The sequence below is a fragment of the Mesorhizobium sp. M0317 genome, from assembly GCF_040321555.1.
In the GTDB taxonomy this organism is placed as follows: domain Bacteria; phylum Pseudomonadota; class Alphaproteobacteria; order Rhizobiales; family Rhizobiaceae; genus Mesorhizobium.
In genome coordinates, this window is sequence record NZ_JAMYRV010000007.1 from 1 (window position 1) to 115,343 (window position 115,343).

Genomic DNA, 115,343 nt, shown 5'->3' on the forward strand with positions numbered 1-115,343 from the left:
CCCCGCCCCGCCGCCCCCGCCGCCGCCGGCGCGCGCCCCGCCCCCCCCCCCCCCCCCCCGCCCCGCCCCCCCCCCCCCCCCCCCGACCCTCCCCACAAGGGGGAGGGTGAAGACCCCACCATCTGCCTCGCCTTGTCGATCGCCATGTACTCGAGCTGACCGCCGCCGATCGTGCCAAAAATCGCCGCCTGCGATACGAGCATGAAGGCGCCCTTCTCGCGCGGAGTCGAGCCTTTGGTGCCGGCCACTTCGACCAGAGCAAGCCGGCCGGCGCTGGCGAGAAAAGCTCTGAGGCTTTGCACTTTCGACTTCATATTTCGCATTCCCGTACGGGAAATATAGGGTTTTTCAGTCTGAATTGCACGTTTTGCCAGAATCCAGGTCAGAGTCAGGCGCTATTCTTGGCTTCACCCTTCAGCCGTTCGATCGCCATCAGCACCCGTTCTGGTGTTGCAGGAGCGTCGAGACGCGGACAGACCTTATGATCGGCCACACTTGCCACCGCGTCCGACAGCGCATGCAGCACAGACATGCCGAGCGGGAAGGGCGGTTCGCCGACCGCCTTGGAACGGTGCACCGTCGGCTCGTTGGCCTCCGGCCAGTCGGCCAGCGTGACGTTGAATATCTTCGGCCGGTCGGACGCGAGCGGGATCTTATAGGTCGACGGCGCATGCGTGCGCAGCCGGCCCTTGTCGTCCCACCACAGCTCCTCCGTCGTCAGCCAGCCCATGCCCTGGATGAAGCCGCCCTCGATCTGGCCGAGATCGATGGCGCGGTTCAGCGAGCGGCCGGTTTCATGCAATATGTCGGTGCGCTCGACGACATATTCGCCGGTCAGCGTGTCGACCGAGACTTCCGAGCACGAGGCGCCATAGGCGAAATAATAGAACGGACGGCCCTCGCCCTTGTCACGGTTCCAGTGGATTTTCGGCGTCTTGTAAAAACCCGCCGCCGACAGTTGGATGCGGGCCATATAGGCCTGCTTGACAAGGTCGGTGAAGGCGATCTCCTGGTTGCCGATGCGCACCCGGTTCGGCAGGAAAAGCACCTGCTCGCGCGGCACCTGGTATTTTTCGGCGGCGAAGTCGGTCAGCCGTTCCTTGATCTGGCGGGCGCCGTTCTGCGCCGCCATGCCGTTGAGGTCGGTGCCGGACGACGCCGCGGTGGCCGAAGTGTTGGGCACCTTGCCGGTGGTCGTCGCGGTGATCTTGACCTGGTCGAGGTCGATCTGGAACTCTTCCGCCACCACCTGCGCCACCTTGACGTAGAGGCCTTGCCCCATCTCGGTGCCGCCGTGATTCAGATGCACCGAACCGTCTGTGTAGACATGCACCAGCGCGCCGGCCTGGTTGTAGTGGGTGGCTGTGAAAGAGATGCCGAATTTGACCGGCGTCAGCGCCAGGCCGCGCTTGATGAAGCGGCTGTTGGCGTTGAAGGCCTGGATGATGCGGCGGCGCCCCGCATAGTCGGCGCTCGCCTCCAGCTCGGCGACGATGCGGTGGATGATGTTGTCCTCGACCGTCTGGTGATAAGGGGTGACGTTGCGGCCCCCGTCTTTATCACCACTGGTGCCATAAAAATTCTGCTTGCGGATTTCGAGCGGGTCCTTGCCGACGGCAAAGGCAACCTCGTCGATGACCCGTTCGGCGCCGACCATGCCCTGCGGGCCGCCGAAGCCGCGAAACGCCGTGTTCGACACGGTGTTGGTGTAAAGCGGCGCCGATTGCGCATGCACCGCCGGCCAGAAATAGGTGTTGTCGCAATGGAACAGCGCGCGGTCGGTGACCGGTCCGGACAGGTCCGAGGAAAAGCCGCAACGCGCCGCGAACATGAAGTCGACGCCAAGAATGTTGCCGGCGTCGTCGAAACCTACTTCGTAGTCGACGAGGAAGTCATGGCGCTTGCCGGTGGCAATCATGTCGTCGTCACGGTCGGGCCGGATCTTGACCGCGCGATGGTGTTTCTTGGCGGCGATCGCAGCCAATGCCGCAAACTGGTTGCCTTGCGTCTCCTTCCCGCCGAAGCCGCCACCCATGCGGCGGATTTCCACTGTGATGGCGTTGCTCGGCACGCCCAGCGCATGGCTGACCATATGCTGGACTTCGCTCGGATGCTGGGTCGAGGAATAGATGGTGACGTCCTGGTCCTCGCCAGGAATGGCCACTGCGATATGGCCTTCGAGATAGAAATGCTCTTGGCCGCCGATGCGCATCTTGCCCTTCAGCCGGCGGGGCGCCGCCTTGATCGCGGCAGCGGCATCGCCACGCTTCAGCGTGAGCGGCGGCGTGACCAGCTTGTCCTTGCGGGGGTCGAGATCGCCAATGTCGGTGACGAAAGGCAATGGACTGTATTCGACCTTGGCCAGCCGGGTGGCGCGGCGCGCCTGTTCGCGCGTCTTGGCAATAACGCAGAAGATCGGCTGACCATAAAACTGCACCTTGTCGTCGGCCAGCACCGGCTCGTCGTGTCGACCGGTCGGCGAAATGTCATTTTCGCCCGGAACGTCCTTGGCCGTCAGCACATCGACGACGCCCGGCGCCGCGCGCACCGCCGACAGATCCATTTTGCTGATCGTCGCATGCGTCGCCGTGGACAGGCCGAGGCAGCCATGCAGCATGCCCGCCGGTTCCGGCATATCGTCGATATAGACCGCGCTGCCGCTGACATGCTTGTGCGCGGAATCGTGGCGCTGGTCGGCGGCGACGCCACCGGAAATCTTCTGCGCCTTGAGATCTGGAGAGGCGTGCTTGTTCATCAGGCCGCCTCGTTGCGTGACACCTGGAACGGCGCCTTGCTGCCGCTGGTTTCGGCAAAAAAGCGCAGCAGCAGGTTCCTGGCCGCCAGCGCCCGGTACTCGGCCGATGCCCGCATATCGGTCAGCGGGGTGAAATCGCCGGCATATTCAGCCATGGCCGCTTCCACCGTTGTCTCCGTCCACGGCTTGCCGAGCAGCGCTTTTTCGACACCGAAAGCCCGCTTCGGGGTGGCCGCCATGCCGCCATAGGCGATGCATATATCGGCCACGGTTCCGTCCTTGGCCAAGTCGAGGAAAAAGGCGCCAAGGGCTGCGGTGATGTCCTCGTCGCGGCGCTTGGTGATCTTGTAGACGGCAAACTTCGTGCCCTTGGCCGGCACGGGAACGTGCACGGCCTCGACGAATTCGCCTGGCTGCCGGTCCTGCTTGCCATAGGCGATGAAGAAATCCTCGAGCGCGATGGTGCGCCGCTTCTTGCCGCGGCGCAGCGTCAGTTGCGCACCAAGCGCGATCAGGGGCGGCGGCGTGTCGCCGATCGGCGAGCCATTGGCGATGTTGCCGCCGATGGTGCCCATGTTTCGTACCTGTTCGCCGCCGATGCGGTCGAACAATGGCCCGAGCGCGGGGATGCGCTTGGCCAGTGTCGCGAAGGCGTCGGTGTAGGTAACGCCGGCGCCGATGGTGATGACGTCATTGTCTTCGGAGATCGCGCACAGCCCCTCGAGATTGCCGATGAAGACTACCGGTGAGATGTCGCGCATGTGCTTGGTGACCCACAGGCCGACGTCGGTCGAGCCGGCGACAACAGTGGCGTCGGGTTCCTTATCCAGTACAGCGGCGAAATCATCGGCGTTGGCCGGGACGATCAACCTCAGCTTGCCGGCGCCGATTTCGACGCGGGCACCGTCATGCATAGCCTCGAGCCTGGCGGTGATCGCCTTGCGCTCGGCCGCCAGCGGATCCTTCGCCGCCTTGCCGTAGCTGGAGATGGCACGCGCGGCGCGCATGATTGCCTCATAGCCGGTGCAGCGGCAAAGATTGCCTTGCAAGGCCTTCTCGATCGCCGCATTCGACGGGTCCGGCGACTTCATCCACAAGCCGTAGAGCGACATGACGAAGCCCGGCGTGCAGAAGCCGCATTGCGAAGCGTGGAAATCGACCATCGCCTGCTGCACCGGATGCAATTGGCCAGGCGCGCCGCGCAGATGCTCGACGGTGACGACATGGGTGCCGTCGAGCGAACCGAGGAAACGGATGCAGGCGTTGACGCTTTCATAAACCAGCTTGCCGGCGGACAATTTTCCGACCAGGACCGTGCAGGCGCCGCAATCGCCCTCGGCGCAGCCTTCCTTGGTGCCGCGCAGCGAGCGGTCGAGCCGCAACCAGTCGAGCAAGGTCGCGTCGGGCGCCACCGACGACAGCGCGACATCCCTGCCATTGAGGATGAAGCGGATCTCGTTGCGTATGGTGATCTTGGCCATGCGTCAGCTCCCCCTGTAGGTCGAGTAGCCATAAGGAGAGATAAGCAACGGCACGTGATAATGCACGGATTCCGCCATGCCGAAGCGGATCGGCACACTGTCGAGGAAGGCCGGTTCCGGCAGTTTGGTGCCCTGGCCGCGTAGATAGTCACCGGCGGCGAACACCAGTTCGTATTCGCCGAGGCGGAATTCCGCTCCTGCCAGCAGCGGCGCATCGCAGCGGCCGTCGGCATTTGTGACGACGGTCTTCAAATGTATCCGCGCGTCGCTCTCAAGATGATAAAGCGCGATCGACAGGCCCGCCGCCGGCTTGCCGGTCGCGGTGTCGAGCACATGCGTCGTCAGACGTCCGCCATCGGCTTTCGACGTTTCTGCCACTGGCGCCTCCCATTTCCGATACAGCCGAACAAAGCAGTGAATTGTGCGCCAATTAAAGGCGATGCATAAGTCCCGGTCGAGCGGAGTGGCACAAAAACACTTTCAAAAATTTCGGGGGAATGCGCGAGCAACCCTTTCGACTATCCTGATCATAACTTCCGGCAGCGTCCGGCGGGGAGGGGCAATGCGTTACTCTAGAGACATGCGCGGCTACGGAGCCAATCCGCCGGATCCGAAATGGCCGGGCGGTGCGCATGTGGCCGTCCAATTCGTCGTCAACTACGAGGAAGGCGGCGAGAACTGCGTGCTGCACGGCGACAAGGCCTCGGAAGCCTTCCTGTCGGAAATCGTCGGCGCCGCGCCCTGGGTCGGCCAGCGCCACTGGAACATGGAATCGATCTACGAATATGGCGCGCGGGCAGGCTTCTGGCGGCTGCTGCGCCTGTTCAGCGAGGCGCAAGTGCCGGTGACCTGCTACGGGGTCGCCTCAGCATTAGCCCGGTCGCCCGACCAGGTGGCGGCGATGCAGGAGGCCGGCTGGGAAATGGCCTCGCACGGCCTGAAATGGATCGACTACCGCGACCACAGCGCCGAGGACGAGCGCCGCGACCTCGAAGCGGCGATCAAGCTGCACTACGAGGTGACGGGCCAACGACCGACCGGCTGGTACACCGGCCGCACCTCGGTCAATACGGTGCGGTTGGTGGCCGAAGAGGGCGGCTTCGACTATGTGTCGGACACTTATGACGACGAACTGCCCTACTGGTTCGAGCACAGCGGCGGCGCGCAACTCGTCATCCCCTACACGCTCGATGCCAACGACATGCGTTTCGCCACGCCGCAGGGATTCAATTCCGGCGACCAGTTCTTCGCCTATTTGAAGGACAGTTTCGACACGCTCTATGCCGAGGGCAAAGCGGGCCGGCCGCGGATGATGAATATCGGCCTGCATTGCCGCCTCGTCGGACGTCCCGGGCGGGTGGCGGCGCTGAAGCGCTTCGTCGACTATGTCAGATCGCACCACAAGGTCTGGCTGGCACGGCGCATCGATATCGCCAGGCACTGGCAGGAGAACCACCCCTACCAGCCGGCGGCGCTCAAGCCGTCGAAGATGGCGTTCGAGACCTTCGTCGACACTTTCGGCGGCGTGTTCGAACATTCGCCCTGGATCGCCGAACGTGCCTATGAGCTGGAGCTTGGGCCGGCGCATGACAGCGCCGGCGGCCTGCACAATGCGCTCTGCCGCGTCTTCCGCGCCGCCAGCGAAACCGAGCGGATCGGCGTCCTCAACGCCCATCCCGATCTCGCTGGCAAACTGGCCGAAGCGAGACGCCTCACTGCGGAATCCACACGCGAGCAGGCCTCCGCCGGCCTCGACGCGCTGACCGACAAGGAGCGCGAGCTGTTTTCCAAGCTCAACGCCGCTTACGTCACCACCTTCGGCTTCCCCTTCATCATCGCGGTGCGGGGCAAGACCAAGGAGGAGATCCTCGCCGAGTTCGAGGCGCGCATCGGCAACAGCCGCGGCATCGAACTCGATACCGCCTGCAAACAGGTCGAGCGCATCGCGCTGCTCCGCCTGAAAGACATGCTCCCGCTCTAATGAAATGACCGAGGGGTCAGGACCTATGGATATGATCAAGACTGACCAGAAAACCTACTATGCGCCGCGTGGCGGCCATCCTGGCCAAAATGAGCTTTTGACCGGCCGCGCCGTCTTCACCGAAGCGTATGCCGTCATCCCCAAGGGGGTGATGCAGGACATCGTCACCAGCCCACTGCCGTTCTGGGACGAGACCAGGGCCTGGATCATCGCGAGGCCGCTGTCGGGCTTTGCTGAGACATTTTCGCAGTACATCGTCGAGATCCTGCCTGGCGGCGGCAGCGACCGGCCCGAGCCGGACGCCGGCGCCGAGGGCGTGCTGTTCGTGGTTGAGGGCGAGTTGACCGTTTCGCTGGCCGGCAAGAAGCACGTGCTGCAAGCCGGCGGTTTTGCCTTCCTGCCGCCGGACAGCGGCTGGACGGTGCGCAACGAAGGTCGCGACGCCGTACGCTTCCACTGGATCAGGAAGGCCTATGAGCCCGTCGACGGCATCGACGCGCCGGAAGCCCTGTTCAGCAGTGACCAGCAAGTGGCGCCAACGCCGATGCCCGGCACCGAGGGCCGCTGGGCGACGACCCGTTTCGTCGATCCGGCCGACATTCGCCACGACATGCATGTCACCATCGTCACACTCGAGCCCGGCGCCGTCATCCCGTTTGCCGAGACGCATGTCATGGAGCACGGGCTCTATGTCTTGGAAGGCAAGGCGGTCTACCGCCTCAACCAGGACTGGGTCGAGGTCGAGGCCGGCGACTTCATGTGGCTGCGCGCCTTCTGCCCGCAGGCCTGCTACGCGGGCGGCCCAGGCAAATTCCGCTATCTCCTTTACAAGGACGTCAACCGGCACGCCAAGCTCGGCGGGGCGGGCATTGGCGGTCGCGCGCGGTGACCCGCATCACAGCGCGGCCGCTGACCCGCGAAAGCTTTGCCGGCTTCGGCGATGTCATCGACATGGGCGGCGGCAATCACTACCCGATCAATGGCGGCAAGACCGAGCGCTACCACAATCTCGCCACCGCTGAAGCCGCAGGACCGAATGCCTGCGTGCTGATCTCGATGGCGCGCGGCACGCCTTACGACCTGCCGCTGAAGCTGACCATGGTCGAGCGCCATCCCTTAGGCAGCCAGGCGTTCATCCCGCTGTCACCGCGGCCTTTCCTGGTCGTCGTCTGCCATGACGGCAAGGACGGTCCGGGCGAGCCGCACGCCTTCATCACCGCACCCGGACAAGGCGTCAACTATCCGCGCAATCTCTGGCACGGCGTGCTGACGCCGCTCGGCGAAGCGCAGGATTTCGTCATCGTCGACCGCGGCGGTGACGGCTCCAACGTCGAAGAGTTCCATTTCTCGCACCCCTACGAAATCCATCTCCCCAACGAGACCTGAGAAATGACCGACATATCGCTGATCGACCGCCTGCTCGATGTCATCGAGCACGACATCGTGCCGAAAACGGCAGAGGGCGTGGCCCATGGGAACAAGCTGTTCGGCGCCGCCATCCTGCGGAAGGGCGACCGCTCGCTGGTGCTGGCCGAAACCAACAACGAGATGGAAAATCCGCTCTGGCATGGCGAGGTGCACTGCCTGAAGCGTTTCTATGAAATGCCGAAAGCCGAGCGCGTCGACACCAAGGACGCCATCTTCATCGCCACGCATGAGCCCTGCTCGCTCTGCCTGTCGGCGATCACCTGGACCGGCTTCGACAATTTCTACTACCTCTTCAGCCACGAGGATTCACGCGACAGCTTTGCGATCCCGCACGATCTGAAAATCCTGAAAGAGGTCTTCACTCTTGATCCCGGCGGCTACAATGCCGAGAACGCTTATTGGAAGAGTTTTTCCATTCGCAGGCTGGTGCGGGCGCTGCCCGAGGCCGAGCGCGGCCGGCTTGAGGCAAGGATCGGCAATATTTCCGCCCGCTACGACGAACTGTCCGGCGCTTATCAGGCGCGCAAGGCCGAAAACGACATTCCGCTGAACTGACGCGGATTGCCTAGCCTACCTTCGCGTTTTTCAGCACCTCGTTGATCCTGGCCTGCCAGCCCTTGCCGGTCGCCTTGAATTTACTGATGACATCCTGATCCAGACGGATGGACACGACTTGCTTAGGCTTCTCCACGGCTGGCCGGCCACGAGCACGCCTTATGCTCTCGAAAAGTTCTGGAAACACTTCCGCGAAAGGCCTGGCTTGCGCCAACTGTTCGTCTGTCGTCTCCGCATCGTCGGGATCATCAACAATTTGTCTTTGAATTTCCACTTCCTCCGCATCGGTAAGCGGTCGAACACGCGATTTAGGATTGTTCATATATTGACCTTTCCTTTCGGCTGGCACGGCGCATCGAGATCACCGAAATCGACTCCGAACCAAGCGGCTTGAAAATCACGGCCAGGATGATCTCTCCGAATTCGCCAATTGCCTTGAACCGGTCGGCCTTGGCTGGAAGGACGGTTGAAGTCGCAAAAAAACTCAATATCGAGTTCGGCAAAATCGAGACCCCGGCTGTCCAGGTTCGTCACGCGCTTTGGCTCATCCCAAACGATTTTCAGGCGAAATCCTCATCACGTTGGGTTCAGTTAATAAATGTAATACATTAATTATAATCCTGCAACATCAGGGCAAAACAATCGGGCTACATATCGTGGCGTCGTCGCGGCGACACCGGCCGTCGCCCGTTTGACTTCATGACATGCCCGCTCCATGCGTCACTGACATCCTGGAGCATCGCATGAAAACCATCACCGAATTTCCCCGCAAGGTCGTCGAATTCCCCGATATGGGCATCGTCATGCCGGATGGTTGCCGGCTGTCGGCGCGGGTTTGGATGCCGGAGGACGCCAGCAGCGATCCGGTGCCGGCGATCCTCGAGCACCTGCCCTACCGCAAGCGCGACGGCACCATCTTTCGCGATCAGCTGACGCATCCCTATTTTGCCGGCCACGGCTACGCCTCGATCCGCGTCGACATGCGCGGCAATGGCGATTCCGAAGGTCTGATGGACGACGAATATTCCGAGCAGGAATTGCAGGACGCCTGCGATGTGATTGCCTGGGCGGCAGCACAGCCCTGGTGCAACGGCAGTGTCGGCATGATGGGCATTTCCTGGGGTGGCTTCAACTGCCTGCAGGTGGCGGCCAAGCAGCCGCCGGCGCTGAAGGCGGTGATCAGCCTGTGCTCGACCGTCGACCGCTACGCCGACGATATCCACTACAAGGGCGGCTGCCTTTTGACGGAAAATTTCGGCTGGGCCTCGACCATGTTGTCCTATTCGTCGCGACCGCCGGATCCGCTGATTGCGGGCGACAATCGCTGGCGCGACCTCTGGCTGACGCGGCTGGAGAACCAGTCTTTCCTTCTGCCGCTCTGGCTCAGCCATCAGCATCGCGACGCCTATTGGAAACGCGGTTCGATCTGCGAGGATTTCTCCGCGGTCAAAGCCGCCGTGCTGTCGATCGGCGGCTGGCATGACGGCTACCGCAACACGATTTCGCATCTGGTCACCAACATCCAGGCGCCGGTGAAGGGCATTGTCGGGCCATGGATCCACAAATACCCGCATTATGCCGAACCCAAACCCGCCATCGGCTTCCTGCAGGAGGCGTTGCGCTGGTGGGACAGCTGGTTGAAGGGCGTCGACACCGGCGTCGAGGCCGACCCGGACTACCGCGCCTATGTCATGGACAGTGTGCGGCCGGCGCGCTGGCACCCGGAGCGGCCGGGCCGTTGGGTGGCCGAACAGGAATGGCCGTCTCCCAACATCATGGTCGGGGCGATCGAACTCATTGCTGACGGCGTCAGGCCGGCGATCGTGGCGACCCCGCAAAGCTGCGGGCTCGCCGGCGGGGAATATTTTCCCTTCACCTTTGGCCCGGAACTGCCGGGCGACCAGCGCCCGGACGATGCGCTGTCCGTCTGCTTCGATCAGCCTGTGCTTGCCGAGACACTCGACATCGTCGGCGCGCCGGAGCTTCTCATCCGGGTGTCGTCCGATCGCCCGCAGGCGAACATCGCGGTTCGACTGTGCGACGTGCACCCCGACGGCGCCTCGGAACTGATCTCCTACGGCGTGCTCAACCTGACGCATCGTTCTTCGCACGAACAGCCGCAAGCGCTGGTGCCGGGCGAAACGGTTTCGGCGCGCGTTATTCTCGACCAGTGCGCCTACCGCGTGCCGGCCGGACACCGCCTGCGCATCGCTGTTTCCAACGCTTACTGGCCGATGATCTGGCCGTCGCCGGAACCGGTGCGGCTCGACCTTTCAGCGGCGACGCTGAGGCTGCCGCTGCGCCCGCTCGCAAAAAGCGACGAGACCTCGTTCCAGTCTCCCGAAGGCGCAACACCCTGGGCAACCGAGACAGTTCGTGCAGCGAATTCCGAGCGTCACGTCGATCGCGATGAGAAGACCGGCATCGTCACGCTGTCGATCACGGATGATTTCGGAGAAGTGCGCGATCTCGCGCATGGACTGGCCAATGGCAGCATTGCCCGCGAGAGCTGGACGATCCACCCCGACGACCCGCTGTCTGCCTCGGGCCGCACGCACTGGACGCAGACCTTGTCGCGAAACGGATGGTCGGTGCGCACCGAGACGTCGGCTGAAATGCGCTGCGATGCGCAAAACTTCATCGTCAGCGCCAGAATCGAAGCCTATGAGGGCGAAACGCTGGTTTTCGAACGCGATTTCGAAGAGACGATCCCGCGCGACCTGCTCTGAGCGTCCACCCGACTGGTCCAGTTGCGACGCACGATTTACGCCACGGCATGTCGCATTCCGTCTTGCTTACCGCTTTGCCTTCCGGTCAATATCCCTTTGGTAACAACAAGCAAAAAACGACCATAAGGTCGAACCAACAGAGTGAGGAACTCAAATGTCCAACGAACTCGAATATCTGAGCCGGCGCGTTGCGTCCGGCAAGCTGAGCCGTCGTGATTTCCTCGGCCGCGCCGCCGCACTCGGCGTCACAGCGCCCTTCGCCAATATGCTGCTTTCCAGTGCGGCTCGTGCGGAAGGCCCGGTCAAGGGCGGCACGCTGAAGGCCGGCCTCGTCGGCGGCGAATCCACGAACAGCCTGGACCCGGCTTTGTTCATGACGCAAGTGCCGTTCGCCTTTGGCAAGATGTGGGGCGAACTGATCGTCGAGCTGTCTCCGGAAGGCAAGCTCGAGAACCGCATCGCCGAAGAGATCGGCTCGTCGGACGACGCCAAGGTGTGGACGCTGAAAATCCGAGACGGCGTCGAATTCCACAACGGCAAGACGGTGACCGCTGAGGATGTGGCGGCAACGCTCGAGCGCCATTCCGATGAAAAGTCGAAGTCCGGCGCGCTGGGCTACATGAAGGGCATCGACAGCATCAAGGCCAGTGGCAAGGAAGTCGTCCTTACGTTGAAGGAGGCCAACGCCGACCTTCCCTATCTCCTTAGCGACTACCACCTCATCGTCCAGCCCAACGGCGGCAAGGACAAGGCGGATGCCGGCATCTCGGCAGGACCCTACAAGGTCACCACCAACGAGCCCGGCGTGCGCCATGGCGGCGAGCGCTTCGCCAATTACTGGCAGGCCGACAAGATGGGCCATGCCGACCAGATCGAGATCATCGTTATCAACGACGCGACCGCGCGCACGGCGGCCCTGCAGGGCGGCCAGGTCAACATGATCAACCGCGTCGAGCCGAAGATCGTCGACCTGATCAAGCGTGTACCGGGCGTCACCATCCGCAACCATGCCGGCCCCGGCCACTATGTCTTCATCATGCATTGCAACACCGCGCCCTTCGACAACAGCGACCTGCGCATGGCGCTGAAGCTCGCGATCGACCGTGAGGAGATGCTGAACAAGGTGCTGCGCGGCTACGGCTCGCTCGGCAACGACTTCCCGATCAATTCGTCCTATCCGCTGTTTTCCGAGATCGAGCAGCGCAAATATGATCCCGACAAGGCCAAGTTCCACTACAAGAAGTCGGGCCATGACGGCACCGTGCTGCTGCGCACCTCCGACGTCGCCTTCCCGGGCGCGGTCGACGCCTCGCAGCTCTTCCAGCAGAGCGCGGCCAAGGCCGGCATCAAGATCGAGCTCAAGCGCGAGCCCGGCGACGGCTACTGGAACGAGGTCTGGAACAAGCAGCCCTTCTGCGCCTCCTATTGGGGCGGCCGATCGACCCAGGACCAGATGTACTCGACCGCCTATCTGTCGACCGCCGACTGGAACGACACCCGTTTCAAGCGTCCGGACTTCGACAAGCTGGTGCTGGCCGCACGCGCCGAACTCGACGAGACCAAGCGCAAGCAGATGTACCACGACATGGCCGTGCTGGTGCGCGACGAGGGCGGCCTGATCCTGCCGATGTTCAATCAGTTCATCGATGCGACAGGCGCCAAGGTCGGCGGCTGGGTCGACGATCCGCATCAGGAGCTGATGAACGGCTACGCGCTGGCGAAGTGCTGGCTCGAAGCCTGAGCCCGGCTTTGCGGATATGTCCTCACCCGTCGTGAAACTTGTGGCCCAGCGCGTTGCGCTGGGCATCGTCCTCTTGCTGGCCGTTTCGGTCCTGATCTTCGCCGGCACCCAGATCCTGCCCGGCGACGTCGCGCAAGCCATTCTCGGACAGTCGGCGACGCCGGAATCGCTCGCCAATTTGCGCGAGCAGCTCGGCCTGAATCAGCCGGCTTACATCAGGTATTTCCATTGGCTAGGCGGTGTGCTCACCGGCGATCTTGGCACGGCGATGTCGAGCGGCCAGGATATTGCCACGTCGATCAAGGGGCGGCTGTGGAACACGCTGTTCCTCGCCTTCTGGGCTGCGATCGTGGCCGTGCCGCTGGCCATCATCCTCGGCCTGATCGCCGTGCGTTACCGCAATGGCTGGGTCGACAAGCTGATCTCCGGCCTGGCGCTCGCCTCGACATCTTTCCCGGAATTCTTCATCGGCTATGTGCTCGTCTATTTCTTTGCCGTGAAGTATCAATGGTTCCCGGCCATTTCCACGGTCTATGACGGCATGCCGTTCGGCGAGCGCATGCAGGCGATCGCGTTGCCAGCCACCGCGCTGACGCTGGTTGTGCTGGCGCATATGATGCGCATGACCCGCGCGGCCATCCTCAACGTCATGCAGTCGGCCTATGTCGAGACGGCAGAACTGAAAGGCCTGTCGGCCTTCAACGTCATCCGCAAGCATGCTTTCCCCAATGCCATAGCGCCGATCATCAACGTCGTCATGCTCAACCTCGCCTACCTCATCGTCGGCGTCGTCGTGGTCGAGGTGATCTTCGTCTATCCCGGCATGGGACAATATCTGGTCGACCACGTCACCAAGCGCGACGTGCCGGTGGTGCAGGCGGTCGGCCTGGTCTTCGCCGCCGTCTATATCAGCCTGAACATCATTGCGGACATCGGGGCGATTGTCGCCAATCCGCGCCTCAGACATCCGAAATAGGCGGCGGGCATGCTCGACATCAAACGCATCCCCATTCCCGCGCTGATCGGCATCGTGCTGACGGCTATGTTCGTGCTGGCGGCAGTTTTCGCACCGTTGATCACACCGTACGGCAATGCCGAAATCGTCGGCGATGTCTGGGAACCGATGACGGCGGCACATTTGCTGGGCACCGACAATCTCGGTCGCGATCTTCTGTCGCGCATGATCTACGGCGCTCGCATCACGCTGTTCATTGCGGTGCTGGCCACCGCGCTGTCATTCTCGCTCGGCGCCATCCTCGGCTTTTCGGCGGCGGTGTTCGGCGGCTGGTTCGACACGCTGCTGTCGCGCCTTGTCGATCTGCTGATGTCGATCCCGACCCTGATCATGGCGCTCGTCGTGCTTTCGGTGCTGCCGACCAACCTGGTGACGCTGATCTTGGTGATGGGCGTCCTCGACTCGACCCGCGTCTACCGGCTGTCGCGCGCGGTGGCCGTCGACATCAACGTCATGGATTATGTCGAGGCCGCCAAGCTGCGGGGCGAAGGCAGCGGCTGGATCATCTTCCGCGAGATCCTGCCCAACGCGCTGTCGCCGCTGGTCTCGGAACTTGGCCTGCGCTTCATCTACGCGGTGCTGTTCTTGTCGACGCTGTCCTTTCTCGGCCTCGGCGTGCAACCGCCGGATGCCGACTGGGGCGGCATGGTCAAGGAAAACAAGGACGGCATCGTCTTCGGTATCGGGGCGGCACTCATCCCCGCCGCGGCGATCGCAGCACTGGCGATTTCGGTCAATCTGGTCGCCGATTGGGTGCTCAACCGCACGACAAGCCTGAAGGGAGGACGCGGGTGATGGCTGACACAAAAGCAAAGCCCGGCCTGCTGCTCGATATCCGCAATCTGCGCATCGAGGCGACAGTGTTTCCGCCCGGCGAGGTGCCGAAGAACATCGTGCTGGTCCACGATGTCTCGCTGACGCTGGAAAAGGGCAAGGTGCTCGGCCTGATCGGCGAGTCCGGCGCCGGCAAGTCGACCATCGGGCTGTCGTCGATGGGCTATGGCCGTGGCGGCGTGCGCATCACCGGCGGAGAGGTGCTGCTCAACGGCCGCGATATCCTCAAGGGCGGCAAGGAAGGTTTCCGCAAATTGCGCGGCCGCGAGGTCTGCTATGTCGCGCAGTCGGCGGCCGCCGCCTTCAACCCGGCGCACAAGCTGATGGACCAGGTGGTGGAAGCAACGCTGCTGCACGGCACGGCGACACGCGCCGAGGCCGAGAAACGTGCCGTGGCGTTGTTCAAGAAGCTCAGCCTGCCAAACCCCGAAATCATCGGCGAACGCTTCCCGCACCAGGTCTCAGGCGGCCAGTTGCAGCGCGTGATGACGGCTATGGCGCTGTGTTCGGAACCTGACCTGATCGTCTTCGACGAGCCGACCACGGCACTCGACGTGACGACGCAGATCGACGTGCTGGCGGCGATCAAGGACGCCATCCGCGACACCCATGTCGCGGCGCTCTACATTACCCACGATCTTGCCGTCGTCGCCCAGGTCTCGGACGAGATCATGGTGCTGCGCCATGGCAGGCTGGTCGAATGGGGCGGCACTCGCCAGATCATCAAGGAGCCGCGCCAGGAATACACCAATGCGCTGGTCTCGGTGCATGAGATCGAGCATGCCGAGCAGAAGCCCGGCGCCGCGCCGTTCCTGTCGGTCAAGAACGTCACCGCCGCTTACGGCGGCAGCCACGTCAAGGTGCTGAAGAACGTCTCGGTCGACATCTATCCGGGACAGACGCTGGCGGTCGTCGGTGAATCCGGCTCTGGCAAGTCGACGCTGGCGCGCGCTATCACCGGGCTGTTGCCGCCCGAGGAGGGCACCGTCACCTTCGATGGCAGGCCGCTCGCCAACCGGCTTGCCGACCGGCCGAAGGAGGATCTGCGCCAGTTGCAGATGATCTATCAGATGGCCGACGTGGCGATGAACCCGCGCCAGACCGTCGGCACCATCATCGGCCGGCCGCTGGAATTCTACTTCGGCATACGCGGCCGCGAGCGCGACAAGCGCGTCGCCGAACTGCTCGACGAGATCGAGATGGGCAAGGGCTTTCTCGATCGTTATCCGGCCGAACTCTCCGGAGGCCAGAAACAGCGCGTCTGTATCGCCCGCTCGCTCGCCGCCAAGCCCAAGCTGATCATCTGCGACGAGGTGACATCGGCGCTCGACCCGCTGGTGGCCAACGGCATTCTCAAGCTGCTGCTCAACCTGCAGCAGCACGAGAAGGTCGCCTACCTCTTTATCACTCACGATCTGGCGACGGTGAAGTCGATCGCCGATTCGATCGCGGTGATGTACCGCGGCGAGGTGGTGCGCTACGGCGCCAAGAGCAAGGTGCTGACGCCGCCCTTCGACGCCTATACCGACCTGCTGCTGTCGTCCGTTCCCGAGATGGAGATCGGCTGGCTGGAAAAGGCGATCAAGGGACGGCGCATGGCGAGCGCGGGGAATTAGTAGGGAATTCGCGGCCTTTGTCGCGAAAACTTCCTTCAACGGCAAAAGCTTTCCGGAGCCGCCCATGGCGCTCAAGACCAAACTGCTGCTCATCATTCTCGATGGCGTGCCCTACCGGAACTGGCGCCGGCTGATGGGCAATCTCGAGGGCTGGGTGCAGTCGGGCGAGGCGCAGGTGTGGAAGATGCGCTCGGTGCTGCCGTCGACCTCGGCCTGCTGCTATGCCTCGATCCACACCGGGGTTTCGCCGCAGGAGCACGGCATCCTATCCAACGAGAACCGTTTTCTCGTCAACAAGCCGGATATTTTCTCCGAGGTCAGCAAGGCCGGCGGCAAGACCGGCGCAGTGACGCATTCCTACTGGTCCGAATTCTTCCGTTCCTATCCGTTCGATCTGGTCGAGGACATGGAGTATGACGAGCCCAACGGACCGATCGCGCATGGCCGCTTCCACACCATGACCGGCTATAATGCCCGCAACCAGATGACGCCGAGCGATGTCGACCTGTTTGCGACGCTGACCATGCTGACCCGGCGCCATGCCATCGACTACGGGATCCTGCACACCTGCACGCTCGATTCGATGGGCCATCGCTTCGGCCATGACTGCCACGAAATGGACCATGCCTGCTATGCGATGGACGGCATGCTGGTAGCCTTCCTGCCGGGCTGGCGGCAAGCCGGTTACGAGGTGATCGTAACCGCCGACCACGGCCAGACAGACCGCGGCCATCATGGCGGCCGCGACGATGAAATGCAGGATTTCGCGCTGTATTATTTCGGAGCCGGCAAAGGGCCGGATCCGGACACGCTGCTTGATCAGCTGCAACTGGCGCCGACGGTGCTGAAGCGGCTGGGTGTGCCGGTGCCGGAGACCATGAAGGCTAAGCCGTTTTTGGGGTGACGGAGGTCGTCGCTGAGCCGCCGTTCGCTACCCCCTCTCCCCGTCACTATACGGGGAGAGGGTAAGGGTGAGGGGCAGCGCAACATCAAACATAAATACCCCAACGCCGGTGCCGCCCCTCATCCGGCTGCCGCCACCTTCTCCCCGTATAGTGACGGGGAGAAGGGAGACACTCTGGCAACACTCACCTTCTTCGGTTAGCTTCGCCAAAATTCCTTGGCGGAAGGATGAACCTTTTTGAACCTATCGGCGACAGAGCAGACAGGAGCCAGGCGGCTCGACCGGCCATGACGGCAGCGACCGAGACTGATCGCGCGCTTGTCGACCGGGTCGCGAAGGGCGACCGTGCCGCTGTTCGGCTGCTGTTCATGCGTCACCACGCGCGGGTCTACCGCTTCGTGGTGCGCCAGACGGGATCGGAAATGATGGCCGACGATATCGCAAACGAGGTCTTTCTCGAGCTGTGGCGCCAGGCGCCCGGTTTCGAAGGGCGCTCGGAAGTCTCGACATGGCTGCTCGGCATCGCCCGGTTCAAGGCGCTGTCGATGCTTCGCAAGAAAAAAGAAGACTGGATCGATGACGACGATGCGGCGCAGGTTCCCGACGGCGCCGACACGCCGGAAGTCGCCACCATGAAGGAAGACAAGGGCGCCGCTTTGCGGCGCTTCGTCGATGCCTTGCCGGAGGAACACCGCTCGGTGATCGACCTTGCCTATTACCATGGACAGTCGGTGACGGAGATTGGCGAGGTGCTCGGCATCCCGGTCGCCACCGTCAAGACCCGAATGTTCTACGCCCGCAAGAAACTCGGCGAAGCCCTCAAGGCCGCCGGTTACGACAGGGGGTGGCCATGAGCAATCCTGAAGACATGAGCGCCGCTGAAAAAATGTCGCGCCGTGACGAAATGGAAACGCTGCTGCCGTTCTACCTGAACGGCTCGCTGGAAGGCTCGGACCTCGAAGCCGTCGAGGAATGGCTGGCGTCCGACCCGGCTGCGATGGCTGCGCTTGGCGAGGCCGAGGCCGAATTCTCCGGCGCCACCGCCGCCAACGAAGCGATCCGGCCACCCGCCGATGCGCTCAGCCGCTTTGCCAAGGCGCTTGACGCCGAAGCCGGACCGGTCCGCGCGCCGGCGGGCCGTTCCTGGCTGTCGCAGGCGCTCGGCCGTGTCATGGCGGTGCCGGTCGGTGTCGCCTGGGCGGCGGCCGCTGTCTTGCTGGCGTTGGTCGTGGTGCAGTCCTACGTGCAGACCGGCGGCAAGGGTAATGATTTCGAGATTGCCGGGGCCGAGGACGAGTTGGCGAAACTGCCGTTCGCCCTGATCAAGTTCAAGCCGGACGCGAAGATGTCCGACATCGCTGTCTTCCTCGACCAGAACGGGCTGAAGATCGCCGGCGGGCCGACCGCCTCGGGTGTCTTCCGTATCGCCATCCCGGCCAAGACCGGAGCAGACTATGCCAAGCTCGTCGGCCTTATTGCCGCCCAGCCTTTCGCGGAAACTGTGATCGAGGGAAGGAAACCGGTTGATGGCAGCTAAGGCGGTCACTCGATTTGCGGCGATCCTGGTGGCGGCGACGACAATCGTCGCCGTGCCGGCGTCGGCGCAGACCAATGATCCCAATGCCGGCCGGGCCGACTGCACCGACGCGGCCGGAGCGGCGGCTGCCGACTGCCCGAAAGACGGCAATGAGGCCAACGTCGGCGGTGAACCAGGCGCAGTTACCCTTCCGGCCCTGATCGTCGACCTGTTTCCCAACCCACCGGCTCCCGTAGCGCCCGTGCCGACGCCACGGCCGTCAGCGCCGCCTGCCGACACGCAGGCTGGACCACCCGCCCGCGGGGCGATCGTTTCGCCGACCGATCTTGTCGCGACCGCGCCGCGGCGTGCCATCGCCGGCGAGTTCGTGCCCGACGAGGTGCTGGTGACCGTCGACGGCGATGCCGGCGCCGTCCAGCAGATCGCCGCCTCCTTCGGCCTTGAAGTGCGCTCGCAGCGCCAGTCGCGGCTGCTCGGCACCACGCTGGTGCGCTTCGGCATTCCCGACGGCCGCCCGGTCGGCGCCGTGCTGGCGCAGCTGGCCGCCGACGGCCGCACCCTGCGGCGCGAGCCAAACCATATCTACTCGCTGCAGCAGGCGGCCGGCATCGTCAACTATGCCTTCGAGCGCATTCAGCTCGACAACAAAAAAGCTAGTGGCGAAAACGTGCGCATCGCCGTCATCGACACCGGCATAGACGATACTAATCCGGCGCTTTCCGGCGTCATTGCCGATCAGTTCGACGCCATGCCCAACGTGCCGGTCGAAAAGCGTGACCACGGTACCTCGGTTGACGGGCTGATCGCCGGCGTCGGCGCGCTCGAAGGCATGGCGCCCGGCGCCAGGATCTATCACGCCCGCGCCTTCGAGGACGGCAAGTCGACCATGGATGTCATCCTGTCGGCGCTCGACTGGGCGGCGGACCAGAATGTCAGCATCATCAATATGAGTTTCGTCGGCCCCAAGAACGATCTGCTCGCCACCGCCTGCCGCAATGCCCGTGGGCTCGGCATCATCCTGGTCGCGGCGGCCGGCAACAACGGGCCGAAAGCGCCCTATGGTTACCCCGCCGCCTATGAGGGCGTGATCGCGGTCACCGCCACCGACGCCAAGGACGGGCTGATGCAGCAGGCCAATCGCGGCGCCTATGTCTTCATCTCGGCGCCCGGCGTCGAGATGGTGGCGCCGAGCGGCGCCGGCTCCGACGTCGTCACCGGCACCTCGTTTGCCGCCGCGATCGTGTCCGGCGCTATCGCCAATTTGATCCACGCTTCACCCGAGCGCTCCGCCGACGACATCGAAAAGGCGCTGGCCGCCACCGCCAGGGACCTTGGCCCGAAGGGGCGGGACAATGATTTCGGTTATGGGCTGCTGGATACGAAGGCGGCGGCGAACAAGTAAACCGGGCGAAATTCGCGCCACCAATTCAGAGCGCCGGGCCCAGCCGGACAGGGCTGCCATCATAGAAGCGCGACAGCCGGAAGCGGCTGAGGTCGTGCCCGGTCTGGTTTCCCTGGATCAGGTCGGCAACGACACGGCCTATGCCAGGCCCGATACCGAAGCCGTGACCGCTCATTCCCGTCGCGACGAAAAGACCACCGACGGCCGCCACATGATCCACGATGGGGACGACGTCCGGCATGGCGTCGATCATGCCGCCCCAGCCTGCCTTCAGGCGAACCGTCTCGAGCTGTGGAAAAAGACGTCCGAAATTGCGTTCTATCGAACGCAGACCGGCTCGTTCAGGGGGCGGGTTCAGCACCCGCATTTTTTCGAAAGGACTGACGGAATCCGGCGCCCAATCGCGCGGCGTCGACCAAGCATCAGGGTAACCTGACGGCGGGAACGGAAAGTAGCGCGTCCCGAACGGATTATCCCTGAGGGCGGGAAGGTATTTGGTGGCGTGCCGGAATGCGTCAGGCCCCAGATAAAGCAAATGGCTGCCGCCCGCGGCGAGCGTATATCCGCCATCCTGCCTGCGCCGGAACGCGATGTGTTCGTCGGCGGCCGCACCTGCATAGACCTCAGGCATGGGCTCCGTTGCGGCTGCGGTTACTCTGACGCTGAGCTGGGGGATGGAGATGCCGTGTCTGCGCAAGAACAGAGATGACCAGGCGCCGCCGGCGACCAGCACGCTGGAGGCCTCGACATACCCCGCCTCGGTCCACACGCCCTTGATCTTGCCGCCTGAGATTTCGAGGGTTCGCGCCGCACAATTCTCGACGATTTTGACGCCTTTTCGCGCGGCGAGCCGGGCAAGTGCGGGCACCGCCAGCCAAGGCTCCGCCCGCATGTCGGAGGGCGTCGTCATCGCGCCCTTGAATTTGCGCGACATGCCTTTGACGAGCTTCGCGGTTTCATCTGCGTCCAGCAGGCGCGTGTCGAGTTCATGCATCGCTGCGATCTTCATGAACTCCTCGAAGCCGGCCATGTCCTTGTCGGAGTTCGCCAGGTAGGTCACACCTGTCTGGGTCAGGCCGATGTCTTCGCCGCACTCCTCAGCCAGCTGCCGCCACAGGCGAATAGCCTCGATGACGACAGGCAGTTCATCCGCGTCTCGCCCCTGCTTTCGGATCCAGCCCCAATTGCGCGACGACTGTTCGGCCGCAACGCGTCCTTTTTCCAGCAGCGTCACCGGGATGTTCCGCTGTGCCAGGAAAAGCGCCGTCGTTACGCCGATGATGCCGCCACCGACAATGACCACCTCCGACGTTTTCGGCGGTGGACCAGGATGCTGGATTGGATCCGTTTCGGAGAACGGGAATGTGGGCAAGTGGCGCACCCGGGGGATTGGTTGATGGCCCTACTGGTTGCCATCCTCCCAAAGCCAAAGCAAGGGCGGCAACAGGGAGATCATTGTCCCACAACGCCTTCAATCTATCTGCAGCCAGCGTCCGCAAGGCCGGGCTCCACCGTCGGGAGCGGTTGGGCGCCCTAACCTGGCGCGCCGGCGACCGAGCCTCTGACCACCAGGTCGACAGGCCAGACCTCACCCCGCGCCCCTTCTTCCAAGCCGGAAATGCGCGCTGCCAGGCGTTCGGCGATGCGGGCGCCGGCGAGGCGGATCGACGAGCGCGTCGTCGACAGCGGCACGGAAAAATTCTCCGGCTTCAGCCATGGAAAGACGTCGTCATGGGCAATCAACGACAGGTCGCCGGGAATGGTCAGGCCAAGGTCGCGCACCGCGCGCACGACGCCGAGCGACATGATCAGGCTGGAGCAGGCGATCGCCGTCGGCCGCTCGCTCTGTTCGAGCAGGCGCCTGGCGGCGCGGTAGCCGTTCTCCTCGGTCATGGTGAGTGAACAGACATGGCGCTCGCCGAGCGTCAGGCCGCTCGCGGCCAGCGCCCTGCGCATGCCGCGCTCGCGGTGGATGGCGAAGGTCTCGCGGTCGTCGCCATTGATCAGCGCCAGCCGCCGGTGGCCGAGTTGAACCAGCAGCCGGGCCGCATCGTGGAAGCCGCCCTCATTGTCGATGTCGGTGAAGGGGTAGTCGAAATCGGAACCCTCGCTGCGGCCATGGACGATGAAGGGAATGCCAAGCGTGTTGACCAGCGCCACCCGCCGGTCGGCCGGGCGCGGCGAGGAGATGTAGACGGCGTCGACCTGTCGGTTGGCGACGATGCGGCGATAGGTGGTTTCCTGGTCGTCGGCATCGGCCGGCGACAGCACCAGGTCGAGTTCGTGCGAGCGGGCATAGTCGCCGAGGCCGGAGAGGAATTCGACGAAATGCGGGTCGATGTCGACGGAGGCGCCCGTCGGCAGGACATAGCCGATCATGCCGGTCTTGCCGGTCGCCAGCCGGCGCGCGCTCGGGTTGGGCCGGTAGCCGTGGCGCTTGGCGGCATCCACTACGCGCCGGCGGGTTTCCTCGTTGACCTCCGGATAGCCGTTGAGCGCACGGCTTACAGTTGTCTGCGACAGGGCCAGCATATGAGAGAGCTGCTTCAGGTTCACTGGGAGGCCTCCAAGCCTCAAAGCGCTTTTAATTTTTAAGCCACGCGCGCCACAATGGGCGCGGCCGAGCTGGTCGACCATACGCACTGGTCCGGCCAGTTTGAAGCTTAATACGCTGCTGCACCGCCGTAAAACTGTGCTGCAGTGCACTTCACCAAGTCTTGCGGCCCGAAATTAAATCGATTAGCCCACCGCCCTCTTGACTTCCAGCCGATTCAATGGCGAGATCAAAACGACCAAAGCGCTTTGGAAGACTCTTCGAAAGGTTGCGGTTCCTTTCTGAACGAGTCACAGTCCTGCAGCGTCGGCGGGCGGAATGGAGGTTCCGTCCGGGTGTATGTGTCCACACTGGGAGGAATACCGATGAAGAAGATGCTTCTGCTTGGCGCAGCGTTTGCCACGCTCGCCTTGTCCCTGCCGGCGCAAGCCGAACTGAAGTTCAAGCCCGGGGAAGACAAGCGCTTCAACTGGGCCAATTACGAAGAGCTGAAGAAGGTCGATCTCAAGGGCGAGACGCTGACCATCTTCGGGCCCTGGCGCGGCGAGGACGAAGGCCTCATCCGCACTGTTCTCGAATATTTTCAGGAAGCTACCGGCGCCGAGATCAAATACTCCTCGTCGGAAAATTACGAACAGCAGATCGTCATCGATACCCAGGCCGGCAGCCCGCCCAATATCGCCGTACTGCCGCAGCCGGGCCTGATCCAGGATCTGGCGTCCAAGGGCCTTTTGACGCCGCTGGGCGACGACACCGCCAAATGGATCAAGGACAATTACGGCGCCGGCCAGTCATGGGTCGATCTCGGCACCTTCAAGGACAAGGACGGCAAGCCGGGCTTCTTCGCCTTCCCCTACAAGGCCGACGTGAAATCGCTGGTCTGGTACTCGCCCGACAATTTCGAGGAAGCCGGCTACAAGGTTCCCAAGACCCAGGAAGAGCTCGCCGATCTCGAGAAGAAGATCATCGCCGACGGCGGCACGCCGTGGTGCATCGGCCTCGGCTCAGGCGGCGCTACCGGCTGGCCGGCGACCGACTGGGTCGAAGACATCATGCTGCGCACCCAGGCGCCCGACGTGTATGACAAGTGGGTAAAGAACGAGATCCCGTTCAACGATCCGGCGGTGGTCAACGCCATCGACATTTTCGGCAAGATCGCGACCGACGACAAGATGGTCGACGGTGGGGCCAAGGCGGTTGCCGCGACCGACTTCCGCGATAGCCCGAAGGGCCTCTTCTCGGTGCCGCCGAAATGCTACCTGCACCATCAGGCATCATTCATCCCGACCTTCTTCCCGGAAGGCACAAAGGTTGGACAGGACGCCGACTTCTTCTACTTCCCGCCCTATGCATCCAAGCCCGAGCTCGGCACGCCTGTGCTCGGCGCCGGCACGCTGGCCATGATCACGAAGGACTCGAAGGGTGCACGCGCGTTCATCGAATTCCTGAAAATGCCGCTGGCGCATGAAATCTGGATGGCCCAGGGCGGCTTCGTCACGCCGCTCAAGTCGGTCAACAAGGATGCCTATGCCAGCGACGCGTTGAAGAAGCAGGGCGATATCCTCGCCAATGCCTCGACCTTCCGCTTCGACGGTTCGGACCTGATGCCGGGCAAGATCGGCGCCGGCGCCTTCTGGACCGGCATGATCGATCTGGTCGGTGGCAAGTCGGCGCAGGATGTCGCCACCGACATCCAGAAGAGCTGGGACGCTATCAAGTAGTCAGCTGGCAAGCAATCAGCCGGCAAGTAACCACTGCCAAGTAATCAGCCGCTTTGGCGGCAAATTCAGGACTTCCTCCACAGACTGGGTCCGGGCCGCTATGGCCCGGATCCGACCGGCGCCTTACGCCGGACCGATTTGCGTTCGTTCGTTTCAGAATAACTTAAATCGGCGCAAAGCCACATCGCCAGGGCTGTTCAAGGCCCGGCCGATCATGCGCAGGGAAGAGGGACCCATGGCTGCTCAAATGTTATCGGCCATTTTTGTCATCATCATCGGCGTCGGCGGCTGCGTCGCCTATTTCTGGGGCGCCAACAAGCTGGTCGACCTGATATTCCCGTCGCGCGGCGTGGCCGGGGCTGCGGCCATCGACAATCTGCGCCGGCAAGGACTGGTCCGTCCGTGGCTGTTCGTCGGCCCGGCGATGATCATCCTCACCGTCTACCTGATCTATCCGGTGGTGGCGACGCTCTGGCTGTCCTTCCTCGACCGCGGCGGCCAGCATTTTGTCGGCTTCGCCAACTATGAATGGGCGTTCGGCGACCGCGAGTTCCGCAACTCGATCCTGAATAACATCATCTGGCTGGCGGTGGTGCCCGCCGCCTGCACCTTTCTAGGGTTGATAATCGCCGTGCTCACGGACAAGATCTGGTGGGGCACAATCGCCAAGAGCCTGATCTTCCTGCCGCTGGCGATCTCCTTCGTCGGCGCCAGCGTGATCTGGAAATTCATCTACGAATATCGCGGCGAGGGCCAGACGCAGATCGGCCTGCTCAACGCCATCATCCAGTATTTCGGCGGCCAGCCGCAGGTCTGGATATCGCTGCCGTTCTGGAACAATTTCTTCCTGATGATCATCCTGATCTGGATCCAGACCGGCTTTGCCATGGTCATCCTGTCTTCGGCGTTGCGCGGCATCCCCGAAGAGACGCTTGAAGCCGCGGTCATCGACGGCGCCAATCCGTTCCAGATCTTCTGGAAGATCATGGTGCCGCAGATCTGGGGCACCATCGCCGTGGTCTGGACGACGATCACCATCCTGGTGCTGAAAGTGTTCGACATCGTGCTGACCATGACCAACGGCCAATGGAACAGCCAGGTGCTGGCCAATCTGATGTTCGACTGGATGTTCCGCGGCGGCGGCGATTTCGGCCGCGGCGCCACCATCGCCATCATCATCATGATCGCGGTCATCCCGATCATGGTCTGGAACATCCGCCAGGCGAACAAAGAGACGGGAGGACATTGAGATGGCCGTCGCGACCGGAAAGTCCTTTGCCAGCCGCTTCGGCGTCCACATCGCCGTGCTTGTCTTCGTCGCCGTCTGGACCGTGCCGACGCTCGGCATCCTGGTCTCGTCGCTGCGCGACAAGGACCAGATCATCGCCTCGGGCTGGTGGAACTCGTTCTCCAGCTCCAGCCAGACTGAAGCCGGCCGCCTGCCGCCGGCCTCGGCGCAGGTCGAGAAGGACGGCAAGTTCGTGCTTGCCGGCAATATCTTCGGCGACGGTGCTGCGCGCAACATCAGCGCCTTCGGCGTCAAGTCGGCGGCACCGACGCAATATCCGGCCGGCACCACTGCCGATCTCGGCGACGGCGTGACCTTGCAGCTCAATGCCGACGGAACGTTCGTCATGAGTTCGCCCAAGGCTTTCGAAGGCGACCGTGGCCAGCGCGTCTATTACGCCTCGTCGGCGCCACCGAAATTCACCACCGACAATTACAAGACCGTGCTGTTTTCGGAGGGCATCGGCCGCTCGTTCATAAACTCGCTGACCGTCACCATCCCGGCGACGGTCATCCCGATCCTGATCGCCGCCTTCGCCGCCTATGCATTGGCGTGGATGCGTTTTCCCGGCCGCGCCTTGCTGATCGCCACAATCATCGGCCTGCTGGTCGTGCCGCTGCAGATGTCCTTGATCCCGCTTTTGAAGATCTACAACGGCGTCGGCATCTTCTTCGGTGTGCCGTCGAAAACCTATCTCGGCATCTGGCTGGCGCATACCGGCTTTGGCCTGCCCTTCGCCATCTATCTCCTGCGCAGCTATATTGCCGGCCTGCCGCGCGAGATCATGGAATCGGCGCGCATAGATGGCGCCAGCGATTTCGAAATCTTCGTCAAGATCGTGCTGCCGCTGTCCTTCCCGGTGCTGGCGTCCTTTGCAATCTTCCAGTTCCTGTGGGTGTGGAACGATTTGTTGGTGGCAATGGTTTTCCTAGGTACCGAAGGGGACCAGATCGTGCTGACCGCGAAACTCAACGCGCTGCTCGGCTCGCGCGGCGGCGACTGGGAAATCCTGACGACATCGGCCTTCGTCACCATTATCGTGCCGCTGATCGTGTTCTTCTCGCTGCAGCGCTATTTCGTCCGCGGGCTGCTGGCCGGCTCGGTCAAAGGAGGTTGAGACTTATGCAAGCCGCTTTGAAGGCGACCTCGAAGCCCGATCTCGCCGTCGATCGCGACTGGTGGCGGGGCGCGGTGATCTACCAGATCTATCCGCGCTCCTATCAGGACTCCAATGGCGACGGCATCGGCGACCTCAAGGGCATCATCCGCAGGCTGCCCTACATCGCCTCGCTCGGCGTCGACGCCATCTGGATTTCGCCCTTCTTCAAGTCGCCGATGAAGGATTTCGGCTACGACGTCTCGGACTATTGCGACGTCGACCCGATGTTCGGGACGCTCGCCGATTTCGACGCGCTGGTTGCGGAAGCCCATCACCTCGGCCTCAAGGTGATGATCGACGAGGTGCTGTCGCACACCGCCGACAACCATCCATGGTTCAAGGAGAGCCGCGCCAGCCGTAGCAATCCCAAGGCCGACTGGTATGTCTGGGCCGACGCCAGGCCGGACGGCACGCCGCCCAACAACTGGCTGTCGATCTTCGGCGGCTCGGCCTGGCAGTGGGACACCAGCCGCCAGCAATATTATCTGCATAATTTCCTGTCCGAGCAGCCGGACCTCAACTTCCACAATCTGGAAGTCCAGGACGCGCTGCTCGACGTCACCCGCTTCTGGCTGGAGCGCGGCGTCGACGGCTTCCGCCTCGACACCATCAATTTCTACTTCCACAGCCAGGGGCTGGAGAACAATCCGCCGCTGCCGCCCGAAGAGCGCAACGACCAGACAGCACCTGCGGTCAATCCCTACAACTACCAGGACCATATCTACGACAAGAGCCGGCCGGAAAACCTTGCCTTCCTCGAACGGTTCCGAGCGCTGCTCGACGAATATCCGGCGGCCGCCGCGGTCGGCGAAGTCGGCGATTCGCAGCGTGGGCTGGAAGTGGTCGCCGCCTACACCGCCGGCGGCAAACGCGTCCACATGTGCTATTCCTTCGATTTCCTGGCGCCGGAAAAGATCAGCGCCGCCAAGGTGCGCCAGGTGCTGGAAGCCTTCGGCAAGGTCGCCAGCGACGGCTGGTCGTGCTGGGCCTTTTCCAACCACGACGTGATGCGTCCGGCCTCGCGCTGGGCCGCCGACGAGGCCGACCCGGCCGCCTATCTGAAGGTTATCTCGGCGCTGCTGATGTCGCTGCGCGGTTCGGTCTGCCTCTATCAGGGAGAGGAGCTTGGGCTGGGCGAAGCCGAGTTGCAGTTCGAGGATCTGCAGGACCCCTACGGCATTCGCTTCTGGCCCGAATTCAAGGGCCGCGACGGCTGCCGCACGCCGATGGTGTGGGATGCAACCGCCAGCAATGCCGGCTTTTCGACGGCCAAGCCCTGGCTGCCGGTGCCGGGCAAGCACTTGTCGCAAGCGGTCAATGTTCAGCAGGGCGACGCGGCCTCGCTGCTCGAGCACTACCGGCGCTTTCTCGGTTTCCGCCGCCAGCATCCGGCCCTGGCCAAAGGCGACATCGAGTTCATCGAAAGCGAGGGCGACACCGTCGCCTTCACCCGCCGTGAGGGCAATGAGCAGATCGTCTGCGTCTTCAATCTGGCCAGCAAGCCGGCCGAGGTCGATCTCGGTGGTCAGGCGCTGCTGCCATTGGCCGGGCACGGTTTTTCGGGACAATCCGGCACAGGTTCCATCCGCCTCGGCGGCTACGGCGCCTGGTTCGGGCGCATCGACTGAGTTTTTGACGAAACTGGATTTTTTGAGGAAATCCAGGTTCTCTAGGGAAATCACTGGGAGGAAATTATGGCCGATGTCACGCTGAGACAGGTGAAGAAATCATACGGCAATCTGCACATTCTCCACGGCATCGACCTCGACATAAAGTCGGGCGAGTTCATCGTCTTCGTCGGCCCGTCGGGTTGCGGCAAGTCGACCTTGCTGCGGTCCATCGCCGGGCTTGAGGAGATCACCTCCGGCGAGCTGAAGATCGCCGGCGAGGTGGTGAACGACGTGCCGCCTTCCAAGCGCGGCATTGCCATGGTGTTCCAGTCCTATGCGCTCTATCCGCACATGACCGTCTACGACAACATGGCCTTCTCGATGAAGATCGGCAAGGAAAGCAAGGCTGAGATCGACAAGCGGGTGCGGCAGGCCGCCGAAATCCTGCAGCTGACCAAATATCTCGACCGCCTGCCCAAGGCGATGTCGGGCGGCCAGCGCCAGCGTGTCGCCATCGGTCGCGCCATCGTGCGCAATCCGAAAGTGTTCCTGTTCGACGAGCCGCTGTCGAATCTCGACGCGGCGCTGCGCGTCGCGACCCGCATCGAGATCGCCAAGCTCAAGGAATCGATGCCTGCCACGACCATGATCTACGTCACCCACGATCAGGTAGAAGCGATGACGCTCGCCGACCGCATCGTCGTGCTGAAGGATGGCCATATCGAGCAGGTCGGCACGCCGATGGACCTCTACAAGAAGCCCGGCAATCTGTTCGTTGCCCAGTTCATCGGCTCGCCGGCCATGAACATCCTGCCGGCGACAATCGACAGGACGGGCAACCCGACAATCGTCAGCCATGTCGGCGGCCGCAAGGCAACGGTGCCGATCGCAACGCCGGCGTCAGCAAAGGGTGCGGCAGTCAGCTTCGGCGTGCGGCCGGAGGATCTGTCGGCCGCCACCGGCGCGGAATATCTTTTCGAGGGCGTTGTGGACTATGTCGAGCAACTCGGCGAGGTGCAGCTTGTCTATGTCGATATCGGCCGCGCTGACCTGCCGTTGGTGACCAAGCTGCCCGGCAATGTCGAGGTCAAGCGCGGGGCAAAGCTGCGACTGACCGCGGATGCCGGGGACCTGCACATCTTCGACGCCGATGGGCACTCCTTCTCGCTCAAGCCGGTGGAAGTGAAGGCGGCTTGAGATAGCTGCGTCGTACAGGCAGTAAAAACGCGCGGCGGGCCAGGCCCGCCGCTCTTTTTTTAAGCTTCGGCTGTTAGTTGTTGCCGAACCGATCCCTGTCGCTGCTCTGAGGAACGAACTTCTGTTGGTCGTTCGACGAGTTCAGCAGCTTGTAGACCGCCGAGTTGGTGCCGGTCGACGAAGTGCGGGTGGTGTCGACGGCAGCGGCCGGCTGGTTGGCGCCATTGGAGCCATAATTGTCGCTGCCGGCAAAGGCAGCGCTCGAAACAGCCAGAACGGCTGCGGCGGCGAGAACGATCTTCTTCATTTTAGTCTCCTGAATTTTTCTGATGCCGCCAGCTGCAGCGAATAAGCCCGCCACGTGCTGGAAACCGGCTTTTAGCGGCCGAAAAGGTTACGGTCGGCACCGTGGGCAGGCGCCTGCTCGGCTGGAGCCGACTTCTCAACCGAAGCCGTATGGCCACTATCGGTCGACGTAATCGCAGGCTGGTTGGCGCCGTTCGAACCGTAGTTGTCGCTGCCGGCGAAAGCGCTGCCGGAGATGGCCAAAACGGCGGCGGCAGCAAGGATGATCTTTTTCATTTCAAATACTCCTGAATTTTTTGGGATCCCGAGAGCGACGGGTTAGCCGCCCTTCTTTGGTCGGGATCAGCGATTGCCGTAGAGGTCGCGGTCGGCGCCCTGAACGACAGGCTGCTTGTCAGCGTGCGCCGGCTTCTGAATGGAAGCCGTATACGAGCTGTCGACCGAGACGGCTGGCTGGTTCGCACCATTGGAACCGTAATTGTCGCTACCGGCGAAGGCGCTGCCGGTGATCGCCAAAACGGCTGCGGCAGTGAGGATGATCTTTTTCATTTTTAGTACTCCAGTTTGTCTGTCCGTCTAGCGGCGTGTCTTGGGAGGAATTCGCGTCGTTCGGACAGCCCCGATGTGGGAAAGCCATAGGCTGGTTTCCAATCACGAAGTTGTTCCGTGTGGACCACGGTCCTGCACCTTGAAATTGTGCCAGGAAGTTCCTCTATGGTCATTTATCGCATTGTTTTCAGTTGCTTATGTCGAACCGAGTGGTTCGCTCCGGTGTCGGTTTCCGGGCCGTCGTTCACACCGTCCTGCACGCATTGTCAACAGAAACGAACCGTTCGGTTCGATTAGAGATTGCTAATAGTAACTTTTCGATACCGTTGAGCCCTTTTTGCCCCCGATCGAACTGGATCCGCAGCGATTCGAAACGGCGATGATGGCGTCGCAAGAAACGTCTCAGCTCTTTGACCGGCGCCGGGGGGCGTATGCCGCGCGTGTCGCGCCGCATGGATACGATGTCGCTTTCATGCCGACGTCGCGATCGCTGCCGTGATTAGATGATCGCATCTCAGGTGCCGCTTCGTGACGACGCAGCGGAGAATTGGGAAGCCGGTCAGAATCCGGCGCTGCCCCCGCAACGGTGGTGGAGTTGAAGTCGCAACGGGAGACCACTGGGCAAGAGCCTGGGAAGGTGTCGCGATGGTCCGCAAGGACAACTCCAGAGCCCGGAAACCAGCCCGAGACGCATAGACTCGACTGATCGCGGTGGGCGGTCAAGAGGTGGATAGTGCATGTCCGGCGCCGCGCCGGCCTGCGTCCGATCCTTCCTCCATCACCACCAAGTTCAGTCCTTAAACCACGAGGACAGAACTATGGATACGCGCAACGACATGCTGAGGCTCCTGAACGGCCGCAAGCAAGGCTTTTCGCTGGAACAGCCCTTCTACACCGACCCGGACTATTTCAAGCTCGACATGGAGCTTATCTGGTATCGCGACTGGCTGTTCATCGGCCATGATTGCGAACTGCCGAAGCCCGGCAGCTATATCACCGTGCAGATCGGCGATTATCCGGTGGTGCTGGTCCGCGACCAGAAGGGCAACATCAACGCCTTTCACAATTCCTGCCGCCATCGCGGCAGCCGTGTCTGCAACACTGAGAAGGGCATGGCGGCAAAGCTTGTCTGCCCCTATCACCAGTGGACCTACGAGCTTGACGGCCGGCTGCTGTTTGCCCGCCAGATGGCCGACGGTTTCGACAAGAGCCAGTTCGGCCTGAAGCCCGTCGCCTGCGAGAGCGTCGGCGGCTACATCTTCATCTGCCTGGCGAAAGAACCTGCCGACTTTGCGCCGATGCGCGCCATGATAGAGCCCTACCTCAAGCCGCACCGGCTGAATGAAGCCAAGGTCGCCTTCGAGAGCACCATCATCGAGAAGGGCAACTGGAAGCTGGTCTGGGAAAACAACCGCGAATGCTATCACTGCGCCGGCAATCATCCGGAGCTGTGCAAGACATTCCCCGAAGCGCCGACGGTGACCGGCGTGCAGGGCGCCGACAGCGATCCGGAGATGCTGGCGCACTGGGCGAAATGCGAGACGGCGGGCCTGCCGAGCAAGTTCCGCATCGATCCGGCCGGGCAATACCGCGCCACCCGCGCGCCGCTGCTGCGCGATGCCGTCAGCTACACGATGTCGGGAAAGCGCGCGGTGACGAAGAACCTGTCCGACACTGTTGCCGCCGACCGCATCGGCACCTTGATGCACTACCACTATCCGACGACCTGGAACCACATCCTGATCGACCATGCGGTCACCTTCCGGGTGCTGCCGATCAGCGCCACGCAAACCGCGGTGACGACCAAGTGGCTGGTGCACAAGGATGCGGTCGAGGGCGTCGACTACAACCTTGAAGAGCTCACCCACGTTTGGACCGAGACCAACGACCAGGACCGCCGCATCGTCGAGGAAAACGCCTTCGGCATCCTGTCGCCGGCCTATGAGCCCGGCCCCTATTCGGAGCTGCATGAGGGCGGCGTGATCCAGTTCGTCGAATGGTACGCGGCCTTCATCGGCCCGCGCCTTGCCGAAGGCGGCCGGCCGGCGCTGCGCAACGTCGCGTGAGCTGGAGCAGGCGAGGAAGGACCGGAGGATGAATGCGATGACGGATCTTGGGCTCTATCGCCATCTTGACCAGATGGCGCCGTGGAACGATAGGCTGCAGGTGCTGGAAGTGATCGGCGTCAGCGACGAGGCGCCTGACGTCAAGACCTTCACCTTCCGCTCCGACAACCAGACCTGGTTCCGCTACAAGCCGGGCCAGTTCCTGACGCTGGAACTGCCGACACCGGACGGGCCGCTGATGCGCACCTATACGCTGTCGTCGTCACCATCGCGGCCGTTTTCGATCGCGGTGACGGTCAAGGCGCAGGCCGGCAGCATCGGCACGCGCTGGATGTTCGACCATCTGGTGCCCGGTTCGCATGTCAAGGCCTACGGACCGGCCGGCGACTTCTCGTTGCACAGCCACCCGGCGGCCAAATACCTGTTCATTTCCGCCGGCTCCGGCGTGACGCCGATGATGTCGATGCTGCGCTGGCTGAACGACTGCGCGCCATGGACCGATGTCGGTTTCGTCAACTGCGCGCGGCGTGCCGAAGAGATCATTTTCCGCAAGGAACTCGAACTGCTCGGCGGCCATATGCCCGGCCTGTCGCTCGGCTTCATGATCGAGGAACGTTCCAGCCGCGAGGGCTGGTACGGTCATATGGGGCGCATCGACGCGATCCGGCTGCCCTTGCTGGCTCCGGATTTCCGCGAGCGCGAAATCTTCTGCTGCGGCCCCGATCCGTTCATGCGCGCCGTGCGCGGCATGCTGGATGCCGCCGGCTTCGACATGACGAAATACCATCAGGAGAGCTTTGCCGCGCCTGTGATGGAGGAAATTCCGGCGCCGTTTGCCTCCCCGGTCGAGGACGGCATCGCTGCACCTGTCGAAGCCGTGACGCCGATCCGCTTCTCGCTTTCGGAGGTCGATGCCGGCTGCGTCGCCGGCCAGACCGTGCTGCAGACCGCGCGCAGCTCGGGCGTGCGGATTCCCGCCGCCTGCGAGTTCGGCCTGTGCGGCACCTGCAAGGTGAAGAAGGTCTCCGGCGAAGTCGAGATGAGCCACAATGGCGGCATCCTCGACCACGAGATCGATGACGGTTTCATCCTTGCCTGCTGCTCGAAACCGTTGTCGGCGCTCGAAATCGAGGCTTGAGCGGCGCCGATATCACCGCAACGGTCGCCGACGCAGGCGTTGTGTTCGAGGGTCTTTGTCTTGCCAAGCATGGGCCGAGTGATTTAGACGCACTTAGGAAGGGCTTGGCAGACCGCGAAACCGGCGCATCCCTTCATGGGCGCATGGGACGGGGGACAGAGCGATGCAACAGCGGGTCTACGCGGTCGCAAGCAAGGACATCGTTTTCGAATCATTCGATGGCGAAGCCGTCGTTCTCGATCTTTCGAACGGCAAGTATTTCGGCTTTTCCAATTCCGGCAGCCGGGTCTGGCAGGCTTTGTCGTCCGGCGTCGCCACTGAAGCGCTGGTCGGAGCTGCCGCGGGCGCCGCAAAAATAAGCCTGGCCGACCTCGAAAGCTTCGTTGCCCGACTGCTCGATTTCGGGTTGCTTGCGCCAGCCGAAACACCGGCGCAACCGCTTTCAGGCGAGCTGTCGGCCGCGCTTGCTGCCAGCAATGAGCCGCTCAAGGTCGAGGTCCATGACGACCTTGCCGATCTCATCATTGTCGACCCGATCCATGAGGTCGAGGAACCTCTCGGCTGGCCGGCGGTGAAACAGGCATAATCGTTTCCCTCTAAGCGCGTCGCGTTTGAACGGACTCAGGCGACGCGCTTAGATCTTTGATTTTATGCATATCGTCGTCTCAAAACCGGGGCCGCCCCGAGCGACATGCATCAGGCGACCCGGCGCAATTCTGGACGCTGAACAACCAACACATGCCTTTGATCACGCTGCAAACCCTGCCGGATTATGCCCGCCATGTGCTGGCGGCCGCGGAAAGCGCCGCCGCCTTCTATCCCGTTGCCGCCAGCGTCCGGTTGCCGGGGCTGGACCTGAGTGTCCATCTCGACCATGGCACGCTGGCAGATACCATCGGCCATGCCTTCATACCGGCTCCGGGCAATCCGTCTGCATCTGACGGCTGCCGCATTTTCGTCGCCCACCCGGGCATCGATGGCGTCCCCGCCCCGGGCACCTGGGGCCGAGGCGATTACAACCATCATGCCTTTGCCAACCGGCTGGAAGAGGCCGGATTGCGCGGCAGCTACTATCATGACCTCGACTTCTGGCAGTTCCATGATCCGCAACGCCATGTCGGGGCGCAGCTGATGATGTCGGCCAAGGCCTTTCCGCCATGGGAACAAGGGGCGCCGCTGCGCGCCTTCCTGCATTGGGAATATGCGGCGCGCGGCATGCGGCTTACCCATGCCGGCACGCTGGGCATCGATGGCAAGGGCGTGCTGCTGGCGGGCTCTGGCGGAGCCGGCAAATCGGGAACGGTCGTCGCCGGCCTGCTCAATGGGCTCGATAGCGTCGGCGACGACTATGTGCTGATCGACCGGACCGAGGGGGTGACGGCCTATCCGCTGTTTGCCACGCTCAAGCAGGATCCGGAGGGCTTCAGGCGGCTGAAGCTGGAGGAGCGGCTAGAGTCGTACCAACCGCTGAACTGGCAAGGCAAGCATGCCTTTCACATCGACGAGATCGCGCCTCGACCAACTCCTGCAAGTCTGGACATTATTGCTTTGATAGTGCCCCATATCAGGGGAGGTGCGAGAAGCTCGGTCATGCCCGTATCGCGCAAGGATGCCATGATCGCCTTGGCCCCGTCAGGAATCGTGCAGATGCCGGGCGAGCGGGAAGCGGGCTTTCGCTTTTTCAGCGAGCTTACCCGCGATCTGCCATGCTACCGGCTGTCGCTGGGGACCGAGCCGCGCGAGATCGCCGGCACGATTGCGGATTTCGTCCTTCGGGGCGCTGCATGAAGTTGAGCATCATTGTGCCGGTGTACAATCGGGAGATCTATGTCGTTTCGACGTTGCGGTCCCTGCTCAGGCAACGCGACGATGCCGATCTCGATATCATCGTTGTCGACGACGGCTCGACGGACAGCTCCGTTGAAGCAGTCCGCGCCATCATGCGGGAAGCGTCGTGCATCCGCCTGTTCCAGCAGGCCAACCAGGGCGTGGCCAACGCGCGCAACACAGGGCTGAAGCAGTTGCTGCCGCAAACCGAACTGGTGTCGTTCCTGGATTCGGACGACGTCTCGCCGGCTGGACGATTCAAGGCTGGCCTACCCCTGTTCGCGGCCGACCCTGCGCTCGAGCTGACCTACTCGCTGATGACGCGCGTCGATCTCATGGACGACGAAACCCTGCAGCCGGCACCGGGCGGCGCAGGTCCCACCGTGCGCGGCGTCAGCCTTAGCGCCGGGATATTCCGCAGGGCACTCATCGACCGTACCGGTGCTTTCGACGAGGAGTTCCGGCAGGGCGAAGACGCCGACTATCTGCTGCGCATTTTCGAAACCAGCCCGAAGCACATTTTTCCCGACACCGTCGCGGTATACTACCGGCGCCACCCCGGCAATTTGACCAAGCAAAGGGATGTGGCGGTGCGCGAATATCTGCGTGTAATTCAGAAATCCTTGCGGCGGCGCAAGGCCGATCCGTCGCGGCGCCCGGTCGAGGGGCTTTTCGAGATCAGGCGCCCGGCAGAGTGGTGAAAGAATGAACAGATCACAGCCTGGAATGCGTGCGTGAAGCTGAGCGTGATCATGCCGGTCTACAACCGCGAACGCCATGTCGGCTCGGCGCTGCGCTCGCTGCTGAGGCAGCGCGATGCCGCCGATCTCGACATCATCGTTATCGATGACGGTTCGACCGACAGTTCGGTGGCGGTCGTGCGCTCGCTGATCGCGGAGGCGCCGTGCATTCGCCTTTTCCAGCAGCAGAATGCCGGGGTGACGCGGGCACGCAACGCGGGCTTGCGGCAATTGCTGCCGCAGACCAGGCTGGTATCGTTTCTCGATTCGGACGACATTTCCCCGCCGGGCCGCTTCAAGGCGGATCTGGCCTGTTTCGACGCAGACCCCACCCTCGAGCTGACCTATTCGTGCATGACGCTGGTCGACGACATAGATGACGATACGCTGGAGCCGACAGCCGACAGCCACTCGGTGACGGTTCGCGGCATTCACCTGTCTCCCGCTATCTTCGTCCGGCGGTTGGTCGAACGCATCGGCAGCTTCGACGAGGATTTCCACCAGGCCGAGGACACCGACTATTTGCTGCGCACTTTCGAAAGCGGGCCGAAATTCACGATGCCCGACACTGTTGCGCTCTATTACCGGCGCCATCCCGGCAACATGACCAGGCAGGCCGATGTTCCTTTTCGCGAATTCATGCGCGCCATCTACAAGTCGATGAAACGGCGCGAGGCCGACCGCTCCTTGCACCCTGTCGACGGCATCTTCGATTTCAAGGAACTTGCGAATTGGCGTTTCCTGTGATGGCCAGCTACGGCGTCGTCATTCCGGCCTTCAACGCGACCGCCACCATCGCCGAGACGCTGCGATCGGTCGCGGCCCAGACGGTCCAGCCCGACGCCATAATCGTCGTCGATGACGGCTCGACCGACGATACGGTCGCGGTGGTCAATTCGCTGGGCATGCCGGTGCAGGTGTTGCGCCAGGACAATGCCGGACCAGGCAGCGCCACCACCAGGGGCATCGCCGCGCTGGCGACGCCCTTCGTCGCCACGCTCGATGCGGACGATCTGTGGCTGCCGACCAAGATCGAAAGGCAGCTGGAGCATTTCGAGCGGTTTCCCGCGACGGCAGGAGTCTTTGCCCACTGGCGGACGTTTCGCGATGACAAGCCCGATGTGCAACAGGACGTGGCCGTGGCGGGCTGGTCGCGCACGACGATGATGATCCGCCGGGAGGTAGCCGAGGCCGTCGGTCCGATCATCGACCCGCAAGGCGGTCGCGGCGACATGGTCGACTGGATCGCCCGTGTCCGCGAGGCGGGCTTTGCGCTTGCCATGCTCGACGATGTCCTAACCTTGCGCCGCATCCGGCCCGACAGCATGTCCTATGGACGCGACCCCGTGCGCGACCGCGGTTATGTCGAAGTCGTAAGGCTGGCCATGCAAAGGCGAGCAGCGAAAAAGGCGAGCGCCGACTGATGGCCAATGCCATGCGCCGTATCGGCCGTCGGTTTCCGGACTATGGTTGGTCATGGCCCACTGGCGGCCTCGACCAGTTGCTGAAGGCCGCATTGCTCCCCGATGAAGAGGCGGCCGGGGCCTATGCGGCGCGCTGGCTCGACGAGAACGATATCGACCATGCTGCTTTCCGCGAGCATCGGCTGCTGGCCGCGATCTCCGACAGGTTCGGCCGCAAGCTCGCTGGGCATCCGGCCTATCCACGTCTTGTCGGCCTGCAAAAGATGCTGTGGACCAAATCGCGACTGGCTGCGCGCGAGGCCGAGCCGGCGCTACAGGCCATGATCGACGCCGGCTGCGCGGTGATGCTTATCAAAGGCGCCAGCCGCATCGCCGTCAACGCGTCGGCGCAGCGCGGCCGGGTGGCGCATGACATCGACATACTGGTGCGCTCGCAGGTCATGATTGCCGCCTTCGATGTGCTTAGCGAACGCGACTGGCAGATCGCCACCGGCGTCAGTCCGCAATATCTGCGCACCAGGCTGGCGTCCTTGCGTTCGATGAATTTTTTCAAGGGCAGTTTCGGCGACATCGACCTGCACCAGCTCGCTTATGACGGGTCGCAGCAAAGCGCGGAAGATGATCTGGCGATCTGGCAGCGGGCGCTGTCAGCCGATTTCAATGGCGTCCGCGTGCTTGTGCCCTCTCCGGCCGACCGCATGGCGCTCGCCATCGCACATGGCGGCCTCGATGCCCACACCCACAGCGACTGGCTGGTCGACTGTGCGGTCGCCATCGAGAGTGGCGCAGTCGACTGGGGCGTGTTCGCCGACATCGTCGCCAAGCGGGGCCTCGCCGTCGCCGCGGCGGTGGCGCTCTCCTATCTCTGCCTGGAGATCGGCATTGCGGTGCCGGAGGCCGAACTTGCAAAGACGATTGAGTTGGCCGACCGCGCCGGCCTGTCGCGCTGGTCCTCGGTGCTGCAGGCCAAGCCGCGCACCGATTTCGGCGGCCTCGTTTGGCTGTCGCGCGGCTTTGCCAAGCAGTTGCGCCTCAAACGCAAAAAGGGCCGCCTGCAGCAGCCGACGCCCGCCGTCTGGCGCGGCAGGCCGACATTGCGCAAGGCAAGAGCGACGTCGGCGCCGTTTGCACTTTCCCAGCCCCTGCCGCGTCCGGACAGGACTGGAGCGATGGTGCTGGACGTCACCGTCAGGATCGTCGTTCCACCAATCCGGCGCCGCATTGAGATGGAAATCAATGCCGGCGGCGGCCATGTCGCCCGCCTGCGTTCCATGGTGATCAGCCGCGCCGGCGGCGGACGTGTGCTGCGCTTTCGCGGCAAGGTAACGGTGGACGACACCGGCCGGCCTCTGGTGATCGAGGCACGGCCATCGCGCCAGTTCCGCAACTGGGACAATGAGGCCGAAGTCGCCGCCTATGGCGCGCTGCCGTTCCAATTGCTGTCGGCAAGGTTTTCACCCACCTGAGAGCGGGTGGCTGTTTCCATGAAACGGTGAACCACTGTGGCCCTCTCAGACGCCATAGCGCTCGGTGCGGATGATTTCCGCTGATATGCCGGCGTCGATCAGCGCCTGGGCAGCCGCCGAGACGAAGGCGTTCGACCCGCAGACGAAGGCGAGCGCCGGCGGCCGCGGCAGCCGCGTGAGCGCCTGCATGACCATTGCCGTGTCGATGCGCCTCGAATAGTCGGACGGGCGCCGTACGGCCTCGCGCGTCAGCGTCAGCACCAGCTCGAACCCGTCGCGGCGGTCACCGAGACCGATCAGCTCGTCGCGGAAGATCACCTCGTCCCAGACCCGCACCGAAAACATCAGCGCCACCGGCACCGCCGATTTGCGCAAGGTTCGATGCCGCACCATCGCCATCAGCGGCACCACGCCGGAGCCGCCGCCGACCAGAAGCAGCGGCCCGCCATCCCCATCGGACCATACGAAATGGCCGCCGAGCGGCCCGCGCAGTTCGATCTCGTCACCGACCGCGGCGATGTCGTGGAAGAAGGGCGAGACTTCACCGTCGTCGAGCTTCTCGATCGCCAGCTCGATCGTGGCGCCGCTCTCCGGCGCCGAGGCGATGGAATAGGAGCGGCGCGCCTGGTAGCCGTCAGGCGCCGTCAGCCTGACGTCGACATGCTGTCCGGCGCGATAGGCGAATGGCCGTGACAGCGCGAAAAAGAAACTGGTGACGCGTGGCGTCCGCTTTTCGATCCGGGTGATTTTCGCCGTCTGCCAGGGAGATTGCGGCGCTTCGCTCATGGATCGCCGCTATAGCGCTGCTCGCGCCACGGGTCGCCATAGATGTGATAGCCGCGCAATTCCCAGAAGCCCGGCTCGTCGCGCTCGGTGAACTGCAGCCCGTTCAGCCATTTAGCCGATTTCCAGAAATAGAGATGCGGCACCAGGAGCCGCGCCGGGCCGCCATGGTCGGCAGTGATTGGCTTGCCTTCATAAAGCAGCGCCACCATCGCCTTCCCCGCGGTGAGATCCTTGGCCGGCACGTTGGTGGTATAGCCGTCATAGCCATGCGCCAGCAGGAAGCCGGTCGGCGCTTCGATGCCTGCATCGGCAAGGATGTCGTCGACCAGCACGCCTTGCCAGGCGGTATCGAACTTGGTCCAGGCGGTAACGCAATGGATGTCGCGCGTCATCTTGGTCAAGGGCAGCGCGTTGAACTCGGCCCAGTTCCATTTCTTGATCGGGCGCGGCCCGTGCTTGAGCGTGAACGACCAGTCCTCGGTGCGCACGCGCGGCGTCGGCCCCGCCGACAGCACCGGAAAGCCCTGTTCGAGATACTGACCGGGCGGAATGCGCGCATCGGTCTCCGTCGGAGGCTTTCGACCGGAGGAAAAACCGCGAGTGACCATCGGACTGTCCGTTTTTAGCAGGCCATTGCCGGCCTGCCGTAATGTTCTCGAAGATGTCGCGGCGGGCAACAGGAATTTTGGCGGGGCCGTGCGGCAGGCCTGCCGATCGTTCAGCGAGCCCGCCGCATCATGACTCAACCGGCGGCGAAGGGTACGGCGACGAAGATTTGCGCGTCGCCCCGGTCGACCAAAAGCAGCACCGACTTCCGGCCCGATCTGCCGGCCTCGGCGATCGCCTGGTTGGCTTGCCGCGCATCCCGCGGGCGACCGGTCGACGGCGACGATGACGTCGCCCGGCTGCAGGCCGGCATTGGCAGCTGCCTTGTCCGGATTGACGCGCTCGACCACGGCGCCACGCTGGTTCCAATCCCAATGTCGTCAGAGGCCTCCGGTGCGCCTGAGATAGGCTGTGGCGATCTCGCGCATCCGGTTGCCGTCGAAGCTCGGCCCATGGCCGCCATGGCCGAGGCGAACAGGCAGGTCAAGGAGCCGCTGCATGGTACGGCGATAATCAGGCCGGGAGGAATCCGGCAGGTCGTCGATCAGCGTGGAATCGTAGATGGCGTCGCCGGCAAAGAACAGGCCGTCTGCCTCGTCGAACAAAGCGATCGAATCCGGCGAATGTCCGGGCAGATGCAGGACGCGGAACTGCCGGTCGCCGAGGTCGACGATGTCGCCCTCGTCCAGCGTGCGCGTCAGCGGCGCCGGCGGAATCTTGTAGTCGGCCGCCGTCCAGCCCGGCGCCGGCAATTTCGAAACGGCGCCGTCGAGATTACAAAACATGTAGGCGTAGGTCACCTGATCGTTCATGGTCTCGAAATGCTCGGCACTGTGCCGCGGCCCGGCGCGCAGCGGAAACTCGTGCAGCGAGCCGACATGGTCGAGATGGATGTGGGTGGCGACAACGATGAGCGGCTTGCCCTCGGGCGTGTCGATCTCAGGCGCCAGCGGGCAGATGCCCATGCCGGTGTCGACCAGCAGGTCGGCGTCGCGTCCCCTGAAATGCCAGATGTTGGCGCGCACGAAATCATGCACGAACGGCTCGGTCAGCATCGTCGTGCGGTCGTCGATGATCGTCTTGCCGAACCAGTCGCCGACAACGCGCTCGCCACCAAAACGGGTGCCGCCAAAACGGCCGCCCATCAGACGAAGGGCTTTCCCACCTTGTATTTTTCCGGCACCAGCCGCTTCAGGTAAGCCATGCCCGCTTCCGACAGCTGGTTGACATCGGGCTTCATGAAATCGTCGGGCATATGGCGCGTCTTGCCGGCGACGTTCTTCAGCGGCACCTTCTTCAGCAAGGTTTTCGTGCCGTCATATTGCAGCGCCACCGAGCCACCGCCTTCGCCGGCAACGGCAACCGCGAAGGCGCCGGCGTCGAAAGCCTCCTGCGCGTCGACGGCACTGATCGAGCCGACATAGCCGCGCGGCATGTAGCCAAGCGCATCGACGCGGGCGCGCTTGCCCGGCAGGCCTTCGGCGAGCGCACGTTCCAGAGCTGACGGCAGGTCGCTGCCCGACAGTTTGACGTTGCCATGCGCGTCGCGCTCGAGCTTGTCCGGCGGCACCAGGCTTTCGACCAGCGCCTTGCCGTCGGCGGTGCTGACACCTTCGGAGACGGCGACGATGCAGCGCTTGTGGCGGTCGAGCGTGGCGCGCACGTCGTCGATGAAACCGGCGGCGGAGAATGGCCGTTCCGGCACGTAGACCAGATGCGGGCCGCTGTCGGGATCGAGCTGCCAGGCTGCAGCCGCCGCGGTGAGGAAGCCGGCATGCCGGCCCATGACGATGCCGACATAGATGCCGGGCAATGCGCGGAAATCGAGATCGACGGACAGGAAGGCGCCGGCGACGAATTCGGCCGCCGAGATGAAGCCCGGCGTGTGGTCGTTTTCCTCGAGGTCGTTGTCGATGGTTTTTGGCGCATGGACGAAAGCGATGCTGCCGCCGGCGGCGTCGGTCAGGATCTGCTGCGTGCCCGACGTGTCGTTGCCACCGATGTAGATGAAAGCGTCGGCGCCGGCCTTCTTCAACCCGTTGAGGATGACTTCGCAATAGGCAGCGTCGGGCTTGTCGCGTGTCGAGCCGAGCGCGGCACTCGGCGTGCCGGCGATCAGCCGCAGCCGGTCCTCGGGGATGGCGGAGAGGTCGACATAGTTGCCGTCACGAATGCCGCGCACGCCGTGGAGCGAGCCCAGCACCTTGGCGCCGGGATGGCGCTTGCGGACTTCCAGCGTGGCCCCGACAACCGTCTGGTTGATGACGGCGGTCGGGCCGCCGCCCTGTGCGATGACAAACGTTCCAGCCATGCTCGATCTCTCCCGGCGCTGTGGTTTTCAAGGCACCTTGGCCTAGCTTGCCGCATCGCGCAACGGGAGTTTCCAGCGGCGCCAAACCGCCGCACAGGATCAGACGACCACGACCGGGTTCTTCTTGGAAACGCGGCTGTAGAGGTCGATGATATCCTGGTTGATCAGGCGCACGCAGCCCGACGACATCGCCTGGCCGATGCTCGCCCATTCCGGCGAACCGTGTATGCGGTAGCCGGTGTCCTTGCCGTCCTGGTAGATGTAAAGAGCGCGTGCGCCGAGCGGGTTGGTGAGGCCACCGGGCTGGCCGTTTTGCCACTTCACCAGTTCCGGCTTGCGCTGGATCATCTCCGGCGGCGGCGTCCAGGTCGGCCATTCCTTGCCGTACTGGATGTTGGCGCGGCCGGACCAGCGGAAGCCGTCCTTGCCGATGCCGACGCCGTAGCGGATGGCGTCGCCGCCCTCCTGCACCAGATAGAGCTTTCGCTCCTGCAGATGCACGACAATGGTGCCGGGCGCCTCGCCGGTCTCGTTGACGACGATCTGGCGGCGGAACTCCGGCTTGACCTTCTGATAGGGCACCGCCGGCACTTCGAAGCCGCCATCGTTGAGCGAGGCGTACATGACATCAGGGCCGGTGACGTTTTTGTCGACGCTGATCGCCGGACGGATCGGCCGCACCGAGCCGGTGACCGTGTCATCCAGCTGGAATTGCGGCAGCTCGAGCGTCGAAGTGCTGCAGCCGGCCATGCCGAGCAGCGTCATGGCGCCGGCCCCTGACAGGACGAAGCGGCGGGAATAGAGATGTTCGGTCTCGTTTGCGTCGCCATTTGCTGGCGGCGTCACATTCTGCGGCAACTCACGCATGCACCCAACCCTACGCTGTCGGCGGGAAACACGGTCCGGCCGGATGGCAGGCAGTTTCGCCAAACATGGTTGAAAAAGGGTGAAGGCCCAACGACCGGTCTTAAGCCTGTGCCGCCAATAGCCGCAGCGATCTGGCGAAATGGTCCGCCGTGCATTTTTGGGAGAGGGCTCTTTACATTCCTCCGCACACGAGGATTTATCCTTTTCTTTGCGCTCAAGGAGACAAAGATGTCGTTCGAAAACTGGGCCGCCTTCGCCGCCGCCTCCACCGTTCTGCTCATCATTCCCGGCCCGACCATTCTTCTGGTCGTGTCCTATGCGCTGGGCCAGGGCTGGCGCACCGCCTTGCCGATGGCCGTCGGCGTGGCGCTGGGCGACTTCACCGCCATGACCCTGTCGATGCTGGGCATCGGCGCGCTGCTGGCCGCGTCGGCGACCGTGTTCACCATTCTGAAGCTGATCGGCGCCTGCTATCTGGTCTATCTCGGGGTAAAACTGTTTCGCGCCGGCGGCGCGCTCAAAGCTGAACCGCGCACAGATGCCGTCTCGACCGCCAAGATGATGGCGCACGCCTGGCTGGTCACCGCACTCAACCCGAAGAGCATCACCTTCTTCGTCGCCTTCCTGCCGCAGTTCCTCAACCGGGAAGCCGATTTCTGGACACAGATGCTGATCTTCGAAGCGACCTTCCTGGCGCTCGCCTTCGCCAATGCCTTCGGCTACGCGCTGATCGCGGCGCGCGCCCGCAACGTCGTACGCAACCCCAAGGCGATCCGCATCTTCAACCGCACCGGCGGCACGCTGCTGGTCGGCGCCGGGATCGCCACGGTGGCGATGCGCTCGGGCAATTAGGAACTGCGGAGCATCAGGGCCGATATGGCAGTAAGAGATCCATTCGGCCTAATGTTTTCGGGCGCGACCGAGGCCGGGTTTTCACCCTACAGCCAGGCCGTGCATGAATTGCAATGCTTCGTCGGCGACCCGGTCGGCTCCGTTGACCGCGCCATATCGGCGGATCCCGGTTTCGTCATGGCGCATGTCTTCAAGGGGTATCTGTTCGGCCTCGCCACCGAACGCGAGGCAATGGCGGTCACCCAGGCATGCCATGCTGCGGCACTGCCGCTTGCCGCGACGCCGCGCGAACAGGCGCATGTGGCGGCCCTTGGCCACCTTGCCGAGGGACGCTGGCATGACGCCGCGCGCCTGCTCGAAGATATCGCCATCGACAACCCGCTCGACGCGGTGGCGTTGCAGGTCGGCCACCAGATCGACTTCTTCACCGGCAATGCCCGCATGCTGCGCGACCGTATCGGCCGCGCGCTACCGTCCTGGCAGAGCGGCATGCCAGGTTATCACGCCATTATCGGTATGCAGGCCTTCGGTCTCGAGGAGATGGGCGACTATGTCAGAGCCGAAAGTTTCGGCCGACAGGCGATCGAGATCGAGCCGCGAGACGGCTGGGCGCAGCATGCGGTCGCCCATGTCATGGAGATGCAGAGCCGGCAACGGGACGGCATCGCCTGGATGCGCGCCAACCCCGAGGCGTGGACGAAGGAAAGCTTCCTGCAGGTGCATAATTGGTGGCATCTGGCGCTGTTCCACTACGATCTCGGCGAGACCGACGAGGTGCTCAAGCTCTATGACGGGCCGATCTATGGCGAGCGTTCGACGCTGGCGCTGAACATGGTCGACGCCTCTGCGATCCTGTGGCGGCTTTATCTCGGCGGTGTCGATGTCGGCGACCGCTGGGCAGCGCTCGCTGCCAACTGGGCGCCGAAGGCTGGAGCCGGCAATTACGCCTTCAACGATGCGCATGCGATGATGGCATTCGTCGGCGCCGGTCTCGAAGCGCCGGTCAAGATCTTGCTCGAAGCCCAGCACGAGGCGATGCGCGGCAGCGACGACAACGCCGCCTTCACCCGGGATGTCGGCCAGCCACTGACGGAAGGCATCAAGGCATTCGGCGAGGGCAATTACAGCGAAGCGGTGCGCCTGATCCGACCGATCCGCGCCATTGCCCATCGCTTTGGCGGCAGCCACGCCCAGCGCGATGTGATTGATCTCACGCTGATCGAGGCGGCGTTGCGCGCCGGCGACACGGCGCTTGCCTGGGCGTTGACGGCCGAGCGCGCACTGGTCCGGCCGGACAGTCCGCTGTCGGCGCTGTTTTCGCAACGCGCCGCCAATTTGTCAGAGAATTGACCCGCGGCGGATCTTGTTTTAAAAACTGGCAAGCCAGATTTTTTCGAGACCCGAAAAAATTAATGGCAATGGGAGGAATGCATGTATCTCGGCCTCGATCTCGGCACGTCGGGCGTCAAGGCGCTGTTGATCGATGCCGGGCAGAAGATCATCGGCTCCGGCCATGCTTCGCTTGACGTATCGCGGCCGCATCCCGGCTGGTCCGAACAAAACCCCACGGACTGGATCCGCGCCTGCGAGACGGCCATTGCTGAGCTGAAAGCCTCGCACCCGAAAGAGCTTGCCGCGGTCAAGGGCATCGGCCTTTCCGGCCATATGCATGGCGCCACCTTGCTCGATGCCGGCGACCAGGTGCTGCGCCCCTGCATTCTGTGGAATGATACGCGCAGCCACGCTGAGGCCGCGGCGCTCGATGCCAACCCGCGCTTTCGCCAACTCACCGGGAATATCGTCTTCCCCGGCTTCACGGCGCCGAAACTCGCCTGGGTGAAGAACAATGAGCCCTCCGTCTTCGCCAAAGTGGCGAAGGTGCTTTTGCCGAAGGATTTCCTGCGGCTGTGGCTGACCGGCGAGCATATCTCAGAAATGTCCGACTCGGCCGGCACCTCCTGGCTCGATGTCGGCAAACGGCGCTGGTCCCCCGAGTTGCTTGCGGCGACATCGCTCGACGAAAGGCAGATGCCGTCGCTGGTCGAAGGCACGGAGAAGGCTGGAGCCTTGCGCGCCGAACTGGCCGCCAGCTGGGGCATAGCATCGGGCACCCCGGTTGCCGGCGGCGCCGGCGACAATGCTGCTTCGGCCTGCGGCATGGGCACGGTCGGCGCCGGCCACGCTTTTGTGTCGCTGGGCACATCTGGCGTGCTGTTTGCTGCCAACGCTTCCTACCTGCCCAATCCGGCAAGCGCGGTGCACACCTTCTGCCATGCCCTGCCCAACACCTGGCACCAGATGGGGGTCATCCTGTCTGCGACCGACTCGCTGAACTGGCTGTCGGAGATTTCAGGCAAGAAGGCCGGCGAATTGACCGCCGAACTTGGCGATGTGCTGAAAGCGCCGAGCGGGGTGTCGTTCCTGCCCTATCTCTCGGGCGAGCGCACGCCGCACAATGATTCCGCCATTCGTGGGTCCTTCACCGGACTGGCGCATGAATCCGGCCGCGCGGTGCTGACGCAGGCCGTGCTTGAAGGCGTCGCCTTCGCATTCCGCGACAGTCTCGAAGCCTTGAAGACCGCCGGAACGGATTTGACGCGGGTGACGGCAATCGGCGGCGGCTCGCGCTCGCGCTACTGGCTGAAGGCGATCGCTACGGCGCTGCAGGTGCCCGTGGACATTCCGGCCGACGGCGATTTCGGTGCTGCCTTTGGCGCGGCGAGGCTTGGTCTGATCGCGGCGACAGGGGCTGATCCGCTGGCGGTGTGCACGGCGCCGAGGACGGATGCGACGATCGAGCCGGATGCTGCGCTTGGCGGGGCGTATGCCGATGCCTATCAGCGCTACCGGGCGCTGTATCCGGCGATCAAAGGCGTGACCGCGTGAGTCGGCGCGAGGCACCCCCCTCTGCCCTGCCGGGCATCTCCCCCGCAAGGGGGGAGATCGGCAGCGTCGGCGGGTATGCCAGTCTTGTAAGGTGGGTCATTAGCGAAGGCGTGGATGCCAGCCAATCTCCCCCCTTGCGGGGGAGATGCCCGGCAGGGCAGAGGGGGGTGTCTCGCGCCACCCTTAATCGATCACTGCGCCGGCACCTTGTCCAGAAACCCGGTGACGCTCTTCAGGCGCCCATTTTCGATAACACCGATATCGGTGCCTTCGATAACCGACGGCACGCCTTCCGGCCCAAGATTCCACGAGAAGCGGATGCGGTCGCCAAACCCGTCCGGCGTACCCTTCAGCGAGAACCGGAAGCCGGCGAAGCGCTGCTGTACGCCGTCGATCAGCCCAGCAACGCCGGCGTGGCCGTCGCCCTGCATGAGCGGATCGCGGTAGCTGACGTCTTCGGTGAAGGTGGCCTTGAGCAGTTCGGCACGGCGATCCGCATCGGCCTCGTTCCAGGCGGTGATGTAGTTCTCGGCGATCGTGTTGAGGTCGGTCATGGTCTGTCTCCTTCGTTGAGTGGCTTTGACACGAGCCTTTTCACCCCAAGCGAGAGCGAAACCAATTACGCCTGAGGTAATCAGGGCGAACTATTCGAGAGAGGACAGAAATCATGAGCAGCGGATTTTTCGGCGACATCAAAGCGATCAAGTATGAGGGGCCGGATTCGACCAATCCGCTGGCCTACCGCTTCTACAATCCCGACGAGGTGGTGGCCGGCAAACGGCTGGAAGACCATCTGCGCTTCGCCGTCGCCTACTGGCATTCTTTCGCCTGGCCGGGCGGCGATCCCTTTGGCGGCCAGACCTTCGACCGGCCCTGGTTTCCCAAGGCTGGCGGCATCGACACGATGGAGCTGGCCAAGCTGAAAGCTGACGTCGCCTTCGAGATGTTCTCGCTGCTCGGCGCCCCCTATTTCTGCTTCCACGACGCCGACGTGCGGCCCGAGGGAAAGGATTTCTCCGAAAGTGCCGCGCGGCTCGACGAGATCGCCGACTATTTTGCCGCCAAGATGAAGAAGACCGGCGTCAAGCTGCTCTGGGGTACGGCCAACCTGTTCTCCAACCGCCGCTTCATGTCGGGCGCCGCCACCAATCCCGATCCGGACGTCTTCGCCTATGCTGCGGCGACGGTGAAAAGCTGCATCGACGTCACCAAGCGGCTGAAGGGCGAGAATTATGTACTGTGGGGCGGCCGCGAGGGCTATGAAACGCTGCTCAACACCGATCTTGCCCGCGAGCAGGAGCAGGCCGGGCGCTTCCTCAGTCTCGTCGTCGACTACAAGCACAAGATTGGCTTCAAAGGCACGATCCTGATCGAGCCGAAGCCGCAGGAACCGACCAAGCATCAGTACGACTACGACGTCGCCACGGTCTACGGTTTCCTCAAGCGCTTCGGGCTGGAGAAGGAAGTGAAGCTCAACATCGAGCAGGGCCACGCGATTCTTGCCGGCCATTCCTTCGAGCACGAGCTGGCGCTGGCCAATGCGCTCGGCGTCTTCGGCTCGATCGACATGAACCGCAACGACTACCAGTCGGGCTGGGACACCGACCAGTTCCCCAACAATGTGCCCGAGATGGCGCTGGCCTATTACCAGGTGTTGCAGGCCGGCGGCTTCAAGACCGGCGGCACCAATTTCGACGCCAAGCTGCGCCGCCAGTCGCTCGACCCGCAGGACCTGCTGATCGGCCATATCGGCGGCATGGATTCCTGCGCACGAGGCCTCAAGGCAGCCGCCAAGATGGTCGAGGACAAGGCGCTGTCGGGTCCGCTGGCCGAGCGCTATGCCGGTTGGAACACGGCCGAGGGCAAGGCGATGCTGTCGGGCAAGCGCTCGCTGGAAGACATCGCCGAGCGCGTGGTGAAGAAGAAGATCGAGCCGCAGCCACGCTCCGGCCGCCAGGAGTTGCTGGAAAACATCGTCAACCGCTACGTCTGAGGGCGGAAAGCCGATTCGTTGTGCTCAAGGGTGGCTGGATAACATTCCGGCCGCCCCGGAATGGGGTTTGCGCAAGACCCTATCCGACGACAAGGGTTTGCCCTTTGGCGCCCCTCAATGACCTCGCTCTTGCCTTCAAACTGCCGTCACGTATCTCGTATAAGGATGCGGTTGTGGCGGGTGAAAAGGAAGGAGGCGAACCGATATGCAGCATGAACGCGAAATCGACGCCCTGCTCTCATCCGGCGAGACCGGATCGATCATCGACCGGCTGATGGCGCTGCCGCGGCCGACCGACAGCGTGAAAAACGAATGGGATCGTGCTGTCAGCAGCCGATTTGAAGTCCGTCTGGCGAGGCAGATGCGCTCGCAGATGGACGCCGGCAGCGATCGACAGAACGCAGCCTGATCTCCCTTTGTCTGTGCATGTCGTAATCCCAAAACCGCGACACACTTTTGGGCGACATGCATCAACCTCGGCGCAGCCTGACCGGGGCTTCGCCGAACGCTCTTGAAAACGCTCTGGAAAATGCCGCGGCGGACGAGAACCCCGTCCGCCCGGCAATATCCGCCATGGCGATCCGCGTGTCGACCACCAGCCGCCGCGCCGCGCCCAGCCGCAGCCTGAGATAATATGCGCCCGGCGTCTCGCCGATCGACTTGCGAAAAATGCTCTCCAATGTCCGCGCCGTCACCCCGGCGCGTTTTGCCACCGCGTCGATGGTCAGCGGCTGGTCGACATGCGATTCCATCAGCCGGATAGCCTGCGCCAGACGCGGGTCGTAGCCGTCGAGCCGGCCGAGCGAGACCAGCGGCTGCGCGTCGGTCGCGGCGCGCGCCTGGTCGTAGATGAAGACGCTGGCGACATCGAGCGCGACGGCCATGCCGAGCCGGGTGCGGATCAGATGCAGCATCAGGTCGAAGGTCGGCGACGCCCCGCCCGAGGTGAACACCGGTCCGTCGATGACGTAGCGGTCCGGACGCACGTCGACGCCGGGAAAGGCGGAGGAAAAATCCTCCATGTCTTCCCAATGGGTGGTGGCGCTGCGGCCTTCGAGGAGGCCGGCGCGCGCCACCAGCCATGTGCCGGCCTCGACGCCGCCGCAGGCGCGAGCCGCGCGGGCCGCTCGCCGTAATCCGGAAAGCAGAGCCGATGTCGCGTAATTCTGGGTGCCGAAGCCGGCGACGACGACAAGCACGTCGGTCGGCTCGGCCGCATCGAAGCGGCCCCTGACCGCCACCGGCAGGCCGCATGTGGTGACCGGCGCCTCGCCGGTGACCGAGACCAGTTTGAAATCGAACAGCGTCTCGCCGGAGATGCGGTTGGCGGCGCGCAGCGGGTCGACGGCCGACGCCACGCACATGATGGACGAGCCTGAAAACACCAGCAGCGTCACCTTGAGCGGCGATCGCTCAGCGCGAAAGATGGTCGGTTTTTCGCTTTTGATCATGAGACCTTCGTAATTCGCAAAACAGTTTCCGGCAAGTCGGGCATTCTTGGGGTCTGTTTCTATGGGAGGAGATGACCATGCCGCTCGCGATGAACCGTGAGGTTTTCATTACCTGTGCCGTGACCGGGTCCGGCGGCTCGCAGGACCGCTCCCCGCATGTTCCACGCTCGCCCAAGCAGATCGCCGATTCTGCCATCGACGCGGCCAAGGCCGGTGCCGCCATCGTCCACTGCCATGTCCGCGACCCCGAGACCGGCAAGCCGCGCCGCGATGTCCATCTCTACCGCGAAGTGACGGACCGCATCCGCGCGGCAGAAGTCGATGTGATCCTGAACCTGACCGCCGGGATGGGCGGCGACATGGTGTTCGGCTCACCGGAAGCGCCGCTGCCGCTCAATGAAAAAGGCACCGACATGGGCGGCGCCACCAACCGCATGGAACATGTGCGCCAGTGCCTGCCGGAAATCTGCACGCTGGATTGCGGCACCATGAACTTCGCCGAGGCCGATTATGTCATGACCAACACGCCCGGCATGCTGCGCGCCATGGGCGGCATGATGACGGCGCTCGGCGTCAAGCCGGAGATCGAAGCTTTCGATACCGGTCACCTCTGGTTCGCCAAGCAGCTGGTCGAAGAGAAAGTGCTCAACGCCGACGCGCTGGTGCAGCTCTGCATGGGCGTGCCGTGGGGTGCGCCAGACGACCTCAACACCTTCATGGCCATGGTTAACAACGTGCCGCCGACCTGGAACTGGTCGGCCTTCGCCATCGGCCGCAACCAGATGGCCTATGCAGCCGCTGCAGTGCTCGCCGGCGGCAATGTCCGCGTCGGTCTCGAAGACAATCTCTGGCTCGACAAGGGCGTGCTGGCCACCAATGCGCAGCTCGTCGAGCGCGCGGCCAGCATAGTCACCAATCTCGGCGCCAGGATCCTTGGGCCGGAGGAAGTGCGCAGGAAGCTCAACCTGACCAAGCGGGCGCCGATCGCAGCGGCGGCTTAAGCGGAGGTTGACGATGGCTACCGTCAAATTCACCGCGATGAAGGATGGCGACAGGCAAGACTACGAGTTCCTAACCGCCCATGAGATCGACTATGCCGCCAAGACCGGCGAGCGGCTGCTCGACGCTTTGGTGCAGCTCGACGAAGGCCTGTCCGGCTACAAGATCACCCGGCTCGGCCATTCGCTGCAGGCGGCGACTCGTGCCTGGCGCGACGGCGCTGACACCGACTGGATCGCCTGCGCGCTGCTGCACGACATCGGCGACATCTACGCACCGTACAATCACGACGAATACGCCGCCTCGATCCTGAAACCTTTCGTGCGCGAGCAATGCACCTGGGTGGTGGAAAAGCATGGCGACTTCCAGCGGCTCTATTACGCGCATCATCTCGGCGGCAACCGCCATGCTCGCGACCGCTTCGCCGGCCATGCCTATTTCGACGATTGCGACCAGTTTTGCGAACGCTGGGACCAGTCGAGCTTCGACCCGGACTACGACACGCTGCCGATCGAATTCTTCTGGCCCTTCGTGCTCGAAGTCTTCGCCCGCAAGGCCTACGACCCCTCCGTGATCCGCTCCGGCGAGCGCGTGCCTCTCATCGACCCCGAAACCGCCAAGACAAGAACCGGAGCCTGACCATGAGCATCATCAACAAGGCAGCCGCCATTGGCGGCGGTGTCATTGGCGCCGGCTGGGTGGCGCGGCTGCTGCTCAACGGCATCGACGTGTCGATCTTCGATCCCGATCCGGAGGCATCGCGCAAGGTCTCGGAAGTGATGAAGGGCGCGCGCCGCGCCTACAAGCAGATGGTTCCAGGCGGCCTGCCCAGGGAAGGCAGACTGACCTTTGCCAAGACCATCGCCGAGGCGGTGGCCGACGCCGATTTCATCCAGGAGAGCGTGCCGGAGCGGCTCGACCTCAAACACCGCGTGCTGGCCGAGATCGACCTTTATGCGCCGGCGAACGCCATAGTCGGCTCGTCTACCTCCGGCATCAAGCCGACCGACATGCAGGTCGCGATGAAGAAGCATCCGGAGCGTCTGGTTGTCGGACATCCCTTCAACCCGGTCTACCTGCTGCCGCTGGTCGAGATCGTCGGCGGCGAGCAGACGTTCCCCGAAGCGATCGAGGTTGCCAAGGAAATCTATGCCTCGATCGGCATGAAGCCGGTGGTGATCCGCAAGGAGATCGAGGCCTTTGTCGGCGACCGCCTGCTGGAGGCGGCGTGGCGCGAGGCGCTGTGGCTGATCAAGGACGGCATCTGCACGGTCGAGGAACTCGACGACATCATGCGCTATGGCTTCGGCCTGCGCTGGGCTCAGATGGGCATGTTCCAGGTCTACCGCGTCGCCGGCGGCGAGGCCGGCATGCGCCACTTTATGGCGCAGTTCGGGCCGTGCCTGAAATGGCCGTGGACCAAGCTGATGGACGTCCCGGAGTTCAACGACGAGCTGGTTGATCTGATCGCCACCCAGTCGGACGACCAGGCGCATGGCCTGTCGATCCGTGAGCTGGAAAAGATCCGCGACGACAATCTGGTCGCGATTATGGATGCTCTGTCGAAACAGAACAAAGGCAAGGGCTGGGGCGCCGGCGCCTTGCACAAGGACTATACCAGGCAATTGGCCAAGCTGGCGGCGAAGAAGCCGGCCGCATCCAGGGCCGCCGAGAAGTCCAAGGCATCCAAGCCGGTAAAGAAGGCGGAAAAACCGAAGAAAAAGAAGAAGGGCTGAAGACCATGGATTTCGGGCTGTCGGAGGAACAGAAGCTCATTGTCGAGACGACGCGCGCTTTCGTCGAGAATGAGCTTTACCCGCATGAACGCGAGGTCGAGCGCACCGGCGTGCTGCGCCGCGAGTTGATCGAGGAGATCAAGGTCAAGGCAATCGAAGCCGGGCTCTATGCGGCCAACATGCCGGCCGATGTCGGTGGCGCCGGCCTCGATACGGTGACTTGGCTGCTCTACGAGAAGGAACTCGGCCGCGCCAACTATGCGCTGCACTGGACCTGCGTCGCGCGCCCCTCCAACATCCTGCTCGCCGGCACGCCCGAGCAGCGCGAAAAGTACCTGTTCCCGTGCATCCGCGGCGAGAAGTGGGACTGCCTGGCGATGACCGAGCCCGGCGCCGGCTCCGACCTGCGAGGCATGAAGGCGACCGCGGTGCAGGACGGCCACGACTGGGTCCTTAACGGCACCAAGCATTTCATCTCCCATGCCGATCTTGCCGATTTCGCGATTTGTTTCATGGCTTCGGGCGAGGAAGAAACGCCGCGCGGCAAGCGCAAGGAGATCACCGCCTTCTTCGTCGACAAGGGCACCAAGGGGTTCACCGTGCGCGACGGCTACCGCAACGTCTCGCATCGCGGCTACACCAACGCCATCCTCGAATTCGACGATTGCCGCCTGCCGGCAAGCCAGGTGCTGGGTGAGGTCCACAAGGGCTTCGACGTCGCCAATTCCTGGCTCGGCGCCACGCGCCTGCAGGTCGGCGCCACCTGTCTCGGCCGCGCCGAGCGGGCGCTCGGTCATGCCATCGAATATTCCGCGCAGCGCCAGCAGTTCGGCCAACAGATCGGCAAGTTCCAGGGCGTGTCGTTCAAACTCGCCGACATGGCGACCGAATTGAAGGCGGCGGACCTGATGGTGTTCGAAGCCGGCTGGAAGTACGATCAGGGCACCGTCACCGATCAGGACATGGCCATGGCGAAGCTGAAGGCTACCGAAATGCTCGCCTTCGTTGCCGACGAAGCCATCCAGATCCATGGTGGCATGGGGCTGATGGACGACCTGCCGTTGGAACGCATCTGGCGCGACGCCCGCGTCGAGCGCATCTGGGAAGGGACGTCGGAAATCCAGCGCCACATCATTTCGCGGGCGCTGCTGCGCCCGTTCGGGGCATAACCCATGCACAAGCTTGAGCGTCTGTTGCGCCCAAAATCCATCGCGGTGTTCGGCGGGGCCCAGGCCGCCGCCGTCGTCGCCCAATCGATCAAGATGGGCTTTGTCGGCGAAATCTGGCCGGTGCATCCGAACAAGGACGAGGTCGCCGGCCGCAAGGCCTATCGCTCGGTCGCCGAATTGCCCGGGGCGCCCGACGCCGCCTTTGTCGGCGTAAACCGGCATCTCACCATCGAGGTGATCAAGGCGCTGGCCAAGCGTGGCGCCGGCGGCGCCGTCTGTTTTGCCGCGGGCTTTCTTGAGACCGAGGCCTATGACGATGACGGCGAGCGGCTGCAGGCCGAACTGGTGGCTGCCGCGGGCCAGATGCCGATCATCGGGCCGAACTGCTACGGCCTGATCAACTATGCCGATGGCGCGCTGCTATGGCCCGACCAGCATGGCGGCATCAGGCTGCCCGAAGGCGCCAAGGGCGTCGCTATCATCACCCAGTCCTCCAACATCGCCATCAACATGACGATGCAGAAGCGCGGCCTGCCGATCGCCTTCCTGATGACCGCCGGCAACCAGGCGCAGACCGGCCTCTCCGAAATGGCGCTCGGCCTGATCGAGGACGAGCGCGTCACCTCGCTCGGCCTGCACATCGAAGCCTTCGATTCGGTAGCCGGCTTCGAGAAGCTGGCGGCGCGGGCGCGCGAACTGAAGAAGCCGATCATCGCCATGAAGGTCGGTCGCTCCGAACAGGCGCGGCAGGCGACGGTCTCGCACACGGCATCGCTGGCTGGCTCGGACGCTGCCTCGGGCGCTTTCCTGCGGCGGCTCGGCATTGCCCGCGTCGATTCCATCCCCGCCTTCATCGAGGCGCTGAAGCTGCTGCATGTCACCGGGCCGCTGCCCGGCTATCGTCTGTCGTCGATGAGCTGCTCCGGCGGCGAAGCCTCTGTCATGGCCGACAGCGCCGAAGGCCGCTGGGTCAATTTCCCGGAGCTCACCAGGAAGCACCGCGCCCATGTCAAATCGACGCTCGGGCCGCTGGTCGCGGTCGCCAACCCGTTGGACTATCACACCTTCATCTGGAACAACGAGCCGGCGATGACCGCAACCTTCACCGCCATGGTGTCGGGTGGCTTCGACCTCAACATGCTGGTGCTCGACTTTCCACGCCCCGACCGCTGCTCGGTCACCGACTGGTGGGCGACGCTGCGCGCCTTCGAATCGGCGCTGAAGACCAACAAGGCGCATGGTGCGATCGTCTCCTCGCTGCCGGAGAACCTGCCGGAGGAATACACCGCCGAACTGATGGCGCGCGGCATGGTGCCGTTGTTCGGCATCTCCGAGGCCATGGATGCCGCAGGTGCGGCAGCCTTCATCGGCTGGGCCTGGGCCGAGCCGCAGGCGCAGTCTATCGACACGTCGGCTGCAGGTGCGGCCGGAGGTGACCATGTCACCCCTGACGAGGCCGAAGCCAAGGCGCGGTTGATCAAGGCCGGCTTGCCTGTGCCGAAGGCAGAACGTGCCGCCAATGCTGTCGAGGCCGTCATCTCATCGATGGCGCTCGGCTTCCCGGTGGCGCTGAAGGCGCTCGGAGTCACCCACAAATCGGAAGTCGGCGCGGTCAGGCTGAACCTCAAGGACGCCGAATCCGTGAGCACGGCGGCGCATGATCTGCTGCCGCTCGGCACCGGCCTCTATGTCGAGCGCATGGTGCGCGACGGCGTTGCCGAACTGATCGTCGGCTTCACCCGCGACCCGATGTTCGGCGCCGTCATGACGCTGGGCACCGGAGGCGTGCTGGTCGAGCTGTTGCGCGACAGCGTCACGCTGATGCTGCCGGCGACGCGCGACGACATCGAGGCGGCCCTGCGTGGCCTTAAACTGTTTCCGCTGCTGGACGGCTATCGTGGCCGGCCCAAGGCCGATGTCGGGGCTGCCATCGACGCCATCGCGGGCATTGCCGGCTTCGTGCAGACGAATGCCGGAGAGATCGAGGAACTCGACATCAACCCGCTGATCGTCTGCGCCGAGGGCAAGGGCGCCTGGATCGCCGACGCGCTGCTGGTGCTGGGAGAGAAGAAGAATGTCTGACGTCATTTCCACCCGCCGCGAGGGCACCATCATCGAGGTCACGCTCGACCGGCCCAAGGCCAACGCCATCGACCTCAAGACCTCGCGGCTGATGGGCGAGACCTTCAAGGCGTTCCGCGACGATCCCGGATTGCGCGTCGCCATCGTCAAGACCGCCGGCGACAAGTTCTTCTGCGCCGGCTGGGATTTGAAGGCAGCCGCCGGTGGCGACGCGGTCGACGGCGACTATGGCGTCGGCGGTTTTGCCGGCCTGCAGGAGCTGCGCGACATGAACAAGCCGATCATTGCCTGCGTCAACGGCATGGCGGTGGGCGGCGGCTTCGAGCTAGCACTGTCCTGCGACCTCATTTTCGCCTCCGACCATTCCTCCTTCGCCCTGCCCGAAATCCGCGCCGGCACGCTGGCTGATGCCGCGACGATCAAGCTGCCCAAGCGCATTCCCTACCATGTCGCCATGGACCTTCTGCTCACCGGCCGCTGGATGGATGTGGCGGAAGCGCATCGCTGGGGCCTGGTCAACGAAGTGCTGCCCAAGGACAAGCTCGAGGAGCGCGTCTGGGAGATCGCAAGGCTGCTCGCCAGCGGCCCGCCGCTGGTGTTCGCCGCGATCAAGGAGACGGCGCGGGTGGCGGAGGCGCTGACCTTCCAGGACGCGATGAACCGCGTGACGCGCCGGCAATTGGCGACGGTCGATGCGCTGTATGGCTCGGAGGACAATATGGAAGGGTTTCGTGCGTTCGCAGAAAAGCGCGACCCGGTGTGGAAGGGGAAGTAACCTCGCTTACGATGGCGTTCCTTCACACCCCCCTCTGCCCTGCCGGGCATCTCCCCCTCAAGGGGGGAGATTGGCAGTTCGGACTTCACCGCTCATCCACAAACGTTGGTGATTGGCCAAAGCCTTCGCGACATCTGATCTCCCCCCTTGAGGGGGAGATGGCCGGCAGGCCAGAGGGGGGTGTCCGGGCTCGATCTATCCAGTCGGCGCAGCCAGCATGACCGACTACAAAACCCTCATCGACGCCGAGACCTGGGCCTTCATCGAGAAGACCAACTCCTACTATCCTCCCGACACGATCGACTACACCATCGCCCAGCAGCGTGCGATCTATGACAGGATGTGCCGCGAGTTTTTTGCCGGCTATCCCGATGGCGTGACGGCGGAAACGACAATCATTGCCGCCCACGACATCCCGATCCGCATTTATCGCAGCACGACACCGGGCCATGCCGCGATGGTGCTTTACATCCATGGCGGCGGCTTCATCCTCGGTGGGCTGGACAGCCATGACGATGTCTGCGCCGAGCTGTGCGCCCGGACCGGCTTCGAAGTGGTCTCCATCGACTACCGGCTGGCGCCGGAGCATCTGCACCCGGCCGCCTTCGACGATGCGCTGCATGCCTTCGAATGGGCGGCCTCAAACTACGACTGCCCTATTTTGCTCTGCGGCGACAGCGCCGGCGGCAATCTCTGCGCGGCTCTCGCCCACGCGACGCGCAGCCATGCCAAAAAGTCGATCGGCCAGGTGCTGATCTATCCCGGCCTCGGCGGCGACCGTTCGCAAGGCTCCTATTTGACGCATGCGGAAGCGCCGATGCTGACGGTGCGCGATCTCGACTTCTACAGGGATGTCCGCACCGGCGGCCTCGATGGGACCGGCGACATCACTTTGTATCCACTGGCCGACGCAGATTTCATCGGCCTGCCACCGACAGTGCTGATCACCGCGCAATGCGACCCGCTGTCGTCGGACGGCGAGGCCTATCGCGATCGCGTCCTCGCTGCCGGCGGCCATGCCGCCTGGTTCGAGGAGCCGGGACTGGTGCACGGCTATCTCCGGGCCAGGCACACGGTCGGCCGGGCCCGCGCCAGCTTCAACCGTATCGTCGAAGCGGTGTCGGTGCTGGGCAAGGGCGACTGGATCTGGTGATCCGGCTCAACCGCGGACAAAGGCGATCAGTTCCTCAGCCATGCGATCGTTGAATTCCCGACGAAAGCGGTTTTTCTTCAGCCATTCAGGGTTTGAGCCGACGGTCTTGTTGGCATCCACGACAACGCCTTTGCCATCGACAATGAAATAGTCGATGGCGCCGAAGTCCAGGTTGAGCCGCTGCCGCACCGCCAGCACTTCCGGTGGCACGGCGCCGCCCACCTCATTGCTCAGGATTTTTGAGCCGGCGCACAACACATCGTCGTAGACCTGCCGCATGTTGACCTCGGCACCGAGCAGGAACATGTAGCGGTGCTTGACGATGGGCAGGTCGAGCGTATCGAAAGCGAACTTTTCCACCATCAGGCGATTGTTGCGCCATACATCCCGCGGAACCTCGCCGATCGTCTGGTAGACCTTATAGGGCGGGCACAGGCGGTCCTTGTAGCCGGGTTCGAAGAGCTTGCGGATGGCATGCGCGCTCCTGGTCAGGCCGTTGCGATGCTGCCACCAGCGCTGCTCTGGTCGGCCCCTGGAGTTGAGGACCGTCTTGACGACAACCGGCCCCTTGTGGCTGTCGCCGGCCTCCAGCTTCAGTGTCGAATAAAGGTGCCGGTGGATGGACAGCGCGCGGCCATTGATGGTGCGGTCGTAGAGGTGGCCGAGACCGCGGTACGTTGGCGGCACGATTGTCAGGTCGACATGCAGAAAGGCCACCGGCGCCCGATCTCGGCCGGCCGGCCGGTCGAGCAGGCGCACTTTCAATCCAGCCTGTTCCAGGTAAGGCAGTAACTGCGCGATGCAATAGCTCCGCACCAGTCGGAAATTGCGCAGGCTCTCTACATAGACATCGAGATCTGCGGCAGACACCGAACGCTATTCCTTGATATCGACGCCCGAGAAATCGTGGTGATCAAAGGGGTCCATGACATAGCCCGTCACCTGTTCGCGCATCGGGATCGAGACCACGGAGTGGGCGATAGCGACCCACGGCATCTGCTCCCTGAAGATCGTTTGCGCCTGCGAATAGAGTTTTGCGCGGGCAGCGGGATCGACGATCCCGGCTGCCTGCTTGAGCAGATCGTCGAAGGCCGGAAAACACCAGTTGGCACGATTGGTGGTGCCGACGCCGGCACAGCCAAGCGGCACCGACAGGAAGTTATCGGGGTCGCCATTGTCGCCGGTGAAGCCGAACAGCATGGCGCCGTCGCGGGCGCGTGACTTCGAGCGGGCAAGGTATTCAGTCCACTCATACGTCACGACTTCCACGGTGACACCGATCTTTGCCAGGTCGGACTGGATCATTTCGGCCATACGCTGCGCATTCGGGTTATACGGACGCTGCACCGGCATCGCCCAGATCTTCATGTGCAGGTCTTTTACGCCGGCATCGGCGAGCCCCTGCCTGGCGGCAGCGGGGTCGAAGACATGATCGGGGCTCGTCTTGTCATAGGCCCAGGAGGTTGGCGGCAGCGGATTGCGTGCGACTTCGCCGGTGCCGCGGAATACGACGTCGACCAGCGCCTGCGTGTCGATGGCAATGGCGATCGCCTTCCTCACCCTTGGATCGTCGAAGGGCTTCTGCAAGGTGTTGAAGGCGAGGTATCCCGTATTGAGGCCCTCCTGCCGCATGACCTTGATGCCGGGTGTCGCCTTGATCGCCTCCAGGTCGGCCGGATTTGGATAGGGCATCAGGTCGCATTCGCCGGCGCGCAGCTTTTCCATGCGAATGCTGGCATCGGCGGTGATGGCGAAGACGAGATCGTCGATCTTCGGCTTGCCGCGCCAGTAGTCCGGATTGGCCTTGTAACGGATGACCGCATCCTGCTGGTAGTCGACAAGCTGGAACGGACCCGTCCCGACCGGCTTCAGCGCCAGGTCGAGCAGCCGCTTCTCGGCGACGAGCTTATCGGCATATTCCCTGGAAACGACCGAAGCGAAATCCATCGCCAGGTCGGCAAGCATCGGCGAATGCGGCGCCTTCAGCGTCATCACGACGGTATGGTCGTCAAGCTTGCGCCAGCCGGCGACAAGATCCGGCATGCCGATGCCGTCGAAGTAAATGTACTGGCGTTTGGCATAATTGTTGAACGGGTTCTGAGCGTTGGCCTGACGGTCGAAGGTGAACAGCACGTCGTCGGCGTCGAAGTCGCGGCTCGGCGTAAAGCCCTCGACGCTGTGGAATTTCACACCGTGCCGCAGGTGGAATGTGTAGGTGAGGCCGTCGTCGGAAATCTCCCAGCTTTCGGCAAGGCCGGGGCGTACCTTCGTGGTGCCGGGCTCGAACTCGACCATGCGGTTGTAGAGAGCGGTGGCCGAGGCGTCGCGGGCGCCGGAGGCGAGTGCGGGATCAAACGTGTCCGGACTGACCTCGGTGCAGTAGATCAAGGTCTTGGCCACGGATTGATGGACCGGCAACGCACATGGAAAAAGCGCCGCCAGGAACAGAACGAAGTGCCTGCGTGTCATGATCCCCCCAGGGTTGGGAAGACGCTAGCAGAAGCCGGCACTGACGGTAAGTAAGCCGGCCGGTCTTTCGCGCGCCAAGACTGTTTTCCACCTTGAGTTGACACAAGGAATTAGCCGCGCCTCTGTGAAATGGCGGACAGACCCGGCCGCCGTTTTGCATGAACCTTTCCGCTTCAGCCTGCGACTGACGACCAGGCGCCGCATGGTGCGGGCCGGAAAGGATGCCCCCATGACCAGGACCCCAGAGGCTCCACGGTCTCCGGGACCAACGCAAGCTCAGCGAGACCACCGCCTTCGGGATGGAGTCGATGCGCTGGGCTTTCGGCTGATTCCGTTGACCCTGCGCAGGAGCAGGCGTATCGTGAAGATGAGGAAAGCAGACAATTCGATCAGGGACGAACGTGCCGGAACGCCGCGCCTTGCCCTGTTTCGCGCGGCCGGACCGGATGTTCCTCCCGAAAACTTCGGGGGGAGTTTTATGTCCTGCGATCGCGGCGCGTCCATGTCGTCTCCAAGCGGCGGTTTGCGCCGTTCGCTCCATCTGGCCGGCGGTTTGCTTGCCCTGGCGCTGAGCGCCGCGCTCTGGTTGGGCACAGCCGCCCAAGCGCAGGAAACCCAGATCATCTATCCCGGCTCGATGGCGGTCACTGGATTTTCCGGCACCGTCATTCCCAATTTCGACTCTGCCGATTCCGAAAGGGGGGGGCTGCCGCCCGGCGTCGACCCGGTCGACGAAACCTTCATCGACACGACGCGCGCCACCTTGCGCGTCTTCGACGTTTCGGCGCTCGGCGGACCGGCTTCCGGCCAGCTCGTCTACACGCCGCCGCCTTTCGAGGTGACGGCCGAACAGATCGGCCAGGTATTCGCCATCACCTATGATGACGGTGTGCGCGACGGCGTTCCCTCGGGCGTCCCCAACCTCTATGCCGGCGCTACCTCGCTGCACGGCATCCGTATCGTCACCCCGGACGAAGATGCCGACGGTCGGCCCGAGCGACAGCGCCGCGGAACCGCAGGCGCCGTCTTCATGGACGGCCAGTTCGGCACCGAAAGCGGTGGCGGTCCGGGCACGATCTGGAAGATCGACGGCATCACCGGCGCGGTCTCCAAATTCGCCGACATTGACACCAACAGCGGTTCCGGCATCGGCGACATCAGCTTCGACAGCAATCACCGCGAGTTCTTCGCCAGCGATCTCGACACCGGCCTCATCCACCGCCTCGATGCCAACGGCACGCTGATCGACACATTCGATCACGGCGTTGCCGGGCGGCCGGCGCATGGGCTGGCTCCCGTCGCCGATGACGGTGCGGTGATGGACATACAGGGTGCTGCCTTCGACTCGGAAGACCCCGACACATGGGGCTACACGCAGGACGAACGCCGCGTCTGGTCCGTCGCCTATCATGGCGGCCGGCTCTATTATTCGGTCGGCGAAAAGGCCGAGATCTGGTCGGTTGGCATTGCCCGCGATGGCAGCTTTGCCGGTGATCCGCGCTGGGAGCTGACGGTCAAGGCCGACAAGGACTACGCCGTCACCGACATCGCCTTCGACAACCAGGGCTTCATGTATCTGGCGCAGCGCGGCCCGGTCGAGAATCGCTACGATTACAGCCAGTTCGCCGATTCCGGCAAGGGCGAGGTCATCCGCTACTGGCGCGAAAACCCGGACGATCCGGCGACGGAATCGGTCTGGGTGGAAGAGCCGCAGGAATATGCAGTCGGCTTCCCGCAAGGCAACCGGCAGTCGGCCGGTGGGCTCGACCTGCAATATGGCTATGACGCCGACGGCAATCTCGACACCGGCGTGTGCACCGACACGCTGGTCAACACCGGCGACAAGCTGCGCGACAACCCGACACTTGCCGACCAGCTCGCCGCCGGCGGGCCGCTTGCCGTGCACGGCGTGCAGATCACGCCGACGCCGTTGGTCAAGCCGGCCTACGTGCCGCCTTTCGGCTCGTGGTTCGTCGACTTCGACGGCTATTTCGAAGACCCAGAAGTGGAAGGCCATGTCGGCGACGTCGAGGTCTGGCACCCCTGCGACGGCCGTGCCGGCTATTATGAAGAGATCCCAGGCGGTTATCTGCCGCCGTTCTATCCGCCGGGCTTCCCACCGCCCGGCGATCTGCCTCCGTGCATCGATGTCGAGGATGTTCAGTTCTACTGCACGCCTCGCGGCCTCCAGGCCGACCTCTATCTCCATGACCATGCCGGCTTTGGCGGCGATTCGATCAAGGTCCAGTCCATGACACCAGGCGTCGGGGTGACATCACCCCAGTCGCATGCTCCCGGTAAGCCTTACACGGTCGACATCACCGGCCATTCTCCGGGCGACAGAGTCGATGTTGGACTTTGCTTCTACAGGCAGTCCGACAAGGACAAGGGTGGCTACTACCCTTGCTGCAAGATGACTTTGCCGCTCAGAACCCCAGCCGTCAGCTGCGAACGTTGAGGAGGGGAAGATGAAAAATCTCGCACTTTCCCCGACCGCGAACAGCAGTCAATCCAACGTCATGGAGACCATCATGAAACCCCTGTCATATGCCAGGCGCGGCGCGCGCTGGCTGATGGCGGCCGGTATCGCGGTCGCCATGTTCACCCCTGTGGCAAGCCACGCCGAAGATGCAGTCCCGATCACTCCGGAACTGCGGCTCGACCTCGACAATTCAAAAATCGTCAATCCGAGGCCGGAACGGATCGTGCCGTTCTTCACCAAAACAGGCACACAGAGGAGCTGCGACTACGTCGTCTACTCCCTGAGCTTTGGCCTGCGCGGCGACTCGCAAGGCTTTGCCGACCCAAGCTTTTCGGCCAGGCTGAAGAAACTCCAACTCGACTTCAAGGATCAGCTTCCGCACGGTCTTGCGATCGTCAACGTCAACGTGTCCGGCGACGGCACGGATGCGTCTGGCGGACCGCTGCCGGGTGCGACAATCAGCACCTCGGCTAATCCGAACGATACGGCAACGGTTTCCGATTTCCGGATTTCCACCACCGATCTCGACGGCGCTGGGGCTGGCAATGAACGCGTCATCAATTTCAAGATCACCGCCAAGATCGACCATGCGGCGTTTCCTTCGCCGACCATCGTCGACAACCAGGGCATGATCAAGGTGACGCCGGGCGTCGGCACGGGGGCCATCATCCCGTCGCAGGATCCGGGCAAGCCCGACGACGGCGACTACAAGACCGGGGCCAAGACCTCGATCAAGATCGACCTCACCAACTGTGACAAGCGGCCTCCGCCTCCCGACCGGGAATGTTTCAAGGTGGAGCGCGGCACGGTCGATTGCGTGCAAGGCGGCGGCGCGTTCATCTACCACATGCCTGTCGGCCCGGAGATGGGCGGCAAATGGGTGCAGGTATCGACGACGACCCCAGGCATCACCATCATCCCCGACACGCAATTGGTGCCGGCGGGCGGCGGTGTGCTGAACTGGAAGATCGTCGGTGCATCGCCCGGCGACGTCATCCACCTCATCGTCACCGGCATCGAGACCTATGCCGGCCCGAAGGAGGGTTGGGGACTATGCTGCACGCAGACCATCGACATCGTCATCCCGCGTGACTTGAGATGTCCCCCCAAGGACAAGGAACCGGACCTCAAGGTCGAGAAACGAGCCGACGTGACGCGTTGCACGATGGGCGGCGGCTGCGACTTCACCATCAAGGTCACCAATGTCGGCGACGGGCCGTATCACGGCAAGATCGTGCTCGACGAGGTGACGCTGCCGGCCGGCTCGACTCTGGATTCAGGGCCCAACCCGCCCTGGGTATGCATGCCCGGCGTGACCCCGATGACGTGCACCTATCCGGTGACCACGCTCAATCCGGGGGCCTCCATCAACCTCAAGCTCGGCTTCAAGCCGGCGGGTGGTTGGCAAGGCAGCGCGTTGCGCAACTGCGCCACCTATAATTACGGCGCCAGCGGCAAGCCGCTGTTCGGCAGCCAGCAGAACGATCGCGGCTGTGCCTCGATCCCGATCTGCCGGCGTGGCGACCGCGACCGCGATTGCCGGCCCCCGGTCGACAAGAAGGTCGACTTGATCCTGAAGAAGCGTGCCCGCATCCCGGTCTGCACGCCCGACGGCATCTGCTACTTCGTGATCGACATCATCAACAATGGCAGCGTCCCCTATAATGGGCCGTTGACGGTTGTCGACAATTACCCGGGCGGCGCGCCGGCCTCTTCGACCTTCGGCCCGTCTCCGCCCTGGACATGCGGACCGAACGGTCCCGGCCAGTTCCGCTGCGACAATGCAGGCATCGTGCTGATGCCGGGCGCCTCGACGCCGATCGTCGTCAGGGCGGTCATGCCGGCCGGCTACCAGTCGGATTCGGTCGAGAACTGCGCGGCGCTGAAGCCCGTCCCCGGTGAGGTCGACCTCACCAACAACAAGGCCTGCGCCAAGGAACGCTTCCGTCATCCCAATGGCGGCAAGCCGACCCTACGCATCACCAAGGTCTGCAATGGCTCGCTCGCCGGTGCGGCGGTGGTTTCCTGCCGCATCACCGTCATCAGCCTTGGCACCTCTGCCCCCACCGGTCCGGTGCGGGTCAACGATGCTGCCACGCCGATATCGGGTGGCGCGCCGGTCCAGATCCAGACCGTCACACCCGACGGTGCGGAATGGGCCTGCGGAGCGGTTCCGGCCAATGCGCTGTCGTGCCAGATTCCCGGCGCCGTGATGACTCCCGGAACATCGAGGCACTTCGACGTGACGGTCTCGGCCAATGGCGCGTTCGAGAACTGCGCACGCGGCTCGTATGGCCCGGCCCCTGGAGACGATATCGTCTACCCTATCGGCCAGGCCTGCGCCAAGGGCGGCGGCACGTCCACCATCAGCGTCAAGAAGACCGGCGATGCCGAGTGCCAGCCCGGGCAACCCTGCTCGTTCGAGATCACCATCACCAATGATGGCCAGACCGCCTTCTCCGGTCCGGTCCGCATCGGCGATGCGATCGGGGTGGACGGGCTGGGGCGGCTGCAAGGCGTCGCGATCACCTCGATCGAGCCGCCCTTCGGCTGCTCGCCCGAACCGACGACCTTGCCGTTGACCTGCATTGCCAACCTGACGCTCGGCGCCGGGGAAAGCCATGTGCACAAGGTCACCGTGGTCCTTCCCGACGCTCCCCTGGCCAATCTGCGGGGCAACGTCAGCGGCCGGAACTGCGTCGGGGTCTTGTCTCCCGACACCAGGGTGCAAGGCGGCGGCGACGTACTGCCCGGCGACCTGACCAATATCCAGGGCGATCGCGGCAAGGCCTATGCCTGCCATCCCTTCACCATCAAGCGCGAGGTGAAGAAGGAATGCTCGCCGGGGTTCGTCATGAACGATGCCGGTCGGTGCGTGTGTCCGGAAGGCACGACGTTCCGCAACGGCCAGTGCTCGCCCGACGGCGGCGTCATCATCCAGCCAAAGGATCCAAGGCCCTGCGTGCTGCTCAAGGGCCAGATCCGCACCGAGGATGGACGCTGTGTCTGCCCCCGCGGAACCGAGCTTGAGAACGGCGCTTGCATCAAGACCGACAAGCCTGGCTGCACCATCCCCGGTTCGGTCCCGACGTCGGACGGCAATGGCTGCTACTGCCCGGAAGGTACGCATCTCGACCGACAGGCAAATGCCTGCGTGCGCGACAAGCAGAAGCCCGAGGAGTGCGGCATACGCGGCCAGGTTCATGACGCCGATGGCGATTGTGTCTGCCCGCGTGGGACAGAGGTGCGCAATGGAGCCTGCCGGCCGATCCGGCCAAAGCCTGAACAATGCTCGATCCGTGGTCAGATCCAAAACGCCAATGGCGATTGCGTCTGCCCGGACGGCACAGAAGTCAGGGGCAAGGTCTGCCGGCCGATCCGGCCGAAGCCCGAGCAGTGCTCGATCCGCGGCCAGGTCCACGACGCCAACGGCAATTGTGTCTGCCCGCGGGGTACCGAGGTGCAAGGCAATGCCTGCCGGCAGAAGAAGCCTGTGCTGGAACAGTGCGACATACGCGGCCAGGTGCACAACAAGCGCGGCGAGTGTGTTTGCCCGCGCGGCACCCAGGCGATCGACGGCGCATGCCGCAAGCCGAGGCCGCAGGTGGGAGACTGCGCCCCGGGCTCGCAGATGGTCGGCGGCCAGTGCGTGCCGATCATCAAGCGGCGCTGCCCCGAAGGCACCGTTGGTCGGTTCCCGAACTGCAGGGCGATCCGGCAGCAGCCGTCGCTCGATCCGACCCTGTTGCTCAATCCAGGTGTCCTTCAGCAGTTCATACCGAAGCGCACGCCGCAGACGCAGGTACAGCCGCAAAGGGATCCGGCGGCCAACTTCAAGCCATAGGATCTGGATACGAGTCAAAATTCAGAACCCCGCCGGAGCGATCCGGCGGGGTTTTTCCTTGGGCGCGCTGCGGCGATCGGGCGGCCAGGTATTCGCCGAACCCGCTGCCGGGCGCAGCAAATACCGACTTTCCCTTTCCGGGATCATGGTCTAGAGCAGTTCATCGTTTGGTGGAAAAGCCGAACCGCTCTATCTCTTTGTTTTCACGCAATTCCGGACGGAAAGCCGTTCCCACTTTTCTTGGAATTGCTCTAGCAGTCGTCAAGGCCGCGCCCGCAAACAGGGCGCCCAAGGGGCCGCATCATGAGCAGGAAGACCCTGATCGCGCCATCGGTGCTGGCGTCGAATTTCTCGAAGCTCGGCGACGAGGTCGAGGCGGTGACGGCGGCCGGCGCCGACTGGATCCATCTCGACGTGATGGACGGGCATTTCGTGCCCAACATCACCTTCGGCCCGCCGGTGATCAAGGCCATCCGCAACCGCACCAAGGCCTTTTTCGACTGTCATTTGATGATTGCGCCGGCCGATCCTTATCTGGCCGCCTTTGCCGATGCCGGCTGCGACGGCATGACCTTGCATGCCGAGGCCGGACCGCATCTCGACCGCTCGCTTCAGACCATCAAGGGTCTCGGCAAGAAGGCCGGCGTATCGCTCAATCCGGCGACGCCGGAAAGTGCGATCGAATATGTGCTCGACCGGCTCGACCTGATCCTGATCATGACCGTCAATCCGGGCTTTGGCGGCCAGGCCTTCATCCCGGCCATGGTCGACAAGGTCAAGCGGGTGAAAGCGCTGATCGGCAACCGGCCGATTCGCATCGAGATCGACGGCGGCGTGTCGCCGGAAACCGCCCCCCTGGTCACATCAGCCGGCGCCGATGTGCTGGTGGCAGGCGCCGCAATCTTCAAGGGCGGCAGCGTCGAAGCCTACCGGGCCAATATAGAAGCCATCCGAACCGCGGCCGACCGGGCTGCCGGCTGACATCAGTTCCAGGGCAAGTTCCCGGCTGGTCGGTTCTCCTCGGCCTGATCTCCCTGCCTGATCCTTCGATCTCCCAAAAAGCCGTCAACGGGTGGCAGCCGCAAGGGCATCGCGGCAAGCGACAGGATCGCGGCATCCGGCACTAGTTTTGGCCCATAAATCTAGTGGATAACTGCCGAAGGGATCTGCATGCGGGGAGAGGTCAATCCGGCGGCATGACGCGCGTTAAGAAAAAATTATCCGTATTCGGGATCTCGAAGCTGTTTCTCGAGGGCACCTGCCATGCTGGCAGACAAACTTTCTTCAGAAGAACAAGTTTTTCACGATTTTAGTTACTTCCGGCGGATAAGATGCGGTCAACCTTCCTCTTTAAGTCGAATATCGTGATCTTTCGCTTGAGGGGCGGATGCCTTAGGAGTTACAGTAAATTTACAGGGGAAATCGTTTGCTTCGCGAACGGGCTAGCGGAGCATGGGAGAGCTACAGGAGTCATATTGACCTACGGATCTGCCGATGTGAGCGAAGGCGCGGGACCCAAGAGCACACTCGCTAGTACGGTCTATCAACAGCTTCGCGACGATCTCCTGCGCGGCGTGTTTGAAAGTGAAAGCAAGCTTCGTGTCGAATGGGTGGTTTCCCGTTACGGCGCCGGCGCCTCACCGGTTCGCGAGGCCCTCAACCGACTTGCTTCGGAAGGCCTGCTCGGCCGCCACGACCAGCGCGGTTTCTTCATCATGCCGGTCAGTGCCCCGGAACTCGAGGAATTGACGCGCACCCGCTGCTGGCTGGAAGAGCGGGCTCTGCGTGAATCCATTGCCAGCCGCACCGGCGAATGGGAAGAGCAGCTCGTGCTGGCCTTGCATCGCCTGGCGCGTGCCCCGCGCCGCTTGCCCGAGGACCCGTCCTCGAACAATCCGGAATGGGAAAAGCTGCACCGCGCCTTCCATCGGGCACTGATCGCAGGCTGCCGATCGCATTGGCTGACCGGCTTTTGCGACCAGCTTTCGGATCAGGCCTCCCGCTACCGGCTGATCTCCCAGGACGGCAGCGAGCGCGACGAAATCAGTGAACATCGGCTAATTGCGGAGCGCACGGTGGATGGCGATGCCGATGGCGCCGTTGAAGCCCTCCTCAGCCACTACCGTCTGACGGCAGCCATGTGCATGGAGCGCTTCAACGACAGCGGCGATCCACGCGTGAGCGCCACCAAGGCGCTGCGCAGCCGCAGATAGAAGCGCTTCCGGTCCGCTATCCAAAATCCGCCAGCTATCCAAGTCCGCTTGCCTTCATCTGATCGGCGGCAAACCCGATTTCACGTTTTTGCCGGACGGAGGCGAAATCGTTTCCTTTGTTCCAAGGCCATCCGGCTCTAATCAAAGGGATAGAGCATGACGTCCTCCGAAAACCGCTTCGCACTTTTCGGCATCATGCTCTAGGGAATGCGCATGACCAATCACCTGTTCGACGCGTTCCGCAGCCGGATTTCAGCCTCCGAGCGCATCCTGATGGCGACCGATGACGGACGCGCGATCGCCTATGGCGACATGCTGGCGCAATCGGCACAGCTGGCACATGCGCTGAGGCATTTCGGCGTCGAGCCGGGCGACCGCGTTGCCGTGCAGGTCGAAAAAAGCCCCGAATGCATTTTCCTTTACCTCGCCTGCCTGCGCGCCGGCGCGGTCTTCCTGCCGCTCAACACCGCCTACACGCTGGCCGAACTCGGCTATTTCTTTGGTGATGCCGAGCCGCGGCTGGTCGTCTGCGACCCGGCCCGCGCCGGCGCTATCGCGCCGTTGGCGCAGGCGTCGGGTGCTGCCACCTTCACGCTTGGCAGCAATGGTGAGGGCTCGCTGACCGAACTGGCGGCACAACAGCCCACGGATTTCGACGCCGTGGCGCGCGGGCCGGACGATCTGGCCGCAATCCTTTACACATCCGGCACCACCGGACGCTCCAAGGGCGCCATGCTCAGCCATGAAAACCTGGCCTCCAATGCACGCGTGCTGGTCGAGCAATGGCGTTTCACCGGGGATGACGTGCTGATCCATGCGCTGCCGATCTTCCACACGCACGGCTTGTTCGTCGCCACCAACGTCACCCTGATGGCCGGCGCCTCGATGCTGTTCGAGCGGAAATTCGACGCCGGCCGCATCGTCTCGCTCTTGCCGCGCGCGACAGTGCTGATGGGCGTGCCGACCTTCTATACAAGGCTCCTGCAGCAGGACGGGCTGGATGCCCAGGCGGCGAAGAACATCCGCCTGTTCGTTTCCGGCTCGGCGCCGCTGCTCGCCGAAACGCACAAGGCCTGGCGCGAGCGCACCGGCCATGCCATTCTCGAGCGCTACGGCATGACCGAGACCAACATGAACACGTCGAACCCCTATGAGGGCGAGCGTCGCGCCGGCACGGTCGGCTTCCCGCTGCCCGGCGTTTCGCTGCGCATCGCCGACCCTGACAGCGGCGATCCGCTTGGCCAGGGTGAAGTCGGCATGATCGAGGTCAAAGGTCCGAATGTCTTTTCCGGCTATTGGCGCATGCCGGAAAAAACCAAGGCGGAGTTTCGCAAGGACGGCTTCTTCATCACCGGCGACCTCGGCATCATCGACGCGGACGGCTACGTCCACATCGTCGGCCGCGGCAAGGATCTCATTATCTCCGGCGGCTACAACATCTATCCCAAGGAGATCGAGAGCGAGATCGACGCGGTTGCTGGCGTCTTGGAAAGTGCCGTCATCGGAATTGCCCATCCCGATTTCGGCGAAGGCGTCACCGCTGTCGTGGTGCGGGCGCCGGCATCGCAGATCACCGGGGCCGAGGTCGTTGGCGCCATTGCCGGCCAGCTGGCCAAATACAAGCACCCGAAGCAGGTGATCTTCGTCGATGAGCTGCCGCGCAACACGATGGGCAAGGTGCAGAAGAACCTGCTGCGCGAGACCTACAAGGGTCTCTACGGCTAATCCATAGCCGGCTAATGTCTTTGCCCAAGCGCTTCGCCTGGACATCTGTTCGCGGTTCGGCAGTGGCGCCTTTTACCTGCGCGGCTTTTTCACCCGAGTGCCGGAACCCCACAAAGCCCGGTTCAGCAGGCTGCGTTTGCGCTTGCGTGGGATGAGGTCGACATCGCTGACGAGCTTGGCGCCGCCCTCGCGCCGCTCCAGGGTGATCTTGCGGCTATGGAAGGCTTCGAGCTCCGCACGATGCGCCACGCTGATGATGGTGACGTCAGGCAGTTCGCGGATCACCGTCAACATCATCGTGTCCTGGCTCTTCTCGTCGAGCGCCGAAGTCGCTTCATCCAGCACCACGATATCGGGCCGATGCAGCAACAGGCGCGCGAAGGCGAGGCGTTGCTTTTCGCCCCCCGACAGCGTCTGGTCCCATGGCGCGTCTTCCCTGATCCTGCCGGTGAGATAGCCAAGCCCCACCTTGCCGAGGGCAGCCTTGATTTGCTTGATGGTCCACTTCTCCGCCGCCGCGGGATAGGCGACCGCGCGGCGAAGCGTGCCGGAAGGGATGTAGGGGCGTTGCGGCAGCATGAACAGGCGCCTGTCGGTGTGGAAATTGACGCTCCCGCCGCCCCATGGCCACAGGCCCGCGACGGCCCGCACCAGCGTCGACTTGCCTGAACCGGATTCGCCTGAAACCAGCACCCGCTCGCCCGGCTCGATCACGACCTCGGTTTCCTTGACCACGGAGGTGCCGTCGTCGAGTGTCACGGAAAGATTGTCGAGGCTGAGGATGGCGCCGTCTTCGGCTTCGCCTCGGTTGATGCGTCCGAGCGCATCGCTCTGCTCGGCGCGCTCGAGCCCGTCTAGCGACATCATCAGCGAGGCAATGCGCCGCGCGGAGGCGTTCCAGTCGGCGAGGCGCGGATAGTTGTCGACCAGCCAGCCGAACGCGCCTTGCACGATGCCAAATGCAGACGCCGCCTGCATCACCTCGCCAAGCGTCATCGAGCCTTCGAGGAATTTTGGCGCGCACAGCAGGATCGGCACGACCGGCGCAAACAGGCTCGATCCCTGCGACACCGCCGCCGTGCGCATGTGCTGTCCGGTCAGCAGAGCCCATTGCCTCAGCACATGGCCGAAATTCCTGTCGATGCCGCTGCGCTCCTCGTCCTCCCCTCCCAGCAAGGCGATGCTCTCGCCGTTTTCGCGCACGCGCGTCAGCGTGTAGCGCAGTTCGGCCTCCGCCTGGTTCTTCCGCTCGGAGAGCTGGACGAAGTCGCGGCCGATGACCACCATCGAGGTCGAGGTGATGGCGGCATAGATGATCGCGGTGATGACCAGAAAGCCGGGAATGGTGATGCTCTCACGGCCGATCGGCAGGGTGAGCGCGCCGCCGATGGTCCACAGCACGACGATAAAAGTCGAGGCCGACAGGAACGCGTTGAGGACGCCGGCGGTGAAATCGACCGGCGACTCGGTGGCGATGCGCAGATCCTCGGTCATGCGGGCCTCGGGGTTCTGGTGGTCGCCGCCCACCAGATTCAGCTGGTAGTAGCGGCCGTTTGCCAGCCAGCGCGCGACGACCCCGGTGGTCAGCCAGGAACGCCAGCGGCGCTGGATCGTCATGCGCAGATAGACCTGCGCAACGACAAGGCTGCCGCTGCAGATCACCAGCGGCACGAATACGGCGCTGAGGAGATAGACTGTGTGGGCGTTGCGCTGCTCGAGGGCATCGAACATCGAGCGGTTCCAGACGTTGATGCCATACTGGAAACCGATGTTGATGCAGATCAGCAGCAGCACTCCGATCGTCAAAGGCCAGGCGAGCTTGTCGCCATGCCTCCCCCAATAGCCGCGCCCGCTGATCCAGAAACGCCGCAGCAGATATTTTTTGCGCGCCTGCTCGGCCTGCTCAGGCGTCAGCTTGGGATCGGGTTCGACGGCATCCGGCGGCGGCGCAGCGTCGCCAACGGGCTCGGACGCGGCTTCGGCGGCCGATGCTTTTTTCTCGCGCGGCGTGTCCTCGCGCGGTCCATCTCCGCGCGTTTGCCGTGACGGCTTTTCCCGACGCGACTTCGTGGCATCGCGCGCTTCGATGCCGTCGGCCGGTTTCGATTTGGGTTTTGCCTCGGACATATGCCCCGACAACGACCTCCATATCAAAAGGTTTCATGGTATGCGCCTGCCCGACGTTTCAGGAACGCCCGTCATTGCGGATATAAAAGCCCAACGACATGTTCTGCGATGGCGAGGCTGGCGGTAAGGCCAGGGCTCTCGATGCCGAACAGATTGACGATCTGACCGCCCCCGTGGTCAGCCGGTCCCCGGATGACGAAGTCGGCGGCCGGCTGGCCCGGACCGGACAGTTTCGGCCTGACGCCGGCATATGCCGGTTGCAGGGCGCCGTCCGCCAGGCCGGACCAGTAGCGCCTGATTTCGTCGTAGAAGGCAGCGCCTCGTGCGGGATCGACGGTATAGTCGACGCGATCGATCCATTCGACATCCGGGCCAAAGCGCGCGCTCCCCGACATGTCGAGGGTCAGATGCACGCCGAGGCCGCCATGGACCGGCACCGGATAGATCAGCCGCGAAAAGGGCGAGCGGCCGGAAAGCGCGAAATAATTGCCGCGCGCCAGCCACAGCGGCGGAACACGGTCTTGCGGGAGGCCTTCGATGCGGCCGGCGAGCGCCTGCGCGTCGAGGCCGGCGGCGTTGATGAAGGCGCCGGTCTTCAAGGTGAAACCCTCGCCATCGGCGTCGCGCGTGTCGATCCGGATGCCGTCGGCTTCGATGCTCGCGCCTGAGACAACGGTGAGCAAGGCGAAAGATGCGCCGGCCGCTTCCGCGTCTCCACGCAATGACAGCATCAGCGCCTGGCTGTCGACGATGCCGGTCGACGGCGACAGCAGCGCGCCGGCGCAGCTCAGCGCCGGTTCCAGGCTTTCGGCCTCTGCGCGCGTCAAAAGCTTGAGGTCACCGACTCCGCATTGCGCCGCGTTGATCTGGATCGCCTGCAGTTTATCCAACTGGTCGGGTTCGACGGCAACGATCAGTTTGCCGGTGCGATGATGGGCGACGTCGTGCTCGCGGCAATAGGCATAGAGACGCTCGCGGCCGTTGACGCAGAGACGGGCCTTCAGGCTGCCCGGCGTATAATGAAGCCCGGCATGGATGACTTCCGAATTGCGCGAACTGGTGCCCGTGCCGATGGCTGCGGCCTTCTCGACCACCAGCACCTCGCGGCCCGACAGCGCCAGCGCGCGGGCAATGGCGAGGCCGACAACACCGGCTCCGGCGACAACGCAGTCGACATCATGCATAGGTGGACTTTAGCGCGGACTGTCCGCGCCTGCAAAAACCTTGTCGCCGCCGATCCAGACGCCGTTGACGTCGAGGGCGTCCGACAGGGCGACAATATCGGCAGCCGTGCCATTGGCGAAGCGGCCGAGCCGGTGGGCCTGGCCGACCGCCTGCGCCGGATAGAGCGAGGCCATGCGCAACGCTTCCGACAGGTCCAGCCCGACGATCCGGTGGACGTAGCGAACCGCCGAGATCATATCGAGATCGGCGCCGGCCAGCGTGCCGTCGGCCAGCCGCAGACTGCCATCCTTGCGATAGATGATGCGGCCGTTGAGGGTGAACGACGTCATGTCGGTGCCGATCGTCGCCATGGCGTCGGTGACCAGCACGATCTTGCCCGGTCCCTGCTTGGCGCGCAGCGCGATTGCCATGGTGGCGGGATCGACATGGATGCCGTCGGCGATGATCCCGGCCGACAGACTGCCTATGTCGATGGCCGCACCCGCCAGCCCCGGCTCACGGTTGCCGATCTGGCTCATGGCGTTGAACAGATGTGTGACCACGCTGGCGCCGGCATCGGCAAAGGCTCTGGCCGTGGCGTAGCCGGTGTCGGAATGGCCGAGGCTGACAATCACACCGGCCTTGGCCAAGGCCGCAACGCGGGCAGGCTCGACGGATTCAGGCGCTATCGTCGTCAGCAGCACCGGCAGGTTTTTGCGTGCCGCGACCAGCGCCGCTTCATCCGCATCCGTCATCGGCCGGATCAGCGCCGGTTCATGCGCGCCCTTGCGGGCGACGGAGAGATGCGGCCCTTCGAGATGCAGGCCGAGAAATCCCGGCAGTTTTTGCCGTGCCGCCCCGGTGCCGGCGGCAATGGCCGCGGCGATGATGTCAGGCGTATCTGTGATCAGCGTCGGCAGCAGTGCGGTCGTGCCGAACGGCGCATGCGCCCGGCAGATTGTTGCCAGCGAGGCGACATCGGGATGGTCGTTGAGCATGACGCCGCCGCCGCCATTGACCTGCAGGTCGACAAAACCCGGCACCAGCATGCCGCCCCCGGCGTCGATGCGGGCAACGCCCGACGGAATGGCGCCGACGGGATGAATGCCTTCGACCACATCGCCGTGCACGACAAGGGCGGCGTTATCATGCCAGTCGTCGCCATCGAAAATTCGGGCGCCAGTCAGGGCAAAACGGTCGCTCATACGGTTTCCGTCACCTTGCGCAGATTGCGCGGTACGTCCGGATCGAGGCCGCGATGGCGGGCGAAGGCTTCGACGAAGCCGTAGAAGGAGACGATCAGCGTCAGCGGGTCGGTCAAGGGATGACCGGTGGCGACATGCGGCAGCCGCGCCGCGCTCTTGGCTTTGTCCGAGGTTACAAAAACTGCTGCACCCTTGCCGGCAAGGTTGTCGGCAGCCTCTGCCACGGACGGCTCGGAGGCATCGCGGGCGGCGAGCGCCAGCACCGGGAAGCCTGGCCCGACCAGCGCCAGCGGGCCGTGCATGACTTCGGCTGCACTGTAGGCCTCGGCATGCATGCCGCAGGTCTCTTTGAATTTCAGCGCCGCCTCGTCGGCCATCGCCGCCGACGGGCCACGTCCCAGGATGAACAGCGATTGCGGCGTCTCCAACGCGCCGGCCAGCGCCATCCAGTCGCAGGCGATCGCCTTGCTGAAATGCTCGGGCAGGCGGGCAAGGGCGGCCAGCAGTCTGTCGTCGCCGGTGCAATGCGCCATCAGCGCCAGGCCGGCGACCGCCGAATTGACGAATGTCTTGGTCGCCGCGACGCTGCGCTCGGGGCCGGCCAGAATGTCGATGGCAAAATCCGAAGCCCGCGCCAGCGGCGAATCGGCGGTGTTGGTGATGGCGACGGTGAGCGCACCGCCGGCCCGTGCCGTCTCGGCCATGGCGACGATGTCAGGGCTCTTGCCGGATTGCGAGATGGCGAGGCAAGCGGAACCGGCGAGCTTGAGCTTGGCGCCGTAGATCGAGGCGATCGACGGACCGACCGATGCCACGGCCAGGCCGGCGGTCAGTTCGACGGCATATTTCATGAAGGTGGCGGCATGGTCGGACGAACCGCGCGCGACGGTAACGACGAAGCTCGGATCGCGCTCGCGAATGCCGCGTCCGGCCTCGGTCAGCACCGCCGCCGAGCCATCGAGCAGACGCGCGACGGCTTGCGGAATTTCGTCGATCTCGCGCCGCATATGGGTGGTCTTGGGGATCATGGTCGGCCCTCTTCGCTCGGCCCTGTCAGGCGCAGTTCGGCGACGAAATCATAGGCGTCGCCGCGGTAGATGGAGCGGGTGAACTCGATCACCTTGCCGCTCGCGAGATAGGAAATGCGTTCGATGTGCAGGCCGGCAATGCCGGATGGCACTTCGAGCAGACGCGCATCGGCGTCGCCGAGATTGGCGGCGGAAATGCGCTGCACCGCCCGCACCGGCCGGTTGCCGGTCAGTTGCAGCGCCGCATAGAGTGACGAGCCTATCCCGGCCGGATCCGGCAGCACGCTGGCCGACAACGAGGCGCGCTCGATGGCCAGCGGCGTGTCGTTTGCGATGCGCAGGCGCGCCACGCGCGCCACCAGCTCGTTCGACGACAGGCCGAGCACCATCATCTCGTCGGGCGAGGGCGGGTAGAGGTCGCGGTCGAGCCAGGCTGAACGCACCGCCATGCCGCGCCTTGCCATGTCCTCGGTGAATGAAGTGAGCCTGGAGAGCGACTGCTCGACGCGCTCCATGCGCGGCGCCACGAAGGTGCCGGAGCCGTGGCGCTGCACGAGGATGCCGCCCTTGACCAGGTCCTGCACCGCCTTGCGCACGGTGACGCGCGAAATGTCGGCCTTGGTGGCGATGTCGCGCTCGGAAGGCAGCGCATCGCCCGGCCCGATCAGGCCGCGATTGACGGCGTCCTCGATGCTTTTCCTGAGCTGCAGGTAGAGCGGGGCGCCGCTCTGCGACGACTGCCTCAGCGTGGCGAAGATCTGGTCGGCGGCATCGCTCATCGCGTCGCCTCCGCTTTGACGAAGATGCGGGCCGCCATCTGCACGGCGCCGCCCAGCGCATCGTCGAGCGGCGCTTTCAGCAGCGCCTGGTAGCGCTGGGAAAGGCGCGGCCCATAGAGCGGCGCCAGCCCGCCGAGCAGGCAGAGCGGGGCGTCATCAGAGAGGTCGAGCGCGTGGAGCGACGCCTCGACATCGGCAACCGACTTGTCCACGATCCAGTTGGCGACGCTGTCGCCCTTCTCGGCATGCTCGAAAACCTTGGGCGCGAAGCCGCCGAAATCGCCGGGCTTGGCATTGGTGGTGAACTCGACCACGTCTTCGGGATTGTTGCGGAAAATGGCCATCATGCTGTCGGTCAGGGCTGAGCGCGGCCGGACGCCGTCATGGGCGAGCAGCGTCTGCTCCAGCAGGTCGCGGCCGATCCGGGCGCCGCTGCCTTGATCACCGACCTGAAAGCCCCAGCCGCCGATGGCGCGCGACGTGCCGCCCTTGCGCGCCATATAGGCGGTGCCGGTGCCGAGGATGGCCATGGCGCCGTCACCAGAGCCGACTGCCCCTTCGAGCGCGATCTCGGCGTCCGTCTCGACGCGGCTGATGCTGAACGGCAGGATTGCTTCAAGCTGCTGGCGGTAGGTGCCGACATTGGCGCCGGCAAGGCCGAGAATGGCTGGTGTCTGCGGGATCAGGTCCGGATCTTGCCCGGCGGCGATGAAGGCCTGACGAGCAGCCTCGACGATGTGGGTGCGAGCGCCGGTGAGATCGGTGCGGATGTTGGCGGCGCCGCTTTTGGCACGGCCAATGACAACGCCATCGCCTGTCGCAAGGGCTGCCCTGCAGCTGGTGCCGCCGCCGTCGATACCGAGCACGAATTTCACGCGATGTCTCCTCCGGGCGGATAATACCAATAAAATACCAATAGCCAAGGGATTAATTTCCGTTTCAAAAAGATTAAGGCGTATCAGGTTGAAAAACCCGGGAATTTCGCCGGCTCAACGATTTCCAGTTCGCAATTTCGTTAATGCGTGTGGACAAGTGGTATTTTTTTGGTATTGTTCTTCCATCGGAGGGACAGGGATGGCCGAACCGCGCACCGAAGCGCTTCACAGCAATGCCGAGGGACTGGACATCCAGGCCCCGGACGCCATCCTTTCTTCTTTGGTCAATGCGCAGATCGAGGCCGCCAAGGCTGTGCGCGACGCCATTCCCGCCATCGCCGCCGCAGCCGAAATCATCGCCGGGCGGCTGAACGGCGGCGGCAAGCTCGCCTATGCTGCGGCCGGCAGCTCCGGCCTGATGGCGCTGGCCGACGCGCTGGAGTTGCCCGGCACCTTCGGCATCAAGCGCGAACGCATCGCCATCCTCATCGCCGGTGGCGACGACGCTTTCAAGACCCTGGCCGGCGGACCGGAAGACGACACCGACGAAGCCTCGACGGCAATTGCCGGCGCCGGCATCGGCAAGGGCGACTGCCTGATCGCGATTTCGGCCAGCGGCTCGACGCCCTATGCGGTGCAGGCGCTGAAGGATGCGCGCAGCCGGGGCGCGGCAACCATCGCCATTGCCAACAACAAGGACACGCCCCTGCTCAGGCTGGCCGACGTCGCCATCCTGCTCGAGACGCCACCGGAGGTGATTGCCGGCTCGACGCGCATGGGCGCCGGCACTGCCCAGAAGATCGCGCTCAACATGCTGTCGACGCTTACCGCCATTCATCTCGGCCATGTCCATGACGGCTACATGGTCAATCTCACCGCCGACAACATCAAGCTGCGCGACCGCGCGGCTCGCATCGTCGCCGCTATCAGCGGCCGCGACCGGCAAGACGCCGTGCGGCTGCTCGAAGCGAGCGGCGGCGTCGTCAAGACAGCCATTCTGCTCGCCGCCGGCGCTGCCAACGCCGTTGCGGCCGAGAAGATACTGGAAGGGACCGGCCAGAAGCTGCGGCCAGCCCTTTCCGCGATCGAGGGGAACAAGGGCGCGAAGGCCCCTGTTCTCAAAACCGAACCTGAAAAAGGTCAACAGGGAGACTAGCATGACAACGAAATTACTGACGGCACTGCTTCTCGGCACCAGCATTCTCGGCACCGCCGGGTTGGCTCACGCCGATGACGTAACGCTCAATATCGAAAGCTGGCGCGGCGACGACCTTGCCATCTGGAAGGACAAGCTGATCCCGGCTTTTGAGGCCAAGAACCCGGGCATCAAAGTGGTGTTCGCACCGTCGGCGCCGACCGAGTATGACGCCGCACTCGGCGCCAAGCTCGCCGCCGGCTCGGCTGGCGACCTGATCACCTGCCGCCCGTTCGACAAATCGCTCGAACTGTTCAAGAAGGGCAACCTTGCCGACCTGTCGGCGCTGCCCGGCATGGAAAACTTTTCGCCCGTTGCCAAGGCCGCCTGGCAGACCGACGACGGCAAGGCGAGCTTCTGCGTGCCGATGGCCTCGGTCATTCACGGCTTCATCTACAACAAGGACGCCTTCGACAAGCTCGGCCTCAAGGTCCCGACGACGCGTGACGAGTTCTTCGCCGCGCTCGACAAGATCAAGGCCGACGGCACCTACATCCCGATGGCCATGGGCACCAAGGACCTCTGGGAAGCCGCGACCATGGGCTATCAGAACATCGGTCCGAACTACTGGAAGGGCGAAGAGGGCCGCGCAGCGCTGATCAAGGGCGACCAGAAGCTGACCGACAAGGACTGGGTTGCTCCCTATGAGGAACTGGCCAGGTGGAAGCCTTATCTCGGCGACGGCTTCGAGGCCCAGACCTATCCGGACAGCCAGAACCTGTTCACGCTTGGCCGCGCCGCCATCTACCCGGCGGGATCGTGGGAGATCGGCCTGTTCAACACCCAGGCGCAGTTCAAGATGGGCGCCTTCCCGCCGCCGGTCGAGAAGGCCGGCGACACCTGCTACATCTCCGACCATACCGATATCGGCATGGGCCTGAATGCGGCGTCGAAGAATGCCGACGCGGCCAAGACCTTCCTGTCCTGGGTCGCCTCGCCGGACTTCGCCACCATCTACGCCAACGCACTGCCGGGCTTCTTCAGCCTGAATTCCACCCCGGTGAAGATGGAAGACCCGCTGGCGCAGGAATTCGTCTCCTGGCGCGACAAGTGCAAGTCGACGATCCGCTCGACCTACCAGATCCTGTCGCGCGGCACGCCGAACCTCGAGAACGAAACCTGGGTTGAATCGGCCAACGTCATCAATGGCACCGACACGCCGGAAGCTGCCGCCAAGAAGCTGCAGGACGGCCTCGACAGCTGGTACAAGCCGGGCAAGTAAGAGCTCAGACAACAGACAGGGCCCCAAGTGGACGGCCCTGCGTTTTTCGACAGCATCATCGACTGCGAACGACGGCGCCGCCCCTCATCCGCCTGCCGGCACCTTCTCCCCGTATAGTGACGGGGAGAAGGATCAGCCGAAACGCAGGCGCCCCCTCTCCCCGTCCTTCACGGGGAGAGCGTGAGGGTGAGGGGCAGCGCTCCCGTCGAAGGCATTGCTAAACCTGATCGGCGGGGACCGCACTCATGGCCGCACAAACACGACCGAAACGACCATTCCGCTGGCATATCGGCGTCTTCCTGGCGCCGGCGCTGCTGGTCTATACGGCGATCATGATCCTGCCGCTGGCCGGCACGCTGCAGCTGTCGCTGTTCCGCAATGTCGATCAGCATCAGGTGTTCGTCGGTTTCACTAATTTCCGTACGTTGTTCGGCGACCCCAACTGGTCGATCGGCTTCTGGAACGCGCTGCGGAACAATACCTGGTTCTTCATCATCCACATGGTGGTGCAGAACCCGATCGGTGTCATGCTGGCGGCATTGCTGTCCAGCCCGAGGCTGAGATTCGCCGCCTTCTACCGCACCGCGATCTTCGTGCCGGCCATCCTGTCCTTCGTCATCGTCGGTTTCGCCTGGAAACTGATCCTGTCGCCGTTGTGGGGCGTGGCGCCGCATCTGATGGATCTGGTCGGCCTGAAAAGCCTGTTCACGCCGTGGCTGGGCAAGGAACAATATGCCGTGACCGCGCTCAGCCTGATCTCGGTCTGGCAGTTCGTCGGCATTCCGATGATGCTGATCTATGCGGCGCTGCTGTCGATCCCCGAAGAGGTGATCGAGGCGGCCGAATGCGACGGCATCACCGGCATGTCGCAGTTCTGGAAGATCAAGCTGCCGCTGATCCTGCCCTCGATCGGCATCATCTCGATCCTGACCTTCGTCGGCAATTTCAACGCCTTCGACCTGATCTACACCGCGCAAGGGGCGCTGGCCGGCCCGAACTATTCGACGGATATTCTGGGCACCTTCCTCTACCGCGCCTTCTTCGGTTTCCAACTGCAGACCGGCGACCCCAATATGGGCGCGGCAATCGCCACGATGATGTTCCTGATTATCCTCGGCGGCGTCTGCGTCTACCTGTTCCTCGTCCAGACGCGCCTGCGTCGCTACCAGTTCTGAGGGGCGAGATGTCGAGCTTGAACACCCCCCTCTGGCCTGCCGGCCATCTCCCCCGCAAGGGGGGAGATTGGCAGCTCTGGCCTTGCCGCTCGTCTTGCAACGTTGGCGATTGGCGAAAGCAGTCGCGGCATCTGATCTCCCCCCTTGCTGGGGAGATGTCCGGCAGGACAGAGGGGGGTGCCTTGGCGCCAACCTCGCCTGCCTTGGCTCGTCAGGAGACCTTCCAATGAGCACCGCCACTCGTTCGCTGCCCCGCACCATCGGCGCCCACGCGATCCTGCTGACCTACACGGCGATCGCGCTGTTTCCGGTGATCCTGGTCATCATGAATTCGTTCAAGTCCCGCGCCGGCATCTTCAGCGAACCGCTGACGCCGCCGACGCCAAAGACCTTCGACCTGATCGGCTATACCACCGTGATCGGGCAGGGCGACTTCATCCACTATTTTCAGAACAGCCTCGTCGTCACCGTCGCCTCGCTGTTCTTCGTGCTTCTGTTCGGCGCGATGGCGGCGTTCGCGCTCTCGGAATACCGCTTCCGCGGCAACACGCTGATGGGGCTTTACCTCGCGCTCGGCATCATGATCCCGATCCGGCTCGGGACCGTCGCCATCCTGCAATTGATGGTGGCGAGCGGGCTGGTCAACACGCTGACGGCGCTGATCCTGGTCTACACCGCGCAGGGGCTGCCGCTGGCCGTCTTCATCCTGTCGGAATTCATGAAGCAGGTGTCCGACGATCTGAAGAATGCCGGCCGGATCGACGGCCTGTCGGAATACACCATCTTCTTCCGGCTGGTGCTGCCGCTGGTGCGGCCCTCGATGGCGACGGTCGCCGTCTTCACCATGATCCCGATCTGGAACGATCTGTGGTTCCCACTGATCCTGGCGCCGTCGGAAGAGACCAAGACGGTGACGCTCGGCGCGCAGCTTTTCCTCGGCCAGTTCGTCACCAACTGGAACGCCATCCTGGCGGCACTCTCGCTGGCGATCATGCCTGTGCTGACCCTCTACGTCATCTTCTCGCGGCAGCTGATCCGCGGCATCACATCCGGAGCCGTCAAGTGAGCGGAGCCCTACAAATCTCTGCTGGAGCCTTCACCCCACCCGGCGCTGCGCGCCGACCTCCCCATCAAGGGGAGGTAAAAGGTCGTGGCTTCATTCACGACCGCCAAAGGGCGACTTTCGGAGAACCTTCTTTGGCAGTGAGGGTGTTCGCGCCAACGTCCTACCTCCCCTCGATGGGGAGGTCGGCGCGAAGCGCCGGGTGGGGTGACACCCTCTCAGAAGGAACAACTGGAACATCTGGAGTAGTTAGGTGACCTCTAAATCGCCCCTTCGCGTCGTCGTCGCAGGCCTCGGTAATATGGGGCGTAGCCATGCGCTGGCCTACCACACTAATCCGGGCTTCGAGATCGCGGCCCTGATCAACCGCTCCGACGTGCCGTTACCGGACGGGCTGTCGGGCTATGGCATCAGGCGCTCCTTCGACGACGCGTTGCGCGATGAAAAGCCGGATGTCGCCTGCATCGCCACTTATTCCGACAGCCATGCCGACTATGCGGTGAAGGCATTCGAGGCCGGCTGCCACGTCTTCGTCGAGAAGCCGCTCGCAACGACGGTGGCGGACGCCAAGCGCGTCGTCGCCGCGGCGAAGGCCAACGGCCGAAAATTGGTGATCGGCTACATCCTGCGCCACCACCCGTCCTGGGTCAGGCTGATCGCCGAGGCGCGCAAGCTCGGCGGCCCTTACGTGTTTCGCATGAACCTCAACCAGCAATCGTCAGGCCCGACCTGGCAGACGCACAAGCAGTTGATGCAGACGACGTCGCCGATCCTCGATTGCGGCGTGCACTATCTCGACGTGATGCTGCAGATCACCGACGCCAGGCCGGTCGAGGTGCGCGGCATGGGGCTGCGGCTGACCGAGGAGATCGCGCCGACAATGTACAATTACGGCCATCTCCAGGTGCTGTTCGACGACGGCTCGGTCGGCTGGTACGAGGCGGCTTGGGGCCCGATGATCTCGGAGACAGCGTTCTTCGTGAAGGACGTGATTTCGCCCAATGGCTGCGTGTCGATCGTCATGAAGGAAGGTGTGAAGTCGGACGACATCGACACCCACACCAAGACCTCGACCATCCGCCTGCACAGTGCGGCGACCGGCGCGGACGGCAAGTTCGCCAGGCCGGACGAGATGCTGTCGATGGACGGCGAACCCGGCCACCAGGACCTCTGCGATCTCGAACAGGCCTTCGTGCTGAAGGCGATCCGGGAAGACATCGACCTGACCCGCCACATGGACGACGCGGTGAAATCGCTCGCCGTCTGCCTTGCCGCCGATGAGAGCGTGCGCAGCGGCGCCCCAGTTAAGCTCTAGTAGGGCAAACTCTAGAACAAGGACGAAGCCGTGGGCTCGCTGGTAATCGAGAATGTGAAGAAGGCCTTCGGGCCGGTCGAGGTGCTGAAAGGCATCAACCTCGAAGTGACCGACGGCGAATTCGTCGTCTTCGTCGGCCCATCTGGCTGCGGCAAGTCAACCTTGCTCAGGGTCATCGCCGGGCTGGAGGATTCGACCTGCGGCAGGGTGGTGATCGACGGCACCGATGTCTCGGCCACGCCCCCGGCAAAACGCGGCATCGCCATGGTGTTCCAGACATACGCGCTCTACCCGCATCTGACGGTGAAGAACAATATGGGCCTCGGCCTCAAGCAGGCCGGCACGCCCGCCCCGGAGATCGAACGCCGCATCGGCGTCGCCTCGTCGATGCTGTCGCTGGAACCGTATCTCGAGCGGCGGCCGGCGGAGCTGTCGGGCGGCCAGCGCCAGCGCGTCGCCATCGGCCGCGCCGTGGTGCGCGAGCCAAAACTGTTCCTCTTCGATGAGCCCTTGTCGAACCTCGACGCAGCGCTTCGCGTCAACACGCGGCTGGAGATCGCGCAGCTGCATCGCCGGCTGAAGGCGACGATGATCTACGTCACCCACGACCAGGTCGAGGCGATGACGCTGGCCGACAAGATCGTCGTGCTCAACGCCGGCCAGATCGAGCAGATCGGCGGCCCGATGGAGCTCTACAATTCGCCGGCAAACGAGTTCGTCGCCGGCTTTATCGGCTCGCCGAAGATGAATTTCATCGACGGCGCCAGATTGGGCGAGACGGCCAAGACGATCGGCGTGCGGCCGGAGCATCTGACCGTGGATCCAAGGTCCGGCGCCTGGAAGGGAACGGTGGTGCATGCCGAACATCTCGGCGCCGACACCAACCTCTATCTCGACTGCGAAAAGGCCGGGCTGATCACGGTCCGCATTTTCGGTGTCTACGACGCCGAGCCAGGTGCGACGCTGTATGCAACGCCGGAGCCGGGTAAGACATACCGGTTTGGGGCGGAGGGGAAGACGATCAAGTAATCCTTCGCCGACAGCAACCACGGCGATCACACCGCGCCGAGCAGCACCGCGCCATGGATCGCCGCTTGCCAGCCCAGGGCCGCCCAGCGTATGTCCAGAGGCTCTACAACAAGCGAATGCGGCAGGCTGTCCGCGATGCGCTGCTTGAGCGCCTGGCGGGGATAGGACTTCATGTCGACAATGCCGCCACCGATCAGGATCGTCTGCGGGGAAAACAAAGCGGCTGCCGTTGCGATGGTCACCGCCTGCTGCCAGACGATCTCATCGAGCCATTCGCGCAGCGACGGCGGCTGCCCGGTCGCCGAAAACAGCTCGGCAACCGGGATATCGTAGTCCGCGGCAAGGTCGACAAGCGTTGCCCCTGAGGCGTAGGTCTCGACGCGGTTTGGCGGTCCGCTTTCGTCAGGCCGGTAGATCGGCATATGGCCGATTTCCAGCGCCCAGCCGCCGCCCCTGAAAATGCCGTCCTTGCCGAGATAGGCCGCACCGATGCCGGTGCCGAGATAGACCGCCAGCACTTCCTTTTGCCGCTTCACTGCGCCGGCGACGCTTTCACCGAGCAATTGCAGCACGACGTCGCGTTCGAGCCGCACGGGAACGCGGAGCCGCGATGCCAGTTCCGTACCCAGCCGGATGCCGTTCAGCTCGCGAATGTTGGCCGTGTGCAGCACCGTGTCGAAGTCGCGGTCGATGAACCCAGGCACCGTCGCAACGACCCGTGCAGGTTTGAGCCCGGCATCGCGGCAGGCTGCGGTGACCGCATCGGCCAACGCCGCCACAGGCGCGCCCTTGCGCAGTTGCGCGGTCGGGTAGGTGCGGGCAAAATCCACCGGGATGCCGTGGTCGGCAAAGCCAACCTTGACCGACGTGCCGCCGATCTCGACCACGGCGATCGTGTCGTCCATCGTTTGATGCGTCATGCGAGCGGTTCCAGGAATTCCGAAAGACAGGCGCGGAATTCCAGCCGGTAGGCGGCGCGATCCTGCGATTTGGCTGTGATGGTGCAAAGCCGGGCCGACGGAATGAGTCCGGCCAGCGTCTGTGCGTCGTCCAGTCGATGGACGAGGTCATGGTCATGGCCGATGACCAGGGTCGGAACTGCAATGGCGCGGATGTCGGCATCGCTCACGCCAGGGCCATCGCCCGCGATCGCCACAAGCAGCCTGCCGAAGCGAACCGAATCCGGGCGATTGAAGAAGCCTTGCAGGCTGGCGAGATTGTCCGGCGCCAGCCTGGCCAGTTCGCCGGCAACAGCGCTGTCATCGAACAGACGCCTGGCGTCTTGGGGCGAATGCCGCATCAAGAGATCGCCGACGACGGCATAGGGCTTCATATTTTCCGGAGCCGCCTGGGCTACCCAGGCGGGCCGCGCGAGCACCAGCGCGCGCACGCGGGCCGGCTTATGCACCGCCAGGCGCAGTGCCAGTGCGGCCCCCATCGAGATGCCGCCGACGACGGCCGAGCCGATGCTGAGAGCGTCGGCCAGCGCTTCGACGTCTTCGGCAAACGTCGCAACCGAAAGCCGCTCGACCGGCCCGTAGCAGGATCCGCCCTGGCCCCGGCATTCTAGCGTCACGCGCCGGGTCACCGGCAGATCGGGAAACACGTCGGCGACCTGCGCCTCATCGCCGCCCAGCCCATGCTGAAAGATGACGGGAAGCCCGGCGCCGACGTCCCGGTAGGCAAGATCGACGCCATCGCGGCTGAAGGTCTCTTTCACGCGCGCTCGCTCTCTTCCAGTACGGTGCGCAGAAAGGCGCCGACACCTGGCGCCTCGGCCTCTGTCAGGCCATGTGTGATCAAGGGGCCGTCGAACCCGGCAGCCTTCAGGCGGCCGATGAAATGCGGGAAGTCGACCACGCCCTTTCCGGCTGCGGCAAAACTGCCATCGGCATGGCGGTCCTTGGCATGGGCCATGCCGATCTCGGCGGCCAGCAGATCGATGGCTTCGTCGATGAGGCGATGACGCTCCGCGCTGTCGGCCACTTCGAACAGATTGGCCGGATCGAGCACGATGCGCAGCCGCGTGCTGTTCATTTCGTCCAGCAGGCGGCGTGCGGCCCGGGCGCTGGAGAGGACATTGGCCAGTTCCGGTTCGATGCCAAGCTCGATGTCGAAGCGCTCGGCAATCGCGATCGCCGCTTCCATCTCCGTCCGCAGATCGCTCCATGCCGCCTCGCTTGCATTGTCGGGATGCCAGCGCCACTGATCCTGCGCATCCCTTGTGCCGGTGCACAGCGTAATCAGACGGGTGCCCATATCGGCGCATGACGCGGCCAGTACCTCAAGCCGGGCGAGTCCCTGGATGCGAACCGTGCGATCCGGGTGGATCATGTTGTAGGTTCCCGAAACCGCCGCGATCGAAACGCCGGCCTCGCCGCTCGCCTCAGCGACGGACCGGGCCGCGCCGAGCTCAATGCTGTCCGGCATCGACGGCAGTCCAAGGCACGCCATGTTGAACTGCGCCGCCGTGTAGCCGCCGTCCGCGACCGCGCGCAGCACCGGCAAGGCGCCGGTGGTGGCGAAGGTCTTGGCGAAAATCCCAAGCTGCATCACACGACCCCGTCGACATCGGCCAGACGGACGGCGCGGCCGCCGGCAGCGGCCGAGCGGGCGATGGCCGCCATGCCCCTGACCGAGGCGATGCCGTCCTCGATGCCGGCGCCGATCATCGGCGCGCCATTTAGCACGACATCGGCAAAGCCTTCGAGCTGCCGGCGATAGAAGTGGCCATCCGCGCCAAGCGTCCGGTGCCAACTGCCATCGGCCTCGCGGAAAATGTCGACCTCGCTGCTCTTGTAGTACCAGGGGTTATAGGTCTTCGCGAGAACGCTGCCGTTCTCGCCGTAGATCTGGAACCCTTCGTGCCAGTCCATGCGCACGGCGACCGTCAGGTCGAGATGGCCGATCGTGCCGTCGGCGAAGATGGTGGTGATGAACCAGCAATAGGCGCCATAGCGCTCGGTGAGCCGGGCCTCCACCGCCTCGATCGACCTGTGCAGATGGCGCGCCGTATCAAGGAGATGGCTGCCATGCGCCAGCATGTAGTATTGGCGCAGATCCGCCTTGGGATTGACGGCAGGCTTGCGCGCCTTGGCGCTGGTGATGATCAGCGGTTGCACTGCATCGGTCATCGGGTAGCGGTGGGTGCTGTCGCAGTACCAGCCTTTGAACGCCAGCCGCTCGCCCATTTCGTCGTCGACGAAAGCCTTTGCCGCCTGGATGCCGGGATCGAAGCGCTTCATATGGCCGACCTGAAGCACCTTGCCGCTCTTGTCGAGCGTGGCCCGCAAGCCTTCGACCTCCTCGACCGAAACGCCCAGCGGCTTTTCGCAAAGCACATGCTTGCCGGCATCGAGCGCCAGTTCCGCGGCCTTGACGTGAAAAATGTCCGATGTCGCGATGATGACGGCATCGAGATCGGGATCGGCCAGCATCAGGCCGTAGTCGGCATAGGATTTTTCAGGCTCGTAGGTCGCGGCCATCCTGTCGCGCAGATCGTCGGCGACATCGCAAATGGCATAGAGATCGGCATTGCGTGCCTTGGTGCAGGATTCGAAATGCGCCGCCTGGGCAATCGGACCGCAGCCGAGCACGCCGACACGCAGCCGCTTTTCGTCTTTGCGAGGCATTGAATCTCTCCTGATTAGCGCGCGGCGAGGCCGCGAAGTTGAAATTGCGGATCGCCCGACAAAGCTGCCTGATGCAGCAGACAGGCAGCGCCCAATGCCGGACCGTCGGCCCCGACGCGCGACAGTTCGACCGTGGGAACGGGGTAACCTTCAGCCAGGAAGTCCAGCAAGAAAGCTTCCACCTGCTCGGCGACAAAGGGATAGACCGCATTGACCGAGCCGGAGAGGATGATGCGCTCCGGCTGCAAGGTGCAGGCAAGTGTCGCCAGGCCGCGGCCGAACCAGAGCGCCCAGTCGCGCGCGGTGGCAACGGCTGCCGGATCGCCGCCGGCCAGCGCTGCGACAAACTCATCCACGCCGGCGCGCAGTCCGCTTATGTGCAAATAGCGAGCCAGTAAAGCATCCTTGCCGACATAGGATTCCAGTCGGCCCGGGCGCTTCGCGTCGAAGACAAAACCTTCGTCGCCGATGCGCAGATGCCCGATTTCCCCGGCGCCGCCGAGCCGGCCGCGATGCAGCCTGCCGGCATTGATGATGCCGCCGCCAACGCCGTTCTCGATCAGGATGACCAGAGCATCCTCATGGTCCTTGCCCGGCTGCGCCCGGTATGTCTCGGCCACCGCCACGGCATTGGCATCGTTTTCCAAGAGGATCGGAAAGTCCGCGCCAAAGGCAGTGCGCAAAAGCTCCGCCAGATTGACCCCGTGCCAGCCAAGGATGGTGGCATGGTATGAAATCCCGTCGGCGGCGGGGAAGCCGGGCACGGCGACATTGAGCCCGTAGGGGCGCGTGCCCGCAGGCAATTGTGAGCGGATCTCGGCGACGAGTTCCCCGATGATGTCGACCGCGGCTTCGGGCGTGCTACCGGGGCCGGCAAATGCCCTAGAGGCGCTCGCACGCCGCGCGCCGGCAAGGTCGACAGCCACGGCTGCGATCCAGTTGACGCCGATATAAGCGCCAAGGAAGAAGCCGCCATTGCCGTCGATCTCGACAAGGATACCGGGACGGCCGACCCGACCCTCGCTATCCTGCTCGTCGTCCGTTCCATCCGACCGCTCGCGCGCCAGACCGGCTTCGGTCAGCCCCAGCACCAGGGCGCCGGTGGTCGACCGGGTCAGGCCGAGATCGCGTGCGAGCGCCGCTCGGCTCAACGCGCCGACACGAAACAGCGCCGCAAGTGCCCGCGTTTCGTTCGGCCGAAGATCGGTCGACACCAGCACGTCGTTCTCCACAATTTGTTTGATTATCATACTAATAGAATTTCTAGGCGGTTTGAAAGGCCCAAGGTTGGGTGCATTGCAACAAATATTCAGCATCCGCAGGCCCATTGACCCAAGTTTCAAACGATGATTTGTATCAGAAACTTACAAATTGGCATGGGAGGATGCGATGCCGGTTCTAGCGCGTCTCGAACACATCGTGAAGGATTTCGGTGCCGTCCGCGCGCTGGACAATGTCTCGCTCGACATCAACGAGGGCGAGGTTCTCGGCCTGATGGGCGACAATGGCGCCGGCAAATCGACGCTGGTCAAAACCATCGCCGGAAATTTCCAGCCGACATCAGGCACCTATGTCCTGGAAGGCAAGCCGGTGCTGTTATCGGGGCCTGCGGATGCACGCAGGCATGGCATCGAGGTCGTTTATCAAGACCTGGCGATTTGCGACAATCTGACGGCTTCGGCCAATGTCTTCCTCGGCCGCGAGATCATGAAGCAGGTTGGGCCGCTGAAAGTGCTCGACCACAAGAGCATGAACATGCGCTCGGGCGAGATCTTCCGCGAGTTGAAGTCGGAGACGCGGCCCGCCGATCTCGTCGTGCGCATGTCGGGCGGCCAGCGGCAGGCGGTGGCCATCGCCCGAACCCGGCTGGCCAAATCCAAGATCGTGCTGATGGACGAGCCGACGGCGGCGATCAGCGTCAGGCAGGTCGCCGAAGTGCTGGCCCTGATCCGCCGCATGAAGGACCAGGGCCTCTCGGTCATCCTGATCAGCCATCGCATGCCTGACGTGTTCGAGGTCTGCGACCGGGTCGTGGTGATGCGCCGCGGCCGCAAGGTCGCCGACAAGCCGATCGCGCAATCCAGCCCCGAGGAAGTGACCGGCCTGATCACCGGCGCCATCCAGACCGCCTGAAACAGCCCCGCCACGGAGCCATGCCATGAGCGCCCCCGACGACCATCCCGGAATGGAGATCGACCTTCTGAAAGGGTCGAGCCGCACGCTGTTGAACCGCGTGCTTCTGGCGCAGGAAACCTGGGTCGCGCTTGCCATCCTGGTGCTCGGCCTCGTCGTGTCGATGATCGCGCCGAAATTCGCCACCCCTGGCAATCTGCTCAACATCTTCCAGAATGGCTGCTTCATCGGCATCATGGCCATCGGCATGACGCCGGTGATCATCAGCGGCGGCATCGATATCTCGGTCGGTTCGATCCTGGGCATGTGCGGCGTCACGCTGGGCATCGTGCTCAACGCCGACATGCCACTGGTCGTCGGCATCGCGGCGACGCTGGCGATGGGCGTGCTGTGCGGCACCGTCAACGGAACGATCATCGCCTACGTCAAGCTGCCGCCGTTCATCGTCACCCTGGCGACGCTGTCGATCGGCCGCAGCCTGGCACTGGTGCTGACCAATAACCAGGTGTTCTACGAATTCGGCCGGGCAAGCGAGGCGATCGTCGCGCTCGGCGGCGGCTACACATTCGGCCTGCCCAATGTGGTCTATGCGCTGATCATCGGCGTGATCGTCCTGCATTTCCTGCTGACCATGTCGCGCTGGGGCCGCTATCTCTTCGCCATTGGCGGCAACGAGCCGGCCGCGCGGCTGTCGGGCATTCCCGTCGATCTGATCAAGATCTCGGCCTACGCGTTCAGCGGCTTCATGGTTGCGGTGACGGCAATCTTCCTCGTCGGCTGGCTCGGCGCAGTGACCAACTCGATCGGCACCGGCTACGAGTTGCAGGTCATCGCTTCGACCGTGATCGGCGGCGCTTCGCTGACCGGCGGCTTCGGTTCGGCACTTGGCGCCGGCATCGGCGCCATTCTCGTCGAAACCATTCGCAACGCGCTGCTTCTGGCAGGCGTCAACCCGTTCTGGCAGGGCACGTTTGTGGGGTGCTTCATCCTTGCAGCCGTCCTCCTGGAAAGAATCCGCTCTGTGCGACGCTAAGAGCATGATCCTGAACCGAAGGTCAGCGACCGCAAAAGTAGAAACCGGTTTTCGGAAAAGATCATGCTCCAACAGAAACCGAGCGGACACGTCACGGCGAACCAAATGGAGGAAACAATGTCGCTGTCGAAAACGCTAGGAACTACGCTTTCCCTCGCCTGCCTTGTAATCGGCATGACGGCCGTCCAGGCCAATGCCGAAGAGCGCGAATTCGCGCTCGTCTTCAAGGTTCTCAACAACGCCTTCAGCCCGCCGATCCAAGCCGGTTGCGAAGCCGCCGCCAAGAAGCTCGGCGACGTCAAATGCACCTATATCGGGCCGACCGAATATGACGAGGCCAAGGAAGTGCAGCTCGCGCAGGACATGGTCACGCGTGGCGTCGCTGGCCTTGGCATTTCGGCCGGCAATCCGAAAGCCATGGCCCGCATCATGAAGATGGCCAAGGAAAAGGGCATTCCGGTCGTCACCTATGACACCGACGTGCTGCCGGAAGATGCCGGCCTGCGCTCGACCTACATCGGCACCGACAATTACGAGTTCGGCGTGGCGCTGGCGCAGAAGGTGCTCGCCCACAAGAAGGACGGCACCGTGTGCATCCAGTCCGGCGCACCGGCTTCCGAGAACCTCAAGGCGCGCGTGCAAGGCATTCGCGATACGCTGGCCGGCGTCACCAAGGACAAGGGCATCGAGACGCTGACCGGCCAGAACGGCTGGACCGAGCCGGCGGGCTGCCCGGTCTACAACAATGACGACATCACGCTTGCCGCCCAGCAGGTGCGCGACGTCATGACCAACAATCCCGATCTCAGCGCCTTCGTTGCAGTCGGCGGTTGGGCGCAATACGCGCCGGAAGCCTACAAGCAGGCGATGACACCGCTGAAGGCGCGCCTCGACAGCAAGGATCTGGTGGTCGTGTTCGGCGACAATTTCGGTCCGCAACTGCCGCTGCTCGCCGCCGGCCTCAGCCACTACAATATCGGCCAGCGCCCCTATGACATGGGCTTCGAGACCATCATGGCGCTGGACAAACTGAGCAAGGGCGGCACGGTCGAACCGTTCATCAAGACCGGCACCGAGATCTGCACGCCGCAAGACGCTCTGACGACCTGCGGCAAGGTCGCCAACTGATCAGGCCTCCCAAGCCTGTCCTCCGGCCGCATCGGCCGGGGGACATCTCCTCGAAGGCAGGCTTGTCAGTTGCCCGCTTCGCAGTCAGAGACTGCTTGCGTCTCTCCAGCAGGCGATCAGATGACCGTCGCCGGCCCGCCTGACGGGTGGTTGCGCCTTTCGGCAATCGGGCAGCGCGACAGGACAGCGGGCGGCAAAGGAGCATCCGGAGGTCTCGGCATCGTGTGCCGCGACGTCGAGCTGAGCCGGAGCCTTCGGCGCCGTCTCATCCGAGGAGGCGGCCAGAAGCAGCTTCGTGTAGGGGTGGTTGGGGCCACGGAAAATCTGCTCGGATGAGCCGGTCTCGACCAGCCGGCCGCGATAAAGCACGCCGATCCTGTCGGCCATATAGCGCACCACCCTGAGGTCGTGGCTGATGAACAGATAGGTGGTGTCCTTGTCGCGCTGCAGGTCGTTGAGCAAATTGAGCACGGTCGCCTGCACGGAAACGTCGAGCGCAGAGGTTGGCTCGTCCAGCACCACGAGCTTCGGCACGCCGGCAAAGGCGCGCGCAATCGCCGCACGTTGTCGCTGGCCACCAGACAGCGATCTCGGCTTCTGGTCGACGGTCGTAGCGGCAAGACGAACCGAGGCCAGGAGATCGGCGACACGCTGCTTCACCTCGCTGCGGCCGAAGCCGGCGAGCCGCCGCAGCGGACGGCCGAGGATCCTGCCGATCCGCTGGCGCGGATTGAGCGTGCGGTCGGGTGACTGGAACACCATCTGCACGTCGCGCCGTTCGCTCAGGCTTCTTTTCTCGACGCGCGGCGCGACAGTGCTGCCGAACAGCTCGACCGACCCAGCGTCCGGCGTCTGCAGGCCGGTCACGATCCTTGCCAATGTCGACTTGCCGGAGCCGGATTCGCCGATCAGCCCGAACGTCTCGCCCTGGGCTATCTCCAGGTCGATATCGTGCAGGACGGCCTGGGAGCCGAAGGCGTGGCTGATGCCTTTGCAGGCGACGGCGATCGGACGTGCGGCTTCCGGTTGATCGCTGCGGACAGGCTTCGACGGGCCGGTTGTGTGCATCTCGGCCAGCCTGCCATCGCGCTTGGTGAAGTTGAGCGCCGGGATCGAGGCGATCAGCGCCTTGGTGTACGCGTGAACAGGGTTCTCGAAGACATCGTTGGCGATGCCGCTTTCGACCACCGTCCCCGACTGCATCACGGCCACCCGATCGCAGGCCCGGCGGACCATGTTGATGTCATGGCTGATCAGCAGAACGCTGGTTTGGTGATCGCGGCGCAAGTCCTGCAGGATGGCGACGATCTCGGACTGGACGCTGGCGTCAAGCGCCGTCGTCGGCTCGTCCAGCACCAGCAGCGACGGGTCGAGCGCAATGGCAATCGCGATGTTGGCGCGCTGCTGCATGCCGCCCGACAATTCGTGCGGATAGAGATCGAGCACCCGCTCCGGATTGCTCACCCTGACGCGGCCGAGCAGCTCGGCGGCGCGGGTGCGTGCTTCGTCCTGCCGAACCGGGCGATGCCGCATGATCGTCTCGGTGATCTGCCGGCCGATCGTCATGGCCGGATTGAGCGCCGCACCCGGATGCTGGTAGACGGCCGCGATGCGATCGCCCCTTAGCCGGCGCAGCTGTTCGCCGGAGAGATTGCGGATCTCGCGGCCCTGGAACTCGAGCGCCGACGCGGCGATCCGGGCGTTGCGCGGCAGATAGCGCAGAATAGCGAGTGCCACCGAGCTTTTGCCCGAGCCGGACTCGCCGACAAGGCCGAGCGCTTCGCCTTCGCCGATGGTGAGCGACACGCCGTTGACGGCCGGATGCGATCCCCGGCGTTCATCATAGGCGACGGTGAGCTGCTCGACGTTCAGAACCGATGACGACATGTCTTGCTGAAACCACTTTCTTTCGGCGCGGTCTTCGAGGGCAATCGCTTCCGCTTTCGCGCCGCACAATCTCTATAAAATTACTCGAATTAAGCTGGAGCGCAATCTACCTTTCACCGCTCAGGAGAGATTGTCGCAGCCGGTCGAGGCATCGCGACGGTCGCCTGAAGCAGTTCTGCAAGGAGACCGGCATGGCACGCGACCACATGATCCTCAGCGCGTTTTTCTTCAATCCGCAGGGCGATCATCGCATGTCGTGGCGCCATCCGCGCGCGCCGGGACGCGAAGTGCTCGACTTCGGCTTCTATCGCGATCTAGTGCAGGCGGCGGAGCGCGCCAGGATCGATACGATCTTTGTCGCCGACCATGTCGCGATCTGGGATTCCGTACAGAGCGGCGTCGCCCACTACGCCAACGCCCGCCTGGAACCGCTGACGCTGTTGTCGGCGCTTGCCGGCGTGACCAGGCATATCGGCCTCATCACCACCGCCTCGAGCTCCTACAGCGAGCCCTACAATGTCGCCCGCATGTTTGCCTCGCTCGACCATATCAGCAAGGGCAGGGCGTCGTGGAATGTCGTGACGTCGGCCATGGACGAGGAGGCCCGCAATTTCGGCCGCGACGGCAATATCGAGCACGCCTTTCGGTATGAGCGCGCTACCGAATTCCTCGATATCGTCAAGGCGCTGTGGGACAGCTGGGAAGACGAGGCGCTACTGATCGACAAGGCATCGGGCTATTTCGCCGATCCCGACAAGGTCCATGCGATCAACCACAAGGGCCCGCACTTCAAGGTGCGCGGACCGCTCAATGTCTCGCGCCCGCCGCAGGGCCATCCGCTGATCGTCCAGGCCGGCTCGTCCGAAGACGGCAAGAATTTCGCTACCGCGCATGCCGATGCGCACTTTGCCATCTACAGCACCAAGGAAGACGGCATCAAATATAGGCAGGACATCAACGAGCGCCTCGCCCGTTACGGCCGCAAGCCCGAGAGCTTCAAGATCCTGCCGGGCATCCTGCCGATCGTCGCAGCTTCCGAAGCGGAGGGACGCGAGCGGCAGGAGTATCTGCAGAGCTTGCTTCCCGATCGGGTCGGCATCGACCTTCTCTCGAGCTGGAGCGGCGTCGATCTCTCCGTATATCCGCCGGACGGCCCGCTGCCGCCGCTGCCGGACGAGAGTACCTTCAATGGCGGCCGCACCTCGCTCAATCGAGTCAAGGAATGGTCGAAGCAGAACCTCACTCTGCGCGAGATCGCTCGCAAGCTCGCCAACAGCGGTTCGGGGCCCCCCGGCGGCGCCACACCGAACCAGATCGCCGATCAGCTGCAGGACTGGTTCGAGGCAGGTGCCGCCGACGGCTTCAACCTGATGTTCCCGCTGCTGCCGGAGGATTGGGTGAATTTTGCCGAGCAGGTCGTGCCGGAACTGCAGCGCCGCGGCGTATTCCCCACCGAATATGCGCCGGGGACGCTGCGGGACCGTTTCGGCCTGGCGCGGCCGGCCAACCGCTTCACCGAACAGCGCGACAATGTGCGCGCCGTATCCTGACTTGGAGCAATTGGTATGACCGCAGCGCCAAAACTCCAGCCCCGCGAAGCCACGGCTCCGCAACTCATCAATGTTCTGCACAGCCCCAAGCGCATTCGGGTCAAATTCGCCGGCCGCACCATCGCCGACAGCCGCAACGTCCTGGTGCTGCGCTCCAACCATTTCCTGCCGATCTATTTCTTCCCGGCATCCTCGGTGGACCGCTCGCTCTTGAAGCCGTCCGAGCATCGCCAGCCGCATCCAGTCGGCGGCGAAACCACCTATTGGGACCTGGAGACGGGATCGAAAGCTTCTCCCAATGCGGCCTGGTCGTTTGTCGCGCCGCCGGATGAAAGCCTGTCGCCACTGGCCGGCCGCATCGCCTTCACCTGGAAAGCGGTCGACCAATGGTTCGAGGAGGAGGAAGAAGTCTTCGTCCACGCCCGCGACCCATACGCCCGCATCGACGCTCTGCAGAGTTCAAGCCATGTCCAGATCTGGTTCGACGGCGAAGTGATCGCCGACAGCCATCGCCCGGTGCTGCTGTTCGAAACGCATCTGCCGACGCGTTTCTATTTGCATCCGGACGATGTCAGGCTCGACCGTCTGGTCGACTCGGAGAGCACGACGCGCTGTCCCTACAAGGGCATTGCCTCTTACTGGTCGGGCCTGCGCGCCGACGGCTCGGTAAGCCCCGATGTCGCTTGGAGCTATCGCGATCCCATTGCCGAAATGCCCAAGATCAGGGGCCTCATCGCCTTCTACCCGCAAGCCGTCGACCGCATCCATCTCGACGGCGAACCAGTCGCTTAAAGGCATTCAACAGTCATTTCAGACAGGGGTTTCAAAATGACCAAACGCAACGACATCGATACGCTTCGCAATCTTTCCGGCGACATCTGGAACGTCGCCGTCGATGAGCACCAGGCCGGCTTCCTCAAGCGCCGCGATCTCCTGAAATACGCAGCCTTGATCGGCCTCACCGGCTTTGCCGCCTCGCAGGGGCTTGTTGGTTTTGGCACGGCGCGCGCTGCCGGCGCCGGCGGCACGGTCCGCGTTGGGCTCGGACAGCCGACCAAGGCGATCGATCCCGTCTCCATCACCGATCCGGCCAGCATCGGCGTCATCAGCCAGGTCGGCGAATATCTCATCCTCGACGATCCCAAGGACGGTCTGCAGCCCAAGCTCGCTCTGTCGTGGGAGGCCGACGAGACCGCCAGCCGCTGGACCTTCAAATTGCGGCCGGGCGTAAAATTCCACGACGGCCGCACCGTCACCGCCAAGGATGTGGTGGCGAGCTTCGAGCGGCTGGTCGATCCGGCCAGCGGTTCGTCCGCTTTGTCGGCCTATAAGGGCATCCTGTCCAAGGGCGGCGCCAAGGTCGTCGACGACCAGACAGTCGCCTTCGATCTCGACGGGCCCAACAGCAACTTCCCCTTCTATGTCTCGTCCGACGTCTACAATGCCGTCATCCTGCCGGCCGACTATGCCGGCGATTTCGAGAAGAATTTCAACGGCACCGGCCCGTTCAAGCTCGAATCCTTCCGCCCCAAGCAGGGCGCCAGCTTCGTGCGCAACCCTGACTATTGGGGCGACAAGGCGCTGCCCGACCGCGTCGAAATCAAGTTCTTCGACGACGAGCAGGCGCAGGTGCTGGCGCTGCAGGCCGGCCAGCTCGACGTCATCCCGAGCACGACCCGGCTGGAATTGGCGATCGAGGGCAATCCCAACTTCAAGCTGCTCAGCGTGCAGGCAAGTTCGCATGACGAGGTGCATCTGAGGACCGACCAGGCGCCGTTCACCGACAAGCGCATCCGCCGCGCCTTGGCGCTCACCATCGACCGCGAGGCGGTGGTCAAGGGCTTGCTCAAGGGCCGCGCCATCATCGGCAACGACACCCCGTTCGCGCCGATCTTCCCCTCGGCCGATCCGTCGGTACCGCAGCGCAAGCAGGACATCGCCGAGGCCAAGCGCCTGCTTGGCGAGGCCGGCGTGCCGAACGGCTTCCCGGTGACGCTGACCACCGAGCGCGCCTATGACATTCCCGATTATGCCGTGCTGATCCAGAATTTTGCCAAGAAGGCCGGCATCGACATCAAGCTCAACGTGCTGCCGCAGGACGCCTATTATGGCTCGGCGAAGTTCGGCTCGTCGCCATGGCTCGATTCCAATCTCGGCATTACCGATTTTGGCCATCGCGGCACGCCCGACATCTTCCTCAACGCGACGCTGAAGAGTTCGGGCGCCTGGAACGCCGCGCATTTCAACAACCCGGCCTATGACGGGCTGCTGCTCGAATACGGCAAGGCCCGCGACCTTCAGGCGCAACGCCTTGCCGCGGGCAAGATCCAGACCCTGCTGCTGGACGAGACCCCGCTGATCATCAGCTACTTCTCGCAATACAGCCGCATCGTCTCGTCGAAGGTCGAGGGCGTCCGCTTCACGGCAATCTCGCATCTGCTGCTCGATCGCGTGACGTTCGCCCAGGCATGATTGCGAGACGTCCAGCCACTCCGGGCACCGGAATCCGATGCTGACCGGCCGCACTGTGTCGGTGCGGGCAGCCTCGCTTCTGCTCACGCTGTGGCTGGTCAGCATGCTGGTGTTCTTCGCCGGGCAGGTTCTGCCCGGCGATGTCGCCCGCCTCATGCTCGGGCCGTTCGCCGGTGCCGAGGCCGTCGCGGCGCTGAACAGGCAGCTCGGCGCCGACCAGCCGGTGCTCGTGCAATACTGGCACTGGTTCAGCAGCGTGCTGTCAGGCGACTTCGGCACCTCCCTGTCGCTGCGTCTGCCGGTGGCGCCCTTCGTTCTGGAAAGCTTCAAGCGCTCGGCGGCCCTTGCCGGAATTATCCTCGTCTTTCTGCTGCCGCTGGGCATCGGCGCCGGCATCGTCGCCGGTCTCAACCAGGGCCGCTTTATCGACCGCCTGATCGTACTCGCCGGCGTGTCCTTAGGCATCGTCCCGGACTTCGTCTCCGGCCTGCTGTTGCTCATCGTCTTCGGCCTGTGGCTGAACTGGTTCCCGATCACCGGCGCTGCTCCCGATGGCGCCGGGCTGTGGGTCAGTGGCTATTATCTGATCCTGCCGGCGCTGCCGCTGGTGCTGAACCTTGCCGGCTACATCACCCGCATGACGCGGGCCGGCGTGATCGAGGCGCTGGCCGCCGACTATACGCGCACCGCCGTCCTGAAAGGCCTCGAGCGTCGCGAAATCCTCATCCGGCACGTGCTGCGCAATGCGCTGACGCCGACCATCGCCGTGCTCGCGACGCAGACCGGTTACATGCTTGGCGGGCTGGTGGTCATCGAAGCGCTGTTCGGCATACAGGGTCTCGGCAATCTGGTGCTCAACGCCGCCAAGTCGCGTGACTTCCCGATGCTCGAAGCCGGCGTGCTGGTCATGGCGACCATCTTCGTGCTGTCGGCCGCGGCAGGCGATCTCGTGAATGCCTTGCTCGATCCGCGGCAGCGCCGCCGTGTGTCGCCATGATGGAACTGATGGAATTGCCGGAGCGCCGTACGCTGGGCTGGCGGGCAGCAAGTCGCATCCGCGAGACTGTTTCGCAGCTGCCGCCCTCGGTGATCGTTGGATCGCTGATCCTGCTGTTCTGGGTCGGCTGCGCCGTGTTAGGCAGCCTGTTTGTGCCCTACGATCCCTATGCCGAGGATTTCCTCGTCATGCTGGCGCCGCCTGATGCCGCGCACTGGTTCGGCACCGACCAACTTGGCCGCGACGTGCTGTCGCGCATCGTCGTCGGCTCGCGTGACATCCTGCTGGTCGCGCCGGCAGCAACACTGCTCGGCGTTGCCGCCGGCAGTGTGCTTGGCCTCGTGCTCGGTTATTTCGACGGGCTGATCGACGCTATCGGCGCCAGGCTGCTCGACACGCTGATGGCCTTTCCCTTCATCGTCCTCGTCACCATGGCGCTGGTCGCGCTTGGGCCATCGAACCTCACCGTCATCCTTGTGATCGGCATCGCCTATGCCCCGCTGGTGGCACGGACGGTGCGTGCCGCCGTGCGCGAGCAGCGCGAACGCGACTATGTCAGCGCCGCTCGTCTCGGCGGCGAGAGCGCTCTTTCCATCATGTTCCTCGAGATCCTGCCTAATGTCAGGGAAACCATCCTCATCGAGCTGGTCACAAGGCTTGGCTACGCCTTCTTTTCAATCGCCACGCTGAGCTTCCTCGGCCTCGGCATCCAGCCGCCTTCAGCCGACTGGGGGCTGGCGGTCGCCGACGGCTACGGCTTCCTGACCGGCGGCAAATGGTGGGTGGTGATATTCAACTCGGCGGCCATCGTTTCGCTTGTCATGGCAACCAATCTGATCGCGCAAGGCATGGGCGCCTTCGAAAACAGCGACCGATGAAGAGCGGAACGCTCAGCAAAGCTGACGCGCAATCGCGGACCGTGCGCTAAAATCGTTCCTCGTGATTCGGCTCTGACAGGGCCTCAAAGCAAGGAACGGCATGAGCAAGGCCCTCATTACATTCGCATTGGTCGCGGTGCTCACCGCATTGCTCATGGCGCTCAGCCTGGCGGTGGCCAGGCACGGCTATCCCTATGGCGCGATCGGCGTGCGGCGGCTGGACGGTATTGCCGATGCCGGCTCGTTCCTGCCGCTCGCCGCCGTCTACTTCTTCAGCGCTATGCTGATGATGATCCTGCCGATCCGGGCCGCCGGCATCGTCTTGACCCATGCGGCGGATGCGCTGTTCTGGGCGGTGATTGCCCTGTTCGCCACAATTGTCGGCTGTCTCGTCGCGCGCTGGGCTTTTGGCCAGAGCAGCGTGCTGTGGGCGCTGCTGAACTGGCGCTTCCTGTTCGCCGCGGCCATCGTCGGCTGCCATTTCACCATGAACGAGCTGCGCCGCAACATCCTGCTCAGGAGCTTGTTCTTCGTCATCTTCGCCGCGGCGACGCTGGCTTGCCTGTTCTGGACTTTTCCGACCTGACAGGGCCGCTTTATATTGTCCATCTTGAGGTCGCGGCTTTCATAGCCGCGCGCCATCGGCTATCCAGTCCGCAGCTAGATTTCAGCCCTCACAGTGTCGTCATTTGTCTGATAAATGATTCAGGCATACGGCACCCCCAGCGAACCAATACAAGGAAACCGCGACATGAGCCTGTTTCGTAAAAATCTGATCGATGGCGAGTGGGTGGGCGAGACCGGCTCGCGCAACATCAATCCCTCGAACACGGGCGATGTCGTTGGCGAATATGCCTCGGCCGGCGCCGAACAGGCAAAGCAGGCCATAGCGGCGGCCAAAGCCGCCTTCCCGGCCTGGTCGCGCTCCGCGCCGCTGGTGCGCCACGCCGTGCTGAAAAAGGCGTCGGACGAGATCATGGCGCGCAAGGACGAGATCGGCCGCGCGCTGTCGCGCGAAGAGGGTAAGACGCTGGCCGAGGGCATTGGCGAGACCATCCGCGCCGCCCAGATCTTCGACTTCTTCGCCGGCGAGACGCTGCGCCTGTCGGGTGAATTGGTGCCCAGCGTGCGCCCGGGCGTCGGCGTCGAGATCACCCGCGAAGCCGTTGGTGTGGTCGGCATCATCACGCCGTGGAATTTCCCGATCGCCATTCCCACCTGGAAGATCGCGCCGGCGCTCGCCCACGGCAACACCATCGTCTTCAAGCCAGCCGAACTCGTTCCCGAAAGCGCCTGGACCATCGTCGACATCTTGCACCGCGCCGGCCTGCCGAAAGGCGTGCTCAATTTGGTCATGGGCAAGGGCTCGGTGGTCGGCCAGGCCATGCTCGACAGCCCCGACCTCAACGCCATCACCTTCACCGGCTCGGTCGGCACCGGCAAACGCGTGGCCGCGGCAAGCGTCGAGCACATGCGCAAGTTCCAGCTCGAAATGGGCGGCAAGAATCCGATGGTCGTGCTCGACGACGCCGACCTCGCCACGGCGGTCGAATGCGCCATCAACGGCGCCTATTTCTCGACCGGCCAGCGTTGCACGGCCTCTTCTCGCCTGGTGGTGACCGAGGGCATTCACGACCGCTTCGTCGCCGCGCTCAAGGAGCGCCTGGAAAAGCTCGTCATCGGCGATGCGCTCGACACCAAGACCCAGATAGGACCGGTCGTCGATGCGAGCCAGCTCAAGCAGGACGAGGACTACATCGCCATCGGCAGCAAGGAAGGCGCCAACCTCGCTTTCGGCGGCGAGCGGCTCGATCGCGAAACGCCCGGCTTCTACCTCAGGCCGGCACTGTTCACCGAGAGCACCAACGCCATGCGCATTTCGCGCGAAGAAATCTTCGGGCCGGTCGCCAATGTCATCCGTGTCAAGGATTATGACGAGGCGCTGGCGGTTGCCAACGACACGCCCTTCGGCCTGACGTCCGGCATCTGCACCTCGAGCCTCAAGCATGCCACGCATTTCCGGCGCAACTCCGAAGCCGGCATGGTGATGGTCAATCTGCCGACGGCGGGCGTCGACTTCCACGTCCCGTTCGGCGGCCGCAAGGGCTCGAGCTACGGCCCACGCGAGCAGGGCCGCTATGCCGCGGAATTCTACACCACGGTGAAGACAGCCTACACATTTGCCGGCTGATCGACGGGTGACCCGATGACAGCGGCGAAAAAGGAACTGACCTGGCTCAACCCGCCGCCGCATCATGCCTTCGGCGATGGCATCGTGCATGTGCGCACCGGCAGGGAAACCGACTTCTGGCGCGAAACCTTCTACGGTTTCTGGCGTGACAATGGCCATTTCCTGTATCGGCCGGTCGAGGGTGACTTCAGCGCCGAAGTCACCGTCAAGGGCGACTACAAGGTGCTCTACGACCAGGCCGGGCTGATGCTGCGGCTGAGCGAAACGCACTGGATCAAGGCAGGCATCGAATACACCGACGGGCTGGCGCACTTTTCCGTCGTCGTCACCAGCGACACCTCGGACTGGTCGCTGCTTAGCATCCCCACCGGCCCCGACGGCGTCCGCATCCGCCTGACCCGCCACGCGGAGGCGATCCGCATCCAGTATCTGGACTCCACGGATAGCCATTGGAAGCCGGTGCGGCTGGCCTATTTCCCGATCTCGAAATCCGTCGATGTCGGAATGATGTGCTGCTCGCCACAGCGCGAAGGGTTTGAGGTAACATTCTCCGGCTTTACTGTCGGCCCGCCGATTTCCAGGCAATTGCACGACTGACGACGATATCGATGGCGGACTAACCGTCTGCCCGATGCTGGAAGAACTGCAAAAACAGCTCCCGTTCGGTGGTGATGTCGAGCTTCTCGTAGATGCGGCGGCGGTGGTTCTTCACCGTGCCGACGGCGATGCCGAGCCGTTCCGCGATGTTGGCGGTCGGATGTCCCGCCAGGATCAACTGCACCAATTCCCGCTCGCGCAGCGACAGCTCCGGCCACAGGCTCGCCGGGATGGTCGGCTCCTGCCGGGGCGAGGCGCCGGGGCCGGTCGGCGCCGATGTGCGGGAGAACTCGGTGCCGCGCGCCTTGATGTCGAGCGCATGCAAGGCCTCGAACACCGGCAGCCGCTCGTCCAGCAGGGCGATCTCGCTCTCCTTGAAGGTGGAGGTCGAGCGGTCGAGGAAGATGCCGAGGCACCAGTCGCCGCCATCGGCCAGCATGATGCCGACCTCATCGCAGATTTCCGACTGCGCCAGGAAACCGGCTATGTACTGGCCGCGCTTGGCCTCGTCATCGGCGAGCCGTTTCAGCGGCAGGATGCCCAGCCGTCGCTCGCGCCGCCACGAGGCATAGAACGGGTCGAAGACGTAGTAATTGTCGAGATAGCGCCGCACCATCTCATCCGAAAAGCGCCGGTGCTTGACAAACTCCGGTGTCTGCGTCGCCGAATATCGGGTCACGGTGACGAGATCGTGCTCGATATCGGCGCCGATCAGGTCGATCAGGCAGTCGACATGCCTGTCCGTGCCGGTGGCGGCAATCGCCCTGGCCAGCGGCGCCCAGATGTTGCTGCCCATGCGCATGCCCTTTTCTCGGCGATCCCGGTCCGGCGGTCATTGTGTCTTTTGGCATATGGCGCAAGGCCGCCCAAGGAATCTAGCTTGAGCCATCCTACAGCAATCCTGAGGCGACCGTGACCCAACCCAACCTCACCAGCCCCATCGTCGGCAATCCAATCGTCATCGGCATCGACGCCGGCGGCACCATGACCGACACGATCCTTGTCGACCAGGACGGCCACTTCAAGATCGGCAAGTCGGCAACCACGCCGAAGAACGAGGCCGAAGGCTTCCTCGCATCGGCCGAAGACGCGGCCGACGCCTGGGGCATCTCGCTGGAGCAGCTGTTCTCCGGCGTCAACGTCGTGCTCTATTCCGGCACCGGCATGCTCAACACACTGTTGTCGCGCACCGGGCGCCGGCTTGGCCTGATCACCACCAAGGGTCTGGAAGACATGATCCTGATGGGTCGCGGCCTGCAGGCCTGGGCCGACTATTCCTATGCCGACCGGCTGCATGCGGTGACCCACCATCATCCCGATCCGCTGGTGCCGCGCCGTCGCACCCATGGCGTCACCGAGCGCATCGACCAGTTCGGCGACATCGTGCTGCCGCTATACGAGCATGAAGTCGCGATTGCGGCCAGGAAGCTGATTGCCGACAAGGTCGAGGCGATCTGCATCATGACCATCTTCTCGCACGTCAATCCGGTGCACGAAAAGCGCATCGCCGAGATATGCCGCGAGGAGGTGCTGAAAGCCGGCGCCGACATCCTCATCTACACCAGCCACGAGGTCCGCCCGGTCATCCGCGAACAGTCGCGGCTGAACTCGGTGCTGATCGAAGCCTACGCGACGTCGCGCGGCCGCAAGCAGCTTAGGGGTATCGAGGACGTTTCGAAAAAATACGGCTTCAAATACGGCGTGCAGACGCTGCTGTCCTTTGGCGGCCTGACCTCAATCAACCATCCGCGCCTGCACGAAACCATGATTTCCGGCCCGATCGGCGGTATTCTCGGCGCGGCCTATGTCGGCAAGCTCATCGGCAACGACTCCCTGATCTGCTCGGACATGGGCGGCACCTCCTTCGACATGGGCGTCATTTCGCGCGGCCAGACGCGGATCGAGAACGAGCCGCTGATGGACCGTTTCAAGCTCAACGTGCCGACGCTGCATCTCGACACGATCGGCGCCGGCGCCGGCATGATCCTCAAGGTCGACCCGCTGACCAAGAAAGTCTCGCTCGGGCCGGAAAGTGCCGGTTCCGACCCCGGCCCCATCTGCTTCGCCAAGGGCGGCACTGAACCCACCATCGCCGATTGCGACGCCATACTAGGCCGCCTCAACCCGTATTATTTCCTCGGCGGCAAGGTCGTCTTGCAGGTCGAGAAGGCGCGCAAAGCGTTTGAGGAAAAATGCTCCAGCATCCTTGGCGTCGGTGTCGAGGAGGCTGCCGAAGGCATGATCGACATGCTGGAAGCCGATGCCAACAACGCGCTGCGCCGGGTCATCTCCGGCCAGGGCATCCATCCCTCGGAATTCACGCTGCTGTCCTATGGCGGCTCGGGTCCGCTGCATCTGGCCGGCTGCTGCAGGGGCATCGGCTTCAAGGACATCATCACCTTCCAGTTTGCCGCCGCCTTCTCGGCCTTCGGCTGCACCACCGCCGATTTCATGCGTCGGCATTCGGTCTCGACGCAGCACGACATCGGCGCCCGCGCAAGCGATGACGAGCTGCTCGCTTTCGGCAAGAAGGTCACCGACGTCTGGAATGATCTCACCAAGGCGGCGGTCGAGGAGATGATCAGCGACGGCCATATCAGAGACAAGATCAAGACCGTGCCGTTCCTGATGATGCGCTACACCGGCCAGCTCGAGGATGTCGAGGTCATGGCACCGCTTGCCGAGGTCAATTCGGCTGACGACATGCGTAGGGTCATCGACGAGTTCGAGGCGGTCTACGCCAAGGTCAACCATCGCGTTTCGCGCTATGGCGAAGCCGGCTTCACCATCACCGAGCTCGGATTGATCGCCACCGCCGACAAGGTCAAGCCGGTGCTCTTGAAGCGCCCGCTCGGCAAGTCGGCCCCGGCAGCAGCGCACAAGGGCGTGCGCGAGGCCTATATCGGGGGACGCTGGCACAAGGCCAATCTCTACGAGATGGACCTACTGCAGCCCGGCCATGAGGTGATCGGTCCGGCCATCATCGAACATCCCGCCACCACGCTCGTTGTTCATCCGCAGGACCGTGTCCACGTCGATGAGTGGACGCTGCTGCATTACACCCATTCTTGAAAGGGCACCGCCATGTTGGACGGACCTGCCTCGGCCCTGCGCCTTCGCGAACGGCTGCTCGATTCAGAACGGCTGATGGAAGAGACCGGCTGCTATGACGGCATCACCGAGCTCACGCTACGCAACCAGGACCCGCTGAAATTCGAGACGCTGCACACCAAGCTGCGCGCCTATTGCGTCTCGGCCCGCGAAATGGCCCGCCGCATCTCGGCCTCGCCCGGCGTGCGCGAAGTCGGCGAAATGGTGGTGGCGATCTATACGCCCGAGGGCGATGCGATCGCGCTGTCCAACGGCATCATGGTCCACGTCCACACGATGAGCCGCTTCATCAAATGGATGATCAAGAACAATTACGAGGAAAACCCGAAGATCCGCGAAGGCGACATCTTTGCCAACAACGATGCCTTCATCGGCACCGTGCAGGTGCCCGACGTCATGGACGTGGTGCCGATCTTCCATGAAGGCACGCTGGTCGGCTGGGCCGGTGCGGTCTGCCACGAGCTCGAAGCCGGCGGCATCACGCCCGGCGGCGACGTCTGCCTGGCGCAGGAGCGCTTCACCGAAGGCCTGTTCGTCTGCGCCGAAAAGATCGGCGAGAATGACGAGATCCGCCGCGACTACGTCATCCGCTGCGAGCGCAATCTACGCATGCCGATCTACTGGGTGCTCGACGAGAAGGCCAAGGTCGCCTCCTGCATCGACATGCGCGAAAGCGTCAAGCAGCTGATCTCCGAGATCGGCCTCGACTACTGGATGAAGGTGTCGAAGGAGTTCATCGAGGAGGGCCGTCGCGCCCAGCTCGCCCGCACCCGCCAGCTCACCGTGCCCGGCATCTATCGCGGCCACACCTTCTACGGCCATGTCACGGCGGGCAAGCCCGGCTTCCAGCTGCTTGGCGATCCCGACTGGCTCTACAACATCCCGATCGAGATGGAGATCACCACCGACGGCAAGATCACCATGGACTTCGAGGGCACGCAGCCCTGGGGCTACCATTCGATGAACTGCACGCCGGCCGGCATGGATGGCGGCATGTTCGTCACCTTGACCCAGCACATGAATTTCGAGGGCCTGGTCAATGACGGCGCCTGGATGGCGACCGAGCTGAAGCTGCCGCACGGCACCTGGACCAACCCCGACAATGAGATGGTGGCGACCGCCACATCCTGGGCGCTGCTGCTGCCGGCCTATGGCGTGTTCCAGCGCCTTTTGTCGCGCGGCTTCGTCGCGCGCGGCTTCGTCGAGGAAGCCTTCGTTGGCCAGGTCAACAGCCCGATGATCGAGATGGGCGGCGAAAGCCAGTACGGTACGCCGTTCGGCATGGCGCATTTCGAATGCGCCGCCGCCGGCTCCGGCGCGCTCGCCATCGCCGATGGCCTCGACACCGCCTATGTCGGCTGGAATCCGGAATCCGACATGGGCAACATCGAGGTCTGGGAACAATCGATGCCGTTGGTCTATATCGGCCGCTCGATCGTCCCCAATTCAGGGGGCGCCGGCAAATATCGCGGCGGCTGTTCCTTCGTCTCGACCTGGCTGATCAACAAGACCTCGCACCTGCGACTGCACACCTCGGAACACTCCTCGCGGGTATTCGACAATGGCGGCATGTGTGGCGGCTATCCCGCGCCGACCTGCCAGAAGCATCGCGCGGTACGCAATTCCAACATCCATGAACTGGCGGCAAAAGGCGAACCGCTCGCGCATGCCCCAGGTATCGATCCGCATGTCTCCGACTACGAGAAGAACATCGGCGGCGACCATGCCGTGGTCGAAGGCCCCTACATCACCTCGCCGCACAAGTCGGGGGACATCTTCAGCCATTCCTACAATGGTGGCGGCGGTTACGGCGACGTGCTGGAGCGCGATCCGGTCAAGACCGCCTGGGATGTCGAGAACGGTTTTCTCACCCGCCAGGCGGCGGTCCAGATTTTCGGCATCGTGCTGAAGGACGACGCCGAGGGTTATCCGGTTGCCGATATCGACGCCACCGTCGAACGTCGTGCCGCCATGCGCAAGGAGCGTCTGGCCAAGGCGATCCCGGTTTCGGACTGGATCGCTGCCGAACGCGGCCGTGTCGAGAAGGCCGACTTCGCGCCCGAGGTGAAGAAAATGTATGCCAGCGCGATCAAGCTATCGTCGCGCTTCACCAGGGATTTCAGCGATTTCTGGACCGTCGACGCCAGATCGATCTTCATGCCGGGAGCAAAGCCATGACCTCATACAGCAAGGAAGTCCTCGGCGATCTCTCAGCCGGCAAGCTGCCCTGGCCGCAGACAAAGCGCATCATGAGCGCCTACAAGGACGACGACCGCTTCTTCAAGATGCTCGCCGTCTATCAGGACCGTGTCGCATGGAAGGACCCGATCCTTCTGCCGGTCTCGGATCACCTGTTCATCTGCCAGAGCGGCGACGAGCGCATCACCCGTTGCGAATGCGGCCACTCCTTCGGCGACTATCGCAAGAACTGGAAGCTCAAGGCCGCGATCAACGTGCGCAACACCGAGGAGGCGCTGCGCGAGATCTATCCCAATAGCGATATCCCCGATCCGCAATGGATGGAAATCCGCGAATTCATCTGCCCGCAATGCGGCACCATGCATGAGGTCGAGGCGGCGGCTCCCGGCTACCCCATCGTGCACGACTTCGAACCCGATCTCGAAGGCTTCTATCGCGAGTGGCTGGGCAAACTGCTTTAGCGACGTGGTGACCAGCGCTGCAGGCAAGGTAGCGCTCGTCACCGGGCTGGGTCTAAGACTATGGCATCAAACGTCGGCATCGGAGATTCACTGCCCATGACAGACCTTTCCGGCCGCAGCGCGATCGTCACCGGCGGGTTTTCCGGCATGGGCTTCGCCATTGCGACGGCGTTGGCGCAGGCCGGCGCAAATGTAGCGGTCGGCTCCTACATCGCCCCCGCCGGCGCCGACAGAACCGACGCCGCCTACTATCCCGGCGCCGATGAAATCGAGCGCGTGCGGTTGGCCCTGTCGGCACACGGCACCAGGGTTTATGCCGCCCACCTCGATGTCCGCGATAGCGAGGTGACCAACCGGTTTGCGGCTGACGCACAAGCCGCCATCGGCCCGGGAGACATACTGGTCAATGCCGCGGGCACCACCGCCGAACAGCCGGTCTGCGGCCATTCCGACGCACTGTGGGACAAGATCGTCGACACCAATCTCAGCGGAGCGTTCCGCGTCACCCGAGCTGTGCTGCCCGGCATGATCGAGCGCGGCTGGGGCCGTATCGTCAACATCGGCTCGACAGCGGCTTCAGTCGGCTGGAAGGACAACCCGGCCTACTGCGCCTCGAAGGCCGGGCTGCTCGGCTTTACCCGCTGCGTGGCGCTGGAAGGCGCCGCGCACGGTGTCACTTGCGTCATGATCAGCCCGACCTGGGTCGAGACCGAACTGATGCGCCGCAACGTGGCGCAGGTCGTCGAGCGTGAGGGCAAGGGCAGAACCGCCGAGGAAGCCATGGCCGAGATCGCCAAGGGCAATCCCCAGCAGCGCATGCTGCAGCCGCAGGAAATCGCGGCTCTAGCAGTATTCCTGTGCTCGGATCTGGCCAAGGGCATCACCATGGAAAACATCCAGGTCACCGGCGGAGCGCTGTGGTAGCGGCCACAGATTGAATTTTCGAACGAGCGAGCCGCATTAACGCCATTTGTCGGTTGCATGGTCGTTTTGGCCCTGCTGCGGCAAATTTACCATTGAGTGACAGGCGATAGAGGTTATATTGTGCACTGCACAATGGTGCCCGCTGATCGGGGTCCGGCAAGGGCAGGTTCCGGCGATCGCGCATGCAAAGGGCGGACCTGACGCAGAAAAGCCGACCATGGGCGCTTCAGCCCAGCCGAAAGGCGGCAGCATGAGAAATCCGGTACGGATATGAAGATCCCGAAATCCATTCTGATCGATGCGGACAACAACAAGGCCTATGCCGCCTTCGCCGTTGCGGTGTCGGTCTTTGCCTTCGCCTACTCCACCAATTTCGGCCAGATCCTGATCCTCGCCTACTATCTGGTATGGCTGCCGCTGCTGTTCGTCGATTACCGGCGTTTCGCCCGCGATCTCTCCAGCGCCTGGCTGCCGCTGCTGTTTGCGGCCTATGTCTGCCTGTCGCTGTTCTGGTCGCAAGCGGCCGGCACCAGCGCGCGGGCGGGGCTGCAATATTTCTCCCACATGCTGTGCGCCTACATCGCGGCGCGCACCATCAGCACGCGCACGCTGGTGCTGGGCTCGCTGATCGGCATCTTCATCGTGCTGCTGTATTCGCTGAAGGTTGGCGCCTATGCGCTCGACACTATCGACGGCACCACCAATTTCGTCGGCGCCTTCGGCTCCAAGAACCAGATCGGCTTCTTCGCCTCGCTCGGCATCTTCTTCTGCTTCGCTTTTCTGGCCTTCTACCGGCGCAACTGGATGAGCTTCGTCTGGACCGCGCCGATCATCCTGCTGTCGGTCTATATGCTGGCGATCGCCCACTCGGCGACGTCGGTCGCTTCGCTTCCGGCGGTGATCGGTGTCGTTGCCTTGCTTGCCATGAGCAAGGTTCTGTCACGCCGCTACCGCCGCGTGCTGTTCGTCGTCGGCGCTACCGCGCTGGTCGGCGGTGTGATGGCTGCGCTGAACCTTGGCCTGCTCGATGTCGTGCTCGGCATCTTCGGCAAGGATTCGACGCTGACCGGCCGCACCTATCTCTGGGAACAGGGCTGGGCCGCCGCGCAGCAGCGTCCGGTGCTCGGTTATGGCTATGCCGCCTACTGGATCCAGGGTTTTGCCGATCCGGAACGGCTCTGGGCCGAGTTCTACATCTCCACCCGCACCGGCTTCCATTTCCACAACACCTATATCGAGACGCTGGTCGAGCTCGGCTTCATCGGCGTGACGATGCTGGCGCTGATCATCCTGCGCTCCTTCTGGGGCCATGTTTCGAAGGTGGTGTTCGGTGACTGGAGCGCCGATTCGGTGGTGCTCGCCGGCGCGGTCGGCATGATGCTGATCCGCTCCTTCTTCGAGGTCGAGATCCTCGGCCCCTATTTTATGGCCTCGTTCATCGTCTATTACGGCCTGTTCAAGCTGCGCCCGGTGCCGCTCGCCAGGGCAAGGCGGGCCTATGTTCCGGTGCCGGACGAGAACATCGCCAACGGCCGCATGCCGGCGCGCGTCTGACTTGCTTATCTCAGGCGACGGCGCGCTTGCGCAGCATCAGCCGCTGCAGGAAGCGGCGCAACGGCTCGTCATAGAGGCGCGTGGCGATGTCGGCGATGACGATGACGGAAACCGCCATGACGATGCCGAACCAGGGATGATGCGCGAACGGGTCGATCGCTGCGGCCTTGCCCGCCCCGGCGATGATCATCAGCAGCGGCGTGTGGATGATGTAGATTGGGTAGGAAATCCGCCCCAGCCAGCCATAGAGGCCTGACAGGCGCGGCGCCGTCGGCGCAATAGTGCCGACCACGACCAGCGCCGGGAAAACAAAGACGACGCAGGCGAGATCGTAGGCGACGCGCGCGCCGCCGGCCGGCGCGATGGCAAAGACGACGAGCGTCAGTGCGATCGCGGCCTCTATCCACCAGCCGCGCCGCAGAAAGCCGAGCCCGCTTTGATAGCGTGTCATGGACCGGCAAAGCAGCACGCCCAGGAAGAACGAGAAACAGACGCGCGGCAGGCCGCTGATGATGGTCGATCCGGTCATGCCGAAGTCGAGGGTGCCGGCGATGATAGAGACGACCACCAGCAACACCAGACTGACGGCAATGAGCGTGCTCAGCACGCGTTTCGTCAGCAGGAAGAAGACGGCGACATAGGCTATGTTGACGATCAGCTCGAAGAACAGCGACCACGACGCGGGGTTGAGCGGAAAGATCGTGTGATAGGCATCGCTGACCAGCGGGATGAAGAACATGCCGGTCGTCAGCATGGTGCCGATCTCGGAGATCGGCATGTATTCCGCCGGAATCAGCCGGTTCTTGACGACGAGATAGAAGAAACCGAGCAGCGTGCCGGCGAGGTAGAGCGGGTAGAGGCGTATCAGGCGGATCGCTACGAAGGTGCCGACGCCCATGCCGTTTTCGATCTTGCGGTCATAGGCATGCGCGATGACGAAGCCGCTGAGCAGGAAGAACAGGTCGACGGCCAAATAGCTCGACGGCAGCACCTTGCCGGCGGCCAGGAACGGCGAGAAGTGGTAGAGCATGACGCTGATCGCCGCGACGCCGCGGATGGCATCGAGATTGAGGTAGACGTGGCGCGGTGCGGCGGGCTGCATGGAATGCCTTCAAGCGGTCGAAAAACGGAAGTTCCCGCCCGCACCCTGGCGCGAACGAGCCGAACTGGTTCTCCCGCCCCTCCGTCGTTCCGGTCTAGCTGAGCGAGACAGGAACTTACTGGCTGGCCGTCGGCGCCAGCTTCACCTTGATGACGTCGCCCGGCAGCACCGGCGTATCTTCCTTGGCGTCGATCTCGCTGGTCTTGCCGTCGGTCACGCGCACCAGCGAATAGATGAGCGCCGGCTCTTCATTGTTGTTTGTGATGGCGGCGGTCGTGGCCGGGTCCGATGCCTGGGCCATCAGGCCCTGTTGCATGTTGACCCTGAGTGCGGCTTCGTTGAGGTCTGCTTCGACCTGCTGCCGGTCGGCGGCAAGTCTCGAGTTCAACGTGTTCTGGGCATCGATGGCATCCTGCGTCGCCTTGCTGACCGACTGCTTGGCGGTGAGGATCGCCGTCTCATAGTCCAGGATCTTGCCCTGCAGATCGGTGACCGACTGTTGCGAGGAAAGCAGGCGTGCGTTGGCGACCAGGCCCTTTTGCGCCAGCGGACCGATACTGTCCGCCTGCTGCTGCGCCAGGTCGACCTGCTTTTGCTGGTTGACGATCTTTTTCTGCAGCGCCTCGATTTCGGACTGCAGGACCCCTTTCAGATCGTCAAGCGCCTGCAGCTTCAGCTTCAACGCTTTCTGGTCGGAGATCAGGATCTGCATTTCGTCGGCGACGATTGTCGCCAGGCGCGGGTCGCCCTCGACTTCCTTAGGCGCCTCGAAACTCTCCTTGCCGGCGAGATCGGCATCGATGCGGGCACGCTTGACGATCAACCGCACGCGCTGGTCGTCATAAATGTCGAAATTGCCCTTGGCGGTGATCAGGTCCTTGCCGAGCTGGGTGCCGAAATCGGCGTTGCGCCGGATGCCGCCGGCGATGCTGATCGCCTTGAGCACGGTCAGCTCCGGCACATAGGGAAACTGGCCAGGCGTCTGGATCTCGCCCGAGATGTAGAACGGCCGGAACTGCACCATTTCCACCGAGGCTTCCGGCTTGTCCGACAAGGCAAGCTTGCGCTGCAGGGCGACGCTGATCGCGGCCGCAACCTCCGACGTGGTCTTGCCGGCGGCCGGCAGTTCGCCGACGAACGGCACCGACAAATTGCCGGCGGGACCGACCGAATATTCGCCGTTTACCGCCGACCAGTCACGGAACGTGCCTTCCACCGTCTGCCACTCGGCGACGCGGATGTTGAGCTTGTCCTGCGAGCCGAGCCGGTACTCGTCGGCCATGGCTGGAACCGCGAGCGACAGAGCGAGGCACGTGGCGACAAGCCGTGCCGGCCGCATCGGGCCGGCAAGGCGAAAATACGCTGATATGTCTGTTTTCAACTGAACGTTTCCGATCCGTTTTGGCCCCATCCGCCCGATAGGCCTGCTGCCGAGTGCCTCCTTCGGAACCTGGCAGAATACTATGGCTGCAATGCGAGACCGGCCCATCGCCGAATAGCTTTGGACCGGATTGGCTTCGGGCCGTACCGGCCCGATTGCTGACCAGTTGCGGTCGGTCAGTAGGAACCGCGCGACATCCACACCGCGGGCACGGTCTTGAGGATGATGCGAACGTCTTCGAACAGCGACCAGTTCTCGACATAGTGACGGTCGAACGCGACGCGACTGTCATAGGAGACATCGTTGCGTCCGCTGACCTGCCAAAGCCCGGTCAGGCCCGGCCGCGACTTCAAATAATAGACCGCGGCGCTGCCGTAGATCTCAAGCTCGTCGCGCACCACCGGGCGAGGCCCGACAAGGCTCATGTCGCCCTGCAGGATGTTGATGATCTGCGGCAGCTCGTCGAGGCTGAGCTTGCGCAGAACGGCGCCGACGCGGGTGACGCGCGGATCGT

100 protein-coding genes, 2 pseudogenes and 1 riboswitch (1 of these 103 running past the window's edge) are annotated in these 115,343 nt (G+C 63.6%); of the genes and pseudogenes, 65 read left to right on the forward strand and 37 right to left on the reverse strand.

The window, feature by feature from the left end; genetic code table 11:
* The 4 genes from NKI88_RS08060 to uraH all read right to left on the reverse strand — a co-directional run.
* Positions 1–314 (reverse strand): XdhC family protein (locus tag NKI88_RS08060; RefSeq protein ID WP_352654537.1); only part of this gene is annotated, 314 nt, incomplete at its 3' end.
* Between the two features lie 74 nt (positions 315–388).
* Positions 389–2,755: a xanthine dehydrogenase molybdopterin binding subunit gene (xdhB, locus tag NKI88_RS08065; RefSeq protein ID WP_023671377.1), complete on the reverse strand. Its 2,367-nt coding sequence runs from the start codon at positions 2,753–2,755 to the stop codon at positions 389–391.
* Positions 2,755–4,236, reverse strand: coding sequence for a xanthine dehydrogenase small subunit (gene xdhA / locus NKI88_RS08070; RefSeq protein ID WP_023746345.1), 1,482 nt, complete (start codon positions 4,234–4,236; stop codon positions 2,755–2,757). The genes xdhB and xdhA overlap by 1 nt, the downstream gene beginning before the upstream one ends.
* Before the next feature lie 3 nt (positions 4,237–4,239).
* Entirely contained in the window at positions 4,240–4,614 is a 375-nt protein-coding gene (uraH, locus tag NKI88_RS08075) for a hydroxyisourate hydrolase (RefSeq protein ID WP_023694734.1), read from the reverse strand.
* Positions 4,615–4,798: 184 nt separating this feature from the next.
* On the opposite strand from uraH, the gene puuE reads away from it, so the two are divergent.
* Genes puuE through NKI88_RS08095 form a run of 4 tightly spaced genes read left to right on the forward strand, consistent with a single transcriptional unit; the run spans position 4,799 to position 8,200 of the window.
* Positions 4,799–6,217, forward strand: a complete 1,419-nt coding sequence (gene puuE, locus NKI88_RS08080) for an allantoinase PuuE (RefSeq protein WP_352654539.1) — start codon at positions 4,799–4,801, stop codon at positions 6,215–6,217.
* Between the two features lie 31 nt (positions 6,218–6,248).
* Positions 6,249–7,106 (forward strand): bifunctional allantoicase/(S)-ureidoglycine aminohydrolase, encoded by an 858-nt coding sequence (locus NKI88_RS08085; protein WP_502909438.1) that lies wholly within the window; start codon positions 6,249–6,251, stop codon positions 7,104–7,106.
* Positions 7,103–7,603: an ureidoglycolate lyase gene (locus tag NKI88_RS08090; protein ID WP_352654543.1), complete on the forward strand. Its 501-nt coding sequence runs from the start codon at positions 7,103–7,105 to the stop codon at positions 7,601–7,603. Before NKI88_RS08085 ends, NKI88_RS08090 begins: the two co-directional genes overlap by 4 nt.
* 3 nt (positions 7,604–7,606) lie before the next feature.
* The gene (locus NKI88_RS08095) at positions 7,607–8,200 is read left to right on the forward strand and encodes a nucleoside deaminase (protein WP_023683488.1); all 594 of its coding nucleotides are present in this window, start codon (positions 7,607–7,609) and stop codon (positions 8,198–8,200) included.
* A gap of 10 nt (positions 8,201–8,210) precedes the next feature.
* Here the strand turns inward: NKI88_RS08095 and NKI88_RS08100 are convergent, their stop codons facing one another.
* Complete coding sequence (locus tag NKI88_RS08100; protein ID WP_023671384.1) at positions 8,211–8,522, reverse strand: BrnA antitoxin family protein; 312 nt, start codon at positions 8,520–8,522, stop codon at positions 8,211–8,213.
* A pseudogene (locus NKI88_RS08105) lies at positions 8,509–8,764 on the reverse strand (BrnT family toxin). Before NKI88_RS08105 ends, NKI88_RS08100 begins: the two are co-directional and overlap by 14 nt.
* Before the next feature lie 179 nt (positions 8,765–8,943).
* On the opposite strand from NKI88_RS08105, the gene NKI88_RS08110 reads away from it, so the two are divergent.
* The 9 genes from NKI88_RS08110 to NKI88_RS08150 all read left to right on the forward strand — a co-directional run bounded on the left by NKI88_RS08110 (position 8,944) and on the right by NKI88_RS08150 (position 19,978).
* Entirely contained in the window at positions 8,944–10,929 is a 1,986-nt protein-coding gene (locus NKI88_RS08110) for a CocE/NonD family hydrolase (protein ID WP_352461201.1), read from the forward strand.
* Between the two features lie 154 nt (positions 10,930–11,083).
* On the forward strand, positions 11,084–12,670 hold the full coding sequence (locus NKI88_RS08115) for an ABC transporter substrate-binding protein (protein WP_023671387.1): 1,587 nt from the start codon (positions 11,084–11,086) through the stop codon (positions 12,668–12,670).
* 16 nt (positions 12,671–12,686) lie between these two features.
* Complete coding sequence (locus NKI88_RS08120; protein WP_023671388.1) at positions 12,687–13,646, forward strand: ABC transporter permease; 960 nt, start codon at positions 12,687–12,689, stop codon at positions 13,644–13,646.
* 9 nt (positions 13,647–13,655) lie between these two features.
* A complete protein-coding gene (locus tag NKI88_RS08125) occupies positions 13,656–14,480 on the forward strand; it encodes an ABC transporter permease (protein ID WP_352654545.1) in 825 nt (274 codons plus the stop codon).
* A complete protein-coding gene (locus NKI88_RS08130; RefSeq protein ID WP_352535465.1) occupies positions 14,480–16,135 on the forward strand; it encodes an ABC transporter ATP-binding protein in 1,656 nt (551 codons plus the stop codon). The genes NKI88_RS08125 and NKI88_RS08130 overlap by 1 nt, the downstream gene beginning before the upstream one ends.
* Positions 16,136–16,199: 64 nt before the next feature.
* Positions 16,200–17,039: an alkaline phosphatase family protein gene (locus tag NKI88_RS08135; RefSeq protein WP_352654546.1), complete on the forward strand. Its 840-nt coding sequence runs from the start codon at positions 16,200–16,202 to the stop codon at positions 17,037–17,039.
* 287 nt (positions 17,040–17,326) lie between these two features.
* Positions 17,327–17,893, forward strand: a complete 567-nt coding sequence (locus tag NKI88_RS08140; protein WP_023683483.1) for a sigma-70 family RNA polymerase sigma factor — start codon at positions 17,327–17,329, stop codon at positions 17,891–17,893.
* Between the two features lie 14 nt (positions 17,894–17,907).
* Positions 17,908–18,576, forward strand: a complete 669-nt coding sequence (locus NKI88_RS08145; protein ID WP_352654664.1) for an anti-sigma factor — start codon at positions 17,908–17,910, stop codon at positions 18,574–18,576.
* The gene (locus tag NKI88_RS08150) at positions 18,566–19,978 is read left to right on the forward strand and encodes a S8 family serine peptidase (protein WP_352654548.1); all 1,413 of its coding nucleotides are present in this window, start codon (positions 18,566–18,568) and stop codon (positions 19,976–19,978) included. The genes NKI88_RS08145 and NKI88_RS08150 overlap by 11 nt, the downstream gene beginning before the upstream one ends.
* A 25-nt stretch (positions 19,979–20,003) precedes the next feature.
* On the opposite strand, the gene NKI88_RS08155 is transcribed toward NKI88_RS08150, so the two are convergent.
* Positions 20,004–21,350, reverse strand: coding sequence for an NAD(P)/FAD-dependent oxidoreductase (locus tag NKI88_RS08155; protein ID WP_352654550.1), 1,347 nt, complete (start codon positions 21,348–21,350; stop codon positions 20,004–20,006).
* Positions 21,351–21,511: 161 nt separating this feature from the next.
* Positions 21,512–22,534 carry a substrate-binding domain-containing protein gene (locus NKI88_RS08160; RefSeq protein WP_352654552.1) on the reverse strand — a complete coding sequence of 341 codons (1,023 nt, stop codon included), beginning with the start codon at positions 22,532–22,534 and terminating at the stop codon, positions 21,512–21,514.
* Positions 22,535–22,897: 363 nt separating this feature from the next.
* On the opposite strand from NKI88_RS08160, the gene NKI88_RS08165 reads away from it, so the two are divergent.
* The 5 genes from NKI88_RS08165 to NKI88_RS08185 all read left to right on the forward strand — a co-directional run bounded on the left by NKI88_RS08165 (position 22,898) and on the right by NKI88_RS08185 (position 29,507).
* Positions 22,898–24,253: an ABC transporter substrate-binding protein gene (locus tag NKI88_RS08165; protein ID WP_023668892.1), complete on the forward strand. Its 1,356-nt coding sequence runs from the start codon at positions 22,898–22,900 to the stop codon at positions 24,251–24,253.
* 235 nt (positions 24,254–24,488) lie between these two features.
* Complete coding sequence (locus NKI88_RS08170; RefSeq protein WP_352654554.1) at positions 24,489–25,502, forward strand: carbohydrate ABC transporter permease; 1,014 nt, start codon at positions 24,489–24,491, stop codon at positions 25,500–25,502.
* A gap of 1 nt (position 25,503) precedes the next feature.
* On the forward strand, positions 25,504–26,658 hold the full coding sequence (locus NKI88_RS08175; protein ID WP_023668890.1) for a carbohydrate ABC transporter permease: 1,155 nt from the start codon (positions 25,504–25,506) through the stop codon (positions 26,656–26,658).
* Between the two features lie 5 nt (positions 26,659–26,663).
* Positions 26,664–28,328: a beta-galactosidase BglA gene (gene bglA / locus NKI88_RS08180; RefSeq protein ID WP_031198273.1), complete on the forward strand. Its 1,665-nt coding sequence runs from the start codon at positions 26,664–26,666 to the stop codon at positions 28,326–28,328.
* Between the two features lie 66 nt (positions 28,329–28,394).
* On the forward strand, positions 28,395–29,507 hold the full coding sequence (locus NKI88_RS08185) for an ABC transporter ATP-binding protein (RefSeq protein WP_023668888.1): 1,113 nt from the start codon (positions 28,395–28,397) through the stop codon (positions 29,505–29,507).
* Between the two features lie 73 nt (positions 29,508–29,580).
* Here NKI88_RS08185 and NKI88_RS08190 read toward each other — a convergent pair whose 3' ends face one another.
* The 3 genes from NKI88_RS08190 to NKI88_RS08200 form a co-directional block, all read right to left on the reverse strand.
* The gene (locus NKI88_RS08190) at positions 29,581–29,814 is read right to left on the reverse strand and encodes a DUF680 domain-containing protein (RefSeq protein ID WP_023819466.1); all 234 of its coding nucleotides are present in this window, start codon (positions 29,812–29,814) and stop codon (positions 29,581–29,583) included.
* Positions 29,815–29,885: 71 nt separating this feature from the next.
* Positions 29,886–30,089: a DUF680 domain-containing protein gene (locus NKI88_RS08195; RefSeq protein WP_023668886.1), complete on the reverse strand. Its 204-nt coding sequence runs from the start codon at positions 30,087–30,089 to the stop codon at positions 29,886–29,888.
* A gap of 66 nt (positions 30,090–30,155) precedes the next feature.
* Positions 30,156–30,362: a DUF680 domain-containing protein gene (locus NKI88_RS08200; RefSeq protein WP_023668885.1), complete on the reverse strand. Its 207-nt coding sequence runs from the start codon at positions 30,360–30,362 to the stop codon at positions 30,156–30,158.
* Positions 30,363–30,861: 499 nt separating this feature from the next.
* Positions 30,862–31,063, forward strand: a riboswitch (cobalamin riboswitch).
* Between the two features lie 117 nt (positions 31,064–31,180).
* Here NKI88_RS08200 and NKI88_RS08205 point away from each other — a divergent pair.
* From NKI88_RS08205 to NKI88_RS08240, 8 genes are all read left to right on the forward strand, one after another.
* Positions 31,181–32,428, forward strand: a complete 1,248-nt coding sequence (locus NKI88_RS08205) for an aromatic ring-hydroxylating oxygenase subunit alpha (protein ID WP_352654557.1) — start codon at positions 31,181–31,183, stop codon at positions 32,426–32,428.
* 37 nt (positions 32,429–32,465) lie between these two features.
* Positions 32,466–33,566 (forward strand): FAD-binding oxidoreductase, encoded by a 1,101-nt coding sequence (locus tag NKI88_RS08210; protein WP_023755571.1) that lies wholly within the window; start codon positions 32,466–32,468, stop codon positions 33,564–33,566.
* 163 nt (positions 33,567–33,729) lie between these two features.
* Positions 33,730–34,152, forward strand: coding sequence for a PqqD family protein (locus NKI88_RS08215; RefSeq protein ID WP_352537185.1), 423 nt, complete (start codon positions 33,730–33,732; stop codon positions 34,150–34,152).
* Positions 34,153–34,304: 152 nt separating this feature from the next.
* A complete protein-coding gene (locus NKI88_RS08220) occupies positions 34,305–35,354 on the forward strand; it encodes a serine kinase (RefSeq protein WP_352654559.1) in 1,050 nt (349 codons plus the stop codon).
* Entirely contained in the window at positions 35,351–36,094 is a 744-nt protein-coding gene (locus NKI88_RS08225) for a glycosyltransferase family 2 protein (RefSeq protein WP_352654561.1), read from the forward strand. The genes NKI88_RS08220 and NKI88_RS08225 overlap by 4 nt, the downstream gene beginning before the upstream one ends.
* A gap of 33 nt (positions 36,095–36,127) precedes the next feature.
* A complete protein-coding gene (locus NKI88_RS08230) occupies positions 36,128–36,880 on the forward strand; it encodes a glycosyltransferase family 2 protein (RefSeq protein ID WP_352654563.1) in 753 nt (250 codons plus the stop codon).
* Positions 36,865–37,557 carry a glycosyltransferase family 2 protein gene (locus NKI88_RS08235; RefSeq protein ID WP_245260271.1) on the forward strand — a complete coding sequence of 231 codons (693 nt, stop codon included), beginning with the start codon at positions 36,865–36,867 and terminating at the stop codon, positions 37,555–37,557. The genes NKI88_RS08230 and NKI88_RS08235 overlap by 16 nt, the downstream gene beginning before the upstream one ends.
* On the forward strand, positions 37,557–39,023 hold the full coding sequence (locus NKI88_RS08240) for a nucleotidyltransferase family protein (protein WP_352654565.1): 1,467 nt from the start codon (positions 37,557–37,559) through the stop codon (positions 39,021–39,023). Before NKI88_RS08235 ends, NKI88_RS08240 begins: the two co-directional genes overlap by 1 nt.
* A 45-nt stretch (positions 39,024–39,068) precedes the next feature.
* Here NKI88_RS08240 and NKI88_RS08245 read toward each other — a convergent pair whose 3' ends face one another.
* From NKI88_RS08245 to NKI88_RS08270, 6 genes and pseudogenes are all read right to left on the reverse strand, one after another.
* Entirely contained in the window at positions 39,069–39,809 is a 741-nt protein-coding gene (locus tag NKI88_RS08245) for an FAD-binding oxidoreductase (RefSeq protein WP_023696909.1), read from the reverse strand.
* Positions 39,806–40,417, reverse strand: a complete 612-nt coding sequence (locus NKI88_RS08250; RefSeq protein WP_023684287.1) for a sulfite oxidase-like oxidoreductase — start codon at positions 40,415–40,417, stop codon at positions 39,806–39,808. The genes NKI88_RS08245 and NKI88_RS08250 overlap by 4 nt, the downstream gene beginning before the upstream one ends.
* A gap of 134 nt (positions 40,418–40,551) precedes the next feature.
* Positions 40,552–40,780, reverse strand: a pseudogene (locus tag NKI88_RS08255) (PDZ domain-containing protein); the annotation flags it as partial.
* A gap of 15 nt (positions 40,781–40,795) precedes the next feature.
* Entirely contained in the window at positions 40,796–41,560 is a 765-nt protein-coding gene (locus NKI88_RS08260) for an MBL fold metallo-hydrolase (protein ID WP_031196287.1), read from the reverse strand.
* Positions 41,560–42,726 (reverse strand): diphosphate--fructose-6-phosphate 1-phosphotransferase, encoded by a 1,167-nt coding sequence (locus NKI88_RS08265; RefSeq protein ID WP_023707783.1) that lies wholly within the window; start codon positions 42,724–42,726, stop codon positions 41,560–41,562. The genes NKI88_RS08260 and NKI88_RS08265 overlap by 1 nt, the downstream gene beginning before the upstream one ends.
* 99 nt (positions 42,727–42,825) lie before the next feature.
* A complete protein-coding gene (locus tag NKI88_RS08270) occupies positions 42,826–43,593 on the reverse strand; it encodes a L,D-transpeptidase (protein WP_023668871.1) in 768 nt (255 codons plus the stop codon).
* Between the two features lie 228 nt (positions 43,594–43,821).
* Here NKI88_RS08270 and NKI88_RS08275 point away from each other — a divergent pair, with 228 nt between their 5' ends.
* The 3 genes from NKI88_RS08275 to xylB all read left to right on the forward strand — a co-directional run bounded on the left by NKI88_RS08275 (position 43,822) and on the right by xylB (position 47,331).
* Entirely contained in the window at positions 43,822–44,445 is a 624-nt protein-coding gene (locus NKI88_RS08275) for a LysE family translocator (protein WP_352654568.1), read from the forward strand.
* A 24-nt stretch (positions 44,446–44,469) separates the two neighbouring features.
* Entirely contained in the window at positions 44,470–45,795 is a 1,326-nt protein-coding gene (locus tag NKI88_RS08280) for a tetratricopeptide repeat protein (RefSeq protein ID WP_352654570.1), read from the forward strand.
* Between the two features lie 81 nt (positions 45,796–45,876).
* Positions 45,877–47,331 carry a xylulokinase gene (gene xylB / locus NKI88_RS08285; protein ID WP_352654572.1) on the forward strand — a complete coding sequence of 485 codons (1,455 nt, stop codon included), beginning with the start codon at positions 45,877–45,879 and terminating at the stop codon, positions 47,329–47,331.
* Between the two features lie 191 nt (positions 47,332–47,522).
* Here xylB and NKI88_RS08290 read toward each other — a convergent pair whose 3' ends face one another.
* Entirely contained in the window at positions 47,523–47,885 is a 363-nt protein-coding gene (locus NKI88_RS08290; protein ID WP_023668867.1) for a nuclear transport factor 2 family protein, read from the reverse strand.
* 113 nt (positions 47,886–47,998) lie between these two features.
* On the opposite strand from NKI88_RS08290, the gene xylA reads away from it, so the two are divergent.
* Both xylA and NKI88_RS08300 read left to right on the forward strand, forming a co-directional pair.
* Positions 47,999–49,324 (forward strand): xylose isomerase, encoded by a 1,326-nt coding sequence (gene xylA / locus NKI88_RS08295; protein ID WP_352654574.1) that lies wholly within the window; start codon positions 47,999–48,001, stop codon positions 49,322–49,324.
* A 205-nt stretch (positions 49,325–49,529) separates the two neighbouring features.
* The gene (locus NKI88_RS08300; RefSeq protein ID WP_023668865.1) at positions 49,530–49,733 is read left to right on the forward strand and encodes a hypothetical protein; all 204 of its coding nucleotides are present in this window, start codon (positions 49,530–49,532) and stop codon (positions 49,731–49,733) included.
* A gap of 61 nt (positions 49,734–49,794) precedes the next feature.
* Here NKI88_RS08300 and NKI88_RS08305 read toward each other — a convergent pair whose 3' ends face one another.
* Positions 49,795–50,775, reverse strand: a complete 981-nt coding sequence (locus tag NKI88_RS08305; protein ID WP_023736239.1) for a GlxA family transcriptional regulator — start codon at positions 50,773–50,775, stop codon at positions 49,795–49,797.
* 77 nt (positions 50,776–50,852) lie between these two features.
* Between NKI88_RS08305 and bcoG the strand changes: the two genes are divergently transcribed.
* The 7 genes from bcoG (at position 50,853) to NKI88_RS08340 (ending at position 58,689) form a co-directional block, all read left to right on the forward strand.
* Positions 50,853–51,776, forward strand: coding sequence for a 3-dehydrocarnitine:acetyl-CoA trimethylamine transferase BcoG (gene bcoG, locus NKI88_RS08310; RefSeq protein ID WP_352654576.1), 924 nt, complete (start codon positions 50,853–50,855; stop codon positions 51,774–51,776).
* A gap of 13 nt (positions 51,777–51,789) precedes the next feature.
* Positions 51,790–52,413: an HD domain-containing protein gene (locus tag NKI88_RS08315; RefSeq protein WP_023736237.1), complete on the forward strand. Its 624-nt coding sequence runs from the start codon at positions 51,790–51,792 to the stop codon at positions 52,411–52,413.
* A 2-nt stretch (positions 52,414–52,415) separates the two neighbouring features.
* The gene (locus tag NKI88_RS08320; RefSeq protein WP_023696920.1) at positions 52,416–53,510 is read left to right on the forward strand and encodes a carnitine 3-dehydrogenase; all 1,095 of its coding nucleotides are present in this window, start codon (positions 52,416–52,418) and stop codon (positions 53,508–53,510) included.
* Positions 53,511–53,515: 5 nt separating this feature from the next.
* On the forward strand, positions 53,516–54,679 hold the full coding sequence (locus NKI88_RS08325; protein ID WP_352654577.1) for an acyl-CoA dehydrogenase family protein: 1,164 nt from the start codon (positions 53,516–53,518) through the stop codon (positions 54,677–54,679).
* A 3-nt stretch (positions 54,680–54,682) separates the two neighbouring features.
* Positions 54,683–56,761, forward strand: coding sequence for an acetate--CoA ligase family protein (locus NKI88_RS08330; RefSeq protein ID WP_023752428.1), 2,079 nt, complete (start codon positions 54,683–54,685; stop codon positions 56,759–56,761).
* Positions 56,754–57,536, forward strand: coding sequence for a carnitinyl-CoA dehydratase (locus NKI88_RS08335; protein ID WP_023668858.1), 783 nt, complete (start codon positions 56,754–56,756; stop codon positions 57,534–57,536). The genes NKI88_RS08330 and NKI88_RS08335 overlap by 8 nt, the downstream gene beginning before the upstream one ends.
* Before the next feature lie 217 nt (positions 57,537–57,753).
* Entirely contained in the window at positions 57,754–58,689 is a 936-nt protein-coding gene (locus NKI88_RS08340) for an alpha/beta hydrolase (protein ID WP_023668857.1), read from the forward strand.
* A 6-nt stretch (positions 58,690–58,695) separates the two neighbouring features.
* Here NKI88_RS08340 and NKI88_RS08345 read toward each other — a convergent pair whose 3' ends face one another.
* Together NKI88_RS08345 and NKI88_RS08350 are read right to left on the reverse strand one after the other, a co-directional pair.
* Positions 58,696–59,559, reverse strand: a complete 864-nt coding sequence (locus tag NKI88_RS08345) for a hypothetical protein (protein WP_023696925.1) — start codon at positions 59,557–59,559, stop codon at positions 58,696–58,698.
* Between the two features lie 6 nt (positions 59,560–59,565).
* The gene (locus tag NKI88_RS08350) at positions 59,566–61,158 is read right to left on the reverse strand and encodes an ABC transporter substrate-binding protein (protein WP_352654581.1); all 1,593 of its coding nucleotides are present in this window, start codon (positions 61,156–61,158) and stop codon (positions 59,566–59,568) included.
* A gap of 202 nt (positions 61,159–61,360) precedes the next feature.
* Between NKI88_RS08350 and NKI88_RS08355 the strand changes: the two genes are divergently transcribed.
* The 5 genes from NKI88_RS08355 (at position 61,361) to NKI88_RS08375 (ending at position 71,422) form a co-directional block, all read left to right on the forward strand.
* Positions 61,361–63,616, forward strand: a complete 2,256-nt coding sequence (locus tag NKI88_RS08355) for a hypothetical protein (protein ID WP_352654666.1) — start codon at positions 61,361–61,363, stop codon at positions 63,614–63,616.
* 10 nt (positions 63,617–63,626) lie between these two features.
* A complete protein-coding gene (locus NKI88_RS08360) occupies positions 63,627–67,484 on the forward strand; it encodes a DUF7929 domain-containing protein (RefSeq protein WP_352654583.1) in 3,858 nt (1,285 codons plus the stop codon).
* Positions 67,485–67,787: 303 nt separating this feature from the next.
* Entirely contained in the window at positions 67,788–68,465 is a 678-nt protein-coding gene (gene rpe, locus NKI88_RS08365) for a ribulose-phosphate 3-epimerase (protein WP_352654585.1), read from the forward strand.
* 494 nt (positions 68,466–68,959) lie between these two features.
* Positions 68,960–69,697 (forward strand): GntR family transcriptional regulator, encoded by a 738-nt coding sequence (locus NKI88_RS08370; RefSeq protein ID WP_352654587.1) that lies wholly within the window; start codon positions 68,960–68,962, stop codon positions 69,695–69,697.
* A gap of 213 nt (positions 69,698–69,910) precedes the next feature.
* Positions 69,911–71,422, forward strand: coding sequence for a malonate--CoA ligase (locus NKI88_RS08375; protein WP_352654589.1), 1,512 nt, complete (start codon positions 69,911–69,913; stop codon positions 71,420–71,422).
* Positions 71,423–71,494: 72 nt separating this feature from the next.
* On the opposite strand, the gene NKI88_RS08380 is transcribed toward NKI88_RS08375, so the two are convergent.
* The 6 genes from NKI88_RS08380 to NKI88_RS08405 all read right to left on the reverse strand — a co-directional run bounded on the left by NKI88_RS08380 (position 71,495) and on the right by NKI88_RS08405 (position 78,600).
* Positions 71,495–73,549 carry an ABC transporter ATP-binding protein/permease gene (locus NKI88_RS08380; RefSeq protein WP_352654591.1) on the reverse strand — a complete coding sequence of 685 codons (2,055 nt, stop codon included), beginning with the start codon at positions 73,547–73,549 and terminating at the stop codon, positions 71,495–71,497.
* 71 nt (positions 73,550–73,620) lie between these two features.
* Positions 73,621–74,733 carry an NAD(P)/FAD-dependent oxidoreductase gene (locus NKI88_RS08385; RefSeq protein ID WP_352537201.1) on the reverse strand — a complete coding sequence of 371 codons (1,113 nt, stop codon included), beginning with the start codon at positions 74,731–74,733 and terminating at the stop codon, positions 73,621–73,623.
* A 9-nt stretch (positions 74,734–74,742) separates the two neighbouring features.
* A complete protein-coding gene (nagA, locus tag NKI88_RS08390; protein ID WP_352654593.1) occupies positions 74,743–75,918 on the reverse strand; it encodes an N-acetylglucosamine-6-phosphate deacetylase in 1,176 nt (391 codons plus the stop codon).
* On the reverse strand, positions 75,915–76,946 hold the full coding sequence (locus tag NKI88_RS08395) for an SIS domain-containing protein (RefSeq protein ID WP_023668848.1): 1,032 nt from the start codon (positions 76,944–76,946) through the stop codon (positions 75,915–75,917). The genes nagA and NKI88_RS08395 overlap by 4 nt, the downstream gene beginning before the upstream one ends.
* A complete protein-coding gene (locus tag NKI88_RS08400; RefSeq protein ID WP_023668847.1) occupies positions 76,943–77,725 on the reverse strand; it encodes a GntR family transcriptional regulator in 783 nt (260 codons plus the stop codon). Before NKI88_RS08400 ends, NKI88_RS08395 begins: the two co-directional genes overlap by 4 nt.
* Positions 77,722–78,600 (reverse strand): glucosamine kinase nucleotide-binding domain-containing protein, encoded by an 879-nt coding sequence (locus NKI88_RS08405; protein ID WP_023668846.1) that lies wholly within the window; start codon positions 78,598–78,600, stop codon positions 77,722–77,724. The genes NKI88_RS08400 and NKI88_RS08405 overlap by 4 nt, the downstream gene beginning before the upstream one ends.
* 199 nt (positions 78,601–78,799) lie before the next feature.
* Here NKI88_RS08405 and NKI88_RS08410 point away from each other — a divergent pair, with 199 nt between their 5' ends.
* From NKI88_RS08410 to NKI88_RS08435, 6 genes are all read left to right on the forward strand, one after another.
* The gene (locus tag NKI88_RS08410; RefSeq protein ID WP_023696935.1) at positions 78,800–79,756 is read left to right on the forward strand and encodes an N-acetylmuramic acid 6-phosphate etherase; all 957 of its coding nucleotides are present in this window, start codon (positions 78,800–78,802) and stop codon (positions 79,754–79,756) included.
* A 1-nt stretch (position 79,757) separates the two neighbouring features.
* Positions 79,758–81,017, forward strand: coding sequence for an ABC transporter substrate-binding protein (locus tag NKI88_RS08415; protein WP_023689958.1), 1,260 nt, complete (start codon positions 79,758–79,760; stop codon positions 81,015–81,017).
* Positions 81,018–81,262: 245 nt separating this feature from the next.
* Positions 81,263–82,192, forward strand: a complete 930-nt coding sequence (locus NKI88_RS08420) for a carbohydrate ABC transporter permease (protein WP_352654595.1) — start codon at positions 81,263–81,265, stop codon at positions 82,190–82,192.
* A 226-nt stretch (positions 82,193–82,418) separates the two neighbouring features.
* Positions 82,419–83,258: a carbohydrate ABC transporter permease gene (locus tag NKI88_RS08425; RefSeq protein WP_023668842.1), complete on the forward strand. Its 840-nt coding sequence runs from the start codon at positions 82,419–82,421 to the stop codon at positions 83,256–83,258.
* A 250-nt stretch (positions 83,259–83,508) separates the two neighbouring features.
* Positions 83,509–84,570 (forward strand): Gfo/Idh/MocA family protein, encoded by a 1,062-nt coding sequence (locus NKI88_RS08430; protein WP_352654597.1) that lies wholly within the window; start codon positions 83,509–83,511, stop codon positions 84,568–84,570.
* Between the two features lie 30 nt (positions 84,571–84,600).
* Positions 84,601–85,599 (forward strand): ABC transporter ATP-binding protein, encoded by a 999-nt coding sequence (locus tag NKI88_RS08435; protein WP_352654599.1) that lies wholly within the window; start codon positions 84,601–84,603, stop codon positions 85,597–85,599.
* 26 nt (positions 85,600–85,625) lie between these two features.
* On the opposite strand, the gene NKI88_RS08440 is transcribed toward NKI88_RS08435, so the two are convergent.
* The 5 genes from NKI88_RS08440 to NKI88_RS08460 are packed head-to-tail and all read right to left on the reverse strand — an operon-like array spanning position 85,626 to position 90,451.
* Positions 85,626–86,519, reverse strand: coding sequence for an ROK family protein (locus NKI88_RS08440; protein WP_352654601.1), 894 nt, complete (start codon positions 86,517–86,519; stop codon positions 85,626–85,628).
* Positions 86,516–87,319: an alpha/beta fold hydrolase gene (locus NKI88_RS08445; RefSeq protein WP_352654603.1), complete on the reverse strand. Its 804-nt coding sequence runs from the start codon at positions 87,317–87,319 to the stop codon at positions 86,516–86,518. The genes NKI88_RS08440 and NKI88_RS08445 overlap by 4 nt, the downstream gene beginning before the upstream one ends.
* The gene (locus NKI88_RS08450; RefSeq protein WP_352654605.1) at positions 87,316–88,152 is read right to left on the reverse strand and encodes a sugar phosphate isomerase/epimerase family protein; all 837 of its coding nucleotides are present in this window, start codon (positions 88,150–88,152) and stop codon (positions 87,316–87,318) included. Before NKI88_RS08450 ends, NKI88_RS08445 begins: the two co-directional genes overlap by 4 nt.
* Positions 88,152–89,231: a Gfo/Idh/MocA family protein gene (locus NKI88_RS08455; RefSeq protein ID WP_023822107.1), complete on the reverse strand. Its 1,080-nt coding sequence runs from the start codon at positions 89,229–89,231 to the stop codon at positions 88,152–88,154. The genes NKI88_RS08450 and NKI88_RS08455 overlap by 1 nt, the downstream gene beginning before the upstream one ends.
* 14 nt (positions 89,232–89,245) lie before the next feature.
* Positions 89,246–90,451, reverse strand: a complete 1,206-nt coding sequence (locus NKI88_RS08460; protein ID WP_245260637.1) for an ROK family transcriptional regulator — start codon at positions 90,449–90,451, stop codon at positions 89,246–89,248.
* Between the two features lie 169 nt (positions 90,452–90,620).
* Here NKI88_RS08460 and NKI88_RS08465 point away from each other — a divergent pair, with 169 nt between their 5' ends.
* The 3 genes from NKI88_RS08465 to NKI88_RS08475 all read left to right on the forward strand — a co-directional run bounded on the left by NKI88_RS08465 (position 90,621) and on the right by NKI88_RS08475 (position 93,525).
* Complete coding sequence (locus NKI88_RS08465; protein WP_352654608.1) at positions 90,621–91,364, forward strand: ATP-binding cassette domain-containing protein; 744 nt, start codon at positions 90,621–90,623, stop codon at positions 91,362–91,364.
* Positions 91,365–91,416: 52 nt separating this feature from the next.
* Positions 91,417–92,397: an ABC transporter permease gene (locus tag NKI88_RS08470; RefSeq protein WP_352654668.1), complete on the forward strand. Its 981-nt coding sequence runs from the start codon at positions 91,417–91,419 to the stop codon at positions 92,395–92,397.
* Between the two features lie 117 nt (positions 92,398–92,514).
* Complete coding sequence (locus NKI88_RS08475) at positions 92,515–93,525, forward strand: sugar-binding protein (protein WP_023822109.1); 1,011 nt, start codon at positions 92,515–92,517, stop codon at positions 93,523–93,525.
* An 84-nt stretch (positions 93,526–93,609) separates the two neighbouring features.
* Here the strand turns inward: NKI88_RS08475 and NKI88_RS08480 are convergent, their stop codons facing one another.
* Positions 93,610–95,412, reverse strand: a complete 1,803-nt coding sequence (locus tag NKI88_RS08480; RefSeq protein ID WP_352535480.1) for a dipeptide ABC transporter ATP-binding protein — start codon at positions 95,410–95,412, stop codon at positions 93,610–93,612.
* A gap of 191 nt (positions 95,413–95,603) precedes the next feature.
* On the opposite strand from NKI88_RS08480, the gene NKI88_RS08485 reads away from it, so the two are divergent.
* The 8 genes from NKI88_RS08485 to NKI88_RS08520 all read left to right on the forward strand — a co-directional run bounded on the left by NKI88_RS08485 (position 95,604) and on the right by NKI88_RS08520 (position 104,097).
* On the forward strand, positions 95,604–96,962 hold the full coding sequence (locus tag NKI88_RS08485) for an LLM class flavin-dependent oxidoreductase (protein ID WP_352654611.1): 1,359 nt from the start codon (positions 95,604–95,606) through the stop codon (positions 96,960–96,962).
* A gap of 15 nt (positions 96,963–96,977) precedes the next feature.
* Complete coding sequence (locus NKI88_RS08490) at positions 96,978–97,754, forward strand: DUF427 domain-containing protein (protein WP_352654613.1); 777 nt, start codon at positions 96,978–96,980, stop codon at positions 97,752–97,754.
* 36 nt (positions 97,755–97,790) lie between these two features.
* Positions 97,791–99,434, forward strand: a complete 1,644-nt coding sequence (locus NKI88_RS08495; RefSeq protein ID WP_352654615.1) for an ABC transporter substrate-binding protein — start codon at positions 97,791–97,793, stop codon at positions 99,432–99,434.
* 37 nt (positions 99,435–99,471) lie between these two features.
* Entirely contained in the window at positions 99,472–100,431 is a 960-nt protein-coding gene (locus NKI88_RS08500; protein ID WP_352654617.1) for an ABC transporter permease, read from the forward strand.
* Entirely contained in the window at positions 100,428–101,309 is an 882-nt protein-coding gene (locus NKI88_RS08505; RefSeq protein ID WP_023707792.1) for an ABC transporter permease, read from the forward strand. Before NKI88_RS08500 ends, NKI88_RS08505 begins: the two co-directional genes overlap by 4 nt.
* Before the next feature lie 100 nt (positions 101,310–101,409).
* Positions 101,410–101,895, forward strand: coding sequence for a hypothetical protein (locus NKI88_RS08510; RefSeq protein WP_027049258.1), 486 nt, complete (start codon positions 101,410–101,412; stop codon positions 101,893–101,895).
* A gap of 165 nt (positions 101,896–102,060) precedes the next feature.
* Complete coding sequence (locus tag NKI88_RS08515) at positions 102,061–103,500, forward strand: aldehyde dehydrogenase family protein (protein ID WP_023823835.1); 1,440 nt, start codon at positions 102,061–102,063, stop codon at positions 103,498–103,500.
* Between the two features lie 15 nt (positions 103,501–103,515).
* Positions 103,516–104,097 carry a DUF1349 domain-containing protein gene (locus tag NKI88_RS08520; RefSeq protein WP_023823834.1) on the forward strand — a complete coding sequence of 194 codons (582 nt, stop codon included), beginning with the start codon at positions 103,516–103,518 and terminating at the stop codon, positions 104,095–104,097.
* Positions 104,098–104,116: 19 nt separating this feature from the next.
* On the opposite strand, the gene NKI88_RS08525 is transcribed toward NKI88_RS08520, so the two are convergent.
* Complete coding sequence (locus NKI88_RS08525; protein WP_352654620.1) at positions 104,117–104,899, reverse strand: helix-turn-helix transcriptional regulator; 783 nt, start codon at positions 104,897–104,899, stop codon at positions 104,117–104,119.
* 110 nt (positions 104,900–105,009) lie between these two features.
* On the opposite strand from NKI88_RS08525, the gene NKI88_RS08530 reads away from it, so the two are divergent.
* From NKI88_RS08530 to NKI88_RS08550, 5 genes are all read left to right on the forward strand, one after another.
* Positions 105,010–107,169, forward strand: coding sequence for a hydantoinase/oxoprolinase family protein (locus NKI88_RS08530; protein WP_023823832.1), 2,160 nt, complete (start codon positions 105,010–105,012; stop codon positions 107,167–107,169).
* A gap of 12 nt (positions 107,170–107,181) precedes the next feature.
* Entirely contained in the window at positions 107,182–109,386 is a 2,205-nt protein-coding gene (locus NKI88_RS08535) for a hydantoinase B/oxoprolinase family protein (RefSeq protein WP_352654623.1), read from the forward strand.
* Entirely contained in the window at positions 109,383–109,868 is a 486-nt protein-coding gene (locus NKI88_RS08540) for an acetone carboxylase subunit gamma (protein ID WP_023703583.1), read from the forward strand. The genes NKI88_RS08535 and NKI88_RS08540 overlap by 4 nt, the downstream gene beginning before the upstream one ends.
* 96 nt (positions 109,869–109,964) lie before the next feature.
* Positions 109,965–110,792 (forward strand): SDR family NAD(P)-dependent oxidoreductase, encoded by an 828-nt coding sequence (locus tag NKI88_RS08545; protein ID WP_023703582.1) that lies wholly within the window; start codon positions 109,965–109,967, stop codon positions 110,790–110,792.
* A 270-nt stretch (positions 110,793–111,062) separates the two neighbouring features.
* Positions 111,063–112,346 carry an O-antigen ligase family protein gene (locus tag NKI88_RS08550; RefSeq protein ID WP_023707794.1) on the forward strand — a complete coding sequence of 428 codons (1,284 nt, stop codon included), beginning with the start codon at positions 111,063–111,065 and terminating at the stop codon, positions 112,344–112,346.
* A 10-nt stretch (positions 112,347–112,356) separates the two neighbouring features.
* On the opposite strand, the gene NKI88_RS08555 is transcribed toward NKI88_RS08550, so the two are convergent.
* From NKI88_RS08555 to NKI88_RS08565, 3 genes are all read right to left on the reverse strand, one after another.
* Positions 112,357–113,448, reverse strand: a complete 1,092-nt coding sequence (locus NKI88_RS08555; protein WP_023707795.1) for an acyltransferase family protein — start codon at positions 113,446–113,448, stop codon at positions 112,357–112,359.
* Between the two features lie 115 nt (positions 113,449–113,563).
* Positions 113,564–114,787, reverse strand: coding sequence for a polysaccharide biosynthesis/export family protein (locus tag NKI88_RS08560; protein ID WP_352654670.1), 1,224 nt, complete (start codon positions 114,785–114,787; stop codon positions 113,564–113,566).
* A gap of 218 nt (positions 114,788–115,005) precedes the next feature.
* On the reverse strand, positions 115,006–115,343 hold the 3' portion of the coding sequence (locus tag NKI88_RS08565; RefSeq protein WP_023668816.1) for a sugar transferase. Its footprint extends 340 nt past the window's final position; only the last 338 of its 678 coding nucleotides appear in the window; the start codon falls outside the window, past its right edge — the gene reads right to left on this strand; the stop codon is at positions 115,006–115,008.

What these genes read in the sequence shown, in the direction of transcription:
- xdhB (WP_023671377.1), bottom strand. Translation starts at nt 2,755, where the DNA reads ATGAACAAGCACGCCTCTCCAGATCTCAAGGCGCAGAAGATTTCCGGT.
- xdhA (WP_023746345.1), bottom strand. Translation starts at nt 4,236, where the DNA reads ATGGCCAAGATCACCATACGCAACGAGATCCGCTTCATCCTCAATGGC.
- puuE (WP_352654539.1), top strand. Translation starts at nt 4,799, where the DNA reads ATGCGTTACTCTAGAGACATGCGCGGCTACGGAGCCAATCCGCCGGAT.
- NKI88_RS08085 (WP_502909438.1), top strand. Translation starts at nt 6,249, where the DNA reads ATGATCAAGACTGACCAGAAAACCTACTATGCGCCGCGTGGCGGCCAT.
- NKI88_RS08095 (WP_023683488.1), top strand. Translation starts at nt 7,607, where the DNA reads ATGACCGACATATCGCTGATCGACCGCCTGCTCGATGTCATCGAGCAC.
- NKI88_RS08100 (WP_023671384.1), bottom strand. Translation starts at nt 8,522, where the DNA reads ATGAACAATCCTAAATCGCGTGTTCGACCGCTTACCGATGCGGAGGAA.
- NKI88_RS08110 (WP_352461201.1), top strand. Translation starts at nt 8,944, where the DNA reads ATGAAAACCATCACCGAATTTCCCCGCAAGGTCGTCGAATTCCCCGAT.
- NKI88_RS08115 (WP_023671387.1), top strand. Translation starts at nt 11,084, where the DNA reads ATGTCCAACGAACTCGAATATCTGAGCCGGCGCGTTGCGTCCGGCAAG.
- NKI88_RS08120 (WP_023671388.1), top strand. Translation starts at nt 12,687, where the DNA reads ATGTCCTCACCCGTCGTGAAACTTGTGGCCCAGCGCGTTGCGCTGGGC.
- NKI88_RS08125 (WP_352654545.1), top strand. Translation starts at nt 13,656, where the DNA reads ATGCTCGACATCAAACGCATCCCCATTCCCGCGCTGATCGGCATCGTG.
- NKI88_RS08130 (WP_352535465.1), top strand. Translation starts at nt 14,480, where the DNA reads ATGGCTGACACAAAAGCAAAGCCCGGCCTGCTGCTCGATATCCGCAAT.
- NKI88_RS08135 (WP_352654546.1), top strand. Translation starts at nt 16,200, where the DNA reads ATGGCGCTCAAGACCAAACTGCTGCTCATCATTCTCGATGGCGTGCCC.
- NKI88_RS08140 (WP_023683483.1), top strand. Translation starts at nt 17,327, where the DNA reads ATGACGGCAGCGACCGAGACTGATCGCGCGCTTGTCGACCGGGTCGCG.
- NKI88_RS08145 (WP_352654664.1), top strand. Translation starts at nt 17,908, where the DNA reads ATGAGCGCCGCTGAAAAAATGTCGCGCCGTGACGAAATGGAAACGCTG.
- NKI88_RS08150 (WP_352654548.1), top strand. Translation starts at nt 18,566, where the DNA reads ATGGCAGCTAAGGCGGTCACTCGATTTGCGGCGATCCTGGTGGCGGCG.
- NKI88_RS08165 (WP_023668892.1), top strand. Translation starts at nt 22,898, where the DNA reads ATGAAGAAGATGCTTCTGCTTGGCGCAGCGTTTGCCACGCTCGCCTTG.
- NKI88_RS08170 (WP_352654554.1), top strand. Translation starts at nt 24,489, where the DNA reads ATGGCTGCTCAAATGTTATCGGCCATTTTTGTCATCATCATCGGCGTC.
- NKI88_RS08175 (WP_023668890.1), top strand. Translation starts at nt 25,504, where the DNA reads ATGGCCGTCGCGACCGGAAAGTCCTTTGCCAGCCGCTTCGGCGTCCAC.
- bglA (WP_031198273.1), top strand. Translation starts at nt 26,664, where the DNA reads ATGCAAGCCGCTTTGAAGGCGACCTCGAAGCCCGATCTCGCCGTCGAT.
- NKI88_RS08185 (WP_023668888.1), top strand. Translation starts at nt 28,395, where the DNA reads ATGGCCGATGTCACGCTGAGACAGGTGAAGAAATCATACGGCAATCTG.
- NKI88_RS08190 (WP_023819466.1), bottom strand. Translation starts at nt 29,814, where the DNA reads ATGAAGAAGATCGTTCTCGCCGCCGCAGCCGTTCTGGCTGTTTCGAGC.
- NKI88_RS08195 (WP_023668886.1), bottom strand. Translation starts at nt 30,089, where the DNA reads ATGAAAAAGATCATCCTTGCTGCCGCCGCCGTTTTGGCCATCTCCGGC.
- NKI88_RS08200 (WP_023668885.1), bottom strand. Translation starts at nt 30,362, where the DNA reads ATGAAAAAGATCATCCTCACTGCCGCAGCCGTTTTGGCGATCACCGGC.
- NKI88_RS08205 (WP_352654557.1), top strand. Translation starts at nt 31,181, where the DNA reads ATGGATACGCGCAACGACATGCTGAGGCTCCTGAACGGCCGCAAGCAA.
- NKI88_RS08210 (WP_023755571.1), top strand. Translation starts at nt 32,466, where the DNA reads ATGACGGATCTTGGGCTCTATCGCCATCTTGACCAGATGGCGCCGTGG.
- NKI88_RS08215 (WP_352537185.1), top strand. Translation starts at nt 33,730, where the DNA reads ATGCAACAGCGGGTCTACGCGGTCGCAAGCAAGGACATCGTTTTCGAA.
- NKI88_RS08220 (WP_352654559.1), top strand. Translation starts at nt 34,305, where the DNA reads ATGCCTTTGATCACGCTGCAAACCCTGCCGGATTATGCCCGCCATGTG.
- NKI88_RS08225 (WP_352654561.1), top strand. Translation starts at nt 35,351, where the DNA reads ATGAAGTTGAGCATCATTGTGCCGGTGTACAATCGGGAGATCTATGTC.
- NKI88_RS08240 (WP_352654565.1), top strand. Translation starts at nt 37,557, where the DNA reads ATGGCCAATGCCATGCGCCGTATCGGCCGTCGGTTTCCGGACTATGGT.
- NKI88_RS08245 (WP_023696909.1), bottom strand. Translation starts at nt 39,809, where the DNA reads ATGAGCGAAGCGCCGCAATCTCCCTGGCAGACGGCGAAAATCACCCGG.
- NKI88_RS08250 (WP_023684287.1), bottom strand. Translation starts at nt 40,417, where the DNA reads ATGGTCACTCGCGGTTTTTCCTCCGGTCGAAAGCCTCCGACGGAGACC.
- NKI88_RS08260 (WP_031196287.1), bottom strand. Translation starts at nt 41,560, where the DNA reads ATGGGCGGCCGTTTTGGCGGCACCCGTTTTGGTGGCGAGCGCGTTGTC.
- NKI88_RS08265 (WP_023707783.1), bottom strand. Translation starts at nt 42,726, where the DNA reads ATGGCTGGAACGTTTGTCATCGCACAGGGCGGCGGCCCGACCGCCGTC.
- NKI88_RS08270 (WP_023668871.1), bottom strand. Translation starts at nt 43,593, where the DNA reads ATGCGTGAGTTGCCGCAGAATGTGACGCCGCCAGCAAATGGCGACGCA.
- NKI88_RS08275 (WP_352654568.1), top strand. Translation starts at nt 43,822, where the DNA reads ATGTCGTTCGAAAACTGGGCCGCCTTCGCCGCCGCCTCCACCGTTCTG.
- NKI88_RS08280 (WP_352654570.1), top strand. Translation starts at nt 44,470, where the DNA reads ATGGCAGTAAGAGATCCATTCGGCCTAATGTTTTCGGGCGCGACCGAG.
- xylB (WP_352654572.1), top strand. Translation starts at nt 45,877, where the DNA reads ATGTATCTCGGCCTCGATCTCGGCACGTCGGGCGTCAAGGCGCTGTTG.
- NKI88_RS08290 (WP_023668867.1), bottom strand. Translation starts at nt 47,885, where the DNA reads ATGACCGACCTCAACACGATCGCCGAGAACTACATCACCGCCTGGAAC.
- xylA (WP_352654574.1), top strand. Translation starts at nt 47,999, where the DNA reads ATGAGCAGCGGATTTTTCGGCGACATCAAAGCGATCAAGTATGAGGGG.
- NKI88_RS08300 (WP_023668865.1), top strand. Translation starts at nt 49,530, where the DNA reads ATGCAGCATGAACGCGAAATCGACGCCCTGCTCTCATCCGGCGAGACC.
- NKI88_RS08305 (WP_023736239.1), bottom strand. Translation starts at nt 50,775, where the DNA reads ATGATCAAAAGCGAAAAACCGACCATCTTTCGCGCTGAGCGATCGCCG.
- bcoG (WP_352654576.1), top strand. Translation starts at nt 50,853, where the DNA reads ATGCCGCTCGCGATGAACCGTGAGGTTTTCATTACCTGTGCCGTGACC.
- NKI88_RS08315 (WP_023736237.1), top strand. Translation starts at nt 51,790, where the DNA reads ATGGCTACCGTCAAATTCACCGCGATGAAGGATGGCGACAGGCAAGAC.
- NKI88_RS08320 (WP_023696920.1), top strand. Translation starts at nt 52,416, where the DNA reads ATGAGCATCATCAACAAGGCAGCCGCCATTGGCGGCGGTGTCATTGGC.
- NKI88_RS08325 (WP_352654577.1), top strand. Translation starts at nt 53,516, where the DNA reads ATGGATTTCGGGCTGTCGGAGGAACAGAAGCTCATTGTCGAGACGACG.
- NKI88_RS08330 (WP_023752428.1), top strand. Translation starts at nt 54,683, where the DNA reads ATGCACAAGCTTGAGCGTCTGTTGCGCCCAAAATCCATCGCGGTGTTC.
- NKI88_RS08335 (WP_023668858.1), top strand. Translation starts at nt 56,754, where the DNA reads ATGTCTGACGTCATTTCCACCCGCCGCGAGGGCACCATCATCGAGGTC.
- NKI88_RS08340 (WP_023668857.1), top strand. Translation starts at nt 57,754, where the DNA reads ATGACCGACTACAAAACCCTCATCGACGCCGAGACCTGGGCCTTCATC.
- NKI88_RS08350 (WP_352654581.1), bottom strand. Translation starts at nt 61,158, where the DNA reads ATGACACGCAGGCACTTCGTTCTGTTCCTGGCGGCGCTTTTTCCATGT.
- NKI88_RS08355 (WP_352654666.1), top strand. Translation starts at nt 61,361, where the DNA reads ATGGTGCGGGCCGGAAAGGATGCCCCCATGACCAGGACCCCAGAGGCT.
- NKI88_RS08360 (WP_352654583.1), top strand. Translation starts at nt 63,627, where the DNA reads ATGAAAAATCTCGCACTTTCCCCGACCGCGAACAGCAGTCAATCCAAC.
- rpe (WP_352654585.1), top strand. Translation starts at nt 67,788, where the DNA reads ATGAGCAGGAAGACCCTGATCGCGCCATCGGTGCTGGCGTCGAATTTC.
- NKI88_RS08375 (WP_352654589.1), top strand. Translation starts at nt 69,911, where the DNA reads ATGACCAATCACCTGTTCGACGCGTTCCGCAGCCGGATTTCAGCCTCC.
- NKI88_RS08380 (WP_352654591.1), bottom strand. Translation starts at nt 73,549, where the DNA reads ATGTCCGAGGCAAAACCCAAATCGAAACCGGCCGACGGCATCGAAGCG.
- NKI88_RS08385 (WP_352537201.1), bottom strand. Translation starts at nt 74,733, where the DNA reads ATGCATGATGTCGACTGCGTTGTCGCCGGAGCCGGTGTTGTCGGCCTC.
- nagA (WP_352654593.1), bottom strand. Translation starts at nt 75,918, where the DNA reads ATGAGCGACCGTTTTGCCCTGACTGGCGCCCGAATTTTCGATGGCGAC.
- NKI88_RS08395 (WP_023668848.1), bottom strand. Translation starts at nt 76,946, where the DNA reads ATGATCCCCAAGACCACCCATATGCGGCGCGAGATCGACGAAATTCCG.
- NKI88_RS08400 (WP_023668847.1), bottom strand. Translation starts at nt 77,725, where the DNA reads ATGAGCGATGCCGCCGACCAGATCTTCGCCACGCTGAGGCAGTCGTCG.
- NKI88_RS08410 (WP_023696935.1), top strand. Translation starts at nt 78,800, where the DNA reads ATGGCCGAACCGCGCACCGAAGCGCTTCACAGCAATGCCGAGGGACTG.
- NKI88_RS08415 (WP_023689958.1), top strand. Translation starts at nt 79,758, where the DNA reads ATGACAACGAAATTACTGACGGCACTGCTTCTCGGCACCAGCATTCTC.
- NKI88_RS08420 (WP_352654595.1), top strand. Translation starts at nt 81,263, where the DNA reads ATGGCCGCACAAACACGACCGAAACGACCATTCCGCTGGCATATCGGC.
- NKI88_RS08425 (WP_023668842.1), top strand. Translation starts at nt 82,419, where the DNA reads ATGAGCACCGCCACTCGTTCGCTGCCCCGCACCATCGGCGCCCACGCG.
- NKI88_RS08440 (WP_352654601.1), bottom strand. Translation starts at nt 86,519, where the DNA reads ATGACGCATCAAACGATGGACGACACGATCGCCGTGGTCGAGATCGGC.
- NKI88_RS08450 (WP_352654605.1), bottom strand. Translation starts at nt 88,152, where the DNA reads ATGCAGCTTGGGATTTTCGCCAAGACCTTCGCCACCACCGGCGCCTTG.
- NKI88_RS08455 (WP_023822107.1), bottom strand. Translation starts at nt 89,231, where the DNA reads ATGCCTCGCAAAGACGAAAAGCGGCTGCGTGTCGGCGTGCTCGGCTGC.
- NKI88_RS08465 (WP_352654608.1), top strand. Translation starts at nt 90,621, where the DNA reads ATGCCGGTTCTAGCGCGTCTCGAACACATCGTGAAGGATTTCGGTGCC.
- NKI88_RS08470 (WP_352654668.1), top strand. Translation starts at nt 91,417, where the DNA reads ATGGAGATCGACCTTCTGAAAGGGTCGAGCCGCACGCTGTTGAACCGC.
- NKI88_RS08475 (WP_023822109.1), top strand. Translation starts at nt 92,515, where the DNA reads ATGTCGCTGTCGAAAACGCTAGGAACTACGCTTTCCCTCGCCTGCCTT.
- NKI88_RS08480 (WP_352535480.1), bottom strand. Translation starts at nt 95,412, where the DNA reads ATGTCGTCATCGGTTCTGAACGTCGAGCAGCTCACCGTCGCCTATGAT.
- NKI88_RS08485 (WP_352654611.1), top strand. Translation starts at nt 95,604, where the DNA reads ATGGCACGCGACCACATGATCCTCAGCGCGTTTTTCTTCAATCCGCAG.
- NKI88_RS08490 (WP_352654613.1), top strand. Translation starts at nt 96,978, where the DNA reads ATGACCGCAGCGCCAAAACTCCAGCCCCGCGAAGCCACGGCTCCGCAA.
- NKI88_RS08495 (WP_352654615.1), top strand. Translation starts at nt 97,791, where the DNA reads ATGACCAAACGCAACGACATCGATACGCTTCGCAATCTTTCCGGCGAC.
- NKI88_RS08500 (WP_352654617.1), top strand. Translation starts at nt 99,472, where the DNA reads ATGCTGACCGGCCGCACTGTGTCGGTGCGGGCAGCCTCGCTTCTGCTC.
- NKI88_RS08505 (WP_023707792.1), top strand. Translation starts at nt 100,428, where the DNA reads ATGATGGAACTGATGGAATTGCCGGAGCGCCGTACGCTGGGCTGGCGG.
- NKI88_RS08510 (WP_027049258.1), top strand. Translation starts at nt 101,410, where the DNA reads ATGAGCAAGGCCCTCATTACATTCGCATTGGTCGCGGTGCTCACCGCA.
- NKI88_RS08515 (WP_023823835.1), top strand. Translation starts at nt 102,061, where the DNA reads ATGAGCCTGTTTCGTAAAAATCTGATCGATGGCGAGTGGGTGGGCGAG.
- NKI88_RS08520 (WP_023823834.1), top strand. Translation starts at nt 103,516, where the DNA reads ATGACAGCGGCGAAAAAGGAACTGACCTGGCTCAACCCGCCGCCGCAT.
- NKI88_RS08525 (WP_352654620.1), bottom strand. Translation starts at nt 104,899, where the DNA reads ATGCGCATGGGCAGCAACATCTGGGCGCCGCTGGCCAGGGCGATTGCC.
- NKI88_RS08535 (WP_352654623.1), top strand. Translation starts at nt 107,182, where the DNA reads ATGTTGGACGGACCTGCCTCGGCCCTGCGCCTTCGCGAACGGCTGCTC.
- NKI88_RS08540 (WP_023703583.1), top strand. Translation starts at nt 109,383, where the DNA reads ATGACCTCATACAGCAAGGAAGTCCTCGGCGATCTCTCAGCCGGCAAG.
- NKI88_RS08545 (WP_023703582.1), top strand. Translation starts at nt 109,965, where the DNA reads ATGACAGACCTTTCCGGCCGCAGCGCGATCGTCACCGGCGGGTTTTCC.
- NKI88_RS08550 (WP_023707794.1), top strand. Translation starts at nt 111,063, where the DNA reads ATGAAGATCCCGAAATCCATTCTGATCGATGCGGACAACAACAAGGCC.
- NKI88_RS08555 (WP_023707795.1), bottom strand. Translation starts at nt 113,448, where the DNA reads ATGCAGCCCGCCGCACCGCGCCACGTCTACCTCAATCTCGATGCCATC.
- NKI88_RS08560 (WP_352654670.1), bottom strand. Translation starts at nt 114,787, where the DNA reads ATGCGGCCGGCACGGCTTGTCGCCACGTGCCTCGCTCTGTCGCTCGCG.